The organism is Streptomyces sp. BB1-1-1 (genome assembly GCF_031597775.1).
Classification (GTDB): Bacteria; Actinomycetota; Actinomycetes; order Streptomycetales; family Streptomycetaceae; genus Streptomyces; species Streptomyces thinghirensis.
The window spans coordinates 402,295-517,637 of sequence record NZ_CP134203.1 but is presented as its reverse complement, the minus strand read 5'-3'; the positions used below and the strand labels follow the sequence as shown (position 1 = coordinate 517,637).

The window sequence follows — 115,343 nt, the reverse complement described above, 5'->3', positions numbered from 1 at the left end:
ATGGAAGAGACACTCGCCCGGGTGCTGGCGGACGTCGTCCACGTGGACGAGGTGCCACTCGACAGTCACTTCTTCCACGACCTGGGTGCTGACTCCCTGGTCATGGCGCACTTCTGCGCCCGGATCAGGAAACGGCCCGACCTGCCGTCGGTGTCGATGCGCGACATCTACCGGCACCCGACCATCGGCGCCCTGACAGCGGCCCTCGCGGACCCGGCGGCGCCCGCTCCCGCCCCCGAGGCGACCGCTGCGGAAAGGCCCGGGCCATCGGCGCCGGCGCCGACGGGCCGACCCCACCGCGTGCTCTGCGGAGCCGTGCAACTCCTGGGTTACCTCGGCTACGCACTCCTCCTCGCCTTCGTCAGCGCCCGGGGCTACGACTGGATCTCCGCCGGAACCGGCCTGCTCGACTCCTACCTGCGGTCCGTCGCCTTCGGCGCCGTGCTGCTCGCGGTCCTGTGCGCACTGCCGGTGATCGCCAAGTGGCTGCTGGTCGGCCGGTGGACGCCACGGCGGTTCCGCGTCTGGAGCCTCGCCTACGTTCGCTTCTGGCTGGTCAAGGCGCTGCTCCGGACGAGCCCCCTCGCGCTGTTCGCCGGTTCGCCCCTGTATCCGCTCTATCTCAGAGCACTGGGCGCGCGGATCGGACGAGGGGTGACGTTCCTGTCGCGCACGGTTCCCGTCTGCACCGACCTGCTGACGATCGGCGACGGCACGATCGTCCGCAAGGACTCGCTCATCAGTTGCTACCACGCCCACGACGGCGTCATCGAGACCGGGCCGGTCACCCTGGGCCGCGACGCGGTCGTCAGCGAGGCGACGGTACTGGACATCGACTCCCGTCTCGGCGACGGCTCCCAGCTCGGCCACGCGTCCTCGCTGCACACCGGCCAGACGGTCCCGGACGGCGAGCACTGGCACGGCTCACCGGCCCAGCCCGCCGACGTCGACTTCCAGCCCGTGCCCCCCGCCCGCTGCGGCACCGTACGCCGGGCGGTCAACGGAGTCCTGCTGCTGCTCACCGCCCAGCTGGTCTACGTACCGCTGGCGGTGGGCCTCCTGGACGCGCTGCTCTCCCCGATCCTGGAAGGCTCCACGGTGCTGAGCCGGGGACGCGCGACGCCGGCCGGCTGGGTGCTCTACGTCGACGTACTGGTGATCACCGCCGTGACCTTCTTCGGTGCCGTGCTCGCCGCCCTCGCCGTCGTGGGCACCGTCCCGCGCCTGCTGAGCCGATGCGTCACCCCGGGCCGGACCTACCCGCTCTACGGCCTCCACCACGCCCTGCACCGGGCGACGCTCCTGATCAGCAACCGGACGTCGCTCACACGGCTGTTCGGCGACAGCACGTGCATCGTGCACTACCTGCGGTGGATCGGGTACGACCTGTGCCGGATCGAGCAGACCGGTTCGAACTTCGGCACCCGGGTCAAGCACGAGACCCCCTTCACCAGCGTGATCGGCACCGGCACCATGGTCGCGGACGGCCTCTCGATGATGAACGGCGAGTACTCCAGCACCTCCTTCCGCCTGTCGCGGACCGCCATCGGCGCGCACAACTTCCTGGGCAACCGGATCGCCTACCCGCCGGGCGGCAGGACCGGCGCCAACTGCCTCCTGGCGACCAAGGTGATGATCCCCGTCGACGGCCCGCTCCGGCACGACGTGGGACTGCTCGGTTCCCCCTCCTTCGAGATCCCGCGGTCGGTGGCGCGGGACGCCACCTTCGACGAGCTGAAGGAGGGGGACGGCCTGCGCCGCCGTCTGGCGGCCAAGAACCGGCACAACGCGGTGACGATGGCCTGCCACCTGTTCTCGGGCTGGCTGTTCTTCTTCTGCGTCACCGTGCTCTTCGCGTGCGCGGCGAGCCTGTACCCGCAGTGGGGCACGCTGGTGATCGCCCTGGCCAACGCGGTCCTGCTGCCGTTCACCCTCCTGTACTTCGTCGCCGTGGAGCGGGCCGTCACGGCCCGGCGTCGTCCGGGGCCGCTGTTCTGCTCGATCTACGACCGCCGCTTCTGGCACCGCGAGCGGTACTGGAAGGTGCCGTCGGAGACATACATCCAGGTCCTCAACGGCACCCCGTTCAAGCCCGTCGTGTGGCGGCTGCTCGGCGTCCGCGTCGGAGCCCGGGTGTTCGACGACGGATGCAGCCTGACCGAGCGACCGATGGTCGCCATCGGCGACGACTGCACGCTCAACTCGGGCAGCGCCGTGCAGTGCCACTCGCAGGAGGACGGCACGTTCAAGTCGGACCGCAGCGCGATCGGCGCCGGCTGCACCCTCGGCGTCGGAGCGTTCGTGCACTACGGCGTGACGGTCGGCGACGGGGCGGTACTGGCCGCGGACGTCTTCCTGATGAAGGGCGAGACCGTCCCCGAACACACCCGCTGGGCGGGGAATCCGGCCCTCCCCGTACCCGACGGCACCCATGGCAGTGGAGGTGGGCTGTGATGACGACGGCAGTGACCGGCGGACACATCCCCGGAGCCGAGACCCCGGACACCGGCGGCGCCCGCACGACCGTCCCGCGTTGGACCCTCGCACCCGTGCCCGGCACCGCCGAGCACGTAGTCACCCTCCCCGACGGAGTGACCTCGGAGCTGCACCGACGGGCAGGTGAACTGGGCGTGCCGCTCACCGCGATCCTCCTGGCGGCCCACGCGAAGGTGCTCGCCCTGCTCTCCGGCGACCCCGTCGTCCGTGGCGGCTACCTGCCTGCTCAGGCAGGGATCGGGCCGCTGCCCTGGGAGCTCACGGCCGGCCCCGGCCCCTGGGCCCGACTGGTGTCCGCGGCCACGCGGGCGGAGGCGGAGGCGGTGACGCCGCCGCCCACGAGGACCGGGCCGTCCCCGGCTCCCGAGGTCGTGTTCGACCCGACCGGGCATGCGCCCGCCACTCTCGCGGACGGCACCGTCCTCGCCGTCACGGCGGGGGAGCGGAGCGGTCGGCGCGTACTGCGCCTGCGGTACCGGACCGACGTGCTGGACGCCGACTGCGCCGCCCGCATCGGTGGCTACCACCTGGCCGCGCTCGAACAGATCGCCGCCGACCCGGACGCCCCGCACGACCGGCGCGGCCTGCTGTCCGGCGAGGAGATCAGCTTCCAGCTCGACGGCCTCGCCGGCCCGCGCCGCGAACTGCCGGACCGCCGCGTCCACGAACTCTTCGAGGAGCGCGTGCGCCGCCACCCCGACGCCGTCGCCGCCGTGCACCGAGACCGGCAGTGGACGTACCGGGAACTCGACGTACGGGCCAACCGGCTGGCACGCGCCCTGCTGGCGCGAGGGCTGCGCCCCGAGGACACGGTCGCCGTGGTGACCGAACGTGACCTGAACTGGACGGCCGCCGTCCTCGCCGTCCTCAAGGCCGGCGGCGCCTACCTGCCCGTCGACCCGCACTACCCGCCCGGACGCATCACCGCCATGCTCACCCGCGCCGACTGCGCCCTCGTGCTCACCGAGCCGGGCAGTACGGCCAACCTGGACCGAGCCCTCGCCTCCCTGCCCGGCACCCGCGAGCTCCTTGTCCCCGACCTCACCGAACAGGCCACCGACGGCACCCGCCTCGGCATGGACATAGCCGCGGACCGCCTCGCGTACGTGTTCTTCACCTCCGGCTCCACGGGAGAGCCCAAGGGCGCGATGTGCGAGCACGCCGGTCTGCTCAACCACCTCCTCGCCAAGATCGAGGACCTGGACATCGGCGAAGGCACGGTCGTGGCGCAGACGGCGTCGCAGTGCTTCGACATCTCCCTGTGGCAGCTGCTCGCCGGCCTGCTGACCGGCGGACGGACCCTGCTGGTCGAGCAGGACGCGATCCTCGACGCCGACCGGTTCCTCGACACGATCACCGGAGGCCGGGTCAACGTCCTCCAGCTCGTGCCCTCCTACCTCGACGTCCTCCTGACCGCGCTGGAGCGCGAGCCGCGCGACCTGCCGGACCTGCGGTGTGTGTCGGTCACCGGCGAGGCGCTCAAGGCGGAACTCGTCCAGCGGTGGTTCAAGGGCGGGCCCGGCGTCCGGCTGGTGAACGCCTACGGACTGACCGAGACGTCCGACGACACCAACCACGAGGTGCTGGACGGCATGCCGGTCACCGACCGGATACCGCTCGGCCGCCCCGTGCGGAACGTGCGCGTCTACGTCGTCGACGACAACCTCGTCCCCGTGCCGCTAGGCGCTCCCGGTGCCATCGTCTTCTCCGGCGTCTGTGTCGGCCGCGGCTACGTCAACGATCCCGAACGCACCCGGCTCGCCTACCGGAACGACCCCCACCGGCCCGGCCAGCGGCTCTACCGGGGCGGCGACTTCGGCCGCTGGCTGCCGGACGGGAAGCTGGAGTTCCTCGGCCGCGAGGACGCACAGGTCAAGATCCGTGGGTTCCGCATAGAGATCGGTGAGGTCGAGAACGCGCTGCTGCGGGTGGACGGCGTCCGCGACGGCGCGGTGGTGGCCACCGGCCCGGAGGGCCACGGCCGCCAACTCACCGCCTTCTGCACGGGCGGCCGGCCCCTGACCGGCGACCACCTGCGGGAGGGGCTCGGCGACCTGCTGCCCGCATACATGGTCCCGGTCTCCTTCCACCAACTGGAGAGCCTGCCGCTCACGGCCAACGGCAAGACCGACAAGAAGGCGCTGGCCGCGCTCGCCGACGAACTCGGCACGGCCGAGGACTCCCACCGGCCCCCGCGGACACCGACCGAGCGGCGGCTCGCGGCGGCCTGGGCGGCGGTACTGGGCGTACCGACCGAACGGATCGGCCGGGGCGACGACTTCTTCGGGCTGGGCGGCACCTCCCTGTCGGCCGTACGGCTCGCGGTCTGTCTGGACCGGGCGATCTCCCTGCGCGACCTCACCGCCCATCCGGCGCTCGCCGAACTGGCCCGCCTGCTCGACACCCGGACCGGCACGGGCACCACCGCGTCCCCGGCCGGGCCCTGAAGAGACACCTTCCGAGGAGAATCCCATGCTGTCCGCACTGTTCCGCAAGCACGCGGCACCCGCCCCGCCGGCTCCGCCCTCCGGGAGCCCCGCACCACCGGACACCGAAGGCTCTCCGGACACCGCAGGCTCCTCGGACACCACCGGCTCTCCGGACACCACCGGCTGCCAGGTCGTCGACGGCGCCGCGGTCATCCACGCCCGGCCCACCGACCCGGCCGGCTGGGTGGCCGAGCACCGGGACACCCTGCTCGACCTGGTCGCCGAGCACGGCGCACTCACGGTCCGCGGACTCGGCCCGCGCACCCCGGCCGACGTCGAGGCGCTCCTCCACCGACTGGCCGACCGCCCCGCGATCGAACGTGAGGCGTTCGCCGCCCGCGACGTCCACGCGGAGGGCGTCTACTCGTCGTCGGTGTGGCCACCCAACCAGCCCATGTGCATGCACCACGAGCTGAGCTACGCGACACGGTGCCCCGGCCTGCTGCTGTTCGCCTGCCTCCGGCCGCCCACCGAGGGCGGCGCCACCGCCGTGGCCGACTCGGCCGCCGTACTGCGCACGCTGCCCGCCGAACTGACCGACCGCTTCGAGCGGGAGGGCTGGCTGCTCACCCGCACCTACCACGACGAGATCGGCGCCACGCTGACCCAGTCGTTCGGCACCGAGGACCGCGGCGCCGTCGAGGCGTACTGCCGGGCAGGCGACATCGACTGGTCCTGGCAGCCGGACGGCTCACTGCGCACCCGGCAGCACCGCCCCGCCGTGGTGCGCCACCCGGTCTCCGGCGTGCGCTGCTGGTTCAACCAGATCGCGTTCCTCAACGAGTGGACCATGGCCCCCGAGGTCCGGGAGTTCCTCGTCGAGGAGTACGGCCCCGACGGCCTCCCCTTCAACACCCGTTACGGCAATGGCGATCCCGTCCCCCGGAGCGCCGTCGAGCAGATCAACAAGGCCTACGAGGCGCACACCGTACGCCGGCCCTGGACCGCCGGAGACCTGATGGTCGTCGACAACATCCGCACCGCACACAGCCGGGAGGCGTACGAGGGACCGCGCGAGGTGCTGGTGGCGATGGGCAACCCCGTACACCCGCACTCCGCACGCCCCGAACACTCCGCCCCGCGATCCGGGAGGGCAGCGGTATGACCACCGTACGTCCCGCCACAGCCGCGACCGCACGCGCCGGCACACCGACCGTGCCGCCCTTCGCCGTCATCCCCGGCGCCCAGGTCAAGGACGTCCTCGACGGACGGGAGAAGACCGTGATGGAGGTGGTCGAGGAGACCTACCGCCTGCACGGCGCCGGCCGCTCGGTCAACCCCCCGTCCTCCTTCCTCCGCTTCACCGACCGGCCCACGGCACGGATCATCGCGCTGCCCGCCTCGCTGGGCGGCGAGAACAGCGTGGACGGCCTGAAGTGGATCTCCAGCTTCCCCACCAACGTCGCGTCGGACATCCCCAGGGCGTCGGCCGTGCTCGTCCTCAACGACCACGACACGGGCTACCCCTTCGCCTGCATGGAGAGCTCGATCATCAGCGCCGCCAGGACCGCCGCGTCCGCCGCGTCGGCCGCCGACCGGCTCAGCAGGGGACGACCGCGCCCCACCCGGCTGGGCTTCGTCGGGGCGGGTCTGATCGCCCGTTACATCCACACCTATCTCGAAGGCACCGGCTGGTCGTTCGACGCCATCGGCGTGCACGACGTGTCCGCCGACAGCTCGGCCGGCTTCCGGACCTACCTGGAGCAGTCCGGGGCCGTCGGCCGCGTCACCGTGCACCACAGCGCCGAGGAACTGGTCCGCAACAGCGACCTGATCGTCTTCGCCACGGTCGCGGGCCGGCCGCACATCGACGACCCGTCCTGGTTCCACCACAACCCGGTGGTCCTGCACGTGTCCCTGCGCGACCTCGCGCCCGAGGTCCTGCTGTCCGCCACCAACATCGTCGACGACATCGACCACTGCCTGCGGGCCGAGACCTCGCCCCACCTGACCGAACGCCTCACCGGCAGCCGCGACTTCCTGCTCGGCACGCTCGACGACGTGATGGCCGGCCGGGTGACGGTGCCCGCCGACCGGACGGTGGTCTTCTCGCCGTTCGGCCTGGGCGTCCTCGATCTCGCCGTCGGCAAGTTCGTCTACGACGAGGTGGCCCGCTCCGGCGAACTGCGCGTCATCGACGACTTCTTCCACGAACTGCGGCGCCACGGCTGAGGACGGCCCGCCGTCCACCATCCGGTCCCACCCGAGGAGACCATCGTGCCAGTCATATCCGTTCCCCAGGCCTTCAACGAGGAGGACCTGTACGTCGACCTCGCGTCGATGTCCGGGCACCGGCTCTTCCTCAAGTGCGAGGGCTTCAACTTCGCCGGTTCGATCAAGCTGAAGGCCGCGACCGAGATGGTGGAGTCCGCCGAGCGGAGCGGGACCCTGAAGCGGGACTCGATCCTGGTGGAGTCCTCCTCCGGCAACCTCGGGGTCGCGCTGAGCATGATCGCGGCGAGCAAGGGCTACCGGTTCGTCTGCGTGACCGACTCCCGTTGCAACCTGACCACCCGGCTGATGATGGAGGCCCTGGGCAGCCAGGTGCACGTCGTCTCCGACGAGCACGCCACCGGCGGCCTGCTGGGCGCGCGGCTGGCGTACGTGCGTGAGCTGTGCGCGGCGGACGACCGCTACGTCTGGCTGAGTCAGTACACCAACGCCGACAACTGGAAGGCCCACTACTTCAGGACGGCGCCGGCCATCGCCCGCTGGTTCCCGCAACTGGACGTGTTGTTCGTCGGTGTCGGCACCACCGGCACCCTGATGGGATGCGCCCGCTGGTTCCGCTCCTGGCACCGCCCGGTGCGGATCGTCGCGGTGGACAGTGTCGGCTCCGCCATCTTCGGAGACCCGCCGGGCCGCCGGATGATTCCGGGCCTGGGCATGAGCGTCCGCCCGCCGCTCCTCGACGAGGCGTACGTGGACGAGGCGGTGCGGGTCGAGGAGGCCGACACCGTCCGCACCTGCCGGAGCCTGGCGAGGCGCGGCTTCCTCTTCGGCGGGTCCACCGGCACGGTGGTCAGCGGCGCGACGAGCTGGCTGGCCCGGCACGGCAGGCGCGGGCTCACTCCCGTGGCAATCGCCCCGGACCTCGGCGAGCGCTACCTCGACACCGTGTACCAGACCAACTGGGTGCAGGGCATCTACGGCGACGACGCGCTCGCGCCGCAGGCGCCGCCCGGCCGGGAGGTCTCGGCGCCGTAGCCGTCGTCAACTCCGTCATCTCCGTCCTCGTGCGTCACACGGGGACGGAGATGACGCTGAGCGGGTCGGTCGTGGGCTGTTGGGACCCGCCCGCGGGCTCGACGGTGATGCCGACGGCGGTGGCCCCCGCGAGCGGTCCGTCGAGGATGTGCGCCTGACGGCCGCCCGCGCCGGACAGCAGCCCGGCGGGCCGGAAGTCCCCCGCCTCCGCGTACCAGAGCTCGTAGACCTGGTCGTCGGTGAGCGGCGGCAGACCCGACGCGATGAACGCGGCCTGGCCCTGGGCCCGCGAGGCGACCACGCTCGCCGTGGCGCCCTGCGGAAGCTCCGCGGTGCTGATCGTGGCGTCCGGGGCGGCCAGCACGTCGGCGAGGGCCTCCGCACCGGTGTGGAGGTCGGCGGCCTCCTCCTGGGCGTTGTCGGCCTCCGTGTGCTGCCACCAGGCGATACCGCCGAGCGCGGCCGCGGCCGCCACGGAGGCGGCCAGCGCGAAGCCGAGGACCCGCTGCCGCCGACGGGGGCGTTCCCCGGCCCGGGGACGCTCCAAGCGCTCCTGACGGACGGTGGAGATCTGGCCGAGCACCCGGTGGCGCAGCTCCGGGGACGGCGCACGGGCCTCGCCCGCGCCCAGCATGCTCGCCGTCCTCGTCAGTTCGTCGGCTTCGCGCCGGCACTCGGCGCAGCTCGCCAGGTGGTTCTCGAAGGCGGCTTCCTCGTCCGGCGGCAGAGCGTGCAGCGCGTAGGCACCGACATCGAGGTGCGGGTCGTCGCCGGTTCTCATGATCCCGTCTCCAGACACTCGCGCAGGCGCCGCAGCCCCTGACGCATCCGCGACTTGATGGTGCCCGCCGGAGTGGCCAGCGAATCGGCCACCTCCGCGTACGTCAATCCCTCGTAGTACGCCAGTACCAGGGGCAGCCGCAGTTGCCCGGACAGCTCCGCCAGGCAGCGGAAGACCACGCGATGCTCCTCCCGCTCCTCGACCTCCTCGGCGACCGCGTCGAACGGCCGGTCCTGCTCCCGGGCCCCGGTGCGCAGCTCGCGGGCCCGGGACGCGGAGACCGACCGCACCCGGTCCACGGCCCGGCGGTGCGCGAGAGTGAGCACCCAGTTCCGGGCGGCTCCCCGTTCCGGGCGGAAGCGGTCGGCGGTGCGCCACACCTCCACCATCACGTCCTGGGTCACCTCCTCCGCCTGCGCCTCGTCCCTCAGCACCCGGCAGGCGAGCCCCATCACGGGTGAGGCCAGAGCGTCGTAGACACCGGCGAACGCCTGCTCGTCACCGCCGGCGGCCCGGGTGAGCAACTCGTCCACCCGGGCATCGCCGGAAGACCGCCCCGGGCGGGGCTGGGCGTCGCTTTCCGTGCCGGCGTGGCTTCCGTGATCCATCGTCGCTCCTCGGCTCTGCTCGACCTTGGTCCCTCTCCGAGGGGAGCGCACGTGGTCGGGAGCCGTCCGCGTGACACCGGGTGAGCGATCGGGGGACAGGCCCTCACTCATTGTTCGTAGCCGTGACCCCTGCGGATGCGGATCGTCCGCGGCGGGCCGTACTTCGACCAATCCGGTGGACCGCGCGCTACGGATTCCCCGTACCAGCGGCCGCCCGGCCCCGTGCCGGGCGCCGCCCCGGCCGTCCACCCCCCCCGGGTGGGCCGTGAGGAAGGAAGTGATCGCGTGAGGAACCGACGCATCGCACGGATAGCCGCACTCACCGCACTGCCCGCAGCGCTGGCCCTGTCAGCCGCGGCCCCCGCACTGGCAGCCGACAGCCAGGCGTACCAGATCGACCTGAAGCAGCTGAACGACTCGGGCGCGAGCGGCACCGCGATGGTCAGCCTGGAGGACACGAAACTCACGGTGAAGATCCAGGCCGAGGGCCTGACCCCCGGAGCGCCGCACGCCCAGCACATCCACGGCTCGACCAAGGGCATGGACTTCCACTGTCCCGACGCGAGCGCCGACAAGGACGGCGACGGCATCGTCTCCACCGTGGAGGGACTGCCCGCCTACGGCGACATCAACATCTCGCTGACCACCAGCGGGGACACCAGCAAGGACAGCGGCCTCGCGGTCGACCGGATGCCCACCGCGGGCAAGGACGGCAAGCTGTCCTACGAGCGCACCATCACCGTCTCGCAGGACGTCGCCGACCACTTCAAGGACCTGCACATCGTGCAGCACGGCATCGACGTCAACGACAACGGCACCTACGACATGGACGCCGGCAAGAGCCAACTCGACCCGAAGCTCCCCCTTGAGGCGACCGCCCCGGCCAGCTGCGGCATGGTCCACGGAGCGTCCATCGGCGAGATGCCCGAGGGCGGGGTCGAGACCGGCACCGCGGCGACCGGCGGCGATGACGCGGGGCAGATGATGGCCCTCGGCGGGGCGGGCCTGATGGCGGCCGCCGTGGGGGCCGTGGTCGTGTGGCGGCGTGCCGGTGAGCGCTGACCGGGCGGCCCGGTGAACCGCGGGCCTTCCCGGCGGCGCCTGCTGCTGCTCCTCTGCGCGGTGGTCGCGGTGCTCTCCGCCGCCGCCCTGGCCGCGGGCCTGTGGCGCGGCGCCGAGGAGTCCCGCGCGGTACCCCCGGCCCCGTCGGTCACCGCACCGACCGGGCCGGGGGCCCGCGCCTCCACCGGCCCGGCGCCCGAAGGCGACCGGCAGAGCACCGGCCCGGCGCCCGAAGGCGACCGGCAGAGCACCGGCCCGGCGCCCGAAGGCGGCCGGCAGGGCGCCGACCCCACGCCGGAAGGTGACCGGCACGACGCCGGTCACGTCGGTCCGGCCGCCGCCCTTCCCCGGTCCGCGCCCACCCAGGTGACCGTTCCGGCCATCGGCGTCTCCTCCGCCCTGGAGGATCTCGGGCGCGACGGCAACGGGGCGATGCAGACCCCGCGCGATCCCGACCTGGCCGGCTGGTACACGCCGGGACCCGCGCCGGGCCAGCGCGGCCCCGCCGTCATCGCCGGGCACGTCACCTGGGACGGCGACCGGTCGGTCTTCTACCGCCTGGGCGAACTCGCCCCCGGCGACACCGTCACCGTCGACCGCGAGGACGGTCGCACCGCGATCTTCACCGTGGACCGGGTCGAGCAGTACCCGAAGGACGAGTTCCCCACCGTGGAGGTCTACCGCGACCTCGACCACGCCGGCCTCCGGCTCATCACCTGCGCGGGTGACTACTCCACCGCCGAGCGCCGGTACGCCGACAACATCGTCGTGTACGCGGCGCTCACCCACACCGAGTAGAGGGGAAGTTCCCGGCGTCCCGGTCATCCACGTCGCCGACTGCTTCGAATGGCTTGTGCAAGGACGCATTCGACACCGTCTGTGAAGGAGGTGAGCCGAATGGCGTCATCCCTCGGCATCCGCCGGGCCGTCGTGGGCCTCGCCGCGACCGGGCTGCTCGCCGGCGGCGCCACGCTGGGCATGGCCGGGACGGCGAGCGCCGCCCCGGCACCCACGTCGGCGGCGACCGTGGTCACCGGTGACCAGCACGACCGCTGCGACTGGAAGAAGGGTCACTGGGAGAAGAAGTGGGTGAAGGGCCACTGGGAGAAGAAGTGGTACGAGCACAAGAGCTGGCACCACGGCGAGTGGGGTCATGACTGGTCCTACAAGTGGGTCTACGTCCACGGGCACTGGGACCACGTCTGGGAGAAGGGACACTGGGACTGCCGCCACTAGCGCGCGTTCCGTCATGAGGCACTGGGGGCCGGGCATCCGCCCGGCCCCCAGTGCCGCGTGCGCGCGGCGCACGGTGTCCGCGCCGGCCGATCCGATTGCACACGACACTTTGTCCCCGCAGCGGAAGAAGAATCGAGATCTTGCGCGAAAGGGGTTACAGGTGCGGACCAAGGCCGCTAACTTCCTTGAAATGAACCGGTCATAGTCCCCTCTCGACCGGGCTCGACGGCGCGACGGCGCGCGCCCGTACTCCCTCACGGCAGGCCTCGTACGCCTGCCGCCACCCCTCACCCTCGGGAGAACTCTGTGCGCACGAGACCGCTCGGACACAGACGTGTCCGCTCCTTACTGCCGGCCCTGGCATGCGCCCTCGCCCTGGCGCTGCCGATGAGCCCGGCCGCCGCCACCCCGGCCGCCGCCGCCCCGGCCGACCCGGGCGGCGGGCCCGCGGCCGCGGCCGCCGAGGAGTTCCAACAGGTCACTCTCGCCAAGGGCGTGGCCGAGACGGGCGAGCCCATGACGATGGCCGTGCTGCCGGACCGCTCGGTGCTGCACACCTCGCGTGACGGCACACTCCGGCTGACCGACGCGGCGGGCACCACGAAGGTGGCGGGCAGGCTCGACGTCTACAGCCACGACGAGGAAGGCCTCCAGGGCGTCGCCGCGGACCCGGGCTTCGCGTCCAACCGCCACGTCTACCTCTACTACGCCCCCGCGCTGAGCACCCCGGGTGGCGACGCCCCGGGCAACGGAACGCCCGCTGACTTCGCGCCGTTCGACGGCGTCAACCGGCTGTCGCGGTTCGTGCTGAAGGCGGACGGCACCCTGGACCTCGCCAGTGAGAAGAAGATCCTCGACGTCCCCGCCTCCCGCGGCATCTGCTGCCACGTCGGCGGGGACATCGACTTCGACGCGGCGGGCAACCTGTATCTGTCCACCGGCGACGACACCAACCCGTTCGCCTCGGACGGCTTCACCCCGATCGACGAGCGCTCCTCCCGCAACCCCGCCTACGACGCGCAGCGCTCCTCCGGCAACACCAACGACCTGCGCGGCAAGGTCCTGCGCATCAAGGTCAACGCCGACGGCTCGTACTCCGTCCCGAGCGGCAACCTCTTCCCGCCCGGCACCGCCAAGACCCGGCCCGAGATCTACGCGATGGGCTTCCGCAACCCCTTCCGGATGAGCGTCGACCAGGCCACAGGCATCGTCTACCTCGGCGACTACGGCCCCGACTCCGGCGTGGCCAACCCCGCGCGCGGGCCCGAGGGACAGGTCGAGTTCAACCGCATCACCAAGGCGGGCAACTACGGCTGGCCCTACTGCACCGGCGACAACGACGCCTACACCGACTACAACTTCGCCACCGGAACCTCGGGCGCCCAGTTCAACTGCGCCGCCCCGAAGAACACTTCACCGAACAACACCGGCCTCACCGACCTGCCGCCCGCCCAGCCCGCCTGGATCTCCTACAACGGCGGCTCGGTCCCCGAGTTCGGCGGCGGCTCCGAGTCACCCATGGGCGGCCCCGTCTACCGCTACGACGCCGGCTCCAGCTCCTCGGTGAAGTTCCCGCAGGAGTACGACGGGGACTTCTTCGCCGGCGAGTTCGGCCGCCGCTGGATCAAGCGCATCGAGTCCGCCGGCGACGGCACCGTCCAGTCCATCAACGCCTTCCCCTGGAGCGGCACCCAGGTGATGGACATGGCCTTCGGCCCGGACGGCGCCCTCTACGTCCTCGACTACGGCACCGGCTACTTCAGCGGCGACGAGAACTCCGCCCTCTACCGCATCGAGCACGTCACCGACGGCCTCGCCCCGGTCGCCCAGGCCAAGGCGAACGTCACCTCCGGCCCGGCACCCCTGACGGTGGCCTTCTCCTCCGCCGGCAGTTCCGACCCGGACGGCGGCGCCCTCAGCTACGCCTGGGACTTCGGCGACGGCGCCACCTCCACCGCCGCCAACCCCTCCCACACGTACGCCGCCGACGGCCAGTACACGGCCACGCTGGAGGTCACGGACCCGACCGGCAAATCCGCGACGGCGTCCGTGCGGATCACGGTCGGGAACACCGCGCCCACGGTCACCATCGACCTGCCCACCGACGGGAGCATCTACGACTTCGGCGCGGCGATCCCCTTCAAGGTCACGGTGACCGATCCCGAAGACGGCACGATCGACTGCTCCAAGGTGAAGGTGACCTTCATCGTCGGCCACGACAGCCACGGCCACCCGCAGACCTCGGCCACCGGCTGCACCGGCACCCTGCGGACCCTGGCGGACGGCGAGCACGACCCCAACGCCAACATCTTCGGCGTCATCGACGCCGAGTACACCGACGAGGGCGGCCTCACCACCCACGACCAGCACATCACCCAGCCCAGCCACCGGCAGGCCGAGCACTACGGCGACTCCTCCGGTGTCCAGGTCGTCGACCACGCCCCCGCGCACGGCGGCAAGACGGTCGGCCACATCGACAACGGCGACTGGATCGCCTTCGAGCCCTACGCCCTGGGCAACACCACCGGGTTCACCGCCCGGGTCTCCTCGGGCGGCGCCGGCGGCACCCTGGAGGTGCGCGCAGGGTCCCCGACGGGCACCCTGCTCGGCACCGCGACCGTGCCGGTGACCGGCGGCTGGGAGACCTTCCAGGACGTGTCCGCGTCGCTGAGCAACCAGCCGGGCGGCTCCACCACCCTGTACCTCGTCTTCAAGGGCGGCGCCGGAGCCCTGTTCGACGTGGACGAGTTCTCCTTCACCACCTCCGGCGGCGGCAGCGGCACGGGCGAGGTGAAGGGCGTCAACGGCAAGTGCCTGGACGTGGCCGGGGGCGGTACCGCCGACGGCACCCAGGTGCGGATCTGGACCTGCAACGGCACGGCCGCGCAGCGGTGGACCGTCGGTGGCGGCACGCTGAAGGCGCTGGGCAAGTGCCTGGACGCGTCGGGCGGCGGCAGCGCCAACGGTACGAAGATCCAGCTGTGGACGTGCAACGGATCGGGCGCGCAGACCTGGGCCGCCCAGTCCGACGGCACGGTCCGCAACCCGCAGTCCGGCAAGTGCCTGGACGCCTCGGGCGGCACCTGGGACGACGGAACCGTCGTCCACCTGTGGGCCTGCCACGCCAATGCCAACCAGAAATGGACCCTTCCGTAGAAAGGAGGCGATCGTCCATGCGCACCCATCTCAAAGCGGCCCTCGGCCTGTTCGCCGGCGCCGCGCTCTGCCTGACCCCGCAGGCCACGGCGCTGCCCCAGGCGGTGAGCCCTGCCGCCGCCGCGGAGCAGCAGCAGGCGGCGGCCGACCCCGCCTACGAGGTCCTGGTGTTCTCCAAGACGGCGGGCTTCCGCCACTCCTCGATCGACGACGGCATCGCGGCGCTGCGCAGCCTCGGCACCGCGAACAACTTCACCGTGGACGCCACCGAGGACGCCCAGGCCTTCACCACCGGCAACCTCGCCCAGTACGAGGCGGTCGTCTTCCTCTCCACCACGGGCGACGTGCTGAACGGCGCCCAGCAGACGGCCTTCGAGCAGTACATCCAGGGTGGCGGCGGATACGTCGGCATCCACGCGGCGGCCGACACCGAGTACGACTGGCCGTTCTACGCGGGACTGGCCGGCGCCCTCTTCCACTCGCACCCGGCCATCCAGACCGCCACCGTCGAGGTCGAGGACCGCGCGCACGACGCCACCGCACATCTGGGCAGCACCTGGCAGCGCACCGACGAGTGGTACAACTACCGCACCAACCCGCGCACCACCGCCCATGTCCTGGCCTCGCTCGACGAGTCCAGCTACTCGGGCGGGAACATGAACGGCGACCACCCGATCGCCTGGTGCAAGGACTACGAGGGCGGCCGGGCCTTCTACACCGGCGGCGGCCACACCGACGAGTCCTACACCGACCCGGCCTTCCGCCGGCACCTGCTCGGCGGTGTCCGCTGGGCGGCCGGGATGACCAACGCCGACTGCCGCCCGGAGACCGGCTACACGTCCCTGTTCGACGGCTCCGGCACCACCGGCTGGCAGCAGGCCGGCCCCGGCGGGTTCACCCTCGCCGACGGCACCCTCACCTCCCACGGTGGACTGGGCATGCTCTGGTACGCCGCCGAGGAGTTCAGCGGCGACTACTCCCTCAAGCTGGACTGGAAGGCGTCCGGGGACGACAACTCCGGTGTCTTCGTGGGCTTCCCGGCCTCCAGCGACCCCTGGTCGGCGGTGAACAACGGCTACGAGATCCAGATCGACGCCACGGACGCGGCCGACCGCACCACGGGCGCCGTCTACGGCTTCAAGTCGGCGGACCTCCCCGCACGCGACGCCGCGCTGAACCCGCCGGGGGAGTGGAACACGTACGAACTCCGCGTCACCGGAGAGCGGCTGGAGATCTTCCTCAACGGCGCGAAGATCAACGACTTCACCAACACCGACCCGGCACGCAGTCTGCGGCAGGGGCACATCGGACTCCAGAACCACGGAGACGGCGACGAGGTGGCCTTCCGCAACATCCGCGTCAAGCAGGACGGGACGCCGCCGACCGGCCCGCGATCGGGCCCCGTGAAGGGCGTCAACGGCAAGTGCCTGGACGTGGACAACTCGGGCACGGCCGACGGTACGGAGGTGCAGGTCTGGACGTGCAACGGGAGTGCGGCGCAGGACTGGACGGTTGCCGGTGACGGGACGCTGAAGGCGCTGGGCAAGTGCCTGGACGTGTCCGGTGGCGGCAGCGCGGACGGTACGCGGATCCAGCTCTGGACGTGCAACGGCACGGGTGCGCAGCAGTGGGCGGCCCAGCCGGACGGCACGGTGCGCAATCCGCAGTCGGGCAAGTGTCTGGACGCGTCGGGCGGCACCTGGAACGACGGGACGCCCGTCCACCTGTGGACCTGCCACACCGGCCCCAACCAGAAGTGGACCCTGCCCTGACCGAACCGGGAGGGCAGCAGATCCGGTACGTCCCGCTCATCCGTGAGCGGGACGTACCCGTTTCCCGCGAGATTCGATCCCGCCCTTCATCTTGACGTGTACGCGCCGTCATGGGTTCATGGGAGCGCTCCCACACAGTAAGCGCTTCCCCACTCACTGGAGGCACCGTGCGCACGACACCACGCGAACCTCGGCAGCGCCTCTCGGCCCGCCTGCTCAGCGCGCTGGCCGCTCTGATCGGTCTGGCCGTCCTCGGCGCCCTCTCCCCGGCCGTGGCCCTGGCCCAGCCGCTCGGCGCCCAGGCCGCCACCGGCCTGCACATCAGTGACGGCCGGCTGCTGGAGGGCAACGGCAACGACTTCGTCATGCGCGGGGTCAACCACGCCCACACCTGGTACCCCGGCGAGACCCAGTCACTGGCGGACGTCAAGGCGCTGGGCGCCAACACGGTCCGGGTCGTCCTCTCCGACGGCCACCGCTGGAGCGAGAACAGCCCCGAGGACGTGGCCGCCGTCGTCGACCAGTGCAAGGCGAACCGGCTGATCTGCGTACTGGAGGTGCACGACACCACCGGCTACGGCGAGGACGCCGCCGCCGGCACGCTCGACCACGCCGCCGACTACTGGATCGGCCTGAAGGACGTGCTGGCCGGCGAAGAGGACTACGTCGTCGTCAACATCGGCAACGAGCCCTGGGGCAACACCGACCCCGCGGGCTGGACCGAGCCGACCATCGCGGCGATCGAGAAGCTGCGCGCCGCCGGCTTCCAGCACACGATCATGGTCGACGCGCCCAACTGGGGCCAGGACTGGCAGGGGGTCATGCGGGCCAACGCGCGGTCCGTGTACGACGCCGACCCCACCGGCAACCTGATCTTCTCGATCCACATGTACAGCGTCTACGACACCGCCCAGGAGATCACCGACTACCTGCAGGCCTTCGTCGACGCCGGACTGCCCCTCCTCATCGGCGAGTTCGGCGGCCCCGCCGACCAGTGGGGCGACCCGGACGAGGACACCATGATGGCCACCGCCGAACGACTCAGCCTGGGCTACCTGGCCTGGTCCTGGAGCGGCAACACCGACCCGGTCCTCGACCTCGCCCTCGACTTCGACCCCAGCCGGCTCAGCTCCTGGGGCGAGCGCATCTTCCACGGCGCCAACGGGATCGCCCGGACCTCGAAGGAGGCCACGGTCTTCGGCGGTGACGCCCCGGACGACACCCAGGCCCCGACGGCACCCGGCACCCCGGCCGCCACCGCCGCCACGGCCACCTCCGTCACCCTCGGCTGGACCGCCGCCACCGACAACGTGGGCGTCACCGGGTACGACGTCGTCCGGGTCGGCGACGGCGCCGAGACCGAGGTCGCGGCCTCCACCACCAACACCGCCACCGTGACGGGCCTGACCGCCGACACCACGTACACCTTCGCCGTCTACGCCCGCGACGCGGCGGGCAACCGCTCGGCCCGTTCCGCCACCGTGGACGTCACCACCGGCGAAGGCGGCAGCACCCCCGGCACCGCGTGCTCCGTCGGATACCGCGTCGTGGGCGAGTGGCCGGGCGGCTTCCAAGGCGAGATCGCCGTCCGCAACACCGGCACCGCGCCCATCAGCCCGTGGACGCTCACCTTCGCCTTCGCCGACGGCCAGACGATCACGAACATGTGGGGAGGCACCCCGACCCAGAACGCCGGCGCGGTCAGCGTCGCCCCCGCCTCCTACACCTCCACGATCCCCGCCGGCGGCACGGTCACCCTCGGGTTCACCGGCGGGAAGGGCGGCATCAACACCGTCCCGACCGGGTTCAGCCTCAATGGGGCCGCCTGCACCGCCACGACGTGAACGGAGTGAGGGACCTCACCACGACACCTCGCGGACGTCGGCCCGGCTCTGCGGCTGCGTCGTCGCGGTGATCTCCGACCGGTGACGGCTCGCCGAGAAGGTCACCGTCAGCGTCTGCGGCCCGCTCTGCTCCGTATTCACCGTGAAGCCCCGGTTCGGCACCGCCGAGACCAGGCACACCCCGCTGTCGCCGAACCGCACGGTCACCTTGCCGCCCTCGGACGGCACCGTGTACACACCGGCCCCGCCCTCCTCGCATCCCGGGTCGCCCCCGCCCGTCGGAGCGGGCGCGGGCGTGGTGCGGGCGGTCGGCGTCGGTGTCGGCCTCGGCTCGGGCGGCTTCTCGCTCGTACGGGACGGTGTCGGGCTGGGCTTCCGGCTGGTCGCCGACGGGCTGGGGGAGGGCTTCGCGCTCTTGGACGGTGTGGGCCGGGGGGACGCCGGCAGCTCCTTCGGCGCCGACTGCGCGACCGGCGCGGTCGGCCGGGTCGAGCCCACCACGAAGTGGATCGTGATGATGACAGCCGTGACACTGGCTGCCGTGCACGACAGCCAGATGATCAGGTAGCGCAGGAGGCGGGACACGACACCATAGTGACGGACCGGCTAACGTGCCTGCCCATGGCCTCCGTACTTGTCGTCGAGGACGACCCCGTGATCAGGGCCGCGCTGATCGAGGTCCTGACCGGACACGGCTACGCGGTGAAGACCGCACACCAGGGTTTCGAGGCGCTGCGCGAGATCACCCAGAGCCCGCCGGACATCGTGGTGCTCGACCTCGGGCTGCCCGACCTCGACGGTCTTGACGTGCTGCGGATGATCCGGGGCATCTCCCGCGTCCCGGTGCTGGTCGCCACCGCCCGCGACGACGACACGGAGGTCATCCGGCTGCTCAACGCCGGGGCCGACGACTACATGGTCAAGCCCTTCTCCGGCGGGCAGCTCGCCGCCCGGCTCGCCGCCGTGCTGCGCCGCTCCGTCCCCGCCGACGTCCGCGCCGCGCGGCGGCCCGTCGTCCAGGTAGCCGACCTGCGCATCGACCTCACCGGGCGCACCGCACACCTCGCCGGCCGGGAACTGCCGCTCACCCGCCGCGAGTTCGACCTGCTCGCCTACCTGGCCGCCAACGCCGACCAGGTCATATCCAGGCAGCGGATACTCGCCGAGGTGTGGCAGCAGCCGTACGTGGAGGACCAGACGGTGGACGTCCACCTCTCCGCACTCCGCCGCAAAATGGGCGAGAAGGCGCGAAAGCCCCGCTACCTCCACACGGTCCGCGGTATCGGCATCAAGTTGGTCAGCTCGCCATGAGACGTGCCCTCGCCGGGATCGCCCTGGCCGTCACCTCCATGGTGGCGCTGTCGTTCCTCATCCCGCTCGCCCTCCTCGTCCGCGAACAGGCCCGGGACCGGGTCACCACCGCCGCCGAGCAGCGCGCCTCGGCCCTCTCCCCGGTGCTCGCCCTCACCACCCGGCGCGCCGACGTGCAGCAGGCCGTCGCCGAGCTGGGCTCCTCCGACCAGCTCGTCGTACGGCTGCCCGACGGCGGCTTCGTCGGCACCCCGCACGCCCCCAAGGATGCGCTCGACCGGGCCGTGCGGGGGCGCGAGACGCTCGCCGTCGACACCGCGGACGGCTGGGTCTACCTCCAGCCCGTCGTCCTGCGGGGCGACCGGGTCGCGGTCGTGGAGGCCTACGTGCCCGCCGCGGACCTCACCAGGGGCGTGGCCGCTTCGTGGGGAGTCATGGCCCTGCTCGCGCTGGGCCTGGTCGGCGGCTCGGTGCTCGTCGCCGACCGGCTCGGCGCCCGCGTGGTCCGCTCCTCCCGAGGCCTCAAGCGCGCCTCGCTCGACCTCGGCTCCGGCAACCTGGACGTACGGGTCGAACCGGACGGCCCGCCCGAGCTCCAGGAGGCCGGTGTGGCCTTCAACACCATGGCCGACCGGGTCGTCGACCTGCTCGCCGTCGAACGCGAACTGGTCGCCGACCTCTCGCACCGGCTGCGCACCCCGCTGACCGCCCTCTACCTGGAGGCCGACCGGATGGGCGCGACCCCGAGCGCCCGGCGGGTCACCGAAGCGGCCGGCCAGCTGGAGAGCGAGCTCGACTCGATCATCGCGGCCGCGCGCACGCCCCTGGCCGCGGTGCAGCACGGCGGTGCGGGGGCGGGTCCGGCCAAGCCGTGCGACGTCGCCGAGGTGGTCGCCATGCGCCTGGACTTCTGGTCGGTCCTCGCCACCCAGCAGGGCCGTCCGTACGAGCGCTCCCTGACCCCGCGTCCGGCGCCGGTCGCCTTCCCCGAGGACGACCTCGCGGCCGTCGTCGACGCCCTGATCGGCAACGTCTTCCGGCACACCCCGCAGGGCACCGCCTTCGCCGTCCGCGTGGAGCGGGCGGAGCGGCACGTGTTCCTCACGGTCGACGACGCGGGACCGGGCGTTGCGGACCCCGAGGCGGCCCTCACCCGGGGTGTCAGCGTCGGCGGCTCCACCGGCCTCGGACTGGACATCGTGGCCCGGGCGGCCCGCGCGGCGGACGGCGAACTGACGATCACCCGCGCGCCGCTGGGGGGCGCGCGGGTGCGGGTGTCGTTCGTGCTCGCCGGCGCGAGCGGCGCCGGCGGAGGGGTGCGGTGACGGGCGTCAGCGACTGGCGCCGAAGTTCTGGGTCCACCAGGGGCCGCCGTCGCCGAAGTGGACGCCGACGCCCAGCTCCTTGAAGGAGCAGTTGAGTATGTTCGCGCGGTGGCCGGGGCTGTTCATCCAGGAGTCCATCACCGAGGCGGCGTCCGCCTGTCCCCGGGCTATGTTCTCGCCCAGCGTGGACCACTGGTAACCGGCGGCCTCGACGCGGGTCGTCATCGTGGAGCCGTCGGGGCCCGTGTGGGACATCACGCCGCTGCTCGCCATGACGTCGCTGTAGTCGTCGGCGGCCCGGGTCAGCCGGTCGTTCGCCGTGACCGGCGAGCAGCCCGCCGAGGCCCGCTCCTCGTTCACGAGCGCGAGCACCTGCGCCTCGGGCCCGCCGCCCCCGCCGGAACCGGAGTCCGATCCCGAGTCCGAACCCGCTCCGGTGCCGCCCGACCCCGTGTCACCACCGCCGGCCGGCCGGTCGCCGCCGCTCTTCGCCGTCGTCCTCACGGGCGCCTTGGACGCGGGCTCGGCCGTCTTCGACGGGCTGCCGGCCGGGCTCGCCGTCTTCTTCGGCTTCTCCTCGGGCTTGGCGCTCCCGCTCGGTGAGCTGCTCGCCGTGACGCTCGGGCTCGCCGACGCGGACGCCAGTGGTGCCGCGCCGCCCGCCGCGTCCTCGGCGCCCGGTGCCTCACCGGCGGAGCTCGTGGCGACCCGGTCCGCGGCCGAGCCGTCCTCGCCTCCGGCGACGGCCAGCGTGATCCCGACACCCGCCGTCACGGTGACCGCGCCGAGCACCAGCGCGGTACCGCGGGTCCTGAGCCCGCCGCGCGGGCGGGCGTGGGTACGGGACGGGCGAGCGGCTCGGCGGGAACCCATACGCAGGACACCTCGGCTTGTCTGTCGGCTGACGGAGCCCCGTACCCGGTGGACGCGACCGCGCCCACCGGGACTGTGGGGGGTGTTCGAGAGCCTAGGACGCGTCCCGCGTGGAAACGGCCGTTCGAAGGTCATCTTCAGAAAGCCTTAAAAGAGCCGCCAAAGTCCGCTGAGAAAGTGCGACAGCGCCGCCTCCACGGCTCCCGGCCCCGTTACGCGCTCGCCGTCCGCCACCCTCAGCCCGCCGCGGGGCGCTTCAACGTGAAGAGAGGACGCGGGCGTCCCCAGGAGCCCCTCGAGTGACCCCGATGCCCCGCTGTCCTCCCGTACGGGGCGCTTGCCGCGGCGGCCGGCCGGACAGTCTGTCGGTGTGTCCGGCAGGTCGCCGGTACACCGGCGGCGCACTCCCGGAGGCCAGGCCCTCCCGTCCACCGCGAGTGCGCCGCGTACGAACAAGGAGGAAGCGGACATGCCGTCCACCGCTGGCGAACGACAGCTGCTCGAAGAACTGCGGGAACTGCTGGCCGCGACGGTCGAGGACCTGGCCGTGGAGGAGATCGGACCGGACTCGTCCCTGAAGGACGACCTGGGCGTCGACTCGCTGGCCATGCTGGAGCTGGTCGCCGCCATCGAGGACCGCTGGCAGATCGAGGTGCCGCAGGAGCAGGCGGACCGGCTCACGACCGTGCGGCAGATCGCCGCCCACCTCGCCGAGGCCGTCGCCGCCCCCGCGGGCGGCACCGCGTGAGCCCACGGCACGCGGCCGACCCGGCCCGCGAGGAGCGCGCCGCCGTCATCACCGGGCTGGGACTGACGACCGCGCTCGGCGGGGACGTCCCGTCCACCTGGCGGGCCCTGCTGGACGGAGTCTGCGGCGTCGAACGCGTCGACTTCGAGGCGCCGCAAGGCCCGGCGCAGACCTATCTCGCGGCGCCGGCGGCGGTCGACCCCAAGACGGTCCTGTCCTCCGCCAAGGCGGCGCACTGCGACCGCTCGGCGCAGTTCGCCCTCGTCGCCGCCCGGGAGGCTGTTCGCGACGCCGGGTTGCCGGACGCGTCGTCACTCGCCGCGGGCGGCGCACGGGTGGCCGTGGTCGTCGGGGTGGGGCTGGGCGGGCTCACCAGCATGCTGGAGCAGAACCACCGCCTGGAGACCCGGGGCGCGGGACGGGTGAGCCCGCGCACCATCCCGGTCATGCTGCCCAACCACTCGGCCGCCGAAGTGGGGCTGATGGTGGGCGCCAAGGCCGGGGTCCACGCCCCGGTCAGCGCCTGCGCCGCGGGCGCCGAGGCTCTCACGCAGGCACTGGGCATGATCCGGGAGGGCCGCGCCGACATCGTGGTCGCGGGTGGCACCGAGGCCGCGCTGCACCCGCTCGCCCTGGCCGGGTTCGCGCGGTTGCAGGCGCTCTCCCGGCGCCTGGACGATCCCAAGGGGGCGTCCAGGCCCTTCGACGCCGACCGGGACGGCTTCGTGATGGGCGAGGGCGCCGGCATGCTCGTCGTGGAGAGCGCCGAGCACGCCGCCGCCCGCGGGGCCCGCGTCCACGGCCGGCTGACCGGCGCGGGCATCACCAACGACAGCCACCACGTGGCCCAGCCCGCGCCCGGCGGAACGGGCTGCGCGGCCGCCGTCGACGCCGCGCTGCGCGACGCCGGGCTCCTTCCGGAGCAGGTCCAGCACATCAACGCCCACGCCACCTCGACGCCGCTCGGCGACCTCGGCGAGGCGCAGGCGCTGCACAAGGTCTTCGCCGGGGTACTGGGCGACGTGGCGGTCAGCGCGACCAAGGGCGCGTTCGGGCACACGCTGGGCGCCGCCGGTGCCATCGAGGCCGTCCTCACCGTGCTCGCCCTGCGGGACAGAACCGCACCGCCCGCCTGCAGCCTCGAACGCGTGGACCCCGAGATCGACCTGAACGTCGTGGGCCGCAGCCCGGCGGCACTGCCCTCGGGGCCCCTCGCGGCCGTCACCACGAGCATGGGTTTCGGCGGGCACAACGTCGCGCTCGCCTTCGCCGACGCCTCATGAGACACGCGGCCCCGGCCCCCACCGGCGGCGCACCGCGCACCGTGCTGATGTGCCCCGGCCAGGGGGCCTACCTCCCGGGCGCGCTGCGCCACCTGCGCGACGTCCCGTCCGTCTCGGGGACGCTGCGGAGGGTGGACGCCCACAGCACCGCACTCGGCGGCACCGGGACACCCGTCGCCCGCCTCCTCACGGGCGTCGGGGCACCCGGCCCCGACCAGCTGCTGCTCGCCGACCCACTCGCCTTCGACCTGGCCACCTACGCCGCGGTGGTCGCCTCCGCGACCGTCCTGCTCGACCTCGCGACCCCGCCCGTCCACGCGGTCCTCGGCCACAGCGTCGGAGACCTCGCGGCGCTCACCGTGGCCGGAGCCATCACCCTGGAGCAGGGCGTCCGGCTGCTGCACGTCCGCGACCGGCTGCTGCGGGACGCCGCGCTGCCGGCGGCCGGCCTGCTGGCCACCGACATGACCCCCGACCAGGCAGCGGACCTGCTGCGCACCGGCGACCTGCCGCAGGTACGGATCGCCGCCCACAACGCCCCCGCCCAGACCGTCCTGGCCGGACCCGACGACCAGTTGGCCGCCGCTCGGCGAACCGCCCTGGCACTCGGCCATCGCACCACCGGGCTGACCAGCCGCACCGCCTACCACCACCCCCTGCTCGCCGAGGTCCACCGGGCCTTCCGCCGCCTCCTGCGGGCACAGCCCGTCGCGCCGCCCACGATCACCGTGTACACCGCCACCGAGGCCCGCCCCGCACGCACCCCGGCCCAGCTGCGCACGGCGGCGGCCGCCCACCTCACCGAGCCCGTGGCCTTCCACCACACCCTGCGCGCGATGCGCCTCGCGGGCTTCACCACCTACCTCGACAGCGGCCCCCGCGCCCTGCTGAGCACCCTGGCCAAGGCCGGCCTGCCGGACTGCACCACCGCCGCCCCCGCCCGCACACCGGTCGACGTCGAGCGCATACGCCACCGCCTCACCGCGGCCCTGCGGTGACGAAGGGCCTTTCCGTCCGGGTCCCGCGGCCGTATCGGGGTAGGCGGAGGGGATCCGAAGGAGGAGTGCACATGACGACGTATGTCATCTCGGTGCCGGGGACGTTCACCGGCGCCGTCCAGGACGCCACGAAGGACGAGCTCGCCCGGGCGCTGCGCCCCGCGGACCCGCACCGCACCCACCTGGGAGACGAGGAGGACCTCGACGCCCTGTCGGTCAACGAGGACGGCACCTTCACCATCCGCCTCACCGTCGAGGCGGACACCGCCGCCCACGCCGAGGGTCGCGCACGGGAGGTCGCGGACTCCGCCCTGCGCGCGGCCGGCCTGGACGGCGGCAGCGCGCCGCTCGGACCCACGGTGGTCACCGGAATCGACTCCGACGTCTGACCCGACCGCGGCCTCACACGGCCGGGTACGGGCCGGTGAGTGGCCCGGCTCACATGGCGTACCGGAGGTGGCGCCGACACCATGGTCTCGTCACCCGGCAGGCTGAAGGGATCAACAATGTTCCGCAAGGTGCTGGTCGCCAACCGCGGTGAGATCGCGATCCGGGCGTTCCGCGCGGGCTACGAGCTCGGCGCGCGCACCGTCGCCGTCTTCCCGCACGAGGACCGCAACTCGCTGCACCGGCTGAAGGCCGACGAGGCCTACGAGATCGGGGAGCCGGGACATCCGGTGCGCGCGTATCTCTCCGTGGAGGAGATCGTCCGCGCGGCCCGCCGGGCGGGTGCCGACGCCGTCTACCCGGGCTACGGATTCCTGTCCGAGAACCCCGAACTGGCCCGCGCGTGCGAAGAGGCCGGCATCACGTTCGTCGGACCGAGCGCCCAGATCCTCGAACTGACCGGCAACAAGGCCCGGGCCGTCGCCGCCGCCCGCGAGGCCGGCGTGCCCGTCCTCGGCTCCTCCGCGCCCTCCGACGACGTGGACGAACTCGTCCGCGCCGCCGACGACGTCGGCTTCCCCGTGTTCGTCAAGGCGGTCGCGGGCGGCGGCGGTCGCGGCATGCGCCGCGTCGAGGAACCCGCCCAGCTGCGCGAGGCCATCGAGGCCGCGTCCCGGGAGGCGGCCTCCGCCTTCGGTGACTCCACGGTGTTCCTGGAGAAGGCCGTCGTCGAACCCCGCCACATCGAGGTCCAGATCCTCGCCGACGGCCAGGGCGACGTCATCCACCTCTTCGAGCGGGACTGCTCGGTGCAGCGCCGCCACCAGAAGGTCATCGAACTCGCCCCCGCGCCCAACCTCGACCCGGCCCTGCGCGAGCGGATCTGCGCCGACGCCGTGAACTTCGCCCGGCAGATCGGCTACCGCAACGCCGGCACCGTGGAGTTCCTCGTCGATCGCGACGGCAACCACGTCTTCATCGAGATGAACCCGCGCATCCAGGTCGAGCACACGGTCACCGAAGAGGTCACCGACGTCGACCTCGTCCAGTCCCAGCTGCGCATCGCCGCCGGTGAGACCCTGGCCGACCTCGGTCTCGCCCAGGAGAACATCACCCTGCGCGGCGCCGCCCTCCAGTGCCGCATCACCACCGAGGACCCGGCCAACGGCTTCCGCCCGGACACCGGGCAGATCAGCGCCTACCGCTCGCCCGGCGGCTCGGGCATCCGTCTCGACGGCGGCACCACCCACGCCGGTACGGAGATCAGCGCACACTTCGACTCGATGCTGGTCAAACTCTCCTGCCGGGGCCGGGACTTCGCCACCGCGGTGGGCCGCGCCCGACGTGCCGTGGCCGAGTTCCGCATCCGCGGCGTCGCCACCAACATCCCCTTCCTGCAGGCGGTGCTGGACGACCCCGACTTCCAGGCGGGCCGGGTCACCACGTCCTTCATCGAGCAGCGCCCGCACCTGCTCACCTCCCGCCACTCCGCCGACCGCGGCACGAAACTGCTTACCTACCTCGCCGACGTCACGGTGAACAAGCCGCACGGCGAGCGGCCCGAACTCGTCGATCCGCTGACCAAACTGCCGCCGCTCGCCGCCGGTGAACCCCCGGCCGGCTCCCGGCAGCGACTCACCGAACTCGGCCCGGAGGGCTTCGCCCGCCGGCTGCGCGAGTCCTCCACCATCGGCGTCACCGACACCACGTTCCGCGACGCCCACCAGTCGCTGCTCGCCACCCGGGTCCGCACCAAGGACATGCTCGCCGTCGCCCCGCAGGTCGCGCACTCCCTGCCCCAGCTGCTGTCCCTGGAGTGCTGGGGCGGCGCCACCTACGACGTCGCCCTGCGCTTCCTCGCCGAGGACCCGTGGGAGCGGCTGGCCGCCCTGCGCGAGGCCGTGCCCAACATCTGCCTCCAGATGCTGCTGCGCGGCCGCAACACCGTGGGCTACACCCCGTACCCGACCGAGGTGACCGACGCCTTCGTCCAGGAGGCCGCGGCCACCGGCATCGACATCTTCCGCATCTTCGACGCCCTCAACGACGTCGACCAGATGCGGCCCGCCATCGACGCCGTACGGCAGACCGGCACCTCCGTCGCCGAGGTGGCCCTGTGCTACACCGCCGACCTGTCCGACCCGTCCGAGCGGCTCTACACGCTCGACTACTACCTGCGGCTCGCCGAGAAGATCGTGGCCGCCGGCGCCCACGTCCTGGCCGTCAAGGACATGGCCGGCCTGCTGCGGGCACCGGCCGCGACGACCCTGGTGTCCGCGCTGCGCCGCGAGTTCGACCTGCCGGTGCACCTGCACACCCACGACACCACCGGCGGCCAGCTCGCCACCTACCTCGCCGCGATCCAGGCCGGCGCCGACGCCGTCGACGGGGCCGTGGCGTCCATGGCGGGCACCACCTCGCAGCCGTCACTGTCGGCGATCGTCGCCGCGACCGACCACACCGAGCGGCCCACCGGCCTCGACCTCCAGGCCGTCGGCGACCTGGAGCCGTACTGGGAGAGCGTCCGCAAGGTCTACGCCCCCTTCGAGGCGGGCCTGGCCGCACCGACCGGCCGTGTCTACCACCACGAGATCCCCGGCGGGCAGCTCTCCAACCTGCGCACCCAGGCCATCGCGCTCGGCCTCGGCGACCGCTTCGAGGACATCGAGGCGATGTACGCCGCCGCCGACCGGATGCTGGGCCGCCTGGTGAAGGTCACGCCCTCCTCCAAGGTGGTCGGCGACCTGGCGCTGCACCTGGTGGGCGCCGGTGTCTCCCCGGCGGACTTCGAGGCGGACCCCGACCGGTTCGACATCCCCGACTCCGTCATCGGCTTCCTCCGCGGCGAGCTGGGCACCCCGCCCGGCGGCTGGCCCGAGCCGTTCCGCAGCAAGGCGCTGCGGGGCCGCGCCGAGGCCAGGCCGGTGGCGGAGCTGAGCGGGGACGAGCGCACCGGGTTGGCCAAGGACCGGCGGGCCACCCTCAACCGGCTGCTGTTCCCCGGACCGGCCCGCGAGTTCGACACCCACCGCAACACCTTCGGCGACACCAGCGTCCTGGACAGCAAGGACTTCTTCTACGGCCTGCGCCCCGGGAAGGAGTACACCGTCGACCTCGACCCCGGGGTCCGTCTGCTCATCGAGCTGCAGGCGGTCGGCGACGCCGACGAACGCGGCATGCGCACCGTGATGTCCTCCCTGAACGGCCAGCTCCGCCCGATCCAGGTCCGCGACCGCTCGGCGGCCTCCGACGTCCCCGTCACGGAGAAGGCCGACCGGTCGAACCCCGGCCATGTCGCGGCGCCCTTCGCGGGCGTGGTGACCCTCGCCGTCGCCGAGGGCGACGAGGTCGAGGCCGGTGCCACGGTGGCCACCATCGAGGCGATGAAGATGGAGGCCACGATCACCGCACCGAAGTCCGGCACGGTGAGCAGGCTCGCCATCAACCGCATCCAGCAGGTCGAGGGGGGAGACCTCCTCGTCCAGCTCGGCTGAGACGGACGGCGGCCACGGCCCGACATCGGGCCGTGGCCGCCGCCGATGTCACGCCTCCTTGGGCGCCGCCTGCTGCACCACCTCGAAGGACCACACCGTGGACCCGCTCGCCGCGGGCTTGGGGCGCTCCGCACCCTCCGCGCCGCCACCGCCCTGGTGCGCGGCCTTCATCGGCCCCTCCATCCAGGCCTGGAAGGACTCCTCGTCGCGCCAGCGCGTGTAGACGAGGTAGTCGTCGGTGCCCTCCACCGGCCGCAGGAGTTCGAACCACTCGAACCCGTCGGAGCTCTCCACGGCATGGGCCCGCGAGGCGAAGCGCTTCTCCAGCGTCTCGCGCTGCTCGGCGGGAACGGTCAGTACGTTGATCTTGACTACGCTCATGGGCCCATCCTGCCGCATCCCGCGGTCAGCAGGGATCGCGCCAGACCCCGAGCTCCGGCCGCTTCAGCATCGAGGACAGCCCGAGCCGGCGTGACTCGGGGCAGAAACCACGGGTCGGCTCGCTGTACTCCACGTGGAAGACCGCCTTGCCGGCCTCGACGAACGGCTTGAGCCGCGCGCACTCGCCGTACTCGGCGCACTGCTCGTTGACCGCGAAGTCGAAGTCGTCCACCAGCTGCGGGATCTGCGGCAGGTCGTTCTTGAGGCCCACCGCCAGGCCACGTTCGTGGGCGATCTCGGCGATCACGCGGTTGTACGCCAGCTGGTCCCGGGCGGTGAGCGGGAAGCCCGTCTCGTCGGCGTATCCCTCCACCAGGTCGGGTTCCACCGCGTCGAACCCCTTGTCCCGGCACATGTCGAACCGCCGCTCCATGATCGGCCGAAGGACGGAGATCCGGCGGATGTCGAGCCAGCGTTCGCCCCGCCAGCCGTTGGGCTCGCCCAGCACCGCGCGGGGAAAGGCGTCCCGGTCGGGCCGGAAGTCCTCCCAGGCTCCCACGTTGACGTAGCAGATCACCTTGCGGCCGGCGCGGTGCAGCCGGTCCACGTCGGCCGCGTCGTTCTCGAAGCCGTCGATGTCGTAGACCGGCACGTCGGCCGACGGATCGACCTTCCCGTCGAGCTGCCACTGCCAGGCCAGCCCGGGCCGGGGCTGCCACACGGCGGTGGCGGACGGGCCCGGCGGCGGGGTGCCCTCCGTACCCGAACACCCGGCCACCACCGCGAGGACGATCGCCGCCGGCAGCGCGGCGAACGACCGTACCCTCCTCCTCATCGCTCCGCTCCGGTCAGTACGGGGGTCAGGCGGGCCCACGGGTTGGGCGGTTCCCCCGTGACGGGCCCGGACACCGCGGCGCCGCGTTCGCGGGCGGTCCGTACGGCGAGCGGGGCGAGCGCCTCGGGCACCCCGTACACCAGGTGGCAGAAGCGCTCGGGCGGGTGCCGGCGCGTCCAGTCCGGTCGGCTGAACGCGGACACATAGGCCGACCAGGACCCCTCGAAGGTGACGACGAGATCGGCGAGACGCGCGTAACCCGGTGCCGGGTGGACCCCCGGGTTCAGCACGAGCGGGGTCGAACCCTGCCGGCGCAGACCACGCACCAGCGCCCGGTAGGCGGGCAGTTCGGTCGCGGCCGAACTCACCCGGTCGAGGAAGCACCCGTCCGCCGCGTACCACTCCCGGTGCCGGCGGGCGTCCTCGGCGACGTCGGCCGCCGCACGCGTGCCGTAGTCCGTGTCGACGTAGCCCAGCAGCCGGGCGCCCGCCGCCCGCAGCGCGCCGGCCGCCGCGGCGAAGGCGGGATCGGGCGCACGGCCCGGACCGTTCGCGGGGTTGATGACGACCCCGTACGTGCGGTCGGCCGCCGTGATGAGCCGGTGCCAGGAGCCCGGGTCCTCGGCCGGATGGACGTACAGCGGGATCAGCAGGCTCACGACGGGCGGTCGCCTTCCGGGACGGGGGACGGTGGACGGGCGCCGGCCGACCAGAGCGCGGCCAGTGACTCGTCGAGCGAGTACGAGGGCCGCCAGCCGAGCGCGGCCCGGGCGGCGGTGATGTCGGAGCACTGCCAGGAAACCTGGTCCGAACGGGCGGAACCGGCGCCCTGTTCCTCGATCCGGCCGCGGAAGCCCGCCGTGTCCGCGAGCGTCCGCACCAGCCGGCGCACCGGGACGGCGTCGCCGCCGCCGATGTTGAGCACGCGCGGCAACGGCCCGGTCGCGGTGACCGCCCGTTCGACCGCCCGCGCGACGTCCCGGACGTCCACGAAGTCGCGGTACGCCGACAGGTCGCCCAGCCGGAGCACCGCGTCCGGCGCCGTGCCCGCCGTGCGCAGCAGTCCGCCGACCCTGCCGGGCAGGCCGGAGGACGGTGCGCCGGGCCCCACCGGGTTGCCGACCCGCAGGACCACCGCGTCCAGGTCGGAGGTGGCGACGGTGACGGTGCCGGCCAGCTTGGTGGCGCCGTAGGCGGTGAGGGGCCGGGTGGCCGCCGACTCCGGCACCCTGACCCGTTCGGCCCCCGGCCCGTACTCGGCGGCCGAACCCAGGTGGACCAGACGGGCCGCGGGACGGGCCCGGCGCAGCGCCGCGCAGAGAACGGCGGGACCGCGGGCGTTGAGCTCGGCGAGCGTCACCGGATCGCCGCCGGTGGCGCCCGCGCAGTTGACGACGGTGTCGACGGCCGCCGCCGCCAGAGCTTCGGCCAGCCGGTCGACCGGGTCGGTGGCGAGGTCGACGCGTACGTCGGCGGCCGCGGAACGGCCGCCGCCGAGGACCCGCGCGCCGGGCAGGGCGCGCAGCCGCTCGGCGACGTGGGCGCCCAGATAACCGGTGAAACCCAGGACGAGGATGCGCATGCGGTGCTCAGGCTCCCTTGAGCAGCAGGGACTTGCGGCTGGTGAACTCGGCGTTGGCCCGGTCGTAGTCGTCGGGGCGGCCGATGTCGAGCCAGTAGCCGTCGAAGTCGTAGGCGTGCGGCGGGTCGTCGGCGCGCAGCAGGTCGAGGACCAACTCGTCGAAACCCAGGGGCAGTCCGGCCGTGTAGCCGTCGAGCGTCGCGCGGGTCAGTCCGTACACGCCCATGGAGACGCGGTAGTCCATGCTGGGCTTCTCGGTGAAGGCGACGACCCTGCTCGCGTCGGTGGTCAGGACACCGAAGTCGATGTGCACCTTCCTGGCGTACGTGGCGATGGTCAGCGGGGCGCCGGACGTGCTGTGCCGGCGCAGGACGTCGGCGTAGTCGAGGTCGGTGAGGATGTCGCCGTTCATGACCAGGAAGTGCTCCGGCAGCCGCTCACGCATGGTGAGCAGCGGCCCCATGGTCCCCAGGGGGCTCTCCTCGGTGGCGTAGTCGACGGTCAGGCCCCACTGCGACCCGTCGCCGACGTAGGCGCGGATGATCTCGCCGAGGTGGCCTATGGCGATCGTGCAGCCGGTGAACCCGGCCGCGGCGAGCTGGCGCAGGACGATCTCCAGGATGGCGTGCTGGTCGCCGATGGGCACGAGCGGCTTGGGCAGGGCGGTCGTGTAGGGCCGCAGCCGGACGCCCTTGCCTCCGGCCAGGATCACTGCGTGCATGAGGTTCCCCCCTCGGTTCACGTGCCGGGCGTGGTCAGATGTTGTAGATGCCGGTCTTGTAGCGGGCGAGGTTGGCCGGGTCGCGGAAGAACTCCACCGTGTCCGCGAGCCCCCGCTCCAGGTCGTGGCCGGGGCTCCAGCCGGTCGCCGCCCGCAGCCGGCTCGCGTCGGCGACCAGCCGCATCACCTCGGAGTTCGCGGGCCGCAGACGCTGCGCGTCCTCCCGTACGTCGAGGTCGGTGTCCATCACCTTGCCGATGAGCGCCACCAGGTCGCCGACGGAGATCTCGCCGCCGGTTCCGGCGTTGAACGTACGGCCCACGACCCGCTCGGCGGGCGCGGAGCCGACCGCCAGGAACGCCTGCGCGGTGTCCTTGACGAAGGTGAAGTCCCGGGTGGGACGCAGGTCGCCGAGGGTGATGGCGCGTTCGCCGGCGGCCACCTGACCGATGACCGTCGGGATCACCGCCCGCATGGACTGCCGGGGACCGTAGGTGTTGAAGGGCCGCAGCGTCACCACCGGTGTGTCGAAGCTGGCGTGGTAGCTGTCCGCCAGCCGGTCCCCGCCCGCCTTGGACGCGGCGTACGGCGACTGGGTGTTGATGGGGTGGTCCTCGGTGATCGGCACGGTCCGCGCGGTGCCGTACGTCTCACTGGTGGAGGTGTGCACCAGCCGGGGCGTGCCCTGGGCGCGGACCGCCTCCAGGACGTTCAGCGTGCCGGTGACGTTGGTGTCCACGTAGCTGTGCGGTGCCCGGTAGGAGTACGGGATGGCGATGAGGGCGGCCAGGTGGTAGACGCAGTCGGCGCCCTCGACGAGGTGCCGGACCGAGCCGGGGTCGCGGACGTCGCCGAGAACGATCTCGACCTGATCGAGGACCTCGGGGGAGAGGGTCTCCAGCCAGCCGTAGGAGGAGAAGGAGTTGTACTGCGCCATGGCCCTCACCCGGTGCCCGGTGGCGACGAGCGCCTCGGTGAGGTGGGAGCCGATGAATCCCTCGGCTCCGGTGACGGCGGCGAGCGGTGTTGCGGTCACGCGGGGGTCCTTCCGGTCGATGGGTTGATGGGTCGATGGGGCGGCGGGTCGATGGGTCGGCGGGTCGGCGGGTCGGCGGGTCGCGATGCGCGGGGAGCGGCCCGTGCGGGCCGGCGGTGGGTACGGCCGTCCGGCCGCGGCGTCAGGCATGGGCCGCCGGCCGGCCCAGCAGCCGCAGCACGTACACCGTGAGGCAGAGCGCGGCGGCGCCGCAGCACAGCGGCAGGGCGGTCGCCGGGCCCGGTGGCAGCCCGGCCAGGGCGACCGAGCCGGCGCCGGCGGCCGCCGCGAGACACAGGGCGGCCGGGGGCCAGGCCACGCCGAACGCCTGGAGCAGCAGGGACGTCCACAGGGCCGCCGCGAGCAGCAGCAGCGTGACGGGGTCGGCGTCGACGAGCAGCGCCGCGGGCACCAGCGGACCGAGGTACACCAGCAGGCAGCCCCCGAGCACGGCGGCCGAGCGCAGCCGGAAGCCCGACGGGCTGCCGGTGGCCCGCAACGCAGCCACCGACAGCCCGCGGTAGCGGTACAGCAGCCACTCCGCCGGACCCATGCTCAGGGTCAGCACGATCACCGCCCACGGGTGATCGCGGCCCGCCAGGAACACCAGGGTCCCGGCGGCCAGTCCGAACAGGCCGTACGGCAGCGAGCGCAGCGGGTGCGGACGGGCGGCGTCCGGTACGGGCGCGGACGCGAGGGCGCCGCGCAGCGCCCAGCCGGCAGCGGCGGCCGCGCCCAGGAGCGACAGCAGCGGCAGCCCCGCCCGCAGCACGGTCCCGGGCTCCCACCACGGCAAAGCCGCCGCGCCGGCGATCACCGGCGTGAGCGCGGCCAGCAGCAGCCGCTCCCGGCCCAGTACGAGCAGCACACCGGCCGCCGCGAGGTATCCGGACTGGGCCGTCACCGCCAACGCCGCCGCGCCGGACCCGGCGACCGACACTCCGGCCGCGGTCGCCGCGAGGGCGCCCACCGGCGCCCCCTTGCGGAGAGTGCGTCCCGCCTCCCGCCGCCCGGTCGCCAGCCGGAGATACGCCCGGTGGCCCAGCGCCTGGTTCCAGGCCCAGGAGAGGAGCCCCGCCACCACCAGGGCTCGCACCGCGCCGTCCTGGGTCAGCAGGCGGCCCGCGAGCGCGTAGGCGAGACCGGGAAGCGCGAACAGCGCGCCCCGCAGCGCGCACCGCACGTGGTCCGGCCGCCAGGGGTCGGCGGGGTGCGGAGGGTCCGGGAAGGTTCGCGGTATGCGCTCGTACAGCGCCGTGGCGAGGGAGAACAGGTCACGGTGCCCGTACCGTTCCCGGATCACCTCGCCGGTCAGCCCTTCGGACTCCAGCAGTGCGGCCACCTCGTAGGGGTGGACGGCGGGCGCGATGCGGTGGGCCAGTTCGGCGGCCAGCCCGTCGACCGCGTCGTGTCGGGCGCCGTGCCCGGGGCGCACCAGGGCGAGCGTGTGCCGGTCGGGCGCGCGCAGGGCGAGCGTGCGGTCGTCGGCGAGACGCAGCGCCAGCGTGTCCTGCTCCGCGCCGCCGGGTTCCAGGGCCATGGGTCCGCTCATCCGGTCGCACTCCTCACCGGCGTGGCGCCCGCCGTCGCGAAGGCGTCCACTTCCGCGGCCGCGGCACGTACGGCCGTACCACCGAACTCGGAGAGCTCCAGGTATATGGACCGGAAGGTGTCGATGGTCTGCCGGAGTGTGAACTGCTCGATCACCCTGAGCCGGGCCGCCTCGCCCATCGCCCGGCGGCGCGCGGCGTCGCCCAGCAACTCCACTGCCGCGGCGGCCATGGCGGCCGGATCACGCGGCGGCACCACGAGACCGGTGTCGCCGACGGCCTCCCGTACGCCGCCCACGTCCGTGGAGACGGTCGCCCGGCCGCACGACATGGCCTCGATCAGGGTGAAGGGGAACCCCTCGCTGATACTGGAGAGCATCACGACGTTCCCGGCGGCGTACGCGTCCTTGATGTCCTCGACCCGGCCCTCGAAGGTGACCGCGTCACCGTGCCCGAGTTCCGCCGCCAGCGCCTCGCAGCGCTCCCGGTACGCCTCGCCGCCGCGCGGTGTGCCGCCGAACAACCGCAGCCGGGCGGCGGGCAGTTCGGCCCGGACGAGGGCGAAGGCGCGGATCAGGGTCTCCAGGTCCTTGATCGGGTCGACCCGTCCGGCCCAGCTGAGTACGGGGACCGCGGGTTCGGGGCCGGCGGGCGGGAACGCTGCCGGGTCCACGCCGTTGTAGACCGTGCGTATGGACTCCGGGGCCGCACCGCCCTGCTCCTCCCACAGCCGGTTGTAGCGGTTGCCCGGGGTGATCAGGGCGGCCCGGCGGTAGGTCTCCTCGGCCAGCAGCCGGAAGAAGCCCAACAGCAGTGCCTTCACCGGCCACCGGTAGGGGGCGGTGCGGTAGCCGAGGTAGCGCTCGCGCAGGTAGACGCCGTGTTCGGTCAGCAGCAACGGCACGCCGTGCCGGTCCAGTCCGGCCAGGCCGGGCAGGACCGCGACACCGCCGCTGACGGCGTGCGCCACGCCGTCTTCCGGGTACGGAGCGGCCAGCGGACGCAGGGCGTGTTCCAGCAGCGCGGTCGCGGTCACCGCGTCGTGCACGGTGGGCCGGGCCTCGCGCACGGCCAGTCCCGGCCGGTTCCAGACCGCGGTCAGGATGGCGATCGCCCGGTCCCCGCGCAGGAACGGACTGAGCCGGCCGTCCGCGGCGGCCCGCGCGAGCCGGTACAGGGCGGGGCCGAACCCGCCCTCGGCGCGCGGGTCGAGCAACGCGGTCACGAACCGCTCGTAGGCGTCGGCGAGCCGGTTGCGCTGCCGCCCGCGAGGCGGACGCCCTTGCGGCGCGGGCCCCCACATGGGGACGGAGACGACCCGGGAGACGTGCCCGGGGATGTCCCAGGCGAGCGGTTCGCGCCCCGTGCCGGTGACGGCGATGACGTCGAAGTCGAGGTCGGGCATGCCGGTGACGAGCTGGTCGCACCAGACGCTCACACCGCCGTGACTGTGCGGGTAGGTGCCTTCGGTGAGCAGGGTGACGCGCGACGCGCCGGAGCGTCGCGCGCCGTGGGAAACGTGCATGGATGTGCTCCACGGCCGAGGTGTGGGCTGATCGTGCGGGCTGACCGGACCTGCGGTGGTGGTGCGTGCGCCGCTCAGCGCTCCGCGCCGTACGGCACCGGCTCGGTCACGCCGGCCGGTACTCGGGTGCGCGGCGCGGTGGGTGTCGCGGCGGCCGTGTCGCCGGGTCCGACGGCGGAGGGCGCGGCGGCAGACGACGGCAGGGTGAGGGAGAGCGGCCCGCCGGCCGTCGGGGTCCAGCCGGACAGCGCGCCGGCGTAGGCGTTCCCGAAGCCCGTGCCCCCGTGCAGGGTGCCCGCGGGCATCGTCGCCGTCACGGCCACGCCGTCCGGTGCCTGGACGGTCACGGTGTCACCGATGCGATGGCCGGTGACCTGCCCGGCGTCGACCGCGCTCCGCCAGACGGCACGGCGCCGCATCTCGGCGCCGATGTCCTCCATGCGGAGGTTCACCACGGGGGTGCTGTCGGCGAACAGGGCGTCGTAGCCCTCCAGTACGCCGTCGAGAACGGGGTACGCGATGCGGTCCTCGGCGAGGTTCGACTGGTGGATGAAGTGCGGCTTGGGGTCGTTGGACAGGACGTGCCCGAGCGCGATGCGCGTCTCCAGCGGCACGATGTGGCCGGCGTAGCCCGTGGCGGTGTCCAGCGGGGCGGCCAGGCAGGTGGAGGTGGCGGGGTTGTCCTCGCAGATGCCGCTGCCGCCCTGGGCGCGGCTGGTGTAGATCCAGTTGTACTCGTCGACCTGCTCGGCCGCCCGCCCGGCGTTGTAGAAGACGTTCATCGGATGGCGGGAGACGGTCGTGGCGCTGCCGACCTGCCGCTGGACGGGGTCGCGGGAGTTGTCCGAGGCGAGCCAGGCGATGCCGTTGTCCGCGAGGGCCGGCCCCAGGTTCGGATTGTCCACGGGCTGCTGCGGGGCCACCTTCAGCCCCGAGTGCTCGCCGGTCACCAACTCGTCGTCCTCCAGCGGGAGTCCGGCCAGCTCGCCCCAGACGCGGTTGGTGGCGATCTCGTCGGCGATCTCGTTCCGGCTCACCCACCGGGTGCTGCCGTCGGGGTTGGTCGCGCACTTCCACGGGACGACGCCGACGTCCTGCCGGCAGCCCAGGAAGGCGTGCGTGTAGGTGTGGTTGATCCAGCGGAACCGGTCCCGGTCGGCGATCAGCTGGTCCGCGAGCGGGTCGGCGCCGCCGTTGTCCTGGCGGTGGTCGACGCTGCCGGAGCCGTTGTAGGCCAGGTCGAGCGTGAAGTCACGGCTGTCCTGCCAGGCGGTGGCGTGGTCGACGTCGGCCGGGACCATGCGGATGGGGTTCGGCGTGCCCTCGCCCGGCGGGCAGTCCACGTCGCCGGGCGTGCAGTTGAGCTCGGTGTCCCAGCGGTCGTCGGCCGCGAAGACGTCGTCGACGTGCACGGCGAAGTAGTTGCGGTCGGCGCCGAGGTGGACGCCGCCGGTCATCCACTCCACGATGCCCCGGGCGAGCAGCCGGAACTGCTGCTGGTGCTGGTTGTAGACGAACGTGACGACGAGTTCGCGCCGGCCGTCGTGCCGGTACTCGCCCACCAGGGAGCCCTTCGTCGCCCGTCCGGGTATCGCCGCCTGGACGTACGGCACGAAGTCGGCGCCCGGTGCGGGTGCCGAGAGGTAGGCGTAGGACTCGCCCACGGTGGGGGAGTTGTCCTCGAAGGGGACGGCACCGTCCAGGTATCCGAAGGGGCCGGCCAGCCCGGCCGGTGTCACCTCGGCGCGGACGCCGTCGACGCTGCCGGCGTACCCGGTGCCGACCGCGTACTGGAGCCCGACCTCGGGGCGCGCGTAGGTGTAGGCGTCGACCTGCGGGATCGCGTACGTCTGCTCGTAGGAGGCGAGGGCCGCCATCTCGGCGGAGTCCGCCGGGAAGGGGTTGTCGTTGGGCAGGACGACGGACTGGAACTTGGCCCGCGGTCGTCCGTCCACGGTGTCCGCCAGGAAGTCGGCGTCGATCACGGGCCGGTCGGCGTCCTGGAGATCCACCTCCGTGTACGGCGTGCCCGCGGTCTCCAGTTCGGCGGCGATCGCGTCGGTGGCCGGTCCGCCGTCGCTGACGACCAGTACCCGCAGGTCGATGCGCGGGGCCGGGGCGTCGGCGTGGACCGGGCCGGCCGGTAGGCCGAGCGACGCGATCAGCGCGCCCACTGCGAGCGCCGTAGTGCGAATGGTCCGCTTCATGCGGTGAGGTTCCCTCCCCCGGGCAGGGGCGGGGCATGCTCCTGCGGGAGCACGCCCACCCCGTGACCACGCCGTCGCCCCCCTTAGACGCCGGTCGTCGACGTTTCCGTCGCGTCACATAGTGAGGCGCGTGTGGAGCTTTTGTGTGCCTGCTGCGGAACTTGACGGAAAAGCGCATGTGTCCATTTGCCCGGAACGGGCACGGTCGTCAGCGGTCGGCGAGCGCCGGACTCCGTGCGTCGGACCACCCCGGCAGGCCCGTGTACTGCTGCGGGCCGGAAAGCGCGGGCGCGGAATCCCGGCCTCCGCGGAACGTGGGTGTCAGTGGTCTCGACCAGTGCGCTGACCGGGTGTGGAGCGAGATCAGGTCAGCCGTGATGTCGCTCGCGCCGACGGCGGCCGGTCCGTCGCGGGCCGGCCGCCGACGGCGCTCAGTGCGCGCGGGGACGTGCGGTCAGGCGGCGCACAGGACGCGGGTCTCCGGCGTGTGGACCGGGCCTCCGTTGACGCTCGCGCTGTCGCTGAACTCCGCGTAGTAGTACGAGTAGAAGCCGATGTTGCCGTTGCAGCCGGAGTCGGCGGCGACCTGGAGGGTCAGGGTGACGGTGCGGCTCTGGCCGGGCGGGATGGTGGCGCCGTAGTTGGTGCCGAGGTTGGCCGGTCCGGTCCCGGTGCACGGGACGGCGCCGGCCTCCGACGCCAGACTGCATCCGGTGAAGCTGTACTTGAGATCGGGCCGCTGGGTGGTCAGCCAGGTCGGGTCGATCGTCTGGTAGACGAACCAGATGTCGTACGTCTTGTTGTTCTTGATCGTCATCGACAGGTTCACCGTGCCGCCCGGCTGAGTGGTCGCCGCGTCGATGGCGAACGTCAGCTCGGCCGGGGCGGGGTCGGCGGCGCTCGCGGAGGGCGCCAGGCCGAACACGGCGAGGGCGAGGGCGATGATCGTGGCGAGACCGAAGCGTCTCGTTCGTGTGGATCGCATGGTCCGGGAGATTAGGCACGGCCCCGGCGCACCGTCTGCACCGTCGGGAACACGGGGAACGGGACTCGGCCGGAAGTGTGCGTTCGGTGAAGAGGATGTGACGGAGCCGTCACAACCGGTGCTGGTCGGCGTTCGTGCACGACAGTGCGAGGGGTCGCCCGGGCGGGCCTCGGACGCGCCGATGCCGGACCACCGGTCGGAGGTCCCGGTGGCAATGGCGGATTCCGGGTGCCCGCCGGTCACGGGGACCGGAAGGCTCCCGCTCGCGCCGCCGCGGCCGCGGCTTCCGCGGCGCGGTCCGCCGTGGCCTCGTCCAGTGGCTCGTCGGTGGTCAGCAGGCGGTAGTAGAGGGGGGCGGAGACGGCGCGGATCACCTCGCGCGTGTCGGTGCCCTCGGGCAGCTCGCCGCGTTCGACGGCCTGGCGTGCGCAGGGCTCCCACTCCGTGACGCGGACGTCGTAGAACCGGTGGAGGGCGGCGGCCGCCTGCTCGTCGCAGGTCGCGGCGGCGATCATCGCCCTGAAGAGCGCGCCCTGGCGCGGATCCGCCAACGTGCGCCGCACGAGCCGGGCGTTCGCGCGCAGGTCGCCGAGGAGCGTGCCGGTCTCGGTGCGCGGGAGCGACTGCTCGGCCATGTCCGTGAGCAGGTCGGCGACCAGGTTGGCGGGGGTCCCCCAGCGCCGGTAGACCGTGGTCTTCCCGACCTCGGCGCGGCGGGCCACGTCCGCGAGATCGAGGCCGGCCAGGCCGTGCTCGGCCAGGGCGTCGCCGGCGGCCCGGAGTACGGCGGACCGTACGCGGGCGGTGCGTCCGCCCGGACGGACGGTGCCGGGTCCCACGCCTTCGGAAGTCATAACGGTACTCCGGTTCCATTAGTAACTGGATTGCTGTTAACCTGTGGGCCATCTTAACGGAACACAAGTCCCGTTAATGGAGGGCGGGTCCGTCGCGTCCTGCACCACCACGACGCGACGGACGGCCGGACGAAGGGATGCGGTTGTGGAATACAGGAGACTGGGCGCGTCCGGGCTGATGGTCCCGGCGCTGAGCTTCGGCGCGGGCACCTTCGGCGGCCGGGGTGAACTCTTCGGCGCCTGGGGCAGCACGGACGAGGCCGAGGCGCGCCGTCTGGTCGACATCTGCCTGGAGGCGGGGGTGACCATGTTCGACACCGCCGACGTCTACTCCGGCGGCGCGTCGGAGGAGGTGCTCGGCGCCGCCGTGAAGGGGCGGCGCGACCAGGTGATCATCTCCACCAAGGCCGGGCTGCCGATGGGCGACGGGCCGGCGGACGCGGGGACCTCGCGGGCGCGTCTGATCACGGCGGTCGACCAGGCCCTGCGCCGGCTGGGCACGGACTACATCGACCTCTTCCAGCTGCACGCCTTCGACGCCGGAACCCCCGTGCAGGAGGTGCTCTCCACGCTCGACGACCTCGTGCGGGCCGGAAAGCTCCGCTACACCGGCGTTTCCAACTTCAGCGGATGGCAGCTGATGAAGTCGCTGGCCGACGCGGACGCCCACGGGCACCAGCGCTACGCGGCGCACCAGGTCTACTACTCCCTCGTCGGCCGGGACTACGAGTGGGAGCTCATGCCGCTGGCCCTCGACCAGGGTGTCGGAGCCGTCGTGTGGAGCCCACTGGGGTGGGGGCGCCTCACCGGCCGGATCCGCCGCGGCCGGCCGCTCCCGGCCGACAGCCGACTGCACGCCACGGCCGACTACGGCCCGCCCGTGGCGGACGAGCTGCTGTTCCGGGTGGTCGACACGCTGGACGCCATCGCGCGGGAGACGGGCCGGACCGTGCCCCAGATCGCGATCAACTGGCTGCTGCGGCGCCCGACCGTCTCCTCGGTCATCATCGGCGCCCGCAACGAGGAGCAGCTGCGGCAGAACCTCGGCGCCGTCGGCTGGGAGCTGACCGAGGACCAGGTGGCCAGGCTCGACGCCGCGAGCGCCACGACGGCTCCCTACCCCTACTTCCCCTACGAACGTCAGGAGGGCTTCGCCCGTCTCAACCCGCACCCCTTGCGGCGCGTGGGCGTACCCCAGGGCTGACCTGCCCTGTTCCGGCGGCGTGGGAAGGGGCATTGTCAGTGCCGTGCACAAGAATGCGGGCAAGCGAGATCAACACCGGCCGGAGCGGGTAGGCGGTCTCGAGTCCCCTGTCCCGAAAGGCCACAGCCGATGCCGCTTACCGTCGTCCACGCGCAGACCGCCGACACCCGAGCGACCGGTCGCCGCGGGCCCCGCCCGTGCGCACCGCTCGGTCCCGCCGGGGCCGACATCCTGCGGATAGTCGCCGATGCGCGTACCCCTGTGTTCGTCACCGTGCGCGAGGGTGGAGGGCGCAGATACAGCTACTGGCGGCCGCTGGACTCGGCCACGGGCAGGGGCGGCTGCTACGTGGCGCTGCCCACCGCCGAGTGCGACAGGCTGCACGCCGCCGGCCGGATCACTCTGGGCGAGCCGCTGACCGACCCGGCCAGGACCACGTACCGGGTCACGGCCGCCCGGACGTCGGCCGGGCCCGTGCGCGCCGTGCGCTCCCTGCGGGACCGGGCGTACGCGGCGTGAGCACGGAAGAGGAGGCGGGGACGGCGAAGGCGGACGGCGCCGGTACCGACGCACCCGAGGACGATCTCCTCGAAGGCCTGCGGATCGACGAGCGCAGGCCGGAGAAGCCGATCCTGCTCAACGCGCAGGGCAGCCCCATCGACACCTGGCGGGAGAACCATCCGTACGACCGCAAGGTACGCAGGTCCGACTACGAGCGGCAGAAGCGGGTCCTGCAGATCGAGCTGCTCAAGATGCAGCGCTGGGCCAAGGAGACCGGCCGGCGGATCGTCGTCCTCTGCGAGGGCCGCGACGCGGCCGGCAAGGGCGGCACCATCCAGCGCTTCACCGAGCGCCTGAACCCCCGCGGCGCCCGCGTGGTCGCACTGGACAAGCCGACCGAGAGGGAGGCGGGACAGTGGTACTTCCAGCGCTACGTGGCCCACCTGCCCGCCCGCGGCGAGATCGTCTTCTTCGACCGCTCCTGGTACAACCGGGCCGGCGTCGAGCGCGTGATGGGCTTCTGCACCGAGCCCCAGTACCGGCAGTTCCTCCAGCAGGCGCCGCTGTTCGAGCAGCTGCTCACCGACGACGGCATCCTGCTGGTGAAATTCTGGTTCTCCGTCTCCCGGGCCGAGCAGCGGACCCGTTTCGCGATCCGCCAGGTCGACCCGGTCCGCCGCTGGAAACTCTCGCCGACGGACCTCTCCTCACTGGACCGCTGGGACGACTACACCGCGGCCAAGATCGACATGTTCCGGGCCACCGACACGCCCCACGCGCCCTGGACGGTGGTCAAGAACAACGACAAGCGCCAGGGCCGGCTGGAGGCCATGCGCAGCCTGCTGGACCGCTTCGACTATCCGGCGAAGGACGACGAGGCCGTGGGCAGTCCCGACCCGCTGATCGTGGGCGCCGCCGACACCCTGCTCGAAGCCGGTGAGGAACCCGTCGACCTCTCGCCGACACCGCTGGCCGGACACGGCGACGGGCCGGGGACCCACCCGGACCGGGCGGACTGACCCCGGCCGTCCACCCGGGAGACCCGGGTGGCGCGCACCGACGCGGGCCGCGCGTGCGGCTCAGTGATTCAGGGCCGTCCGGAGCGCGGGGTCCGACGCCGCCCGCCACACCGACGGGAGTTCCTCCTGCCGTGCGCGGGCTCCCGCCCGTTCCTGACCGTGGAGCAGGCCCCACGTGAACGCCGTCTCGCCCGCGCCGTGGGCCGCCACCGCCAGTTCCCGCAGCGTGTCCTGGGCGACCACGGCGTCCTGGTGCTCGCCGAGCAGCTTCTGCACCGCCTTGGCGCGCTTGCCGAGGCGGGCGACGGGCTTGCCGAGTGCCGGACGCGCCACCTCGGCCGCGTAGCGGACCTTCTTGGCCGCCTTGCGCGCCTGGTGCAGCGCCGCGTCCCGGGCCTGCCCGGACGGCTGCTCCAGCGCGTGGTCCATGCGCCCGGCGAGGCGGTCGTACTCCTTGAGGACCGCCTTGGCCATGACCGGGGCCGGCTTGCCCGCCGCTTTGGCGCGCAGTGGCGGCCGCCGGACCAGCCCGTCCAGCGCGTCCAGGAGACGCAGATAGCGGGCCGAGGCCAGGGCCTCCCGCGTGCGCGTCCGGCTCTCGTCGCCGCGGGACACGTCCCACACCCGCAGCCGTGCGGCGACCGGGCCGAGCACCAGGTCGTCGGGCAACTCGGCGACCGCACCGCTCAGCCGTTCGCGCAGCACCTCCTGGTCCCGCTCGACCCCCAGTTCACCCGCCAGCCACTTGAGCTCGGCGCGCAGGGGATCGGTGACCCGCCGGTCGAGAACCGACCGGTACGAGCGCAGGCAGCCGCGCAGGCGCCGGCACGTCACACGCATCTTGTGCACCCCGTCGGGCAGGTCCCGGCGGACCGCCGGATCCAGCGCCACCAGGATGCCGACCTGTTCGCGCGCGTACGCCGCCACGTACGCGCCCGGAGACCCGGGCACCACCTTGTCCGAGGCCCGGCGCGACGGCTTCACCTCCGCCGAGGCACCGGTCTCCCGCAACGCCCGGGCGAGCTTGGAAGGGCTGTCCGACCGCGCAATCCCCTTCTTGCGCAACTTGCGCTCCACGGTGTCCAGCAGCCCGGCGGGGGCCCCGTCGGCGAGCTCGACCTCCAGCTCGCTCCACTCGGCACGGCCACCGCCGCCCGACAGCGAGTCGGCACGCACCTCGTCGAGGCTGAGCTCGGCGAGCACCGTGCCCTCGGCATCACGGAGGTGCCGCACCGAGCGGGCGGACCTGACGCGCATGACGGGCCGCAGCTCCGCGCCCCGCGTACGGGACAGAACGAGTTCACGCAGCGCCTCCGGTACGTCGTCCGACAGCGCGGCCCGCACCTCCTCCCGGCTGTCCCCGGTGAGCGGGAGCTTCAGATGCCACCCGGCGTCCGAGCCGCCCGTCCGGCGGCGCAAGGTGGCCGACGTGCCGGCCAGCCGCAGATCCACGGTGTCGTGGTACACCGCGTCCAGCTCCTCGGCTCCGGCCTCGGTGACCGAGGCGACGGGACCGACGCCGGTGAGGTCCGGCAGCCCGTCGGCGCCGGAGGAGGAGGGCTCGTACTTTCGCTCGGTCTCGCGCTTCGACTGGGTCATATTGTGTCCTTCGACGCGATACGGCGGATCAAACGCCGAGGTGCTGGTCTTGTTCGCCGGCCCGCTGCGAGAGCCGGCTCAGGCCTCACCCCGCGCCGGGCACCCCGCGGTCGACCGGAAACGTGCCCGGTAGCTCGTGGGCGTCACGCCCAGAGCGCTCTGGAAGACCCGGCGCATCGTCTCCGAGGAACCGAAGCCCGACCGGCCCGCCACCGCCTCGATGGGGTCGTTGCCCCCTTCGAGGAGGGCCTGCGCGCACTCCAGCCGTACGGATTCCAGGTACTGCCCGGTCGTCATCCCCGTCTCGGCGCGGAAGAGCCGCCGCAGGTGCCGGGCGCTGACCCCCGCGGCGCGGGCCAGGGACTCCGGGCCGTGCGGAGCCGACGGGTCGGCGGTCACGGCGTCCATCACGGCGCGCACCACCGGGTGCCGTGCCTCGCGCGGGGTCAGGCGCGCGCTGAACTGCGACTGACCGCCCGGACGGGCCATGAAGACGACGAGTTCGCGGGCCACCTCACGGGCCAGGCCCCCGCCGTGGTCGTCCTCGACCAGGGACAGGGCCAGGTCGATGCCCGCGGTGACGCCCGCGGACGTGGTGACCGGGCCGTCCCGGACGAACACCGGGTCCGGTTCGACCGTCACCCGCGGGTAGGCGGCGGCCAGCTGCCCGGCGAGCCGCCAGTGCGTCGCGGCCCGCCGGCCGTCGAGCAGCCCGGCCTGCGCCAGCAGGAACGCCCCGGAACACACGGAGGTGACGCGGCGCGAGCGGCCGGCCAGTCCGGTCACGAGCGCCATCAGATCCGGCTCGGCGACGGCCTGCCGCCACTCCCGCCTCCCGGTCACCACCAGGGTGTCCAGCCGGCCGGGCAGCCCGGCAGGCCCGCCGTCCACGCCCACCCTGACCCCGGAGGACGTCCGCACGTCCGTGCCGGACGGGGAGACGACCCGTACGTCGTAGTGGGCGCCGAAGAGGTTGGCCGTGGTGAAGACCTCGGCGGGACCGGTGACGTCGAGCAGTTGCACCCCGTCGAATGCGGTCACCGCGACCGCACGCCGCGCGGACCCGGCCGTGGCTACTCCGCCCACGGGGAGTCGAGGACGGTGCGGACGAAGTCCCCGCGCTCGAAGCCCGGCACGTAGTGCGCGAGCACGTCCGCCTTGACGTTGCCGAACGCGGTGTCCGGCTTGGGCCGCACACCGTCGGTGAACGCCCCCAGGATTCGGCGCTTGAAGTCGGGACGCGGGTGCAGGGCGACGACCGCGGCCCGGTCGGCCTCGGGGACGTCGTGGTAGCCGATGCCGAGGACGTCGTACTCCACGCCCGCGGTCACCAGCGCCACCTCCGGTTCCATGAACTCCGGGACCCCGGGGGTGGTGTGCAGGGCGATCGCGGTCCACACCCGCCGGACACCGTCCTCGGGCACGTCGTGCGCGCGCAGGAAGCGGCGCGCCTCGTCGGCGCTGTCCACCTCGAAGCGCCGGCCACTGCCGTGGAAGGCCTCGTTCAGTCCCAGGTCGTGGAACATGGCGCCGATGTACAGCAGTTCCGGATCGAAGTCGAGGTTCCGGTCGCGCCCCTGGAGGGCGCCGAAGAAGTACACCCGGCGCGAGTGGTGGTAGATCAGCTCGCTCGTGCTGTCCCGCACCAGCTCGGTCGCCTCCCGGGCCAGTTCGGTGTCCGGGACGCGCACCCCGGTCGTGGAAAGGTCGTTCGTCATCGCCAACCGCCTGCTCATCGGTCCGCCGGCGTCTCCGGCAGCCGTGACCAGTCTGCGCAGCGCGCGGCGGCGACGCCATGGCCGTCCGGCCGTACGACCCACAGATGCGGACATGCGCCCCGGCTGCTAGGGGGTGTCGTTCGGATCTCGCCGGGGTCGCGGGGCCGGTCGCAAGGCACCGTTGCCTGGAGCCGGCCTGATCCAAACGACACCCCCTAGCCGCCGGCGACGAGCCAGGGCCGCGGATCGGTGTAGTACCCGTCGAGGACGACCTCGAAGTGCAGGTGGGGCCCGGTGGACAGGCCGGTGGAGCCGACCCGTCCGATCGGGGCGCCGGCCTCCACGGCCTGCCCCGCAACGGCCTCCAGGGACGACAGGTGACTGTAGGTGGTCTCCAGGCGTTTGCCCTCGATGGTCCCGTGGTCGATCACTACGCGGTTGCCGTAGGCGCTGGTCGACGCGGCGAACACCACGCGGCCCCGCCGTGCGGCGACGACCTGTGCTCCCTGGGGCGCGGCGAAGTCCACACCGGTGTGCAGCTTGGTCACCCCGGTCAGCGGGTGCTCCCGCGACCCGTAGGGCGAGGTGATGGTGAGCGGGCTCACCGGAGCCGCCAGCAGCGCGCCGGCCGCCCCACCCGTGCCGCCGCCGGACTCGGCCCGGTCGAGTGCCTCGTAACGCGGGAGCAGGGCCTCGACCTCGGCGAGGTAGGTCCTGGCCGTCGGAGGCACGCGCCCCGCCTTCGTCACGGCGTCCGTTCCCGACGAGTACGCGGCGAGGGTCAGGTCCACGAGGTCCCCGTTGACCCGGCCCTCGGTGCGCAGTTCGGTCACCTTCTCGGCCAGCGAGCAGTCCTGCCGGCCGAGCGCCATGATGGCGTCCGCCGGATCGCGGGGCGAGGAGTGCCCGTTGCCGTCGTCGTCCCTGCCCCAGATCCGCCACTCGGTGTCGGTGAAGGCGGCGATGCCCTTCTGGCCGGAGAGCGCGTCCGTGTCGTCGCTCCAGCCGGAGAGCTGGTCGATCTGCGCGGCGAGCACGGACGGTTCGAGGATCGTGCAGGCCGAGGCCGCCTTGCGCAGCCATGGGACGTAGGAGGGGTCGATGTCGACCGCCGCGGCCGGGTTCGTGCCGGAGTCCTCGGGCCACGGGGACGGCAGACCGCCCGTCAGCGCGAGGAACGCGGCCACGCCGGTGACGGTCACCAGACCCGGTAACAGCAGCAGCGTGACGGGCCCCGGACCGCGGCGCTTCCGCTTTCCGGCCTGTTCCGGTCGCCCCGGCTGTTCCGGCTGCTCGGACTGCTCCGGCCGCTCGGGGCGTGCGGGGTGTTCCGGCTGCCGCTCGTCCGCGTCCACGGCCGCCTCCGCCACGGTCAGCCGCTCGTCGTTCACCGGGGCGCTCGCCGGGACCTGATGCTCACGAAGCCGAAGGTAACGCCCCGTCCCGGGGGCGTCAGGAGGCCCCGAGGCAGCGGGAGATGTCCGAACGGGCAGAGCGATGGCGGCCCGACGGGCAGCTCGGCCGCGGCCCCGCCGCCCGGACCGCGGCCCCACCGGTCGTGGCATAGAATCCGCGCCATGGGCGTCTCCTGAACCGACCGCACGGTCCACAGCCATCCGCCCGGCAGACGCCGGGCGTCGATCAAGCGTTCCCGCGCGCTCACTCAGGAGACAGTCACCCATGTCCGTCCACTCCCGCTGCCCTGCCCTGGACGACCGCATCGCCCGGCTGCGGCGGCTCGCCCGGTCCGAACCCCGTCTCGAAGGCGTACTCCTCTACGGCTCCTGGACGGTCGGCGAGGCCGACGCACACTCCGACATCGAGGCCTACCTCTACGTCGAGGACGAGCACCTCGACGACTTCGACGCCCGGGCGTTCCTCGAACAGCTCGCCCCGCTGCGGTTGGCGTACACCAACATGTACGGAATCCTCGCCGTCGTCTTCGACGACCTGATGCGCGGCGAGTTCCACATCACGCCGGCCGGTCCCGGCATCGAGGAGGTGCCGACCTGGGAGGGCATGGTGCACCTGCCCCGCCCCGAGGCCGCCGTCCTGCTGGACCGCACCGGCCGCCTCACCCGGGCCGCCCGGCGCCTGGCCGCGTTCCGTCCGCCCGAGCCCGCCGCCACCGCGCAGCAGCTCACCGACGAACTGGCCAACTGGACCCTGATGCTGGCCCACGTCCTGGCCCGCGGTGAAGTGGCCCGCGCCCACACGCTGCTGCACGGCGTCGTCGCGCCGCAGCAGCTGCAGCTCTGCCGGCTCCTGCGGGACAGCACCGCGCACTGGCTGACTCCCAGCCGGGCACTGGAACAGGACGTGCCCGCCGCCGACGTCGACCGGTACACCGCCACCACCGCCGCCGCCCGGCCGGGAGAGGTGCGCACGGCCGCCCGCAACAGCTGGCAGTGGAGCCGGGAGCTGAGCGCCGAGGCAGCCGGCCGGTGGGCGGTCCGGGTGCCGCGACGGCTGCACGAACAGATCGCGGAGCTGCTGGCGGCGAACCGTCCGGGCTGAGCCGCGACGGGCGCCAAGCGGATCGGGGTCGCCCGCACCGTCCCGGTGCGGCCGGGTCTGGCAGGCTGCGGCCCACTCCGATAGCTTGCTCGTGCGGCCCCGCGTTCTCCCCCGTACGCGGGGCCGCGCGATGCGTCGGTCGCCGCCCGCCCGGGAACGATGGAAGCGAGCGGGACAGGAGCCGTGATCACCGCGCTGCCGCGGGGCTGGTAGCGTCGCGTGGTCGCGGCGGGCGGCGCGAGAGAGGTGTCGGTGCGTGGGTGAGCGGCAGGACCGTGAGTGGGTGGCGATGACACCGGGCGATTTCGACCTGGACGCCCCACTGGTCCTCAACGTGGGCACCGGGCCCGCCACCGTCCCGGCCGAGCCGGACGAGTACGGCACGGCACCCCTGTTCGGTGACACGGCACCCGCGCCGAGCACCCCCCGCCGGGTCCGGCGGGGACGGCCCTCACCCGCCCAGGAGCGGCTGTTCTGACCGTCCCCGCCAGGGGTCAGGACGCGGGAACCTCGTCCACGAAGCCCGTACCGGCGGCGCGGTATCCGGCGACCTTCGCGGCGACCTGGGCCGGGGTGAGCACCTGGTCCTTGACGTGCAGGACGTAGTCGACCTGCTGGTCGTAGGCGCGCGGGGTCGTCGACGTCTGCCCGTTCAGGTCGATCAGCCACTGGTTGAAGTTGATCGACATCGGCCGCTCGGGCAGGTACCGCGCGTCATGGGTGCCGAAGTGCTGCCCGTCCACGTAGTACGTGATGGCGCTGTCGTCGATGGTGACGACCAGGTCGTGCCAGCCCGCGTAGCTGACGCGCTGCTCCGAGTGCTGGTTGACGGCCTGCCAGGGGTCCGGGTTGTAGGTCTCCCAGGAGGTCGTGTAGAGGATGTTCGACGGCTCGCCCCACCCTCCGTTCGGCAGGTACTCGAAGTCGTACTCGGCGTAGTCGTCGGCCATGGGGGCCTTGAGGTCGTTGATGGTGAAGAACGTCTGCACCAGGTGGTCCCCGTCCGGTCCCGACTTCGGGGCGTCGGAGAATTTCACCCGCGCCGCGTAGGTGCCGTTCTTGAACTTCATGTCCTTGGTGAGGACCTCGGTGTGCGTGGTGGACGCTCCGGTGCCCGCCGTGGAGGTCTCCAGGTTCATCACGGAGTTGCCGCCGGCGGAGACGAAGGTGACCTTGGACGGGTCCCAGGTGGCGCCGGGGACACCGGGCCCGCCGGAGTTGGCGCGCACGCTCCAGCCGTGCGCGGAGATGTCCGGGTCGGTGTGGGAGCTGTAGTCGAAGTCCTCGAACAGGGCCTGTCCGCCGCCGGGCGGGTCCGTCGGGTCGGGCGGATCGGTCGGATCCGTGGGGTCGTTGCCCTCGGGAGCCGCGCCCCACACGGTGGCGCCGGCGAGCTGGGCGGTGACCTTGTCCCAGTCGGCGTACGAGGTCTGGGCACCGTTGAACGAGTAGTCGTCGCTCTGCCGCACCGTCTGCCAACTGGTCTGGTGGAAGCGCAGCTGCATGTCCCCGGTGTCCGCGCCGGGTGCCAGACTGCCGGCCGCCGGGGTGAAGCCGATCTCCAGATAGCGGTCGGCCGTCGCGGTGGGGTTGCCCAGCGTGCCGAACGTGCCGGTGACGGCGGAACAGCCCCGCACCGCCCAGGAGCAGGCGAAGCGGTAGGAGGCGTTCGGCGAGTCCGCCTTGAAGTAGTAGCGGACCTTGACCTGGCTGAGCTGCACGGCGGAGGTGCCGGTGTTGCGCACCTTGAGCCAGGGTTCCGTCTGGTCGGCGGTGGCTCCGCTCGCGCTGGTGCGGTACTGGACGCTGAGGCCGCCTGCCTCCGGCGCGGCCTGTGCGGGGAGGGCGGTCAGGGCGCCGCCGCCCAGGAGAGCCGCCAGGGCGAGCGCCAGGCGGGCGCGGCTGACGGGGGGTCGGGTTCTCATCCGGGATCCTTTCGGCACGGCTTCCGCCGGTGCGGAAACCTCGGTGGTGACGCGTGGCGTGGGGGACAGGACGGTTGACCGGCCGGCAGCGGCGCTCAGCGGACGCCGCCCACCCGCGGCGGTAGGGACACGGTGGGCGGCGGGGCGGCGTGCGGGACGTTCAGCGCGTCCAGGCGGGCACGGTGCCCGGTCAGCCGGGCGGTGAAGTCCCGCCAGCCCGACGTGCCGTCCCAGACCCGCTCGGCGAGCGCGCACAGTCGGGGATAGGTGAGGTACTCGATGTGCTCGGGCGTCTGGACGAACTCGGTCCACAACTGGCCCTGGGCGCCCAGCACCCGGGAGGCGACCCGCGGATCCGGCGTCGGCGGCGCGAGATCCACGTCGTACACCGTGCGCAGGTCGACGACGGTGCCGGGCTGGCCGGGGGGTTCCTCGGTGCCGTGACCGCGCGCGTAGTCGAAGTAGGTGGTGCGGTGGTCGGCGTGGACGACGTCGTGCCCGCGCTCCGCCGCCGCGCGGGCGTGTCCGGGGTCGCGCCAGCTCATCACCGTGCACTCCAGGGGGAGGGGGACGTCGTTCTCGGCCCAGACGACCGGCCGGCGGCCCGCCCGCACGAGGTGCCCGGCCATACGGGCGATGAACCACGGGTGCAGCGCGCGGGGGCCCGGCAGTCCTTCGCGGGCGGCGCGGGCCCGCGCCGCCGGACTCCGCTCCCACTCGGTGGTGGGGCACTCGTCGCCGCCGATGTGGACGTACGGCGAGGGGAAGACGTCCATCACCTCGTCCAGGACGGTGCGGAAGAAGTCCAGGACGTGGTCGTCGGTGCCGAGGACGTTCTCGCACACGCCCCAGTGCGTCCACACGTCCAGGCGGCGCGCGGGGTCGGTGCCCAGCTCGGGGTGGGCGGCCAGGGCGGCGCGGACATGTCCCGGCACGCCGGTCTCCGGGAGCACGGTCACCCCGCGCTCGGCCGCGTACGCGACCAGCTCCCGCAGTTCGGCGCGGGTGTACGCGCCGCCGTGCGGTACGCCGTCGAAGCGGTCGCTGCCGGCGGGGCCGGCCATCGACTCGGTCCGCCGGCCACCGACCTCGGTGAGCCTCGGGTAGGCGGCCACCGGCATCCGCCAGCCCTGGTCGTCGGTGAGATGGAGGTGGAAGACGTTCAGCTTGTGCAGGGCCATCAGGTCGACGTAGCGCCGCAGGTAGGGCACCGGCTGGAAGTGCCGGGCCACGTCGAGCATGGAGCCGCGCCAGGCGTGGCGGGGTACGTCGGTGATCTCCACGGCGGGCAGGTCCCAGGCGACGCCGCGCACCGGCCGCTCGGACAGGGCGTCGTAGGGCAGGAGTTGCCGTACCGTCTGCACTCCGCGCAGGAGCCCGGCCGGGTGGGCGGCGCGCAGCAGGGCTCCCTTGGGACTCACGGTCAGGCCGTAGCCCTCGTCGCCGAGGCCGGTGAGGGCGGGGTCGAGCGCGAGGACGAAGGCACCGTCGGCGGCGGCCTCCAGCCGCAGTCCGGTGGCCGGGGCGAGGAGGGTGCGAAGCAGGTTCGCGGCCGCCTCGGCTCCCGGGGTGACCCGCAGCCGGGTCGTGGCGTCGAGCCGGAAACGGCCGGAGCGGGTGGAGATGCGGCGGGGACGGGGCACGAGCGCCAGTTCGGGGCGTGGCAGTTCCACGGGACGGCTCCGGTGGTCGGCGGTGCACGACGGGCGGGGAGGTGGGCGGGGGACGGCGTACGCGGTCAGCCCTTGACGCCGCCCGAGGCCAGCCCGGCCGTCACATGGCGCTGCAGGGCCAGGAAGATGGCCAGCGCGGGCAGGGCGAAGAGGGTGGAGGCGGCCATCGTGGCCCCCCAGTCGGTGCCGAAGGTCGACTGGAACGAGGAGAGCCACACCGGCAGCGTGCGGCTGTCCTGCTGCTTGATGATGAGGAAGTTGGCGTAGGTGAACTCGTTCCACGCGGTGATGAAGCCGAACAGCGAGGTGGCCATGAGTCCGGGTGCCAGCAGCGGGAACGCGACCTTGCGGAAGGCACCGGCCCGGGTGCAGCCGTCGACCTGCGCGGCCTCCTCCAGTTCGGGCGGGATGCCGGCGATGAAGCCGCGCAGCACGATCACCGTGAACGGCAACGTGATCATGAAGTAGATCAGCGTGAGTGTCGGGAGCCGGTCGAGCATGCCGGTGTCGCGGGAGATGATGTAGATCGGGATGATCAGTGACTCCCAGGGCGCCATCTGCGCGATGAACACCGCGAGCACGAACTGCCGGCGCCCGCGCCAGCGCAGCCGCGCCACGGCGTACGCGGCACCGAGCGCGACGACCAGGGCCAGCAGTACGGCGCTGAGGGTGACCAGGATGCTGTTGCGCCAGAACAGGGCGAAGCCGTCGGCGCCGACCGCCCGCTGGAAGTGGTCGAACGTCCAGGCGCGGGGGATCAGCCGGGGATCGTACGACTGGATGTCCGTGGACGGTTTGAAGGCGGTCGTGACCATCCAGTACACGGGGAACAGGCAGATCACCACGGTGAGCGCGGCGGCGGCGTGGAGCGGGAGGCGGCGCAGCGCGCGCCGGGCCGAGGAGCGCGAGGTGCTCACAGCTGCTCACCCTCCTGACGGAACAGTTGACGGAAGTACAGGACGAGGACGCCGCTCATCAGCAGGACCGTGAGCATCGAGGCGGCGGAGCCCAGGTCGTAGCGCTGGCCGGCGAGCGCGGTCTGCACGGCGTACACCGGCAGGATGGTGGTGGCCTCGCCCGGCCCGCCGCGGGTCATCACCCAGATCTGCACGAACGCCTTGAACGTCCAGATCACTTCGAGGGACAGGACCAGCATGAAGATCGGCCGGATCAGCGGGAACGTCACCGAGCGGAAGACGCGCGCGCCGCCCGCGCCGTCCATCCGCGCCGACTCGTACAGCTCGGCCGGCACCGTGACCAGGGCCGAGTAGAGCGTGATCGCGGCGAACGGCACGGACTGCCAGACGATCAGGACCACGACGATGGCGAACGCGGTACCGCCGTGCGCGAACCAGGTGTAACCCTCGAACGAGGAGAGGCCGAGACCGGTCAGGGTCTCGTTGACGATGCCGAACTCGGAGTGGAACAGCCACTGGAAGACGGTGGTGGCCGCCACCACGGGTACGGCCCACACCAGCACCAGGGAACTGAGGACCACGGTCCTGGCCGCCCTGCCGAGCCGTTCGGCCATCAGCGCGACCAGCGTGGACAGCACCATGATCGCGACCACGTTGACGGCCATGAACACGAAGGTCCGGCGCACCACCTCCCAGAACTGCGGGTCGCCCAGCAGGGTGCGGTAGTTGCGCAGTCCGACGAAGTCGGCGTCACCGAGGATCAGTTGGCGCAGCCGGAAGTCCTGGAAGGAGATGAGTACGGCGCGGGCCAGCGGATAGACCAGCAGGTAGAGCATGCCCAGCACGGCGGGCGCGATCAGCAGGTACGGCCAGAGGGAGCCCGGGCGGGCCCCGCCACGCCCGCCCGGGCGTGCGGGGGCGGCGCGCGGCGGGCGGCTGACCTTGCGCGGACCACTCCGCTCACGGACGGTCGACACGGCGCCTCCTGGTCCTCGGGGTGTCGGGGTCGGCTGCTGTCAGGAGTCGCTGTTGAGCGTGTCGGTGATCGTCCGGGACGCCTTGGCGGCCTCGGACTCGGCGTCACGGCCGGTGAGTACGGCCGTCATGTACTCCTTGATCGGGTTCTTCGCCTCGACCGCCGCCCACTGCGGGGTGTTGGGGGTGGCGTGTCCGTTCACGGCGCCGGCGGCCATGGCAGCGGTGCCGGGGTCGGCGGAGACGGCGCCCGCGAGGGTGGTCTTGTTCGGTACGTAGCTCATCGCGACCGCGAGCTTCTTCTGCCAGGCGTCTCCGGTCAGTTCCCGGATGAAGGTGAGCGCCTCCTCCTGGTGTGCGGCGACGGCCGGGACGACCAGGTCGGAGCCGCCGGTGAAGACGGCTCCCGGTTCCTCGGCGGTCTTGCCGGGGATCGGGAAGAAGCCCAGTTTCCCCTTGAGTTCGGGGTTCTTCTCCTCGATGACCTTGGCACCGCCGGGGACGGCGATGATCTGGGCGACCTGCCCCTTGGCCATGACCTCCGCCTGCGGCGGCTGGGCCTCGTCGGAGTCCTTGGGGCCCTTGCCGAGGGCCTGGAGGCGCCGGTAGAAGTCCATGGCCCGCAGCGCCTCGGGACTGTCGAGGCCGCCCTTCCACTCGCCGCCGGACTCGACGGCGAGGTCGCCGCCCTCGTCCCAGACGAAGCCGGACAGGACGTACCAGTTCTGTCCGGGCAGATAGATGCCCTGCGTGCCGCCCTTGTCGAGCTTCGCGGTGGCGGCGATCCACTGGTCCCGGGTCTTGATCCCGGCGGCGTCCACACCGGCCTTCTCGAACAGGTCGGTGCGGTGGATCACGACCCGGTTGGCGGTGTAGTACGGGATGCCGTACTGCTTGCCGTCGTACGCCCCGGGCTCGGCGAGACCCTTGAGCCAGTCGCTCCCGCCGAGTTCGTCCACCCGGTCCGAGAGGTCGGTGAGGCCGCCGCTCTGGGCGTACTGGGCGACCTGGGTGTTGCCGACCTCGATGACGTCCGGAGCGTCGTTGCTGGCCAGCGCCGCGGTGACCTTCTCGCCGATGCCCTCCCACTCCTGGATCTGGATCTTCAGGTCGATGTCGGGATGTGACTTCTCGAAGCCCGTCTCGAACTGCTTCTGGAAGTCGGCCGAGACGCTGTCGCGCATGAGCCACACGTCGAGGGCGGTCCTGCCGCCGCCGGCGCCGTCCGACGCGTCGCCGGACGAGGAGCAGGCGGCGAGCCCGGCGCTGAGCACCAGCGTGGAGAACAGGGCGAGCGGGCGGTACTTCACGGTTCACCTCTGGGAGAGCTGGAAGGGACGAAGCGCCCACACTTGACCAGTAAGGGTTGCGAGGCTTACCAGTCGGCGTTGGTCGAAGGTGGCATGGACCAATGAGGCCGTCAACCCCTCGCGTAGGAGGGGTATTTCGGCCGAGCGATGCGATGTGTGGCTGGTTCGCTACCGATGTGGACAGGTAAACTCGGCTGACCAGCAGACCAGTTACGGGAGTACTGCATGGAGATCGACGCCGCCGCCTCCGGTGCGGTGCTCAAGCGTGAGCGTGTCCGCGACGCGATCCTGGAACTCATCGAGGAACGGCGCCCGGGAGACGCGATTCCCTCCGAGCGCACCCTGTGTGCCGAACTCGCGGTGTCCCGGCCGACGTTGCGCGCCGCGGTCGATGAGCTGGTGGTCGCCGGGCTGCTGGTGCGCGAGCACGGCCGGGGCATGTTCGTCGCCGCCGAGAAGATCACCCAGGAACTGGTGTCCGACCGGCGGGCCTTCAGCCTGCCGCCGGCCGCGGGCGCCTGGACCAGCAGGCTGCTGGAGGTCCGTACCCTGCCCGCCGGTGCCCGGGTGGGCCGCAAGCTGCGCATGTCGCCGGCGGCGCAGATCCACTACGTGGCCCGGTTGCGGCTGGTCGACGGCTCGCCCATGGCCATCGAGTACCTGCACGTCCCGGCCGACCTCGTCTCGGACCTGACCAGTGACGAACTGGAGCAGGGCGACCTGTACGAGCACCTGAACGAGCGGCACGCCGTCCGGGTCAGCGAGGCCGTGCAGTCGATCGAACCCACCGTGGTGACGCGCGCGGAGGCCGATCTGCTCGACGTACCGGAGCTGTCCCCGGCGCTGCTCTTCGAGCGCCTGACCACCGACACGCGCGGCCGTCCGGTCGAGTACGTGCACTCCCTCTACCGCGGCGACCGCTACCGCATCGTCTCCCGGCTCACCCTGGGCCCGCGGGACCAGGCGCCGCCTTCGCGCGAAGGGCATCACCCGGGCATCCCGCCGGGTGACTTCACGAACGGAGACCCCGTCACGCTCTCGACGCGCGGAGTGGTGCAGGACGGAATGTGACGCCCTTTCGGTGCGCGGAGATGCTCGGAACGGCTATGTATCGAGCACGTATTGACATGCAACGGCTGAGCCCGCAGAGTCTTGCCCCGAAAGCGCTCTGCGGCCGGACCGAGCCCGACCGGGCCCGACCGAGCTCCATCGCGCTTCACCGTGCTTCACCGTGCTCGACAACGTCCGACCGTGCCCCGCCCGTGATGCCGACCGCCCACGAGGAGTGTTGCCGTCATGTCCGAAACGCCCGCTGTCTCACGCCGACTGCTTCTGGGCTCGGCCGTCGCCACCGGTGCGGTCGCGGCCGGGATGACCGGGGCGGCCCCGTCCGCGTCGGCGGCGGCCGCACCGGCGCCCCGTCGCAGGCCCGGCCAGAAGTCGATGATCGGGGTGCCCTTCGACGCCCGCAGAACCGTCCGCGTCGGCGTCATCGGCCTCGGCAACCGGGGTGGCGGCATGATCACCGGCTGGGCGGCCGTCCCCGGCTGCACCGTGACCGCCGTCTGCGACATCCGCGCCGACCGTGCGAAACGCGCCGCGGACCGCCTGGAGAGCAAGGGCAAGCCACGCCCCGCCGAGTACGGCGGCTCCGCCGACTCCTACGCCCGGATGCTCCGGCGGGACGACATCGACCTGGTGTACATCGCCACACCGTGGGAGTTCCACTACGAACACGGCAGGGCGGCGCTGCTCAGCGGCAAGCACGCCCTGGTAGAGCTCCCCATCGCGACCGAACTGCGTCAGCTGTGGGACCTCGTCGACACCTCCGAGCGCACCCGCAGGCACCTGCTCCTGTCCGAGAACTGCAGCTACGGCCGCAACGAGCTGGCCATGCTCAAGGGAGCGCACGACGGCCTGTTCGGGGACATCACCAACGGCCACGGCGGCTACCTGCACGACCTGCGCGAACTCCTCTTCTCCGACACCTACTACACCGACTCCTGGCGGCGCCTGTGGCACACCCGCAGCACCGCCTCCTTCTACCCCATGCACGGGCTGGCCCCGATCGCGGCGGCCATGGACATCAACCGCGGCGACCGCATGGCCACGCTGCGCGCCACCGCGACCGCCCCCAAGGGGCTGGCCGACTACCGCGCGCGCTTCGTGCCGAGGGACCACCCCTCCTGGAAAGAGACCTACATCAACGGTGACCTGGTCACCTGCATGATCGAAACGGAGAAGGGCAGGACGATCCGGGCGGAGCACGACGTGAGTTCGCCCCGGCCGTACAGCCGGATCAACACCCTCGCCGGCAGCCGCGGCATCGTCGAGGACTACGCGGGACCCTCCCCGACCGGTGCCCGGATCTACGTCGAGCCGGACCACAGCGGCCACTCCTGGCGCGACTTCGAGGGCTACCGCAAGGAGTACGACCACTGGCTGTGGCAGAAGGTCGGCGACGACGCCGCCAACAACGGCGGCCACGGCGGCATGGACTACGTCCTGCAGTGGCGCACCGTCCAGCTGATGCGGGCGGGGCTGGTGCCGGACATCGACGTCTACGACTCGGCCGCCTGGTGCGCGCCCGTCCCTCTGAGCGTCACGTCGCTGGCCAGGGGCGGCCGCCCCGTGGAGATCCCCGACTTCACCCGGGGCGCCTGGCGTGAGCGCAGGCCCGGACTCGACTCGACGCCCACCGACATGCCGCCCGTCGGCTGAGCGGGAGACGGACGGCACCGGTCCCGCCACGGCCGCTGAGCAGCCGTGGCGGGACGCCCCGGCGTGCGCCGGCCGACGCGCTGTCAACGCTCCCGCAGCCGCCCCAGCCCCTCCAGCGTCCGGGACGCGGTGCGGGCCAGCACCGGCCGGTCGTGCACGAACCGGCGGGCGGCCCGCACCGGCTCCCGGCCCAGCCGGTAGGGGGCACCGCCCGGCCCCGGACGTACCACGGCGCCGGCGTGCACTCTCAGGTCACGCGTCTTGAACGACTCCTTGTAGCGCGCCGGCCCGCTGCCCAGGTCGACCAGCTCGATCCCGTCGGCGGCAGCCGCCTCCAGCATCCGCGACAACAGCAGAAGCCCGGGGGAGTACTTGCCGTAGGCGCGGTCGTACGCCGGGAACCACCAGGACAGGACCGTGGGCGAACGCAGCCCGAAGTGCGCGGCCACGGGCCGGCCGGCGGCGTAGAGCACGGACAGCACCCCTCGGCACTCGGGATCGTCGCTCCGGGCGAGCAGTTCCACCAGCCGGGTGATCCACGCCTGCGCGAACCGGTCCCGTCGGCCCGTTCGCCGGTACTGGGCGGACTTCCACCGCATGAGCGCCCGTAACGCCCCGGGGTCCGGGTCGTCGTACACGAAGCGCACCTCGCCGACCTGACGGGCGAGTTTCCGCTCCTTGGCGAGGGTCTGCTTGAGGAATCCAGGTGAGTTCCGGCGCAGGCTCTCGGCGTACCGCTCGAATCCGTCACCGAGGTCGACGACGGGGGAAGCCAGTTCCTCGGTCGCGTGGGGCAGGAACAGGTCCTGTCCGGCCTCGAGATTGTCGAACTCCCAGGACGAGAGGGCACAGGCCCGCAGCAGCGCCCGGGCGTCGAGACGGATGCCGTCGCGCAGGACGGCGCCCTGACTGTCCGAGACTCCGAGCCCGATGGCCCGCCCGCGACCGGCGAAGCCCCGCTCGTGCGGAAAGTACCCGACCGGTGACCCGTCCTCCCGCAGCACCGCGACCGCGGCCCGCGGTCTGACCAGCCCGACCGCCGCGGTGAACGCCGGGTCCAGGAACGGATTCGCCGGGGCTGTGGAGGCGGCCCTGATCTCCCGCCAGATCTTCCGGTCGTCCGCGCCGAGCTCTTCCGGCCCGACCACGTCTATGCGCTTATCGGACATTCGCCTGCCTCCTGCGTCATCGGAACTCCGGACACACGAAGGCCTGCTGGACACCGCGTTTCGGCGGGCAGTACTCAGGCCGCGCGGCGCAGGCCTTGTCGGTACTGCCGTTGCTCAGCAGCGGAACGTCTGCAACTCGGGTGCGCCTCGGGCACCCCCGCCCGCTTGCGGCCCGCCCGCCGGTCCCGTCGGGCGGAGGTCCGTGCCGCCCGGCCACGGGTCGCGGGCCGGCGCCGGGGCGCGGGTGGCGGCGCCGTCTTCGGCCCCGACCGCTTCCGCGGTCCTCGGCGACCGGACGGCGACACGGCGGAGCACGGGGCTCTCTTCGCACGGGCCCGGCGGTCCGGCCTCCTCGACCGTCACCGTCGCCGCTGTCGATATCCCCGCGGTGTCCCGGTCCGGGCCCGGCTCCGCGGGACCCGGTGGCCGAGGGGCGGCGAGATGCAGCAGCGCCCATGCCAGCAGAACTGCCGCCGCTGCCCATCGACGCCGCACTGTCGCACTCCTGTCCTGGGTCCCGGCCGGGGGGCTGACATACGGGCCGACACTGGACCAGTCCCCCGAATTCGCCCAGTTGTGTCTCCAGTAGGCCGAGCGCGAACCGCTCGGTCAAGGCCGCGTGACACGAACCGGTACGCCTGGCCGGGCTCGGGGGACGCAGTGCTCCGTTGCCGCTTCGCACCGGGCGTCTACAGGGCGTGGACGCCCACCGGCTCCGCGCTACCGCGCCAGGGCCGACTCCGGGCCCATGACGACGACCGGCTCCTTGTCCGGGTCCAGGGCGCTGAGCAACGCGCGCATGTGCTCCTCGCTCAGGGACACGCAGGCGTTGGTCGGCCCGTCGTGGTCCACGTGGATCCAGACGCCGCCGCCCTCGTCCTCGCCCAGCGGGCGCGTCTTGTCCAACGGGGTGGTGCCGGGCACCCGGTTGTAGTCGATGGCGATCACGTAGTCGAAGGAACCCTCCAGCGGCTCGCCGAAATGCCCGGTGCCCGACACGGCGAACTCCGGGTCCTGGTCGTAGGGGAGCCGGGTCCCCGGGTCGGGCAGCCGGCCCCCGGCGTCACTGAGCCGGAAGACGCCGATGGGTGTGTGCAGGTCGCCCGCCTCATGGTCGTCGGTCCAGCCGCGCAGACCGTTGTGGGCGGGCCACGGACCGGCCACGGCGCGCCAGCCCTGTGCGGGGTACTGCTCGTAGAGCACCGCCTGTGCCTCGTACGAACTCTCCGTGGCGCCCGTGACCACCAGGGCCTGCCGGGAGGCGTCGGGGATCCGGGCCCGCGTCGCCGGTCCGAGCCCGGGCAGAGGGCGCGGAAAGGAGCGCGGGGGAGCGGGCTGCGGGGACGCCGGCTGCGACGCGGATCTGCCGGTCGTCCGCGCGTCCGGGGAGGAGGCGCCCGACTGCTGCTGTGCGCAACCGGTCCCCAGCACGCCGGTGCACATGACAGCGCCGATCACCAGGGCCAGCGCTTTCCTGACGGTCATATCGATCTCCGACTCCGTGTGTGGACTACTCATTGCTAGACCACTTACGGAACCGGGTTGTGCGGCCGCCTCGCCGTCTCCCCCGTTTGGCGCAGGGAAGTGACGAGGCGGCCGCTCCCACGGATCACTGCGGTGCGGCCGCCGAGGCTGCCTGCTCCCTGGCCTCCAGGTGCAGCTCGGGAGGCTCCCGCCGGAACCCGCGGGTGAGTACGCCCAGGTACGCGATGCCGAGGACGAGCCACGCGCTGCCGAGCAGGACGGCCGTGCGGTCCAGCTCGGTCAGCAGGTACACGTCGGCGGCGGCGCCGAGGACCGGCAGGACGACGTGGGTGAGGACGGGCCGCGGGGTGCCGGCCCGGCGATGGCGGACCCAGGCGGTGATCACGCAGATGTTGACGAGCGTGAAGGCGAGGAAGGCGCCGAAGTTGATGAACGAGGTGGCCGTGGTGAGCGACAGCGTGGTGGCCGGCAGTCCGACCGCCGCGATGAGCAGCAGGTTGAACAGCGGGGTGCGCGTCCGCGGATGGAGGTACCCGAAGGCGCGGCGGGGCAGGACGCCGTCGCGGCCCATGACGTACATCAGGCGGCTGGTGCTCGCCTGGATGGCGACGCAGGAGGCGAGGCCGCCGATGAGGCTGATGGCATTGGTGACGTCCGCGAAGCCCTTGCCGCCGGCCAGGGTCGCCACCTCGTACCCCGCGGTCGCCTCGTCCTGGAAGACCGTCCCCGGGTGCACCCATTGCAGCAGCAGCGAGACGGCGAAGAAGATGCCGCCACCGATGAGGACGGTGAGCAGGATGCCGCGGGGGACGTTGCGCCGCGGGTCCCGTACTTCCTCGCTGAGGGTGCTGATGGCGTCGAACCCGAGGAAGGAGTACGCGGCGATCGCGGCCGCGGCGGTGACCGTGCCCAGCGAGACGGCCGGGTTCCACAGGGCGTGGGCCCCGTCGCCGGCGGGCGCGCCGCCGACCGTGTGGACGCAGACGACGACGATCGCCAGGAGCCCCAAGGTGGTCAGGCCGAGCAGGACCTTGTTGACCCGGTCGGCGATCACGACGCCCAGGGCGTTGACGAGCGTGGTGACGGTGATGACCGTGACCAGCCAGCCCCAGGTCGGCAGGAAGGGGAACTGCACGTGGAGGTAGAGCGCCTGGATCAGCCAGGCCACCATGGGCAGGAAGAGGTAGTCGAGCAGCAGCGCCCAGCCGGCCAGGAAGCCGATGCGGGAGCCGAGCAGCTTGCGCGCGTAGGTGTAGACGGAACCCGAAGTGGGGTGGTCGCGGGCGAGCTTGCCGTAGCTCGCCGCCGTCAGCGTCATGGCGACGGTGGCGATCAGGTACGCGGTGGGGGCGGCGCCTGCCGAGGTGGTGGAGATGACGCCGAAGGTGGAGACCACGATGGCCGGGGGCGTGATCCGCGCTGTGAGAGGATGAGCCCATGCCGCGCCCCCGCAACCAGACCGCCCGCCGGGCGCAACTGGTGCAGGCGGCGGCACAGGCGGTGCTCGAACGGGGCGTGACCAACGCGCGACTGCGCGACATCGCCGCCCAGGCCGGTCTGACCCCGGCGTCGGTCCTGTACTACTACCCGGACATCAACGACCTGCTGGTCGCCGTGTTCGAGCAGGGCACCGAGACGTACGTCCTGGGCCGGCGGGAAGCCGTGGAAGCCGCCCCCACCGCCTGGGCCCGGCTCGCGGCCTGCGTCGCCTCCGGCATCCCCTTCCCGGGCGAGGCCGAGACGACCAGCCGCCTCCTGTACGAGCTGCTCCCCGTCACCTTCCGCAGCGAGGCGGCCGGCGCACGGCAGCGGACCTTCGTCGCCCAGCAGACGGACCTGTACCGGCGTGTCCTCGACGAGGGCGCGGACAGCGGCGAGTTCCGCCTCGCCGCCCCCTCCGACTTCGTCGCCCGCGGCCTGGTGGCCCTGGAGGACGGCTACGGCATCGACGTCCTCTCCGGCGCCGCCACCGCCGAGCAGGTCGAGGAGCGACTCCTGCACCATGCGCGGCTGATGACCGGGATGTGACGTCGTTCCGGCCCGCCGTCACGGCCCCGGTTCGCAACATCGTTGCCGCTCACACCCCTTACTCACTGGTGGGGCTCGGACATGCCGTGTAGCGTCAGCAGCAGATGTCGTGGTTCGCCCAGACCGCCCGCGCCGGAGTGCGGGCGGTTTGCTGTGCAATGCCGGAGGACCAGGACGACCACCTCCGGGTTCGCACGGTGCGGATCCGATATCGGCTGAAAGGCAAAGGCATGGCCAGCGGAACCGTCAAGTGGTTCAACTCTGAAAAGGGCTTCGGCTTCATCGCGCAGGACGGCGGCGGTCCCGACGTCTTCGCGCACTACTCCAACATCAACGCCTCCGGCTACCGCGAGCTGCAGGAAGGCCAGGCCGTCACCTTCGACATCACCCAGGGCCAGAAGGGCCCGCAGGCGGAGAACATCACCCCCGCCTGACCGGGAGAGCGCCGAGCACGGGCACGGTGCCGGGAACCGATCGTTCCCGGCACCGTGCCCGTGTCTGTCGCGACGCCCCTCGCGCCGCCGCCCTCAGTGCGGGTGCCGCAGGAAGGCGAGCAGCGCGGCCGTCAGCTCGGAGGGCGCGTCCTCCTGGACGAGATGGCCCGCGTGGGCGATCGGCTCCCATCGGGCGCCCGGGACGGCAGCGGCGAGTTCGCGTCCCTTCGCCACGGGAATCCACGCGTCGTCCTCGCCCCAGCAGATCAGCGTCGGGACATCGATCCCGGAGTAACGGTCCTGGATCTCGTCGGTGTAGCGCTGGTCGGCCTGGGCGATCTGCCGGTAGAAGGCAGGCTGCCCCGACTCGCCGAGCCAGGGCTCGACGAGCCGGTCCAGCACCGTGGGATGCAGCCCCGGGCCGCCGGTGGAACCGATGTACTCACGGACGAGAGCCCGATGGAGCGCCGGCGGCAGTTCCTCGAAGACCTCCGCGTGGTCGCGGACCAGCCGGAAGAACGGCGATCCCCAGGGCGCCAGCGCGACCGGGTCGACCAGGGCGAGGGCCCGGTAGCCGACGCCGTGCAGCAGGTGGGCCCGCAGAGCGACGGCGCCGCCGAAGTCGTGGGCGACGACGAGGGGATCCTCGAGGCCCCAGTGGCCCAGCAACTCGGCGAAGACCCGGCCCTGGGCGGCGAGGGACACGTCCTGGCCCGCGGACTTCTCCGACATCCCGTAACCGGGCATGTCCCAGACGAACACCTGATGGTCGCGGGCCAGCGAACGGGCCACCGCACGCCAGACGTACGAGGAGAACGGCGTGCCGTGCAGCAGGACCAGCGGTGGCCGGTCCGCTCCGCCCAGCCGGTTCCAGCGGACGGCCCCGGAACCGCTGGGGAACGTCTCGGGCAACGGCCATTCGGCCATGGGTGCCGCTCCTCTCGGTGGCGTCGGTCGAGCGCCGGTGCGCAGCGGCGCACCGGGCCTGATCCTTTCAGGGGCGACCGCGGACGGGTGTCACGGCTTGCGGGCGAGGCCGCCGTGTTCGCCGATGAGCTCCGGGGCCGCGGAGTCGGCTTCCGGACGCCAGCGGGTGACCGGGACGACCCCGGGCTCCACGAGCTCCAGGCCGTCGAAGAACGCCGTGATCTGATCGACGGTGCGCAGGATGTAGGGAGCGGCGCCGCTCTCGTTGTAGGCGTCCTGGGCCCGGTCGAATTCCGGATCGATGCCCCGCGAGCCGTCGTTGACGGAGAGGTAGCTGCCGGACGGAAGCGCGTCCATCAGCCGGGTGACGATGGAACGCGCCTGGTCGTAGTCCGCCACGTGCCCCAGGATGTTGCTGAGGATGAGGGCGATGGGCCGCTCGAAGTCCAGTGTCCTGGCGGCGTCCCGCAGAACGCTGTCGGGGTCGAGCACGTCGGAGTCGATGTAGGCGGTCGCCCCCTCGGGGGTGGAGTAGAGCAGCGCGCGGGCGTGGGCGAGCACCATGGGATCGTTGTCGACGTAGACGATCCGGGCCTCGGGGGCGATGCGCTGGGCGACCTCATGGGTGTTGTCGGCGGTCGGCAGACCGGTCCCGATGTCGAGGAACTGCCGGACACCCGCCTCGGCGACCAGGTACGTGATGTTGCGGCGCAGGAAGGCGCGGCTGCTGCGGGCGATGGTGACGATGCCGGGGAAGACGGCGGTGTACGCGTCTCCGGCCTGCTCGTCGACCGGGTAGTTGTCCTTTCCGCCCAGCCAGTAGTTCCAGATCCGGGCCGAGTGCGGCACCGAGGTGTCGATCTTCTGGTGCGCTGCGTGGCCGGGTGTCGTCACAGGGTCGCTCATGGGTACGGTCCGTCTTTCAGCCGAGGCGTGGGTGCTTGACCACAACCTACGTCGCAACGGCCGTCTCCTGTACACCGGTGCTGGAGCAGTTCGATTGGGCGTGCGAGCGCCTCACCGCCCGTATGGCCGGGCCGGTCATGGACAGCGGGGACGGTTCGCGGACCGGGGTGGGCCCCCTGACGGACGAGGAGTACTTCTGGGAGCCGGTGCCGGACTGCTGGTCGGTCCGGCGGCGGGCGGACGGTCCGGGACGGCACGCGACCTCTCTGGCCGGCACCGGTGACTGGGGCAGGGACGCCGCGCCCCACCCGCATCCCTCACCGCCGCCCTTCACGACCCTCGCATGGCGGCTGAGTCACCTCAGCGAGATGCTCTTCCTGCGGGCCGATCACACGGTGGGCACCCACAAGCTCACCCGCGACGACCATCCCGTCAGCGGAAGCGCGGCGGAAGCGGTCGCGGCCTTCGACACGGGCGCGAAGGCCTGGCGGAACGCGCTGCTGAACATCGACGACGCCGCGCTGGACACCGTCGGCCGGTGCACGTACCCCCATGGCAGCGACGCCGAGGACCCCTTCATCGACATCGTCTGGTGGGTCAACCAGGAGGTACTGCACCACGGAGCCGAGATCGGCCTGCTGCGCGACCTGTACCGTGCCGGAGCGCCGTCCGGCCCGGCCAGGTCCTAGAGCCGCGGCGCGCCCGTCACCGACATCACCAGTGAGTACAGGGACGTGGTGGCCGTGATGAACAGGCGGTTGTTCTTGGGGCCGCCGAAGGCGATGTTGGAGACGGGCTCGGGCACGCGCAGCCGGCCGATGAGGGTGCCGTCGGGGTCGTAGCAGTGGACACCGTCGTCCAGCGCGGCGGCCCACAGGCGGCCCTCGTCGTCGAAGCGGATGTTGTCGAAGTGCACGTCCCCGCGGCCCTCGGCGAAGACCTTCCCGTCGGACAGCGTGCCGTCCCCGCGGATGTCGAACACGTGGATCCGGGCGGCCCGGGAGTCGGAGACGAACAGCCGCTTCTCGTCCGGGGACAGGATGACGCCGTTGGGCCCCTCGAATCCGTCGGCGGCGAGCCGCACGTCCCCCGACACCGGGTCGATCCGGTACACGTTGCACGCGCCGATCTCGGACTCGGCGCGGTGGCCCTCGTAGTCGCTGGTGATGCCGAAGTCCGGGTCGGAGAACCAGACCGTGCCGTCGGAGCGTACGACGGAGTCGTTCGGGCTGTTGAGCCGCTTGCCGGCGTAGCGGTCGGCGAGGACGGTCACGGTGCCGTCGGGCTCGGTACGGGTGACGCGGCGGTTGCCCTGTTCGCAGGTGACCAGGCGGCCCTGCCGGTCGAGGGTGTTCCCGTTGCTGTGGCCGGCCGGAGTCCGGAAGACGCCGACCGTGCCGGTGGCCTCGTCCCAGCGCAGGATGCGGTCGTTGGGGATGTCGCTCCAGACCAGCTGGCGCCAGGCGGGGAGGTACAGCGGGCCCTCGGCCCAGCGGCAGCCGTCGTGCAGGACCTCCAGTCTGCTGTCGCCGTTCGCGCAGCGTCCGGTTCGGAAGCGGTCGTCCAGGATCTCGTACGGGCCGTCGGTGGACATGGCTTCCTCTCAACGAGATGATCAGGATTGTGTTCAACGTAACACGCAGATCACCGAATCAGATACTGTCAATACATGAAGTCGGTAGATGAGATTGACCGTCGGCTGATCGCGCTGCTCCAGCGGAACGCCACCCTGCCGTACGCCGCTCTGGGCAAGGAGGTCGGCCTGTCGGCGGGCGCCGCCCACGAGCGCGTCCGCAAACTGCGCGAACAGGGCGTCATCAGGGCCACCACGGTCGACGTCGACCCCGAGGCGCTCGACCGCGGCGTGCTCGCCTTCGTGCTGGTCGACTCCACGGCGTGGATGGGGGACCGGGCCGAGGACTTCGCCGCCCTGCCGGAGATCCAGGAGGCACACGTCATCGCCGGCAGCGCGGCCGTCCTGGTCAAGGTGCGTACGGCCACCACCGAACGGCTCCAGGACGTGCTGCGCCGCCTCTACGCGATCGACGGGGTCAGCGGGACCCAGGCGACGGTGGTCCTGGAGACGTTCTTCGAACGGCCGTTGCACGCCGGTTAGGGGACGCAGACCAGCACGTCGTCCGTCGAACCGTCCTCGGCACGGTGACTGGAGCGGACTCCGTAACCCGGCGGCAGGTCCCAGTCGGCCTCGACGTCGCCCAGCATGTACTCCTCGGCGAACGCCGCCCCCTCGAAACGGAGGCCCAGCGCCTTGCGGACGGTGCTGTGCGCTCCGTCGCAGCCGACCAGGAAGCCGGCCCGCAGCTCCTCCTCCGCGCCGTGCGCACCGCGCAGCCGGGCGGTGACGCCGTCCGGATCCTGCGCGAACGACACCAGCTCGGTGCCGCGTTCGACGACCGTCCCCAGCCCGGCGACGTACTCCTCCAGGAGACGCTCGGTCTCGTACTGAGGCAGCGCGGCGAAGCCGTACGGCACCTCGGGCGGCAGCGCCAGGTCGATGCGCGCCGTCTCCCGCCCGTCGACGTGGATCAGCTGGCCGCGCAGCACGGCGGCGGCCTTCAGCACGGCCGGCGCCAGGCCCATGCGGTCCCAGGTCTCGAGAGTGCGTGGCTGGACACCGACGGCCTTCGCGTACGGGAGGCGGGCCGGCAGCCGGTCGACGATCCGGCAGCGCACTCCGCGCCGGCACGTCCCTCCATGGTCGCCCTGCGGCGCGCGACCGGCCGGCCGGGGCCGGCCGCGCGCTCTTGGTAGCCGGGACTCGCGGTCAGCCGAGCGCGAAGGGGAGCCTCGCGGCCGGCTCACCCAGTGCCGCCTCCTCCGCTGCGGTCGGAGCGCGCCGACCGGTGCCGACCAGCAACGCGTCCTTGTCGGTGAACGACGGGGGAAACGTCACACCGACGATCCTCTCCAGCAGCTCGCGCGACCGGGCGAGCCCCTCGGCGGGCGGTTCCACCGGGCCCGGGAGGTGGGCGATCAGGTCGAGGTGGTGCAGTGTCCATTCCAGGACGTACGCGGAGAGGTAGTCGCCCGCGGTGAGGACCTCGTCGCGGGTGCCGACCCGGCCCGTGGGATCCGCGAGTCCGGCCGCGCGACCGGCGGCGGAACCCACGTCGTCGAGATGGAACCTCAGCAGCCACGGCTCCTCGTACGCCGCGGCCAGACGGACGATCAGCGCGTCGAGCGGGTCGTCGCCGGTCGGGGTTTCGACGATGTTCCAGTAGGTCACCGCGTCCCGGGTCGGCTCCGCGGCGGCGGGGGTGGCGAGGGTGATCAGGACGTCCTGGGCGTCGATGATCAGGTGGCACACCAGGTCGCGCACGAGCCAGCCGGTGCAGCCGGACGGCCGCGCGAAATCCTCGTCGGGGACTTCGGCGACCGCGGCGCGCAACGCCGTCCAAGAGCGGGAGAAGAGATCCACGGCCGCAAGCTAGCAGCGCCGGCCGTCCGGCTGCGACCGACTTGGCCCGAGATCGCGCAGCGGTCCTCAGACCCGGGCCACGAAGCTGACCTCGACCAGCAGTTCACGGAAGGCCAGCCTCGGGGTGCCGATCATCGTGCTGGCCACCTGCGGGTCCGGCCGACCGTAGGCTTCCTTGCGCACCGGCCCCGCGGCGGCGTCGGCCGCGTCGACGTCGATCGCGTAGATGACCTCTTCGACGACGTCGTCCATCGACGCGCCGAACCGCTCGAGGAGTACCGCCGCGTTGGCGTAGCACTGGCGCAACTGCTCGCCCGTGCGGGAGAAGTCGGTGACCAGCCCGGCGTCATCGACCGGAGCGGGGGCGATGAGATCCGTCCCGTCGTGCGCGACCTGTCCCGAGAGGTAAATGGTGTCGCCGCGCCTGACCGCCTGAACGTATCCGTAATCCCTCTCCCAGGGAACTCCGAAGCTCTCGACCTGACGTGCGTTGCTCATGGGCTTTCCCATCGTCAAAAGCGGGTTGAAGAGTGAGACTGCCGAAACGGTATGAGCTCCGGGTCCGGACGAACCAGACTCGGCTGTGCCACTTACGGCAAGGATTGTGCCAGGACCCCGCACCAGGCCGAACGGCCGTGGACGTAAGCTGGTTGAGAAGCAGGGGAGCGAGGGGGCGTCATTGCGATCCGAAGGTGCGCACACGGTCGTCGCGATCCTCGCGGTGCCGCGGGCCTATGCGCTGGACGTCAGCATCGCGGCGCATGTATTCGGCCGGCACCCGGGCTATCGCGTACTTGTCTGCGGAGACCACGATGCGACCGCGGAGGTTCGCCCGACTCACTCGCCGGCCGATACCGAATACGCCGACATCGTCGTTGTTCCGGGCTACGAGGGACCACTTCGCCCGGTCCCGGAGGAATACCTGGAAGTACTGCGGACGGCCGCCCAGCGGGGTGCTCGTGTCGTCGCCGTCTGCACCGGTGTATTCGCTCTCGCGGCCGCCGGGATACTGAAGGGAAAGACGGCTACGACTCATTGGCGCCACACGGACGAACTTCGAGAGGCGTACCCCGAGGTCGACGTCGTGGAGAATCGACTGTTCGTCGAGGACGGGTCGATTCTCACGTCCGCGGGCGCGGGCGCGGGAATCGACGCGTGCCTCCATGTCGTCCAAGCGGATTTCGGGACCACGGTCGCGGACGGTGTGGCGAAGGACGTCGTCTTCGCCCCCGTCCGCGGCGCGGACGAGCCGCAGTACACGGACGGGCCCGCCGCTCCTCGGGACAGTCTGCGCGCGACTCGGGACTGGGCGGTCGAGAACATCGGGTCGTCGATCACCGTGCAGCGGATGGCGGACCACAGTCTGCTGTCCCGCAGGACCTTCATCCGGCGTTTCGTGGGTGAGACCGGAATGCCTCCCATGCAATGGGTCGCCCGGCAGCGACTCCTCCGTGCGCGCCGACTCCTCGAGACCTCCGACTGGGCGGTCGAGAGGATCGCCACGGAGACCGGGTTCGGTACGTCCGCCAATTTCCGGGCCCTCTTCCGCAGAGAGGTGGGGCTGGCCCCGACCGCCTACCGCAAAGCCCGTCGCGCGGAGACGGCGCCGTCCGGTGGTGCGGACCGGCCCGCCTCTCAGGCGTCGGCGGGCGCGGGTTCCTCCGGCGGGTCGCTGAGCTGCTCGCGGACGTAGTTCCAGACCACCGCGATCAGCGCGGCGACCGGTACGGCGAGCAGACTGCCGACGATCCCGGCCAGGCTGCCGCCGAGTGTCACCGCCAGCAGGATCACCGCCGCGTGCAGACCGAGCCCGCGGCTCTGGATGATGGGCTGGAACACGTTGCCCTCCAACTGCTGCACCACGACGATGATCGCCAGCACGATCAGCGCGTCCGTCAGGCCGTTGGACACCAGGGCGATGAGTACCGCGACGAATCCCGCGAACAGCGCACCCACGATGGGCACGAACGCGGACACGAACGTCAGCACCGCCAGGGGCAGTACGAGTGGCACGCCCAGGATCCACAGTCCGAGGCCGATGAAGACGGCGTCGAGCAGCCCCACGAGTGCCTGCGAGCGGACGAAGGAACCCAGGGTCTCCCAGCTGCGCAGGGCGACGGCCGGGACGTCGGTGGCGAGGCGGCCGGGCAACTGGCGGCCGAGCCACGGCAGGAACCGCGGCCCGTCCTTGAGGAAGAAGAACATCAGGAAGACGGCCAGCACCGCGGTGATGAGGCCGTTGACCACGGTGCTCAGGCCGGTGGCCACCGTGTTGACCACGCTGCCGATGCTGTCCTGGACGCGCGCCATCGCGGAGTCGAGCGCACTGGTGATCTGGCCGTCGTCGATGTTCAGCGGCGGCCCCGCGGCCCAGTCGCGCAGCCGGTCGATGCCCTCCACCACGCCGGCGGTCAACTCGTCGGTCTCGGAGGACATCGGCACCGCGATCAGCGCCACGATGCCCGTGACAACCAGGAGGAACCCCACGGTCACCACCGCCGCGGCCAACGCGGGACGCCACCCGTGCCGCCGCAGGAAACGGGCCGAGGGCCAGGTCAACGTGGTCAGGAGCAGGCCGACTATCAGCGGCCACACGACCGACCACATGCGGCCGAGAAGCCACAGGGCCACCGCGAGCATGACGAGAATCAGCAACAGCTCGGCAGAGGTGCGCGCGGTGGTGCGGAGCGCGGCGCGGGTCCTCGCGGAACTCAATCTGGCAGACATGGGATCACCTTATGGCGACGCCTGTTGCCCTCCGCGCCGGAGTCCTCTCTTCAAGGTCCTTCCTTCAAGGCCCTTCCCTCGGGGGCGAAAGCCGGTTCAGGGAACCTTGACCCAGTCGAGCGTGCGCTCCACCGCCGCCTTCCACCCGGCGTACCCCTGCGCCCGCCGGTCCTCCGGCCACCGCGGTTCCCAGCGCCTGGACTCCTGCCAGTGCGTGCGCAGTTCATCGGTGTCCCGCCAGAACCCCGTGGCCAGCCCCGCCGCGTAGGCGGCGCCGAGTGCGGTGGTTTCCGCGACGACGGGACGGCTGACCGGTACGCCGAGGACGTCTGCCTGGATCTGCATGCAGAGGTCGTTGGCGGTCACACCCCCGTCGACCTTGAGCACGTCGAGGTGGACACCGGAGTCCTGTTCCATGGCCTCGACGACGTCGCGGCTCTGGTAGCAGATGGCTTCCAGGGTCGCCCGGGCCAGGTGCGCGTTGTCGTTGTACCGGGCGAGACCGACGATCGCCCCCCGGGCGTCGGAACGCCAGTAGGGGGCGAACAGGCCCGAGAAGGCGGGGACGAAGTACATGCCGCCGTTGTCGTCGACGGTACGGGCGAGTTCCTCGCTCTCGGCCGCCGTCTTGATGATCTTCATCTGGTCGCGCAGCCACTGCACGGCGGACCCCGTCACCGCGATGGAGCCCTCGAGCGCGTAGATCACCGGGCTGTCGCCGAACTGGTAGGCCACGGTGGTGAGCAGGCCGTGCTGGGAGCGGACCAGTTCCGTGCCGGTGTTGAGCACCAGGAAGTTGCCGGTGCCGTAGGTGTTCTTGGCCTCGCCGGGCGCGAAGCAGACCTGTCCGACGGTGGCCGCCTGCTGGTCGCCGAGGACCCCGCCGATGGGAACGGCGGCGCGCAGGGGCCGGGAGGTGCGGGCCACACCGTAGGCCTCCGCGTGCGACGAGGGGTTGATGGTGGGGAGCATCGACCGGGGGATGCCGAAGAAGCCCAGCAGTTCGTCGTCCCAGTCGAGCGTCTCCAGGTCCATCAGCATGGTCCGGCTCGCGTTGGTCACGTCGGTGGCGTGGATGCCGCTGTCGGGGCCGCCGGTCAGGTTCCACAGGACCCAGGCGTCCGTGTTGCCGAACAGGGCGTGCCCCGCCTCCGCCGCTTCGCGGACGCCGTCGACGTTCTCCAGGATCCACTGGATCTTTCCGCCGGAGAAGTAGGTCGCCGGCGGCAGTCCGGCCTTGCGGCGGATGACGTCACCCCGGCCCGAACGGTCGAGGTTCGCGGCGATGGCGTCGGTGCGGGTGTCCTGCCACACGATGGCGTTGTAGTAGGGGCGGCCGTTGCGCCGGTCCCACACCACGGTGGTCTCCCGCTGGTTGGTGATGCCGATGGCGGCCAGGTCGGTCCCCGACAGCCCGCTGTGGCGCAGGGCGTTCTGCATCACCGAGTTGGTGCGCTCCCAGATCTCCACCGGGTCGTGCTCCACCCACCCGGAGCGGGGGAGGATCTGGGCGTGCTCCAACTGGTGCTTCGCCACCTCGTTGCCGCCGTGGTCGAAGATCATGAACCGGGTACTGGTGGTTCCCTGGTCCACCGCGCCGATGAAGTCCGCCATGCTGTGCCGCCTCTCCGGCCGGTGTCAGTCCTCGGGCGCTGGGACGCGCCCCGGTGGCTCGGGCTCGGCCTTGGGCAGGAACCGGCCGATCAGAACCTTGTACAGGCCCGCGCCCAGTACGCCACCGATCAGCGGGCCGATGATCGGTACCCAGAAGTAGAGGTTCCCGTACTGATCTCGCCACGCTCCGCCGTAACCGGTGAGGAAGCTGGCGAGCCGGGGGCCGAAGTCGCGGGCGGGGTTGATGGCGTAGCCCGCGTTGGTGCCGAACGCCATTCCGATCGCGACCACGACCAGGCCGATGACGAAGGGTGCCAGGTTCGCGCCCGGCGGCGTGTTCAGCAGGTCCGTGAGGGCCATGATCAGCAGCAGCAGGATGGCGGTGCCGATGACCTGGTCGCGGAAGGCACCCCACTCGTGGACCGGGAGAGCGGTGTTCCCGTTGGCGGGAAGCGTGGAGAAAACGAACTGCGTCTTGATGGTGTGGCCGGGGTCTGCCTTCGCCAGCGCCTCGGTGTAGTTCCAGCGGACCAGCAGGGCGGCCACGAAGGCGCCGGCGGTCTGGGCCAGCGCGTACGGAACCACCTTGCGCCACGGAAACCCCTTGAACACGGCGAGTGCGAGGGTCACCGCGGGGTTGATGTGAGCACCGCTCAGCCTCGCCGCCACGTAGACGCCCAGGGTGACACCGAGACCCCACGCCCAGGAGATGCTGTCGTGGTTCCCGAGGCCGCCTTCCGGATCCGTGAGGGCCCCGCCCGCGGCCACTTGGGCCACCACACCGCAGCCGAAGAGGATGAGGATCATCGTGCCGGCGAACTCGGCCGACAGTTCACCGATCAAGCCGGACCTCTTGAGTCGTTCAGCCATGGAAGCTCACCTTCCGCCGGCTGAACCGGCATCGACTGTCCGAGCCTCTCAATCGGTAGATTAAGGACGTACGCGACAAGTCGCACGTGAAGTACGGCCGTCCGCCTGAACGCTCACCGTCAGCCGGTGTGGTCCAGGGCCGGGGCGATCACGGCGAAGGCGCGGTCGGTCAGTTCGAGGGGGTCCTCGGCACCGTCGCTGTCGCTCCAGCGGCGGAGCACGGTGTTGAACGCGGTCAGTGCCATCCCCGCGGCCAGTTGCGGGTGGAGGTCGGTGTCGGGGGCGGGTCCCGGGCGGCGCGCCAGCTCCGCCGTCAGGTCGTCACGCCACTGCTCCTGACGCTCCAGGAAGCGTGCGTGCAGGGCGGGAGTGCGCAGGATCAGCTGAACCACCCGCAGTGCCCTGTCGGAGTGGCCGGCGCAGTCCGCGAGGGGAACCGAGACGGCGTTCCGCAGCGCCGCGGAGGGCGGTTCCCCGCCGGGACGGGCCGCCAGCTCCGTGCGGATGCCGGCGCCCATGTCGGTGAGGAACTGAACGACCACGTCCTCCTTGGACGCGAAGTACCGGAAGAACGTCCGCTTGGACACTCGGATTCCGGACCAGACCGAGCGGGTGTTCGTCGTCACCGGAGCCAACAGCGGCCTCGGCCTGGCGACCACCCGGACGCTCGTCCGCAGGGGCGGGCACGTGATCCTCGCGGTACGTGACGAGGAGAAGGGCAGGCGGGCGGCCGCGGAGATCACCGCCGGGCAACCGGACGCCCGCCTCGAAGTGCGCCGGCTCGACCTGGCCGATATCGACTCGGTCCGGTCCTTCGCCCGCCAGGTGCACGCCGACCTCCCACGCCTCGACGTGCTCGTCAACAACGCCGGCATCATGGCGCCGCCTCGACGCCTGAGCGCGCAGGGACACGAGATGCAGTTCGCCTGCAACCACCTCGGCCACTTCGCGCTCACCGGACTGCTGCTCGACCTGCTCGCCGAAGGGGACGATCCCCGTGTGGTCACGACGACTTCGACCAACCACCGGCAGGGACGGCTCTTCCTCGACGACCTCGCCGGCGAGCGCCACTACTCACCCATGGCCTTCTACAACCAGTCCGAGTTCGCCAACGCGGTCTCCGGACGGGAACTCCACCGACGGCTCTCCGGGGCCGGCAGCCCGGTGCGCAGCCTGCTCGCGCATCCCGGCTACACCGCCACCAACCTGCAGACGAGTGCGCCGACCGGCATGATGAAGATGCTGTTCGGCCGCCTACTCATCCCGCTCGCCCAGTCCCCGGACCGGGGCGCGCTGCCGCAGCTGTACGCGGCGACCGACCCGGGTGCGCGGGGCGGGGAGTTCATCGGGCCGGACGGCCCGGCGGAGCTGCGCGGCGGACCGGCGCGGGTGGCGCTGTCACCCGCGGCGGCGGACGCCGAGACCGGCCGACGCCTTAGGGAGTTGTCGGAGCGGCTGACCGATGTGCGCTTCCCGCCCCGGCCCGTGCCCGACTGAACTCGCCCTCGGCCCGGGTCAGAGGTGATCCGGACCGATGGGCAGCCGGCGCTTGTGGTCGGTCAGCCGGTAGCGGGTGACGATCTTCTCGAAGGCCTGCTCGTCCACCGGCTTGCCCTCCAGGAAGTCGTCGATGTCCTTGTACGTGACTCCGAGAGCGTCCTCGTCGGCCTTGCCGGGGTCGAGGGTCTCCAGGTCGGCCGTCGGGACCTTCCGCACCAGCTCGGCGGGTGCGCCCAGCGCGTCCGCGACGGCGCGCACGCGGCGCTTGGTCAGCCCGGTCAGCGGAACCAGGTCGGCGGCACCATCGCCGAATTTGGTGAAGAAGCCGGAGACGGCCTCGGCCGCGTGGTCGGTGCCGACGACCAGTCCGTCGTGCGCGCCGGCCACGGCGTACTGGGCGATCATGCGCTGCCTGGCCTTGACGTTGCCCTGCACGAAGTCCTGGTGCCGGGCGTCGCGGAAGGTCACACCGCCGGCGATCAGCGCCTCGAGCGCGGCATCGCTCGCCGGCTTGATGTCCACCGTCAGCACGTGGTCGGCCTTGATGAAGGAGAGCGCGAGCTGGGCATCGTGCTCGTCGGCCTGGACCCCGTGCGGCAGCCGCATCGCGTAGAAGCCCGCCTCGTGTCCCTCGGCCCGCGCCCGTTCCACGGCGAGCTGGCACAACCGGCCCGCGGTGGTCGAGTCGACACCGCCACTGATGCCGAGCACGAGGGAGCGCAGACCGGTCGAGGTCAGCCGCTCGGCAAGGAAGGCCACCCGGCGTTCGATCTCCCGTTCGGCATCGAAGGTCTCCGCGACCTCCAGTTCCCGGGCGATCTCCAGTTGCAGGGCGATGGACGCCGACTCGCTCAATTCCGCTCCTCGTTCGATTCCCTGGGGCTTCTCACTCACCCTACCCAGGGGTCGCCCACTCTCTCCGGCCGGATCGTCCCGGGTCAGCGGCCCTTGCGTACCCGTGCCGCCGCGCGGGCCTCCGCGGCCTTGCGGGCCTCGGCGGTCTTGCGGGACTCCTTCGCGGGGCGGCCCGAACGGGCGCCGAGGCCGCGGAAGGGGGCGTTGCCGCCGCTGGTCTGCGACCCGGTCGGCGGGCGTTTGGCGCCGGTGATGGTGGTCAGCTTCTGTTCGCCGGAGCGCACCGGGGTGACGGTCGGCCGGATCCCGGCCTCGGACATCATCCGGTTCACCTCGCGCCGCTGGTCGGGAGTGACCAGGGTGACCACGCTCCCGGACTGCCCGGCGCGCGCCGTACGCCCGCCGCGGTGCAGGTAGTCCTTGGCGTCGGCCGGCGGATCGACATTGACGACGAGGTCGAGCGCCTCGACGTGGATGCCCCGGGCCGCGACGTTGGTGGCCACCAGCACGGTGACCCGGCCCTCCACGAACTGGGCGAGCGTGTGCGTGCGCTGCGGCTGCGACTTGCCGCTGTGCAGGGCGGCGGCCCGGACGCCGCTGGCCCGCAGGTGACGGGTGAACCGGTCGACCGCGGCCTTGGTGTCCAGGAACATCAGCACCCGGCCGTCGCGTGCGGCGATCTCGGTGGCGGTCGCGTACTTGTCGGCGGGGTGGATGGTCAGTACGTGGTGTTCCATCGTGGTGACCGAGGCCGACGCCGGGTCGACCGACGCGTGCACCGGGTCGTGCAGATGGCTCCGCACCAGCTGGTCGACGTCGCGGTCGAGCGTGGCGGAGAACAGCAGCCGCTGCCCGTCGGCGGGCACCTGGTCCAGGATTCCCGAGACCTGCGGCAGGAAGCCCAGGTCGCACATCTGGTCCGCCTCGTCCAGCACCGTGATCCGCACGTGGTTCAGGTGGCAGTCACGACGGGACACCAGGTCGGCCAGTCGCCCCGGCGTCGCGACGACCACCTCGGCGCCGGCGCGCAGCTGCGCCGCCTGCCGGTTGATCGCCAGTCCGCCGACCACGGTCGCCAGTCGTACGTTCAGCGCCTGCGCGTACGGCGTGAGCGCGTCGCTCACCTGCTGTGCGAGTTCCCGCGCCGACACCAGGACCAGCGCGAGCGGACGCTTCGACTCCGCCCGCAGACCCGCGGTCCGGACGAGCAGGGCCAGGCCGAAGGCCAGCGTCTTGCCGGAGCCGGTCCGCGCCCGGCCGAGGACGTCGCGGCCGGCCAGCGCGTCGGGCAGGGTCGCCGCCTGGATCGGGAAGGGTTCGGTCACCCCCAGGCCGGTCATCGTCTTCAGCAGCGCCGGCGGAAGACCGAGCGCGTCGAAGGACGCGACCGGCGGCTGGTCCGCCGACTCCGGTGGCGCTGTCGTTCGCTGGGATCCGCCGGCCCGGGAGGCTCCGGTGGCCGACGACGGCTTCGCGTTCATGGGGGGACCTTCCTGATCAGGCGCCCGGAACGCGCCCGGGTCCGTACCCCTCGGTACGGACCCGGGCGCCTCAAAGCGTGGACCCCAGTTTACCAGCGGGCACCAGGAGGCCCGGCGGCCCGGGACTGCCCCGGTGCCGGGCCCGTCAAGGGGTGGCGGCACCCGGTTTCACCCCGAAGTCGACGGTGAGCGGCGACGCGCCGCCTGGACGCGGCGGTGGCTCCAGACGAGCAGGGCGAACAGGATGCAGCCGGAGATGATCAGGCTCGCCCCGGTGGCCCATCCGGAGTACGGCACCCGGGGCACGATTCCCCACACCACGCCCGCACCGACGAGGAAGAGGCCCACCAGGACCGAGCCGGCGATACGCCATGGTGAGGAGACGCTCTCCTCGGCCGCACGCATCGCCTGCTCGCGGACGGGGGCCACGAACCGGTCCAGCGCCGGGACGGCACGCGCCAGCAGCACCACCCCGGCGAACACCAGCAGCAGGCCCGGCCCGGGCAGTACCAGCAGGGCGACGCCGACCAGGACCAGCGCGGCGCCGAGAGTGCCCAGGGCGGCTCGCCGGATCGATTCGACACTGCGCGCCATGTCGCCCCACCTTCCCGCGGTCGGCAAGAACTCCGGGTCCCCTCGATCCGCCCAACCATAGGCAGGCATCGTGGCGCGGGCGATTTGAGCGATCCGGGCGGCAACTGCGTCCGCGTCGGGCAGCCGACCGGCGAGGGCCCGCGTCACCGGCCCGCTCCCGAGGAGACCTTCGCCCGGGCCCTGCACCACGCGTCGCTCCTGGCGGACTCGAAAGAGGACCCCGCGGGCGCCGCGAAGGTCATCGACCGGGTGCTTCGTCTCCCGGGGGAGCGGCCCACGCCGGTGCAGATGTTCCGGCTCCTCGTGCTGCGAGCGGACGTCGCAGGGCGTCTCGGCGACGAGGAGACCGCGACGAGCGCGCTCGCCGGCGCCGCCGCGGTCCCACTCGCCGCCGGCGAACGGGAATCGGTTCGGGACGACCTCGAGCGTCTCGAGGAGCTGCGCGACTGAGGTCTGCTCAGGTGCTGCCGGCCGATGTGGGCGGTACCCCGGGCGGTGGTCGGCATGACAAGCTGTGGTCCTGTTGTCCGAACCCAGGAGGTCACCATGACTGCAGAGTCTTCATCGCAAGCAGGTTCGGAGTCGGCTGACGACGAGAGCCCTTCCGTGACGCCCGACGAGAACGGCGAGTACGACCTGAAGGGCAAGTTCCGGGAAGCCCTGGAGCGCAAGCGCGGCAAGCAGGCGGAGGCCGCGGCCCTCGCCGGGCACACCGACGCGTCGAAGATCCGCGGCGCGCACGGTCCGGCTGCGAGCCAGCGGTCGTTCCGGCGCAAGAGCGGCGGCTGATCGCGTGGCCGGCCGCTCGGCGGCCGGCACGACCGCGCCTCTCCGGCCGGGGCCTCGGCGCCGTCCGGAGAGGCCGGGAGCAGGCCCGAGGCGGACGTGATCACAGCCCTGCCCCCGCGGCGGGGCTACGTCAGGGCCGGCTGGTCAAGTAGCCGCCCATGGAGGTGAAGTACTCCGTCGCGGACAGCTCCCGTCCGTCCTCCGTGCGTACGCGCGTGATCGCGAGGCCCCGGTTGCGGCCGGTGCGCGCGTCGGCTCCGGCGACGATCACCACGCCGTCGCCCTCGCGGTAGAAGACGCGGCCGGGCGTACCGCCGTAGCGGCCCTGGGACACGACGGCGGCGAGGATCTCCAGTCGCCTGCCCCGGTGGAAGGTGAAGGCGCTGGGGTAGGGATCGGACTGGGCGCGCACCAGGCGTTCCAGATCCTCGGCGGGCCAGGACCAGTCGATGCGGATGTCCTCGGCGGAGCGCTTGTGGAAGAAGCTCGCCTTGGACCGGTCCTGCTTGGTGAACTCCGTTTGGCCCGCGGCGATGAGGTCGAGGGCGCCGATGGTGACCGGGGCGATGAGGTCGACCGTCTTGTGGAAGAGGTCGGTGGCGGTGTCCGCCGGTCCGACCGGCACCGCTTCCTGCCGGACGATGTCGCCGGCGTCCAGTTCGTCGTCCATCATGTGCGCGGTGACGCCCACTTCGGTCTCCCCGTTGATCAGGGCCCAGATCAGCGGGGAGAAGCCGGCGTACTTCGGCAGCAGTGAGTCGTGGACGTTGAGCGTGCCGTGGCGCGGGAGGCCGAAGATGTGCGGGGGGATCCACGTCCGCCAGTTGTTGGCCACGATGACGTCCGGGTCGGCCTCCTTGAGGCGTTCGAACAGCTCGTCGTCGTCAGGGCGGTTGCGGATGAGTACCGGCACGCCGTGCTCCTCGGCGAGGTCGGCGACGGAGTCGCTCCAGATCTTCTCGTAGGCGTGCTCGCTCTTGGGGTGCGTCACGACCAGCACCACGTCGTGTTCGGAGTCCAGGAGGGCTTGGAGGGTCCGGTGCCCCCAGGTCTGGTAACCGAACATGACGACCCGCATGGGGTTCCTCCTCGGAGCAGGGAATGGCCCGGGTAAGTAAAGCAAGCCTTACCTTGGTCCGCAACGGCTCTGCGTGGGACGTGAGTTGACGGACGCGCCCGGCTGGAGCCGCCCTATCGACAGCCGCACGGCATTAGCTTAGGCTCACCTAAGTTTCCGGCGGTCGCTCCGTCGGCATGTCCCATTTCGGCAATCCCCCACGCCCGACAGGTGACTGACCCGCACGATGGGAGTGACATGTCACAGGTTCTTCCTGATGACGCAACACTGGTCCACGACCTCATTGGCATCGGCTTCGGACCGTCCAACGTCGCCATGGCGATCGCGATCGGCGAGCACAACGCACGGGCCGGCCGGCCGGAGGCGATCACCGCTCGCTTCTTCGAGCAGCAGCCGCGCTTCGGCTGGCACCGCGGCATGCTGATCGACGACGCGACCATGCAGGTGTCCTTCCTCAAGGACCTGGTGACACTCCGGAACCCGGCCAGCGAGTTCAGCTTCCTCTGCTACCTGCAGAGCAAGGGACGGCTGATCGACTTCATCAACCACAAGAACCTCTTCCCGCTGCGGGTGGAGTTCCACGACTACTTCGAGTGGGCCGCGGCCAAGGTCGACGACATGGTCTCCTACGGTCACGAGGTCGTCGGCGTCGCGCCAGTCGTCCGGGACGGGACCGTGGAGCACCTGGAGGTGACGGTCCGCTCGGGGGAGGGGCTCGAGGTCCACCGGGCGCGCAACCTCGTCATCGGAACCGGGCTGCGTCCCCTCGTGCCGGACGGCGTGGAGCGCGGCGACCGCGTCTGGCACAACTCCGAACTGCTGGCGAAGGTCGACGGGTTGGAGGGCACCTCGCCCTCTCGGTTCGTCGTCGTCGGCGCCGGGCAGAGCGCCGCCGAGAACGTCGCCTACCTGCACCGCCGCTTCCCCGAGGCCGAGGTCTGCGCGGTCTTCACCCGCTACGGCTACAGCCCCGCCGACGACAGCGCGTTCGCCAACCGGATCTTCGACCCCGCGGCAGTGGACGAGTACTTCGCCGCGCCCGGCGGCGTCAAACGCCGGCTGATGGACTACCACGGCAACACCAACTACTCCGTGGTGGACATCGACCTGATCGACGACCTGTACCGGCAGATGTACCGGGAGAAGGTCCTCGGTACCGAGCGGTTGCGCTTCCTCAACGTGTCCCGGCTCACCGAGGTCAAGGAGACGCCCGACAAGGTCCGGGCCACCGTGACGTCCCTCGTCACCGGCGAGGAGACTCTCCTGGACGCGGACGTCGTGGTCCTCGCCACCGGCTACAGCCCGGCCGACCCGCTCGGCCTGCTCGGCGAGGTCGCGGACCGCTGCCTCCGGAACGACGAGGGGCTCGTCCGGGTCGAGCGTGACTACCGCATCGCGACCGACCCCGACCTGCGATGCGGCATCTACCTGCAGGGCGGCACGGAGCACACCCACGGCATCACGTCGTCCCTGCTGTCCAACACCGCCATCAGGGTCGGGGAGATCCTGGAATCGCTCCTCGCCCGGGGCCTCAAGTCCGCTTCCGACGAGGCCCGAACGGTCGCCGACGGAACCGGCACCACCGCCCGTTAGTGTACGTCGCCATGACCACGACTGCGGTTGAGCGCCCCCTGCCCAGGGGCACAACAGAGGCCCGCCGAAGGCGGGTTGTGGGTTTGGGCGCACTTGCGGTGATACTCGTGGTCGCGGCAGCGGCGTCGCTGGCCGTGGGCGCGCGCGCGTTGAGTCCCGCCGAGGTGTGGCACGGACTCTTCGCGGCGACCGACTCCGATCAGCGGCTCACCGAGATCAGGCTCATCGTGCGGACCGTGCGGGTGCCCCGCACGGTCCTGGCGGTCGTCGCGGGCATCGCCCTGGGGATCGGCGGGGCGCTGATCCAGGGGTACACGCGCAATCCGATCGCCGACACGGGCCTGCTGGGGGTGAACTCCGGCGCCTCGTTCGCCGTGGTGTCGGGGATCGCCCTGTTCGGGTTCACCAACCCGTTCCAGTACGTCTGGTTCGCCTTCCTGGGCGCGGCGGTCGCGGGTGTCGTCGTGTTCGGGCTGTCGAGCATCGGCCGGGGCGCGGGCAACCCGTTGACGCTCGCGCTGGCCGGGCAGGGCGTCACCGTGTTCCTCGCGGCGATGACCACGGCGGTCGCGCTGACCGACAAGGCATCGCTGAACGCGCTGCGGTTCTGGAACGCGGGCTCGGTGGCCGGTGTCGGGTTCGACGTCATCTGGCCGGTGACCGGGTTCATCGCGGTCGGGTTGGTGCTGGCGCTGACCACGCTGCCCGCCATCAACCTGCTCAACCTCGGTGACGACGTGGCGCGGGGGCTGGGCGTGAACATCGCGCTGAGCCGGACCGTCGGCATCGTCGCCATCACCCTGCTGGCGGGCGCGGCGACGGCCGCGTGCGGCCCCATCGCGTTCATCGGCCTCATGGTGGCGCACGTCGCCAGGTATCTGACCGGGCCGGACTATCGCTGGCTGGTGCCGTACGCGGGACTGCTGGGAGCCGTCGTGCTGCTGGTCTGCGACATCGTGGGGCGCCTGGTGGTGCGGCCGGGGGAACTGGACGCGGGTGTCCTCGTCGCTCTCCTCGGCGCCCCGTTCTTCGCGGCTCTGGTGTGGCGCGGAAAGTTCAAGAACACGTGAACGGGGCGGACGTGAAGGTGAACGAGGCCGGCGTGCGGCCATCCCTGACGCCCGGCGTGCGGCTCGGACGCGTGTCGTTCGTGTGGCGGCCCTGGATCGCGTGCGTCACGCTGCTGCTGGCGGCGGCGGCCTTCCTGGTGTTCTGCCTGTCCATCGGCGTCGGGGACTTCCCGATCAGCCTGCCCCGGGTGGTCGCCACGACCTTCGGCCGGGGCGAGCAGGTCGACGAGTTCGTGATCATGGACCTGCGGATGCCGCGTGCCCTGGCCGGTCTCGTCGTGGGGATCGCGCTGGGGGTGTCCGGCGCGCTCACGCAGTCCATCGCGCGCAACCCGCTGGCCAGCCCGGACATTCTGGGCATCACCAGCGGCGCGAGCGCCGTCGCCGTGTTCCTGGTGACCGTCTCGGGCGGCACCGCCGCCGCGATCGTCAGCGCCGTGGGCCTGTCCGCGGCGGCGCTCGCGGGCGGTCTCGGCACCGGCCTGCTGGTGTACTTCCTGGCGTGGCGGCGCGGGATCGACGGCTTCCGGCTCATCCTCATCGGCATCTCGGTGAGCGCCGTGATGCAGGCGATCACGACCTGGCTCCTGGTCACGGCCGACATCAGGGACGTGGCCCGGGCCCAGGCGTGGCTGGTCGGGTCGCTGGACAACCGGGGGTGGAACGAGGTCTGGGTGGCGCTGTGGGGGACGCTCGTCCTCCTGGTCGTCGTGTTCTGTGTCGCGTTCCAGTTCAAGCCCATGCACTTCGGCGACGAGGTCGCCGCGGGCCTGGGGGTCCGGTACTCGATGGTGCGGGCGGTCCTGCTGCTGTGCGCGGTACTGCTGGCCGGCGTGGCGGTGAGCGCGGCGGGTCCGGTCCCGTTCGTCGCGCTGGTGGCGCCGCAGGTGGCGATGCGCCTGGCGGGGTGCGCCACACCGCCGTTGGTGGCCTCCGGCATGGTGGGCGCGCTGCTGTTGATCGGCTCGGACCTGATCGCGCGTACGGCACTGCCGGTCTCCCTCCCGGTCGGCGTGGTTACCGCGGCGATCGGCGGCCCCTTCCTCGTCTATCTGCTGGTGCGGGCGAACCGTCGATAGCCAGTACGCGGATAGCTGGTACAAAGTAAGGCGAGCCTAAACAAGGGGGCCTTGTGGTCGTTCAGTCCATCACCGCGGCCAAGTCCGGAGTCGTCGGTGCCTCACGGCTGGCAGCCAGGGGTGTCTCGGTCGGCTACGGCGCCCGGACCGTCATCGACGAACTCGACGTGGCGATCCCGCCGGGGGTGATCACCACGATCATCGGGCCCAACGGCTGCGGGAAGTCGACCCTGTTGCGGACCCTGTCGCGGTTGCTCAAGCCGACCAGGGGCACGGTCGTGCTGGACGGCGAGGACATCGTCACGCTCAGGACCAGGGACGTGGCGAAGAAGCTCGGCCTGCTGCCGCAGGCGCCGGTCGCACCGGACGGGCTGACCGTGTCCGACCTGGTCGCCAGGGGCCGCCATCCGCACCAGAGCTGGCTGCGGCAGTGGTCGTCGGACGACGCCGCCGTCGTGGAGCGCGCGCTGGCCATGACCGGCGTGTCCGACCTCGCCGACCGACCGGTCGACTCGCTGTCCGGCGGCCAGCGTCAGCGCGTCTGGATCTCGATGACCCTGGCCCAGGGCACCGACCTGCTGCTGCTGGACGAGCCGACCACGTACCTGGACCTGGCGCACGCGATCGACGTGCTCGACCTGGTGGACGACCTGCACGAGTCGGGATGCACGGTGGTCATGGTGCTCCACGACCTCAACCTGGCCACGCGCTACAGCGACAACCTCGTCGTGATGCGCGAGGGGGCGGTCCTGGCCCAGGGACACCCGCGCGACGTGATAACCGCCGAGCTGCTGCACGAGGCGTTCGGGCTGCGCGCCAAGGTGATCGACGACCCGGTGGGCGATCGCCCCCTCATCGTCCCGATCGGCCGGGCCCACGTCGAACTCGACCGAGCGGCAACAGAGTTGTAGTGGTGAGGGTAGGCTAACCTCACTCGGGCGCGGTAAGGTTTGCTGCCCTTAGACGGGGGCGCAGTGGACAGTGCGACAGCAAGGGATCTCCGGATGCTCCTCCACAGAACGACGCGTATGAAGTCCCGGCGGCGGTTGGCGGCGGTACTGTCCGCCGCCGCCCTCGGCGCCGGCCTCCTCGCGGGCTGCGGTTCCGACTCGAACGACTCGGCGGACAAGGCGGGCAACGACACCTCGGCCGCCGCCTCCGGCGCCTTCCCGGTCACCGTGGAGCACGCGTTCGGCACCACGAAGGTCACCGAGGCTCCCGAGCGAGTCGTCTCCGTCGGCTACACCGACGACCAGACCATCCTGTCGTTCGGCATCAAGCCGGTCGGCATGGTCGACCAGTACCCGAACCCGCCGGGTCAGAGCCCCGACATCAACACCCAGTGGCCGTGGGTGAAGGACGAGTGGGGCGACACCAAGCCCGAGGTCATCATGAAGAACGGCGACTCCGGCCCCAACTTCGAGAAGATCGCCGCCCTGCGGCCGGACCTGATCGTCGCGGTCTACTCGGAGATCGACCAGGCCGCCTACGACAAGCTCTCCAAGATCGCCCCGACGGTGGGCCGCACCAAGGCCGAGAAGGAGCCCTTCAGCGCTCCGTGGCAGGACAACGCCCTCCACATCGCCAAGGCGCTCGGCAAGGCCGAGGAGGGCGAGAAGAAGGTGGCGGACATCCAGGGCAAGCTCGACGCGGCCAAGAAGGCACACCCCGAGCTGGCCGACCGGACGGCCGTCGCCCTGTCCTGGTACGAGGACTCGGTGGCGCCGTTCACCTCCACCGACGTGCGCGGACGGCTGGTGACGGGCATCGGCTTCAAGTACCAGACCGAGATCGACAAGGTCGCCGACGGCAGCTTCTACACGAAACTCTCCCCCGAGCGTGTCGACCTGGTCGACGTCGACCGCATCTTCGTCATCAACGACAAGGCGGACCAGGACAAGCTGAAGAAGTTCAAGCTCTTCACCAACCTCGACGCCGTCAAGAACGGCAAGGTGTCGTACCTGCTGGACAGCGAGGGACCGGCGGTCGGCGCCGCCATCTCCCAGGGCACGCTGCTGTCCATGCCGTACGCCATCGACGAACTCGTCAAGTCGGTCGGGTAGGTGTGACCAGCACCGACACACGCGTCGCCCCGGCCGTCCTGCGCACGGCGACCGGGCGCGAGGCCGGCCGATGGATCGGGACGCGCTGCCGCGAGGTGCCGTGGCTGACGGCCACCACCGTGCTCACCACGGTGGCCGGCGCGGCGCTCCAGGTGCTCCCGGTGCTTCTGCTCGGCCGGGTGGTCGACGGGGTGGTCGAGGGCGCGTCGCGATCGGTCCTGGTCACGATCGGGGCCCTGATGGTGGCCGCCGCCCTGCTCGGCGCGGTGGCCACCGCGGTGTCGACGTACCTCATCGGGCGGCTGGGCGCCGACCTCCTCGCGCGGCTGCGGGAAGGCGCCGTCCGGGCGGTACTGGGGATGCCCAGCACCCGGATCGAACAGGTCGGCCGGGGAGACGTGCTGTCCAGGGTCGGTGACGACGTCGCCGTGATCTCCAACGGCATCCGTACGGCCGTCCCCACGGTGTTCTCCGCGGGGGTCCTGGTCGTCATCGCCACGGCGGGCATGTTCGGGCTGGACTGGAGGCTCGGTCTGGCGGGCGCCGGCGCGCTGCCCGCGTACGCGTTGGCCCTGCGCTGGTACCTCCCCAGGTCCGCGCCGCTCTACCGGAAGCAGCGGGTGGCGCAGGCCGACCGCGCGCAGGCACTGATCAGCGGCCTGAACGGGATCGACACGGTCCGGGCGTACCGACTGGAGGGCGCCTTCCGGGAGAAGGTCACCGCCGAGTCGTGGAGAGTGCGCGATCTCGGGATCGAGGTGTTCCGCTTCTTCGGCCGGTTCGTCGGCAGGGAGAACCGCGCCGAGTTCATCGGACTGACCCTGATCATCGTGGTGGGGTACGCCCTGCTGGAGGCGGATGCCGCCAGCCTGGGCGAGGTGTCGGCGGCCCCGCTGCTGTTCCACCGGCTGTTCACCCCGCTGGGCGCCATCATGTTCACCTTCGACGAGGCGCAGAAGTCGGGCGCGAGTCTGACCCGCCTGGTCGGGGTGCTGGGTGAGGACGCGGAGGACCGGCTGGTGGGTGACGCGTCGGTGGCGGTGGCGGACGCCGTGCCGTACCCGGTGACGGTTCGGGGGCTGACGTACGCCTACCCCGGCACCGAGGAGCCGGTCCTCAGAGACGTCGACCTGACGATCCCGGCGGGTGGTTCGCTCGCCCTGGTGGGGGCGACGGGCGCGGGCAAGACGACCCTGGCCGCGCTGATCGCGGGCATCGGGACACCGCGGGCCGGGTCGGTGCGCGTGGGGCCGACCGATCTGGCCGGACTGGACGAGGCGGGGGCCCGGGCCCTGGTGAGCATCCTGACGCAGGAGACGCACGTGTTCTCCGGGCCGCTCGCCGACGACCTGCGGCTGGCCGCACCGGAGGCGACCGACGCCGAACTCGTGGACGCCCTGCGCACGGTCGGCGCCGACGCGTGGGTCGACGCGCTGCCCGACGGGCTCAGAACCCTGGTCGGCGAAGGCGGCGAGCGCCTCGACGTCACCAAGGTCGCCCAGGTCGCCCTGGCCCGGCTGGTGTTGAGCCGCTCGCCGGTGGTGGTGCTGGACGAGTCGACCGCGGAGGCGGGCAGCGAGGGCGCCGCCGAGCTGGAACGGGCCGTGCTGGCCGCCTGCGCGGGCCGGACCACGCTGTTCGTGGCGCACCGGCTGACCCAGGCGATGGCGGCGGACCGGATCGCCGTGCTGGACGCGGGGCGCGTCGTGGAGGAAGGCACCCACGAGGAGTTGGTGGCTCTCGGTGGCCGGTACGCACGGCTGTGGCGGGCCTGGCGAGAAGGTAGTTAGGTATGCCTAAGTTAGGTTAGCCTGCGTTGATTCCTTGGAAGGGGCGTTGAGTCTTCGATGCTGGAACCGACCGCTCGTCTCGTACTGCTTTCTCCCGGGCACCTGACCGACATACGCCGCCGCACCGGCGACTTCTCCGACCGGACCATCGCCGAGGCGTGCGCCATCGGGCTGTCGTACTGGGCGACGGGCCGCAGTCCCGACGGCATCGACCTCGCCCCCGGCACCCTGTTCACCGATGTTCTCGGCTGGGTCGCCAACGGCGGTGCGGCACCCCGTGGTTGGGACGTCGGAGCGGACCTGCGGAGCATCTCCCTCCCCGAAGGCGTCGTACCGGACGACGCGCGGCTCGCCCTCGACGACCTGGCCGACTTCCCGGACCGGCCCGTCGGCACCATCCGCCCGTCCAGCAGGCAGGCGCGGCTGAAGGACCTGGCCGAGTGGAACGACACCGACGCCGACCGGAGCCGGCCGACCCTGGTGGAGATGTTCCGCGAACAGGCGCGGAACAGGCCGGACGCCGTGGCTGTAATCGATGAGCACCGGACGCTGACGTACCGTGAGACGGCCGCCCTGGCCTCACAGTTGGCTCACCACCTGGTCGAACGAGGACTCACCGCCGAGCAGGTCGTCGGCATCTCCCTGGAGCGCTCCGCGGACATGGTGGTCGGGCTGCTCGGCGTGCTCCAGGCGGGCTGCGCCTTCGTGCCGCTCGATCCGCACTGGCCCGCCGCGCGCCGGGCCGTCGTCATCGAGGACGCCCGGGTCGTGGCGCAGCTCAACACCTCGGGCGAGTCCGCCGCGGGCGAACCGGAAGCCGTGGCCGTGGACCTCGGCGACTGGCGCTACGCATCCCACCCCGCCGACGGGACCGCGGTCGGCGTCCTCGGCCAGTCCCTGGCCTACGTGATCTTCACGTCCGGTTCGACCGGGCGGCCCAAGGGCGCGATGATCCGGCACGAGGCGATCAGCGAGCGCCTGCTGTGGCAGGTCCACGAGATCCTGGGCTTCGGCCACGACGACGCGTCCCTGTTCAAGGCGCCGCTGTCCTTCGACATCTCCATCAACGAGATCTTCCTGCCGCTGGTCTCCGGTGCCCGGCTGGTGGTCCTGCGTCCCGGCGGCGAACGCGACCCGCACCACCTGCTGAGCGTGATCGCCGAGCAGCGCGTCACCTTCACCTACCTCGTGTCGTCCATGCTGGACGTGCTGCTGGAGATGTCGGGCGACTCCGGGCGGCTCGACAGCCTGCGGCACGTCTGGTGCGGCGGCGAGGTGCTGACCCCCGAACTGTACGAGCGGTTCCGCACCCGGCTCGACATCCCCATGTACCACGGCTACGGCCCCGCCGAGACGACGATCGGTGTCTCGCACGTCATCTACCGGGGCGCGGCGGAACGCCTGTCGACGTCGATCGGCAGGGCCAACCCCAACACCCGGCTGTACGTGCTGGACGAGGCACTGCGCCCGGTTCCGGTCGGCGTCGGCGGCGAGCTGTACGTGGGCGGGTTCCTCCTGGGACGCGGGTACGTCGGAGCGCCCGGCCTGACCGCGTCCCGGTTCGTGGCGAACCCCTTCGCCGGTGACGGGTCCCGGCTGTACCGGACCGGTGACCTGGCGCGCTTCGCCCCCGACGGCTCGCTGGACTTCCTCGGCCGGGCCGACAACCAGATCAAGATCCGCGGTATGCGGCTGGAGATCGAGGACGTCGAGGCCGCCCTCGCCGAGCACCCCGGGGTCCGGCACACCTGTGTCGTCGCGAAGAAGAACGCGGCGGGCGGCACCTACCTGGTGGGGTACGTGATCCCGGCCGCGGGGCACGACGGCCTGCGGGCGGCCGACGTCAAGGCGTGGGCCGGCGAGCACATGGTGGAGTACATGGTGCCCGCCCACATCGTCGCGATGAAGGAGTTCCCGCTCACCGCGAACGGCAAGCTGGACCGGCACGCGCTGCCCGAGCCCGCGACCGGGCAGGCTCCGCTCGTCCCACCCGCCACCGAGAACGAGCGCGCGGTGTGCGCGGCGGTCGCGACGCTGCTGCAACTGGACGAGGTAGGTGTCGACCAGGACTTCTTCCAGCTCGGCGGAGACAGCATCCTGGCCATCTCGCTGCTGAGCGCGCTGCGCGACGCGGGGCTGCACGTCACGGCACGGCAGATCTTCACCCACAGCACCGTGGGGGCACTGGCGGCGGTGGCGAGCCGTGAGGACACCTCCACCGTGGACCACCGCGACGTCGCGACCGGCCCCGTCGTGGGATCGCCCGTCGTGCAGTGGCTCGGCGAGACCACCGACGCGATCGACGGCTTCGTGCAGTCGGTGGTGCTGAACACCCCGGCGGACCTGACCGCCGACGCCCTCGACGAGATTCTCGCCGCCGTCGTCGGGCGGCACGACATGCTGCGGGCCAGGCTGGTGCGCGGCGCCCGCTGGGGCTTCGACATCCCGGACGCGGACCGGCCGGAGCAGGCGGACGGCGTGGTCGCGCGGTGGCAGGAGAGCGACCGGCCGCTCGACGAGTGCGTCGCGCTCGCCACCGAAGGGCTGGACCCGACGGGCGGCGTGATGCTGCGCGCGGTCTGGCGCCGCGCGGCACGGCACCTGGTGCTCGTGGCCCACCACGTCGTGATCGACGGCGTGTCCTGGCGGGTCCTGATGGACGACCTGGCCACGGCATGGCGGCAGTTCGCCTCGGGCGACCCGTTGGAGCTGCCCCGGGCGGGCACGTCGTTCCGGCGCTGGACGCAGTTGCTGGAGCGCGCGGCGTTCGACGCGGACAGCGCCTACTTCCGGCGCCCCCTGCCGGGAGCGGACGAACCGCTGGGCAGGCGGGCCCTGTCCGAGTCGGACACCGTCGCCCGGGAGCGGGTCCGGACCGTCTCCGTCGGCGCCGAGACCACGGCCGCGCTGCTGAGCGAGATACCCGCGAAGTTCCACGCGGGCGTCAACGACGTGCTGCTGACCGCGCTCGCCGTCACCCTCGCCCGCCGGCGCCGCGACCTGGGCCAGGACCAGACGTTCGCGCACATCGAGCTGGAAGGGCACGGCCGAGAGGGCCGGTTCGTCGCGCGGTCGGCCGGCTTCGAGCCGGAACTGTCGCGGACCGTGGGCTGGTTCACCACCCTGTACCCGGTGACCGTGGACCCCGGCGCGGCCCCCGACCTCACCGCACCCGAGTACCTGGCCGCCGCGCTCAAGGCAGTCAAGGAAGACCTCTCCCGGGTACCGGACAACGGCGTCTCCTACGGCGCGCTGCGGTACCTGGCCCGTACCGAGTTCGCCGCGCCCGCACCCCAGGTGCTGTTCAACTACCTGGGCCGCTTCGACGCCGGCGCGGCAGGCGACTGGAAACTCGCGCGGACCACGGGGCAGCTGGGGGAGAAGCGCGATCCGCGGATGCGTCTGCCCCGCGCCCTGGAATTCAACGCCATCGCGGAACCCTCCTCGACCGGCGAGTACGAGCTGGTCACCGCCATCTCCTGGCCCGACGGAATGTTCACCGACGAGGACGTCGCGACGCTCGGCGAGTACTTCCGGGAGGCCCTGGCCGGGCTGGCCGCGCTCGACCGGGGCGGCCACTCGCCCAGCGACTTCGCTCCGGTGCCGCTCACCCAGGCCGACGTCGACGCGCTGGACGGCCCGGCGCTGCGGGACATCTTGCCGTTGACCCCGTTGCAGGAGGGTCTGTACTTCCACTCGGTCTACGACGACGACTCGACGGGCAGCTACGTCGAACAGCAACTGCTGACACTGGAGGGCGAGGCGGACGCCGAGCGGCTCGCGGCAGCGGCCACCCGCCTGCTCACGCTCCACCCGAACCTGGCGGCGCGGTTCGTGGCCCTCGCCGACGGCCGTGTGGTGTCCGTGCTGGAGAGCGGTGTCGAGGCGCCCTTCACCACGCTGGACCGCCCCGGCATCACCGACGACGAGATCCGCGACCACGCCGAACGGGACCGCCGGGCCGGCTTCGACCTGGCCACCGGCCCGCTGATGCGGTACACGCTCGTCCGCGGGGGCCCCGGCCGGAACGTCCTGGTGCAGACCGTGCACCACATCGTCGCCGACGGCTGGTCGGTGCCGCCCATGCTGCGCACACTGCTGGCCGAGTACCACGCGCCGGGGAGCGTGCACGTGCTCGGCGGCTTCCCCGACCACGTCCGCCGGCTCGCCGCACGCGACGACGACGCGAGCGACCGGGTCTGGCGCGAGCAGCTCGCGGAGCTGCCCGGCCCCTCACTGGTCGCCGAGGGACACACCCCGTCGGACCGGTTCGCGGACACCTCCGTGGAGGCCGAGGACGACATCGACGCCGCCGCCCGGTCGGCCGGCGTACCGCTGAGCGTGGCCGTGCACAGCGCCTGGGCGGTGACGCTGGGCGGCATCCTGCACGGCAGGGACGTGGTGTTCGGCTCCACGGTGTCCGGGCGCGACGCGGAGATGCCCGGCATCGAGGACATGGTCGGTCTGTTGATCAACACGATCCCCGTGCGCGCCCAGTGGGCCGGTACCAGCACCGCACGCGACCTGCTCGCCTCGGTCAGGGCACACCAGAGCGCGGTGCTGCCGCACCAGCACGTCTCGCTGGCGAACATCGCCCGCCAGGCCGGCACCGTGTCACTGTTCGACACCCTGGTGGTGTTCGACGTGGCGACCGACGTGGCCCGCCTGCGGCGGCCCGACGACACGCTCCACATCACCGGCATCGTGAACGAGGGCGCTCCCCACTACCCGTTGACGCTGGTGGTGGAGCGCACGCCCGACGGCCGCCCGCGCTTCAACCTGATCTACGACGCCGAGCTCCTGCGGGAGGCGAGCGTCCAGGAGATTCTGCACACCTTCACCCGGGCCCTCACCGGCCTGCTCACCCGGCCGGACGCCCTGGTCGACGAGCTGACCTCCGAGGGAACCTCACGGCGTACGGAGCCCATCACCCCGACGACCCTGGCCGCTCTGTTCGACGCCGCCGCGCTACGGGACCCGGCCGCCACCGCCGTCACCCAGTGCGGTCTCGACGGCGGAACCCGGTCCCTGACCTACGGCGAACTGGCGGACGCGAAGGACACGCTGGCGTCGGCCCTGCGCGCGTCCGGTGTCGGACCGGGCAGGCGGGTCGCCGTCGCGGTCCCGCGCTCCGTCGAGCAGGTCGTCGCCCTGGTCGCGATCGTCAGCGCGGGGGGCGCGTACGTGCCGCTGGACCTGGCGTACCCGGACGAGCGACTGGAGTACATACTCGCCGACTCCGCTCCGCAGGTCGTGTTCGTGGCCCCGGAGCAGCGCGAGCGCTTCACGCGGCTGCTGGCCCGGGCGGGCGTACCGGCGCGTGTGCTCGTGCAGGGCGAAGTGCCGCCTGCGGCGACCCCCGAGCCGGGGCCCGGGGCGGGTTGGGCGGATCCGGCCTACGTGATCTACACATCCGGGTCGACCGGCAGGCCCAAGGGGGTCGTCGTCCCGCACTCCGGCGTGGTGACGCTGCTCGCGAACACCCGGTCCGACATGGGCTTCGGTCCGCACGACGTGTGGGTCCAGTTCCACTCCTTCTCCTTCGACTTCGCGGTCTGGGAGCTGTGGGGGGCGTTGGCGCACGGCGGTGAGCTGCTGGTTCCGGAGTACGGGCTGACCCGTTCCCCGGTCGACTTCCACCGGCTGGTCCGCGAGCACGGGGTGACCGTGCTCAACCAGACCCCGTCGGCGTTCTACCAGTTCACCGAGGCCGACCGGCAGGCCGGCGAACCGCTGCCCGCACTGCGGCGGATCATCTTCGGAGGCGAGGCCCTTGACCTCGGGCGGCTGCGCGGCTGGGTCGAACGGCACGGCACCGGTTCGCCCGAGCTGGTCAACATGTACGGCATCACCGAGACCACCGTCCATGTCACCCACCGGGTGCTGACCGACGAGGACTTCGGCCCCGGCGGCGACGCCAGCCCCATCGGCGGTCCGCTTCCCGGTCTGGTCACCTACCTGCTCGACGACCGGCTCCGGCCGGTGCCGCCTGGCAGGGTGGGCGCCATCTACGTCGCAGGCGACCAGGTGTCGCTCGGATACCTGGGCCGGCCCGGGCTGACCGCCGGCCGGTTCGTGGCGAACCCGTTCGCGGGCGACGGCTCCCGCATGTACCACACGGGTGACCTCGCCCGCCGTACGCTCGACGGCGAGTTGGAGTTCACCGGCCGTGCCGACGACCAGGTGCAGCTCAAGGGCTTCCGTATCGAGCTGGGCGAGGTGGAGTCCGCGATCAGGGAACTCGACGGGGTGACCGACGCGGCCGTCACGGTCGCGGGGAGCGGCGATCACCTGGTGGCGCACGTCGTGGGCCGGGCGCCCGAAGACCTCACCGAGCAGCTGTCCGCGAAGCTGCCCGCGCACATGGTGCCGGGCCGGGTGCTGCCGCTGGACGTCCTGCCGCTGACGGTCAACGGCAAGCTGGACCGCAAGGCCCTGACCGAGCGAGCGGGCACACCCCTCAGCGACGCGGGGCCCTATCGGCCTGCGGCCCCGGCGCGGGGCGCGGCCGGCGGCCCCGGACCCGCGGACGACGACGCCACCGACGACTCCGCGCTCGCCGCCCTCGTCGCGATCTTCGCCGACACGCTCCCCGGCCACGCCGCCGACCCCGACACCGACTTCTTCCGCGCCGGAGGCGACAGCATCGTCGCCATCACGGTGATCAACCGGGCGCGGGCACTCGGACTGCCGATCACGCCACGGGACGTGTTCCTGCTCAGGACCCCGCGGGCCCTCGCCGAGCACCTGGGGACCAGCACCCCGCGGACCCCGGTGCCCGCGCCCGCCCGCCGCGCGGACGGCCCGCTGCCGCTGACGCCGATCGTCCTGCGGCAGCGCGAACTGGGCGGCTCACTCACCCGGTTCGCGCAGGCCAGGACGCTGGTGGCCCCCGAGGGCACCGGCTTCGCCGACGTCGAGCGTGCCGCGCACGCCGTCGTGGCCGCGCACCCGGTCCTCCGCCTGCGACTGAGCGTCGAGCACGGGGTGTGGTCGCTGCGCACCGAACCCGCGCGCGAGACCACCGTCACCCGGACGGACGCCACGGACACCACCGACGCGACGACCGCGGCCGACGAAGCCGCCGGACGGCTCGACCCCGAGTCCGGGGACGTCATCGCGTTCACCTGGCTGGAGAAGAGCCGGACCCTGGTGGTCACCGTGCACCACCTCGCCGTCGACTCCGTCTCCTGGCTGGTCCTGCTGGACGACTTGGCCACCGCGATGCGCGGAGCGCCCCTGGCGCCCCCGACCACGTCCTACGCCGAGTACGCCGAAGCACTGACGCTCCAGTCCGCCCGCGCGGTCGGCGACCTGGACCACTGGATCACCACCCTCCAGGCGCCCGCGCCGCTGCCCCCGGCGAAGGGGCCGCGCGAGACCACGGTCGTACTCGCACCCGGGGTGAGCGACCTCGTGACGCGCACCGCGCCCGCCGCACTCGGCATCGGTCTCACCGAGCTGCTGTGCGGCGCGCTGCGTTCCGCGCTGACACACATCCAGCCGTCACCCACCGACCTCGCCATCGAGTTGGAGCGGCACGGCCGGGTCCCGGCCCTCGAACACCACGACTACAGCCGTACGGTCGGCTGGTTCACCTCCATCGCGCCCGTACGGCTCACCGCGCACACCGACCCGCTCGCCGCCGCGCGCGAGGTGGCACGACGCCAGCCGGACGAGCAGGCGCACGTCGCCTACGGACAACTCAGGTATCTCAACCCGCAGACGGCCCCGCTGCTGACCGCCCGCCCGCAGGTGCTGTTCAACTACCTCGGCCGGGGCGGCGAGTCCCAGGCGCCGCACCTCACGGGCGGCGATCAGGCCGGCCCGTACGCCGTCGAGGTCAACGCGTGGACCGACGCGGCCACCGGCAGCCTGCACGCGGCCTTCACCCTCGCCGAGGGCATCCCCGACGAGATCACCGGGCACTGGCACAGCGCACTGGAACAGATCGCGGACGCCGCCGCGACGGCCGAGCGCACCGCACCGGTCACCCCGCTCCAGCGAGGCCTGTACTTCCAGGCCCAGATGGCGGGTTCGGCCGGACACTACGTGGCGCAGAGCTACTTCACCTTCGACCGGCGCCTGGACACCGACGCGCTGGCCGAGGCGATGGCACACGTGATCGCGCGCCACCCGGCCGTGGGCGCCGGCTTCACCACCGACGAGGAGGGAAACCCCGTCCAGGTCCTCGCGGCGGGCCGACGAGTCGACGTCGCTACCGTCGAGACGGCGACTCAGGCGGAGGTCGAAGCCCTGCGCGCCCGGGACCGGGACACGGGGTTCGACCCGGGCGAGCCACCCCTGATCCGGTTGACCGTGGTGCGCCTGCCCGGCGACCGCGACGGCCTGCTCCTCAGCTACCACCTGCTGCTGTGGGACGGCTGGTCCCGCGAGATCGTGCTGCGGGAGCTGTTCGACGCCTATCAGGCCGTCCTGGCGGGTGAGCCGCCGGCGACGGTTCCGGCCACGCCGAGCTTCGAGGACCATGCCCGAGCGCTCGACGCGAAGGACCCGGCCGAATCGGAACGCTTCTGGGCGCGGTACCTGGCCGGCCTCCCCGGCCCGACGCTGCTCGCCGGCCCGGCGCCGGCCCTCTCCGACGACCTGCCGCGCGCGCTCGTACACACGCTCTCCGTCGATCGGTCGGACCTGCTGAGGGAAACCGCCAGGGCGCACGGCGTCACGCTGAACTCGGTGCTGACCGGCGCGTTCGGCCTCCTCCTCGGCGCACACACCGGCCGCGGAGACGCCGTGTTCGGTGTGACCGTCTCCGGGCGGGAGGGCGAGGGACTCTCCGCCATCGTCGGCGTACTGCTCAACACCGTGCCCATGTGGACGCGAGCCCGGCCGGACCAGACGGTCCGGGAGTACCTGACGGCCGTCCAGAGCGCCAGGGTCGAGGCCATGGAGCACGAGCACCTAGGTCTCGGCGAGATCCAGCGGGCCGGCGGGCACGACACCCTCTTCGACAACCTGTTCGTACTCCAGAACTTCCTGGACATGGACGCCTTCGCCGACATGAACGCCAGGCACGGCATCACCTCGGTGAAGGCCGACGACTCCACCCACTATCCGTTCACCTGGGTCGTCACCCCCGGCGACAGGCTCACCGTCAAGCTGGAGTACCGCGACGACGACACGGACAAGGCCCGTCGTCTCCTCGACGACTATCTGCGCGTACTCGACGACCTGGCCCGGTCGGCGGGGCCGGTCGGAGCGCTGAGGGGCCCGGGCCCGGAACCGGAGCCCGCAGCACGCACCGACGTCGGCACGGACACCGTCGTCGACCGGTTCGACCGTGCCGCGGACCGCGACCCGCAGCGCGTCGCGCTCGTCGCCCAGGGCTCGCGCATGACCTTCGCCGAACTCCGGGACCGCAGCCGCGCGGTGGCGGGTGTGCTGGCCCGGCGCGGCATCGGTCCCGAGGCGACGGTGGGTCTCGCGATCCCGCGCTCCCTCGACTCGATCGTGGCGCTGTTCGCCGTACTGCGCGTCGGCGCCGCGTACGTGCCGCTGGAGCTGGACCACCCGGACGAGCGGATCGCCGCGATCGTCGCGGACGCCGGCCCGGACGTGATCGTCACCGTGAGCGCCGTGTCGCCCCGGCTGACCGGCGACCTGATCGAGCTGGACCGCCCGCTGCCCGCGACCGAGCCGTTCGTGACGTTCGCGCCGGACGACCCGAACCGGCTGCGGCACCCCGCGTACACGATCTACACCTCCGGGTCGACCGGGAGGCCCAAGGGCGTGGTCACGGAGTACGCCGGACTCACCAACATGCTCGTCAACCACCAGCGCCGGATCTTCGAGCCGGTGCTGTCGGCGCACGGGCACCGGGTCTTCCGGATCGCGCACACCGTGTCGTTCGCGTTCGACATGTCCTGGGAGGAACTGCTGTGGCTCGCCGACGGCCACGAGGTGCACATCTGCGACGAGGAACTGCGCCGTGACGCGCCCAGGCTGGTCGAATACTGCCTCGAACACGGGATCGACGTGATCAACGTGACCCCGACCTACGCGCAACAACTGGTGGCCGAGGGCCTGCTCGACGACCCGGCACGCCGGCCGGCGCTGGTGCTGCTGGGCGGCGAGGCCGTCACCCCGGCGCTGTGGCAGCGGCTCGCCGAGACCGAGGGAACCGTCGGCTACAACCTGTACGGGCCCACCGAGTACACCATCAACACCCTCGGAGTCGGCACCTTCGAGTGCCAGGACCCGGTGGTGGGAGTGGCGATCGACAACACGGACGTGTACGTCCTGGACCCGTGGCTGCGGCCGCTGCCGGACGGCGTTCCCGGAGAGCTGTACGTGTCCGGCATCGGCATCGCCCGGGGCTATCTCGGGCAGCCCGCCCAGACCGCGCACCGCTTCGTCGCGTGCCCGTTCGGCGCGCCCGGCGAGCGCATGTACCGCACCGGGGACCTCGTCGTCCGACGACCCGACGGCAACCTGATGTACCTGGGCCGCACCGACCAGCAGGTCAAGATCCGGGGGCACCGGGTCGAACCGGGCGAGGTCGAGGCCGCTTTCGCGGCGCACCCGGCGGTGCGGTTCGTCGCCGCGGTCGCCCAGCCCGATCCGCAGGTCGACGGTGCGTACCGGCTGGCCGCCTACCTCGTGCTGGACGGGTCCGACCTTGCCGAGGTCGCCGCCGAAGTGGGCGCCGGACTGCCGGACTTCCTGCGCCCGACGCACTACGCCCAGGTCGACGGCATCCCGCTGACGGTGAACGGGAAGGCCGACGCCAAGGCGTTGCCGGAGGCCAAGCCGCTGGGCGCGCTGACCACGGCGGGCGAGCGGAGTGCGGAGACCGAAACCGAGCTCACGGTGTGCGAGTTCTTCGCCGAGGCACTGGACCTGGACGACGACGAGGTGAGCGCGGTCAGCGACTTCGTCTCCCTCGGAGGGCACTCCATGCTGGCGGTGCGGCTGACCGGGCTGCTCCGCCGGGAGTACGGTCCTGTGATCACCATCCGTGATCTGTTCACCCTGCGAACCCCGGAAGCGATTGCCCGCCACCTCGATGACAACTCCTGACACCCAGCGGCCCCGCCCGGGGTCCGACATCCTGCGCACCGCGCTGCGCCGCAACATCGGCGCCATGGCCGGGGGCACCGTCCTCATGGGCCTGTACCAGGCCGGTGAGACCGCCTTCCCGATCGCCCTCGGCCTGATCGTCGAACACACGATGCGGGACCGGAGCCCCGGCTCGCTCGGCGTCTCGATCGCCGCGCTGGCCGTGATCATCACCACCGTGTCGCTGTCGTGGCGGTTCGGGATGCGCATCCTGCAGAAGGCCAACACGACCGAGGCGCACCGCTGGCGGGTACGGGTCGCGGCCTGCGGACTCCAGCCGGTGGCCAGGGACGTCGACCTCAAGTCGGGCGAGGTGCTGACCATCGCCACGGAGGACGCCGACCAGACCGCCGACATCATCGAGGTGGTGCCGCTGCTGATCAGCTCACTGGTCGCCGTGGTGATCGCGGCGGTCGCGCTGGGCCTGGCCGACCTCCGGCTCGGGCTGCTGGTGATCGTGGGCACCGTCGCGATCCTGTCGATCCTGAGCGTGATGTCCAGAAGGATCGGTTCCAGCACCCGCGAACAGCAGGCCCGGGTGGCACGGGCCGGCGCGAAGGTCGCCGACCTCATCATCGGCCTGCGCCCGCTGCACGGCTTCGGCGGCAACAACGCGGCGTTCCGGTCCTACCGGAAGGTCAGCACGGAGGCGAAGCAGCAGTCGGTCACCGTCGCCAGGGTGAACGGTGTCTACGCGGGCACCGCACTGGCCCTCAACGCGGTCCTCGCCACCGCCGTGACGCTGACGGCGGGCTGGCTGGCGTTCGAGGGCCGGATCAACATCGGCGAACTCGTCATGGCGGTGGGACTCGCGCAGTTCATCATGGAACCGCTCAAACTGTTCTCGGAGATGCCGAAGTACGTGATGATCGCGCGCGCGTCGGCCGAGCGGATGGCGCTGGTCCTGACCGCGCCCCCGGTGACGACCCCGGGCCCGGAGCGCCCGGCCGCGGGCCGGGACCTGGAGGTCGACTGCGTGCGCCACGGATCCCTGCGCAAGGTGAGGTTCCAGGTGGCCGCCGGCGAGTTCGTGGCCGTCGCCGCCTACCAGCCGCGCGCGGCGGCCGACCTCGCGTCGATCCTGGCCCTGAACGTGCCGCCCGACGCGTACGAGGGAGCGGTGCGGGTCGGCGGCCGGGACCTCGCGGACCTGTCGACCGAGGCGGTCCGTGAGCACATGCTGGTGAACCCGTACGACGGGGAGATCTTCGCGGGCACCCTCCGCACCAACATCGACCCCTCGGGCACCAGCCGGACGGTCCCCGAGGCCGTCGAGGCGTCCATGCTGACCGACGTCGTCGCCCTGCACCGCGAAGGGCTCGACCATCCCGTCCGCGACCGCGGCGCGAACCTCTCCGGCGGGCAGCGCCAACGGCTGTCCCTGGCCCGCGCCCTCGCCGCCGACACCGACGTCCTCGTGCTGCGCGACCCGACGACGGCCGTCGACGCGGTCACGGAGCAGCTCATCGCGCGCAACGTCGCGAAGCTGCGCCGGGGCCGCACCACCGTCGTGATCACCAGCAGCCCCGCCCTCCTGGACGCCGCCGACCGCGTCCTCGTCCTGGACGACGGCGTCATCACCGCCGAGGACACGCATCGCAACCTGCTCGCCACCGACGAGGACTACTGCAAGGCCGTGGCCCGGTGATCCGGGGCACCCCCTAAGCGAGGGCCCAGGCGACATCCCGGAGCAGGGCGTGCCGCCAGCCCGCCCGGTCGTGGTCCGACGCCGACCGAGAGACCCGCACGGTGGCGCCGGCCTGTTCGGTCAGCGTCTCCACCAGGGCGCAGTGGGGGAGCATCCGCGTCTCGTGCTCCCCCACGTCGAACGCGATCCGCAGACCGGACAGGTCGGGACGCGTCCGCAGGCGCGCGGCGACGGCACCGCCGACCGGACCGCTCAACGGGTCCGCCAGATCCTGTGCGTCGGGTGTCCACCACAACGACGCCGACTGGCAGGCGACGCGGGACACCAGGTCCGGGAACTCCAGCGCCGCGTACAGCGCGCTCAGCCCGCCGAGGCTCTGCCCCGCGACCACCAGCCGGTCACGGTCGGCGGGCACGCCGGACTCGGCGACCAGCGGCAGCAGTTCGTCCCGGACCGCCTCCCACAGTTCGGGCCGGCACCCGAACTCGCCCGTCCTGTCCCTGACCGGAAGGAAGACGAGTGTGACCGGCGGCAGCTCGCCACAGGCGACGGCCGAGTCGAACGCGGTCGTCGCGGGGTGCAGGTACAGCCAGTCGTCCCCGTCGAGCAGCAGGACCACGGGCCCACCGCCGCCCGCCGGGTGGACGCGCACGGTACGCCGTCCGCCGAGCCGTCCCCCGGCCCAGCGCAGCCGGGTGCGGGGGAGGGGCAGGACGTCGGCGGCGGCCACCGTCGGCCAGTGCGGCTGGGCCGGTGCGTCCGGGGTCGCGGCGATGGACCGGTCACCGCCCGCACCGACCGGGTTGAACGGGTCGGCGTACGCCGTGTCTTCGGCGAGGAACCGGTACGTCACCCGCAGTCGCGCGGGCATCCGCACCTCGGCGTACCAGCAGTCGGTGTCGCCCCACCGGCGCAGGGGTACCGGCTCCGACCAGCTCTCGAACTCGATGCTCGCCGCTTCGGTCCCGCGCCGCAGGAACAGGGTCACCCAACCGTCGCCGTCGGCCACCGACGCGGGTGTCCTCGCACTCGCCCAGAACGCCTCGGAGCCGGGCCTGCCGGACAGTCCGAACGCGGCGAAGGTGTCTACGTCTTCCCCCAGCGACCTCATCGACGTCTCCTTGTGGAGCGGAAAGTGAGAAGGCTAAGCTCATTTCCCATTAGGCGAGCCTAACCTAATTGTTCGGGAGGCACCGCAGATGAGCACCAATCCCTTCGACGACGCCGACGGCCGTTTCCTCGTCCTCGTGAACGACGAGGGCCAGTACTCGCTCTGGCCGTCCTTCGCCGAGGTGCCCGGAGGGTGGACGATCGCCTTCGAGGAGAACGGCCGGGCCGCCTGCCTGGAGTTCGTCGAGGCCAACTGGAAGGACCTGCGCCCCCGTTCCCTCGTCGAGGCCATGGACGCCTGACGCCCGATGCTCTGCACCAGACTGACGAACGCCCGCTTCCTCACCATGGACCCCGACCGCCCCGTCGCCCACGACCTGGGCGTCTGGCGGGGCCGGATCGTCGGACTGGACGAGGCGGTGACCTCCCTGCCAGCGCGTGAGGTGGTCGACCTCCAAGGCGCCACCGTGCTGCCCGGATTCATCGATGCCCATGTCCACCTGGCCTGGACCGGGCTCAAGCAGACCACCCCGAGCATCGCGGGTCGCACGCGGATCGACGACGTGCTCGCCGTCGTGGAACAGGCCGTCGTCCAGAAGGGCTCGCCCGGCGCCTGGGTGAGCATCGCCGGCTACGACCAGCGGGCCCTGGGCCGCCACCTGACCGCCGCCGAACTGGACAAGGTCAGCCACGGCCACAAGCTCTACGTGACGCACGACTCCGGGCACGGCTGCGTAGTCAACTCCGCCGTCCTCGACCTGCTCCCCGCCGACCTCCCGCACGACAACGGCTTCCTCGCCGAGGGCGCCATGGGTGCGGCCCGCGCGCTGCGCCTGCCGTACTCCCAGGAGGAGTTGGCCCAGGCGATCGGACGGGCCACCCGCACCTGCCTGGACGAGGGGGTCACCGCCTGCGCCGAAGCCGGTATCGGCAGCACCCTCCTGGGCCACAGCCCAGTCGAGCTGGGTGCGTACCAACTCGCCCGCGAAAACGGTCTGTTGCCGCTGCGCGTGCAGCTCATGGTGTCCGCGGACCGGCTGCACACCGTCGCCGCCCACGAAGCCGACGGCATTCCCAGAGCCCTCGACCTCGGTCTGCGCACCGGGTTCGGCGACGACCGGCTGTCCGTGGGCGCGCTGAAGGTCTTCACCGACGGCGGCATGATGGCCCGCACCGCCGCGCTCAGCAGTCCGTACGAAGGACTGGACCACGCAGGCCAGTTGCAGGACGACCCGGACGTGCTCGCGGACACGATCGTGGACGGCCACCTCGCCGGGTGGCAGCTCGCCGTCCACGCGATCGGCGACCGCGCGGCCGACGTCGCCCTGGACGCCCTGGAGCGGGCCCAGCGACTCCGGCCGCGCCCCGGCGCCCGGCACCGCGTCGAGCACGCCGGCCTGATCCGCCCCGACCAGCTCCCGCGCTTCGCACGGCTCGGCGTCAGCGCGGTCGTACAGCCCAACTTCCTGCGCTACTTCGGCGACGACTACGCGGCGATCACGGGCGAGGACCGGGCGGCGTGGCTCTACCGGGGCAGGGCGTTCCTGGATCACGGCATCACCCTGGTGGGCAGCTCCGACCGTCCCGTCACGGACGGGTCCCCGCTGCGGGCCGTCCAGTTCATGGTCGAGCGCTCCTCCGGCTCGGGCCGGACGATCGGCCCCGACGAGGGCATCACCGTAGAGGAGGCCCTGCGCGCCTACACGGTCGCCGGTGCCTTCGCCTGCCACTGGGAGGACGACCTGGGCAGCCTCACCCCGGGCAAGCGTGCCGACCTCGTCGTGCTCGGCGACGACCCCCGGCGCGTCGACCCCTCGCGCATCGGAGACATCGAGGTGGTGGCGACGTACGTCGACGGCCGAGCGCCGGCTCGGTGGTAGGGAAGCGGCAGATCGGCGGCCGGAGCGGAAAAGCGGTCGACAGGCGAGCGCACGAGGCACTGTGATGGCCTCGACCGCCCGCCGCGCACAACGCCCCGACCCCAGGAGCTGTCCTTGACGACCGAGCGGACTCCGGACAGCCCCTCGATCGACACCTCACTGGTCGGACGGCTGGTCGAGAGGCAGTTCCCGCAGTGGGCGGAGCTGCCCCTGCGGCCGCTCGAACAAGCCGGCTCGGACCATGTGATCCACCGACTGGGCGAGGAGCTGACCGTCCGGCTGCCGCGCCATGCCGGCGCCATCGGACAGGCCAGGAAGGAACTCCAATGGCTGCCCCGGCTCGCCCCCCACCTGCCGCTGGCCGTCCCGGTCCCGGTGGCGGTGGGAGAACCCGATCTCGGTTATCCGTGGCCGTGGGCGGTCTCCCGCTGGCTCGACGGCGAGGTGGCCACGGTCGAGACCCTCGCCGAGTCGTCCGAGGCCGCCGGCGAACTGGCCGAGTTCCTGACCGCACTCCAACGGTTCACGCCCGGGGAGGCCCCGGACCTTGGCGTCGGCGAGGACCTCACCGTCCGGCCGCTCGCTGCTCGGGACGAGGCCACGCGCGCCGCCATCGCGGAGGTCGGCGGCGTGTTCGACAGGGCGGCCATGACCGAGCTGTGGGACGCGGCGCTCGGCGCCCCCGGCTGGGACCGCCCTCCGGTCTGCTTCCACGGCGACTTCCACACGGGCAACCTGCTGACCGTCGACGGCCGCCTCAGCGCGGTCATCGACTTCGGCGAGTTCGGCATCGGCGACCCGGCCCGCGACCTGACCATCGCCTTCACCCTGATGTCCGAGGCGCCGCGAGCCGTCTTCCGCGCCGCGCTCGGCGTGGACGACGCCACGTGGACCCGTGGCCGGGGGTGGGCCCTGGCCACGGGCCTGAACGCGTACGCCTCCTACGCCGCCGTCGACCCCAGGGTCGCCGCCCAGACCACTCGGCAGATCACGCAGGCCCTCGTCGGCTAGGTGAACGTCGGCGCTGGGTGAACGTGCTTTCGCGAGCCCCGTACCGGCCGCCTAGCAGCTGAGGTTGCTCCCGGGCTCGACGTCGAGGAGCTGCGCGAAGCGCTGGTAGTTGTCGATCCGACTCTGGACCTGTGCGGGGTTGGTCGATCCGTCAGCCGCCGACGTTGACGTCGATGCAGGCGTAGAACGCGTTGTCGGTGTCGGCGACGTTCCACACGGCGAGCACCTTCTGCTGTCCCGTGAGTCCGCCGAAGTCGACCTGGTGGTTCACCACTGCGCCCGGCTTGGCGCCGCCGTCGTCGAACAGCGCGATGCGCCGGCCGCCGGCGTAGTACTCCCACGTGCTGGTGGCGTGCTGCGCGGTGAGTTTCCACGAGAACGTCGCGTTCTTCGGCACCGGTGTGACGGCCCAGCCCTTGCTGTCGTCGTCCAGCTCCGCGAAGCGACCGTTGCCGCCGCTGCAGCTGGTCAGGCCCTTGGGGCCTTCGACGCTCTGCGGCTCGTACTTGATGTCCCCGCAGGACACCGTACCCGCGGCGCATTGGGCCTGGCGGCTGGGCGGATCGGAGATGTAGCCGTGCGCGCTCGCCGAGGAGGCGGGGAGGCTGACGGCGATGACAGGGGCGAGGGCCGCGCCGATCAGCGCAGCGGTCTTCCGGTTGGTGTGCATGCGGAACTCCTTCACATCAGGCCGTTCCACGGCACGCGCAGTCATGTGTGGGGGTGACCGCGCACGCCGAGCCCGGCCGCTCGTGGGTGGGGCCAAGAGGCGGAAGGTGGCGCGCACTCACCGCCGTGGCGAGGGAGTTCGAGCCCTGGCAGGGGTCAACTCCGCAAACGGAGCGGCGAGTTCTGTTGGACTAGACCATACAAGCGCTCGGCGTGACCGTGTCAAGGGTGTGGCGCGGCGGCGTTTCCGGGGCGCCCGGCGCGGTGCGCGGGGGTGACGCCACCCTCCTTGCGCATGGTGCATGGTGCATATCATGTGGATGATTCACATCCCGTGACACCGCTCGGATTCGACGCGGTGGGGAGGACGCGCTGCGGGCTCGCGTCGCGGCCACGGACTACTCGGCGGCGAGCAGGAGGTCCGCCGGGAGCGCGGGTACCGTCCGACCGCCGAAACCGGTGGTCGTGGTAGCCGCGAGCAAGGAGTTGAGCACCGCTTCCTCGACCGCGTCGAGGACCGCTTCGAACAGCGGGCCGAGTCCGGCGTCCGCCACAGGGGCATCGTCCGGTCGCGTACCGAAGGCGATGGCGTAGTCGCCGCTGCCGTGGCTGTAGGCCGCGCCCGTGCGGGCCAGGGCGAACACCGCGCGCCGTGCGACGCGGGTGAGCTGCCGGGCGTCGAGCGGGGCGTCCGTGGCCACCAGGATCATGCACGAGCCGGTGTCCGCGGCCGGGACCGGAGCCTCGGCGCCGACGCCGACGGACCGCGGGGTGAGGGTGCGGCCGAGCACCCGCAGCGTGCCGCCGAAGTTCGCCTGCACCAGGACGCCGACCGTGAAACCTCCGCAGGTCAGGTCCGGGGTGCGCGAGGCGGTCCCGACACCGGCCTTGAAACCCAGTGCGACGGTGCCGGTCCCCGCGCCGACGCAGCCCTCGGCCACCGGCCCGCCGGACGCCGTGTCGAGGGCCGCCCGGACGTGCTCCTCGTGGACGGGCCGGGCGCGGATGTCGGACAGGAGGCCGTCGTTGCACTCGCCGACCACCGGGTTGAGGCTCTGCACCCCCTCGCATCCGGGCCGCTGGAGCATCCAGCCGACGAGGGCGTCGGCGACGCGGAAGGCCGACAGGGTGGAGGTGAGCAGGATCGGGGTCTCCAGCGTGCCGAGTTCGGAGAGCTGGGTGGTGCCGATGAGTTTCCCGTAGCCGTTGCCGGTGAACACGCCGGCCGGCACGGGCGTGTGCGGGCCGACGAGGTCGGGCACGACGGCTGTGACTCCGCTGTGCACGTCCGGCGGGCGGCGAACGGTGGTGTGCCCGACGCGGACCCCCGGCACGTCGGTGATGGCGTTGAAAGGCCCGGTCGCGGAGGGGCCGATGACGATGCCGAGGTCACGGGCGCGGCGTCGGGCGGCGCCGGGCGGTGTCTGTGGGTGAGGCAGTGGTTCCATGCGGCCGGACGTTACGCGTCGGGTCGGCGGGAGGGGCGGGCAGCCTGGTCGACGGCTGCACCGGCAGCCCTCGCGCCCTCCGCTCGCCGAAGCCGGCGCAGCGCGTGAACCAGGGCCTCGACACCCGCCTCCGCCTTGGACCGAGGGCACCCGGCGTTGAGCCGTACCCGTCCCGGGGAGCCGTAGGTGGCACCCGGCATGATGGCCACCTTCTCCACCTCCACGAGTTCGCGCTGGAGCGCGTCGTCGTCGACGCCGAGGGGCCGCAGGTCGATCCAGGCCAGGTAACCCGCCTGCGGGGGTTCCCAGCCGAGCTGCGGAAACTCCTCGTGGAGACGGTCGGCGACCATCGCGAGATTGCCCGCGAGGTACCCGCGCAGGGCGTCCAGCCAGGGTGCTCCCTTCCGGTACGCGGCGATGTGGCCGACCAGCGACAGCACCGCGGGGGAGGAGAGACCGTCCGCGTCCTTGAGCTGCCGCAGGTAGGCAGCACGCGTCGACGGATCGCTGACGATCCCGTAACTGCCCGTCAGAGCAGGGATGTTGAACGACTTGGAAGCCGAGGTCAGCACGGCCCAGCGACCGTCGCCGCCGTGCCGGGCCCAGGGACGGTGGACGTGCGGGGCGTACGCCAGGTCCGAGTGGATCTCGTCGCTGATCACCGCCACGTCGTAGCGTGCGCACAGCCGGGCCATCCGGTCCAGCTCGTGCGCGGACCACACCCTGCCCGTGGGATTGTGCGGCGAGCACAGCAGCAGCACGGCCGTGTCGGGGAGTGCCAGGAGCCGCTCGAACTCCGCCCAGTCGTGAAGCGGGCACCCCAGGAGCCGGCGTCCGTTGGCCGCCACCGTCTTGGGGAACGCGTCGTACATGGGCGTGTGGGCGACGACGCCGTCGCCGGGTCGCGACCACAGGCGCAGCAACTGCGAGACCTGGTAGACGACGGACGGCGCGTAGACGACCGACTCGGGATCCACGTCCGTGGCGTGCCGCGACGCGTACCAGTGGACGATGGCGGAGAGGAAGTCGTCCTGGCGCCAGCGCGAGTAGCCGAGGACCCCGTGCTCCAGGCGCTCGCGGAGCGCCGCCACGATCTCCGGAGCGGTCTCGAAGTCCATGTCGGAGATCGTGAACGGCAGCAGATCCGGCACGCCGAATCGGTCCTGGACGTAGTCCCACTGCGTGCACCAGGTGCCGTGCCGGTCCACCGGGGTGTCGAAGTCGTAGCGCGTCATGGTCAGCCCACCGGGATCATCGTGGCGATGGCGTCCTTCACCGACTGGACCTGCGGGCCGATGACGACCTGCACGTTGTGGCCGTCGAGCTTGATGACCCCCACGGCCCCCAGCTTCTTCAGCCGTGCCTCGTCGACCTGTTCGGCGTCCTGGACCGTCATGCGCAGACGCGTGATGCAGTTGTCCAGGGACCGGATGTTGTCGGCACCGCCGATCGCGTCCAGGATGGCGACGGCGTCGTACTTCCCCGCGACCAGCTCACGCCGGGGCTCCGCCGCCTCGTCCGGGACGGCGTCCTCCTCCTCGGCCTGCTCGGCCTGCTCCCCCTCGTCCGGTGCCGGGACCTCGTCGCGGCCAGGGGTCTTGAGGTCGAAGCGGGTGATCGCCCAGCGGAACAGGAAGTAGTACACGGTGAACCACACCGCCGCGATCACCGGCACCAGGTACCACTTGGTCGACGAGCCCTGGAGCACTCCGAAGACGAGCCAGTCGATGACATTGCCGTCGGTGTTCCCGATGAAGACGCCGAGCACGGCCGCCGTGAGGAAGCCGAGTCCGACGAGAACCGCGTGGATGACGTAGAGCCACGGGGCGACGAAGAGGAACAGGAACTCCAGCGGCTCCGTGATGCCGCCCACCACGCAGGCCACGACGCCGGACACCAGCAGCGCCTTGATCTCAGGGCGCATCCGCCGGTTCGCGCAGTGGTACATCGCGAGCGCGGCGCCCGGGAGGCCGCCCAGGTAGGACGCCATCTTGCCCTGGGAGAGGAAGTGCGTGGCATCGGTGACCGCGGTATTCGGGGCGGCAGCGCAGTCCAGTTGGGCGTAGAACATGTTCAGGGCGCCGGAGACCTGGTCGCCGCACACGGTGCCCGAACCGCCGACGTCCGTGAAGCGGAACATCGCCACGAGGATGTGGTGCAACCCGATGGGCCGCAGCAGCACCTCTCCCATGCCGAAGAAGAACGGCCCGAACACGCCGGTGTGTCCGATGCCCCGGCCCACGGCGGTGATCCAGCCGTTGAAGGTCGGCCAGACCAGCGGGATGAGCAGACCGAGCACGCTGAGGACCAGGGCCGAGATGATGGGGACGAAGCGCAGCCCGCCGAAGAAGGCCAGCGCGTCGGGCATCCGCTGGGTACGAAAGCGCCGGTGGAGAAGGCTGACAACGATGCCAACGGCCACGGCGCCGAGGAGGCCCGTGTCGATGGACTGCACACCGAGCACGTCGGCTGTGCCGTAGTGCTTGATCGCCTCCTCGTCCTCGAAGTCGACGCCCTTGGCGGTGAGGTAGAAGTTCACCGCGAGGTTCATGGCGGCGAAGCCGACGAAACCCGAGAAGGCGGCCACCCCCTTGTCCTCACGAGCGAGCCCGAGCGGGATCGCCATCGCGAAGAGGACGGGCAGGAACGTGAAGGCGACGAGCCCCGTGTTCGCCATCCACGTGAAGACGAGGTGCCAGCCCTCGCCCTTCAGAAAGGCAACGTTGTCAGTGACGGCCTCGCTGGAGAGCGAGGAGCCGACGCCCAGCATGATGCCGCAGAACGCGAGCAGGGCCACCGGCAGCATGAACGTCTTGCCGAGCCCCTGGAGGAATTCCCAGAGTGCGGCCTTGGTCTTCTGCATGTGTACGGAACTTTCGAGCCTGGGGGGACGGACCCGGACGCTCGCCGTGGCGATGCGGAGCCCATGGGCGGAGCGAGCGGCGGAGGACATCACGTGGGGGTCGGCCGTCCTCGCGCGGTGTGGATGGGGGTCGCCCGGTGACCACGCCAAGGAGGGCCGTTCCGCCGAAGGGATCACATCACAGCGGGTTGGCGACTGTCCATGGAGGCTGCTCTCCGGAAGCGCTCCTCAGCGGCCCGTGTGGTTCCCCGCCCACACGGTGGGGGTCCGGCCCGACCACGGGTCCGCGCGTTCGAGTTGTCCGGCGAGGCGGAAGAGGCGGCCTTCGAGCCCGTGACCGGCGGCGAACTGCATACCGATCGGGAGTCCGGTCCCGGCGTCGGCCGTCACCGGCACGGACATGGCGGGCGTGCCCGCCACATTGAACGGCATGGTGAACGGCGAGAGGTCGTTGACGCGGTTGATCCAGCCGAGGCCGTCCAGGGCCTCCGCGCCCTCGGCGCAGGTGCCCAGGGGCATGGGAAGCTCCGGCAAGGTCGGGGTGAGGAGCATGTCGTGCGTGGCGAAGTACCGTGCCAGGCTTCGGGCGACCCGGTTCCGCATCGTGAGAGCGGTGACGAACTGGGCGCCGCTGACCCGCTGCCCGTAGTGGTAGCCGGCCAGGGTCACCGGCTCGAGGGTCGAGGAGTCGACGGGCCGGCCGAAGGCGGCAGCCAGCTCGTCGACCGAGGCCGCGAGGTTCGTGGCCAACAGACGGGCGTTGGCCAGGACGAACTCCTCCCAGTCCGCCCCGAGGCCGACCTCGACCTCTTCCACTCGGTGGCCGAGGGATTCCAGCAGACGTACGGTGCGAGCGAGAGCGTCGGCCACTGGCGTGGTGGTGCGGCGTCCACCCCACGCCTGGGCGAGGACACCGATCCGCAGCGAGCCCGGGTGGCGGGTGACTTCCTCCGCGTAGGGCCGGGACGGCTGCTGGGCGAAGTAGGGATCACCCGGTTCGGGGCCGCGGATCTGGTCGAGCAGTACCGCACTGTCGCGAACGGTGCGGCTGACGCTGCCGTGCACGGCGAGGCCGCTGAAGACCTCGTCGGCGTCGGGGCCCATCGAGACCCGGCCCCGGGTGGGCTTCAGGCCGAAGAGGCCGTTGTGGGCGGCGGGTATGCGGAGCGAGCCGGCCGCGTCGGTGGCGTGTGCGACCGGGACCACCCCGGCAGCGACGGCCGCGCCCGCGCCCCCGCTGGATCCGCCCGCGCTCCGCTGCGGGTCCCACGGATTGCGGGTCGGACCGTACAGCTCGGGTTCCGTCGTGATGCTGTAGGCCAACTCCGGAGTCGCGGTACGCCCGAACGTCACGAGGCCGGCCTGACGGAAGCGCAGCATCAGGGCGGAGTCGGTGCGGGCGACGTTGCCGGCCGCGAGACGGCTGCCCAGCTCCATTCGCCTCCCGGCCATGGAAACTCCGATGTCCTTGATCAGGAATGGCACCCCGGCCAGCGGCGAACCGCCCGAGTGGGGTTCGCTGTCGGCCGGCCAGGTCTCCACGACGGCGTTGATCCGGCCGTTGACCGCCTCCGCCGCATCGAGCGCGGCTGCCGTCAGTTCGGCAGGGGTCACCTCGCCTTTGGTCACGAGCTCCGCGAGCCCGACCGCGTCGAAATCCACGTACTCGGCAACTCTCACTGTCACTCCCGGTGGAAGGTGGGACGGTACCGTTGGGTACCTAATGATACCCAACGGTATCGCATGGAACGGACTGGTACCGTAGCAGTGATGGAGAGCCCGCAACCGACGGGACGTCACGGAGTGGTCATGGCATCGACCGGCAGAAGGCCGAGCAGGGTGGCGAAACTGCCGCCTCGGGAGCGCATCCTCGACGCGGCGGAGGAGCTCTTCCGGAGCGAGGGGATCCGGCGGGTGGGCGTCCAGGCGATCGCCGAGCGGGCCGAGACCACCAAGATGGCGATCTACCGGCACTTCGAAACCAAGGACGCGCTGGTCGCCGAGTGGTTGCGGATCGTCGCCGCCGACTACCAGGCGGCCTTCGACCGGGCCGAGGCCGAACACCCCGGCCGGCCCGCGGATCAGATCCTGGCCCTGGCCCGCTTCATCGCCGAGGGACTGCCGGCGATCTCGCACCGGGGCTGCCCGTTCATCAACTCCATCGCCGAACTGCCCGACCGCTCCCACCCCGCACGGCAGGTGATCGAGGAGCACAAGGCACGTCAGACCCGGAGACTCGTCGCCCTGTGCGCCGCGGCCGGGCTGCCCGACCCCGAGCAGACCGCGGCCGAGATCACCTTCGTACTCGAAGGCGCGCAGGTCAGCACACAGAACGGCAGCATCGATCAGGCGGGGGAGCGACTGATGGCAATCGTCGAGGGGATCATCGGCCGGCACCGCCCCGCCCGCGGCTCATCCCGGACGACCACCGACTGACCGCCGCGGCCTCAGCTCCGCTCCGGCCTCAACTCGGCGTGGACATCGGCGGTGTCCTCACTCGGGATGAGCGTCGCGCCGTTGCCGCGCAACGCCGCGAGTGCGGCCGCGTTGTGCACGGTGGTGTCCGCGACCACGGACCGCGCGCCGGCCTCGGCGGCTTCGCCGAGGAGCAAGCGGAGTGCGGCGCCGCCTATCCCGCGGCCGCGTCGGGAACGGGCGAGCCACATGCCCGTCTCCAGGACTTCCCGGCTGCCCCGGACAGCCAGCCGGGCCGACCCCACCGTCCTCCCCTCGTGGACGATCACGAAGGTGGATTCCCGGAGCGGACCGGCCAGCCCGGGACGCCGAGCGCGGTGCCACGCCCGGAACGCTTCCTGCCGTATCGGCGTCCACCCGGGTGGACCGGCCACAGGAGGCATGACCTCCTCGGGCTCCGCGTCCTCGACGGCCACGGCGAGGAGTTCCTCGAGGCCCACCTCGTCCACCTGCCGCAGTTCCACCCGGCCGACCACGTCGGTTCCCTCCAGTGTGCGTCGGACATCGGCTGCCGATCCTGACGTCGGCGGCGAAGGCGTTCCGGACGGGTCAGCGCGCGACCCGGGGAATGCGCTTCTCCCAGGTGCGCCGGAAGACGATGTCCTCGCCGTCGCGGCACACCACCTCGTTGGAGGTGACGAAGTCATCGGCGTCGCAGGTGATCTCCGACCGGGTCTCGACCCGCACGTCCCACGCACGTTCCGGCCGGCGCAGCCGGACGGTCCAGTCGGACCTGGCCCGCGCCGAAAGCGGATCGTCCTCCCTGATGGTGTAGGTCTCCAGCGCGTCCTCGGTGAACTCCAGGCCGTCCGGGTACACACGGGTCCCGCCGTAGCGCGGATCCACCTCCAGCCGCCACTCGCCCTTGGCCACGTCGCGCACCACGAGTCGCTCCGGGCGCTCCTCCTCCTGTGCCGCCGGCACCGCGACGCGCAGCGGCTCGGACTGCTCGGGCGGCTCGAAGCGGATGCCGGTGTCCTCGGGGTGTTCCCCGGCGTCGCGCACCGGCAGCGCGAGTGCCGAGCCGGCCGGTTCCAGGACGAAGCCGTCGGAACCCGCCTGCGGCCAGATCCACGGCCAGTAGGCGGAGGAGACGGCAAGCCGGATGCGGTGGCCGGCCGGGAAGGTGTGGCCGATGCCGTTGAGCTGGAAGGTGACCGTCTCCGTGGTGCCGGGCTGCCAGGGAACGTTGCGGTCCCGGCCCTGGCGCGCGGCCAGGTTGAGGGCGCCGCGGGTCACCAAGGTCGACGATCCGTCCGGCGCCACGTCGCAGAGCCGGGCGACCGCCTGCCCGTACGGTACGTCCATCCGAAGGCGCAGGGTCACCTCGGGACGCCCGAGGATCTCGATGGGGCCGTCGGCGACGGGGAACTCGAAGCACGCCGAGCGGGCGTCCTCCTCGCGCTGGTCGGGCGGCAGGTCGGCGTCGTTGCCGAAGGGGAAGAACCGTCCGGCGTCGACACCGGTGTGCTGCGGGGAGCGTACGACGACCGGGTCGCCCCCGAGGGCGTGCGGCGTGGGGGTGGTGTACGGGGACGGCCAGGCCGGGTCGCCGACCCAGCGGCCCGGCAGTTCGGGGTAGACGGTGGCCGGCCGGTGCGACTCGCTGATCCAGGAGCGGAGCAGCGGTTCGTCCATGACGCCGTTGTCCACCCCCTTCAGGTGCCGGTCCCACCAGCGCAGCGTCTCCTGGAGGAAGCCGATCGGCGGCCCCGGCGGCAGCCCGCGGTCCGGGTACTGGTGGGACCAGGGCCCGATCAGCCCCCGCACCCGTTCGTTCGGCAGGTGCTCCACGAGCCGGAGCACGGTGTCCCGGTACGGGTCGTGCCAGCCGCCCACGGCGAGGACGGCGGCGTCGATCGCGGAGTAGTCCTCGCAGACGCTGCCGTGCTTCCAGTAGTCGTCGCGCAGCTGGTGGGCGAGCCAGGTGTGGATGAACGGGTCGACGGCCTCCAGCCGTCGCAGCCACATCTCCCGCCACTCCTGACCGGCGTACTCCGGGTCCGGGGGGCGGCAGACGAACGCCAGCATGGTGGAGGCCCAGGCGTGCATGTCGACGCCGAGCACCGAGCCGCCCATGTAGTGCACGTCGTTGTCGTACCGGTCGTCGGCGGAGCAGACGGTGACGACGGCCTTCAGCGGTTCGGGGGCGAGCGCGGCGATCTGCAGCGAGTTGAAGCCGCCCCAGGAGATGCCGAACATGCCCACGCTGCCGTTGCACCAGGGCTGCGCGGCCAGCCACTCGACGACCGCGACTCCGTCGGCCAGCTCGGTGGCGTCGTACTCGTCGCCCGGCAGGCCGTCGCTGTTGCCGTGCCCGCGCACGTCGACGCGGACGGAGGCGTAGCCGTGCCCCGCGTACCAGGGGTGGCGCTGGCTGTCGCGGGGCGCGGTCCAGTCGCTGAGGCGGTACGGCAGGTACTCCAGCAGCGCTGGCACCGGCTCGTCGGTGACCGGCCGCCAGATCCGCGCGTAGAGCCGGGTGCCGTCCGGCAGGGGGATGCGGATGTCGTCGTGGGTCGTCTCGTACGGGAAGTCCGTGCGGATGTGCATGGGGCGGTACCTTCCGGCGGGCCGGGTGGTCAGTGAACGGGGTGCATCGTGCGTCGCAGCCACGGCGCGAGGGCTACGACGACCAGGCCGAGGACGACGGCGATGGCGCCGTTGACGCCGAAGTACGCGGGGTGCGAGACGTCGTCGTAGATCTTCACCACCTGGGCCTGGATGCCGTTGGCGAGGGCCAGGGAGAGGAACCACAGGGCCATGGTCTGGCTGGAGAACGCCTTCGGCGCCAGCTTGCTGCTGGCCGAGAGACCCGACGTCTCCAGGAGCACGTCGCCGAGA

94 protein-coding genes and 4 pseudogenes (2 of these 98 only partly in view) are annotated in these 115,343 nt (G+C 72.0%); 47 read left to right on the top strand and 51 right to left on the bottom strand.

Going from position 1 to position 115,343, the window contains the following annotated elements:
- The 5 genes in view from RI578_RS02240 to sbnA are tightly spaced (at most 45 nt apart) and all read left to right on the top strand, a layout consistent with a single transcriptional unit that may run on beyond the window.
- Window positions 1-2,454, top strand: the 3' portion of a protein-coding gene (locus tag RI578_RS02240; RefSeq protein ID WP_310869429.1) for a Pls/PosA family non-ribosomal peptide synthetase. It extends 90 nt beyond the left edge of the window; 2,454 of the gene's 2,544 nt are visible here — the last part of the coding sequence; the start codon falls outside the window, past its left edge; its stop codon occupies window positions 2,452-2,454.
- A complete protein-coding gene (locus tag RI578_RS02235) occupies window positions 2,454-4,943 on the top strand; it encodes a non-ribosomal peptide synthetase (protein ID WP_310869428.1) in 2,490 nt (829 codons plus the stop codon). The genes RI578_RS02240 and RI578_RS02235 overlap by 1 nt, the downstream gene beginning before the upstream one ends.
- A gap of 25 nt (window positions 4,944-4,968) precedes the next feature.
- Window positions 4,969-6,090 (top strand): TauD/TfdA family dioxygenase, encoded by a 1,122-nt coding sequence (locus RI578_RS02230; protein ID WP_310869427.1) that lies wholly within the window; start codon window positions 4,969-4,971, stop codon window positions 6,088-6,090.
- The gene (gene sbnB, locus RI578_RS02225; RefSeq protein WP_310869426.1) at window positions 6,087-7,157 is read left to right on the top strand and encodes a 2,3-diaminopropionate biosynthesis protein SbnB; all 1,071 of its coding nucleotides are present in this window, start codon (window positions 6,087-6,089) and stop codon (window positions 7,155-7,157) included. Before RI578_RS02230 ends, sbnB begins: the two co-directional genes overlap by 4 nt.
- A 45-nt stretch (window positions 7,158-7,202) precedes the next feature.
- Entirely contained in the window at window positions 7,203-8,192 is a 990-nt protein-coding gene (gene sbnA / locus RI578_RS02220) for a 2,3-diaminopropionate biosynthesis protein SbnA (protein WP_310869425.1), read from the top strand.
- A gap of 34 nt (window positions 8,193-8,226) precedes the next feature.
- On the opposite strand, the gene RI578_RS02215 is transcribed toward sbnA, so the two are convergent.
- A complete protein-coding gene (locus RI578_RS02215) occupies window positions 8,227-8,973 on the bottom strand; it encodes an anti-sigma factor (protein ID WP_310869424.1) in 747 nt (248 codons plus the stop codon).
- Window positions 8,970-9,581, bottom strand: a complete 612-nt coding sequence (gene sigK / locus RI578_RS02210; RefSeq protein ID WP_310869423.1) for an ECF RNA polymerase sigma factor SigK — start codon at window positions 9,579-9,581, stop codon at window positions 8,970-8,972. The genes RI578_RS02215 and sigK overlap by 4 nt, the downstream gene beginning before the upstream one ends.
- A gap of 285 nt (window positions 9,582-9,866) precedes the next feature.
- Here sigK and RI578_RS02205 point away from each other — a divergent pair, with 285 nt between their 5' ends.
- The 6 genes from RI578_RS02205 (at window position 9,867) to RI578_RS02180 (ending at window position 18,651) form a co-directional block, all read left to right on the top strand.
- Entirely contained in the window at window positions 9,867-10,643 is a 777-nt protein-coding gene (locus tag RI578_RS02205; protein WP_310869422.1) for a CHRD domain-containing protein, read from the top strand.
- A 12-nt stretch (window positions 10,644-10,655) separates the two neighbouring features.
- Window positions 10,656-11,441, top strand: coding sequence for a class F sortase (locus RI578_RS02200; RefSeq protein WP_310869421.1), 786 nt, complete (start codon window positions 10,656-10,658; stop codon window positions 11,439-11,441).
- A gap of 99 nt (window positions 11,442-11,540) precedes the next feature.
- Complete coding sequence (locus RI578_RS02195; protein WP_310869420.1) at window positions 11,541-11,879, top strand: hypothetical protein; 339 nt, start codon at window positions 11,541-11,543, stop codon at window positions 11,877-11,879.
- A gap of 387 nt (window positions 11,880-12,266) precedes the next feature.
- The gene (locus tag RI578_RS02190; RefSeq protein ID WP_399063005.1) at window positions 12,267-15,035 is read left to right on the top strand and encodes a PQQ-dependent sugar dehydrogenase; all 2,769 of its coding nucleotides are present in this window, start codon (window positions 12,267-12,269) and stop codon (window positions 15,033-15,035) included.
- 17 nt (window positions 15,036-15,052) lie between these two features.
- Window positions 15,053-16,807, top strand: coding sequence for a ThuA domain-containing protein (locus tag RI578_RS02185; RefSeq protein WP_310869418.1), 1,755 nt, complete (start codon window positions 15,053-15,055; stop codon window positions 16,805-16,807).
- Between the two features lie 167 nt (window positions 16,808-16,974).
- Complete coding sequence (locus tag RI578_RS02180; RefSeq protein WP_310869417.1) at window positions 16,975-18,651, top strand: cellulase family glycosylhydrolase; 1,677 nt, start codon at window positions 16,975-16,977, stop codon at window positions 18,649-18,651.
- 15 nt (window positions 18,652-18,666) lie between these two features.
- Here RI578_RS02180 and RI578_RS02175 read toward each other — a convergent pair whose 3' ends face one another.
- Window positions 18,667-18,888, bottom strand: a complete 222-nt coding sequence (locus RI578_RS02175) for a hypothetical protein (protein ID WP_310869416.1) — start codon at window positions 18,886-18,888, stop codon at window positions 18,667-18,669.
- Here RI578_RS02175 and RI578_RS02170 point away from each other — a divergent pair.
- Genes RI578_RS02170 through RI578_RS02160 form a run of 3 tightly spaced genes read left to right on the top strand, consistent with a single transcriptional unit; the run spans window position 18,881 to window position 21,287 of the window.
- On the top strand, window positions 18,881-19,219 hold the full coding sequence (locus tag RI578_RS02170; RefSeq protein ID WP_310869415.1) for a hypothetical protein: 339 nt from the start codon (window positions 18,881-18,883) through the stop codon (window positions 19,217-19,219). The genes RI578_RS02175 and RI578_RS02170 overlap by 8 nt on opposite strands.
- 53 nt (window positions 19,220-19,272) lie before the next feature.
- The gene (locus tag RI578_RS02165; protein ID WP_310869414.1) at window positions 19,273-19,962 is read left to right on the top strand and encodes a response regulator transcription factor; all 690 of its coding nucleotides are present in this window, start codon (window positions 19,273-19,275) and stop codon (window positions 19,960-19,962) included.
- Complete coding sequence (locus tag RI578_RS02160) at window positions 19,959-21,287, top strand: HAMP domain-containing sensor histidine kinase (protein ID WP_310869413.1); 1,329 nt, start codon at window positions 19,959-19,961, stop codon at window positions 21,285-21,287. Before RI578_RS02165 ends, RI578_RS02160 begins: the two co-directional genes overlap by 4 nt.
- A 6-nt stretch (window positions 21,288-21,293) precedes the next feature.
- Here the strand turns inward: RI578_RS02160 and RI578_RS02155 are convergent, their stop codons facing one another.
- Entirely contained in the window at window positions 21,294-22,160 is an 867-nt protein-coding gene (locus RI578_RS02155) for a CAP domain-containing protein (protein ID WP_310869412.1), read from the bottom strand.
- Window positions 22,161-22,629: 469 nt separating this feature from the next.
- Here RI578_RS02155 and RI578_RS02150 point away from each other — a divergent pair, with 469 nt between their 5' ends.
- The 5 genes from RI578_RS02150 (at window position 22,630) to RI578_RS02130 (ending at window position 29,070) form a co-directional block, all read left to right on the top strand.
- Window positions 22,630-22,908, top strand: coding sequence for an acyl carrier protein (locus RI578_RS02150; RefSeq protein WP_310869411.1), 279 nt, complete (start codon window positions 22,630-22,632; stop codon window positions 22,906-22,908).
- Complete coding sequence (locus tag RI578_RS02145; protein ID WP_310869410.1) at window positions 22,905-24,191, top strand: beta-ketoacyl-[acyl-carrier-protein] synthase family protein; 1,287 nt, start codon at window positions 22,905-22,907, stop codon at window positions 24,189-24,191. The genes RI578_RS02150 and RI578_RS02145 overlap by 4 nt, the downstream gene beginning before the upstream one ends.
- Window positions 24,188-25,189, top strand: coding sequence for an acyltransferase domain-containing protein (locus RI578_RS02140; RefSeq protein ID WP_310869409.1), 1,002 nt, complete (start codon window positions 24,188-24,190; stop codon window positions 25,187-25,189). Before RI578_RS02145 ends, RI578_RS02140 begins: the two co-directional genes overlap by 4 nt.
- A 71-nt stretch (window positions 25,190-25,260) precedes the next feature.
- Window positions 25,261-25,578, top strand: a complete 318-nt coding sequence (locus RI578_RS02135; protein WP_210958376.1) for a hypothetical protein — start codon at window positions 25,261-25,263, stop codon at window positions 25,576-25,578.
- Window positions 25,579-25,695: 117 nt separating this feature from the next.
- Complete coding sequence (locus RI578_RS02130; RefSeq protein ID WP_310869408.1) at window positions 25,696-29,070, top strand: pyruvate carboxylase; 3,375 nt, start codon at window positions 25,696-25,698, stop codon at window positions 29,068-29,070.
- 48 nt (window positions 29,071-29,118) lie between these two features.
- Here the strand turns inward: RI578_RS02130 and RI578_RS02125 are convergent, their stop codons facing one another.
- From RI578_RS02125 to RI578_RS02075, 11 genes are all read right to left on the bottom strand, one after another.
- The gene (locus tag RI578_RS02125; protein ID WP_310869407.1) at window positions 29,119-29,451 is read right to left on the bottom strand and encodes an antibiotic biosynthesis monooxygenase; all 333 of its coding nucleotides are present in this window, start codon (window positions 29,449-29,451) and stop codon (window positions 29,119-29,121) included.
- 25 nt (window positions 29,452-29,476) lie between these two features.
- The gene (locus tag RI578_RS02120; protein WP_310869406.1) at window positions 29,477-30,286 is read right to left on the bottom strand and encodes an endo alpha-1,4 polygalactosaminidase; all 810 of its coding nucleotides are present in this window, start codon (window positions 30,284-30,286) and stop codon (window positions 29,477-29,479) included.
- Window positions 30,283-30,945, bottom strand: a complete 663-nt coding sequence (locus RI578_RS02115) for a spherulation-specific family 4 protein (RefSeq protein ID WP_310869405.1) — start codon at window positions 30,943-30,945, stop codon at window positions 30,283-30,285. Before RI578_RS02115 ends, RI578_RS02120 begins: the two co-directional genes overlap by 4 nt.
- Window positions 30,942-31,868 carry an NAD(P)-dependent oxidoreductase gene (locus RI578_RS02110; RefSeq protein ID WP_310869404.1) on the bottom strand — a complete coding sequence of 309 codons (927 nt, stop codon included), beginning with the start codon at window positions 31,866-31,868 and terminating at the stop codon, window positions 30,942-30,944. The genes RI578_RS02115 and RI578_RS02110 overlap by 4 nt, the downstream gene beginning before the upstream one ends.
- Window positions 31,869-31,875: 7 nt before the next feature.
- A complete protein-coding gene (locus RI578_RS02105) occupies window positions 31,876-32,589 on the bottom strand; it encodes a nucleotidyltransferase family protein (RefSeq protein WP_310869403.1) in 714 nt (237 codons plus the stop codon).
- Between the two features lie 34 nt (window positions 32,590-32,623).
- Window positions 32,624-33,625, bottom strand: coding sequence for an SDR family NAD(P)-dependent oxidoreductase (locus RI578_RS02100; protein WP_310869402.1), 1,002 nt, complete (start codon window positions 33,623-33,625; stop codon window positions 32,624-32,626).
- A gap of 142 nt (window positions 33,626-33,767) precedes the next feature.
- Window positions 33,768-35,177, bottom strand: coding sequence for a hypothetical protein (locus RI578_RS02095; RefSeq protein ID WP_310869401.1), 1,410 nt, complete (start codon window positions 35,175-35,177; stop codon window positions 33,768-33,770).
- Complete coding sequence (gene pelF / locus RI578_RS02090; protein ID WP_310869400.1) at window positions 35,174-36,700, bottom strand: GT4 family glycosyltransferase PelF; 1,527 nt, start codon at window positions 36,698-36,700, stop codon at window positions 35,174-35,176. The genes RI578_RS02095 and pelF overlap by 4 nt, the downstream gene beginning before the upstream one ends.
- 74 nt (window positions 36,701-36,774) lie before the next feature.
- On the bottom strand, window positions 36,775-38,907 hold the full coding sequence (locus RI578_RS02085; RefSeq protein ID WP_310869399.1) for a hypothetical protein: 2,133 nt from the start codon (window positions 38,905-38,907) through the stop codon (window positions 36,775-36,777).
- Window positions 38,908-39,361: 454 nt separating this feature from the next.
- Window positions 39,362-39,892 carry a hypothetical protein gene (locus tag RI578_RS02080; RefSeq protein ID WP_310869398.1) on the bottom strand — a complete coding sequence of 177 codons (531 nt, stop codon included), beginning with the start codon at window positions 39,890-39,892 and terminating at the stop codon, window positions 39,362-39,364.
- 239 nt (window positions 39,893-40,131) lie between these two features.
- On the bottom strand, window positions 40,132-40,746 hold the full coding sequence (locus RI578_RS02075) for a TetR/AcrR family transcriptional regulator (RefSeq protein ID WP_310869397.1): 615 nt from the start codon (window positions 40,744-40,746) through the stop codon (window positions 40,132-40,134).
- 145 nt (window positions 40,747-40,891) lie between these two features.
- Here RI578_RS02075 and RI578_RS02070 point away from each other — a divergent pair, with 145 nt between their 5' ends.
- From RI578_RS02070 to ppk2, 3 genes are all read left to right on the top strand, one after another.
- Window positions 40,892-41,950: an aldo/keto reductase gene (locus tag RI578_RS02070; protein WP_310869396.1), complete on the top strand. Its 1,059-nt coding sequence runs from the start codon at window positions 40,892-40,894 to the stop codon at window positions 41,948-41,950.
- Between the two features lie 129 nt (window positions 41,951-42,079).
- A complete protein-coding gene (locus tag RI578_RS02065) occupies window positions 42,080-42,469 on the top strand; it encodes a hypothetical protein (RefSeq protein WP_310869395.1) in 390 nt (129 codons plus the stop codon).
- Window positions 42,466-43,470, top strand: coding sequence for a polyphosphate kinase 2 (gene ppk2 / locus RI578_RS02060; protein WP_399059286.1), 1,005 nt, complete (start codon window positions 42,466-42,468; stop codon window positions 43,468-43,470). The genes RI578_RS02065 and ppk2 overlap by 4 nt, the downstream gene beginning before the upstream one ends.
- A gap of 60 nt (window positions 43,471-43,530) precedes the next feature.
- Here the strand turns inward: ppk2 and RI578_RS02055 are convergent, their stop codons facing one another.
- The 4 genes from RI578_RS02055 to RI578_RS02040 form a co-directional block, all read right to left on the bottom strand.
- Entirely contained in the window at window positions 43,531-45,069 is a 1,539-nt protein-coding gene (locus RI578_RS02055) for a CYTH and CHAD domain-containing protein (protein ID WP_310869394.1), read from the bottom strand.
- Window positions 45,070-45,147: 78 nt separating this feature from the next.
- Window positions 45,148-46,110 (bottom strand): GlxA family transcriptional regulator, encoded by a 963-nt coding sequence (locus RI578_RS02050; protein WP_310869393.1) that lies wholly within the window; start codon window positions 46,108-46,110, stop codon window positions 45,148-45,150.
- Window positions 46,111-46,142: 32 nt separating this feature from the next.
- Window positions 46,143-46,787: an HD domain-containing protein gene (locus RI578_RS02045; protein ID WP_310869392.1), complete on the bottom strand. Its 645-nt coding sequence runs from the start codon at window positions 46,785-46,787 to the stop codon at window positions 46,143-46,145.
- A gap of 215 nt (window positions 46,788-47,002) precedes the next feature.
- The gene (locus RI578_RS02040; RefSeq protein WP_310869391.1) at window positions 47,003-48,178 is read right to left on the bottom strand and encodes a M23 family metallopeptidase; all 1,176 of its coding nucleotides are present in this window, start codon (window positions 48,176-48,178) and stop codon (window positions 47,003-47,005) included.
- Between the two features lie 289 nt (window positions 48,179-48,467).
- On the opposite strand from RI578_RS02040, the gene RI578_RS02035 reads away from it, so the two are divergent.
- Together RI578_RS02035 and RI578_RS02030 are read left to right on the top strand one after the other, a co-directional pair.
- Window positions 48,468-49,304, top strand: coding sequence for a nucleotidyltransferase domain-containing protein (locus tag RI578_RS02035; protein ID WP_310869390.1), 837 nt, complete (start codon window positions 48,468-48,470; stop codon window positions 49,302-49,304).
- 256 nt (window positions 49,305-49,560) lie between these two features.
- Window positions 49,561-49,782 carry a hypothetical protein gene (locus tag RI578_RS02030; RefSeq protein ID WP_310869389.1) on the top strand — a complete coding sequence of 74 codons (222 nt, stop codon included), beginning with the start codon at window positions 49,561-49,563 and terminating at the stop codon, window positions 49,780-49,782.
- Window positions 49,783-49,798: 16 nt separating this feature from the next.
- Here RI578_RS02030 and RI578_RS02025 read toward each other — a convergent pair whose 3' ends face one another.
- The 5 genes from RI578_RS02025 to RI578_RS02005 form a co-directional block, all read right to left on the bottom strand.
- The gene (locus tag RI578_RS02025) at window positions 49,799-51,229 is read right to left on the bottom strand and encodes a cellulose binding domain-containing protein (RefSeq protein WP_310869388.1); all 1,431 of its coding nucleotides are present in this window, start codon (window positions 51,227-51,229) and stop codon (window positions 49,799-49,801) included.
- Window positions 51,230-51,324: 95 nt separating this feature from the next.
- On the bottom strand, window positions 51,325-52,902 hold the full coding sequence (locus RI578_RS02020; RefSeq protein WP_310869387.1) for a beta-N-acetylhexosaminidase: 1,578 nt from the start codon (window positions 52,900-52,902) through the stop codon (window positions 51,325-51,327).
- 65 nt (window positions 52,903-52,967) lie between these two features.
- The gene (locus tag RI578_RS02015; protein WP_310869386.1) at window positions 52,968-53,819 is read right to left on the bottom strand and encodes a carbohydrate ABC transporter permease; all 852 of its coding nucleotides are present in this window, start codon (window positions 53,817-53,819) and stop codon (window positions 52,968-52,970) included.
- Entirely contained in the window at window positions 53,816-54,796 is a 981-nt protein-coding gene (locus tag RI578_RS02010) for a sugar ABC transporter permease (protein WP_310869385.1), read from the bottom strand. The genes RI578_RS02015 and RI578_RS02010 overlap by 4 nt, the downstream gene beginning before the upstream one ends.
- A 39-nt stretch (window positions 54,797-54,835) precedes the next feature.
- Window positions 54,836-56,104 (bottom strand): extracellular solute-binding protein, encoded by a 1,269-nt coding sequence (locus tag RI578_RS02005; RefSeq protein WP_310869384.1) that lies wholly within the window; start codon window positions 56,102-56,104, stop codon window positions 54,836-54,838.
- A gap of 225 nt (window positions 56,105-56,329) precedes the next feature.
- Between RI578_RS02005 and RI578_RS02000 the strand changes: the two genes are divergently transcribed.
- Together RI578_RS02000 and RI578_RS01995 are read left to right on the top strand one after the other, a co-directional pair.
- Entirely contained in the window at window positions 56,330-57,175 is an 846-nt protein-coding gene (locus tag RI578_RS02000) for a GntR family transcriptional regulator (RefSeq protein ID WP_310869383.1), read from the top strand.
- Window positions 57,176-57,400: 225 nt separating this feature from the next.
- Window positions 57,401-58,825, top strand: coding sequence for a Gfo/Idh/MocA family oxidoreductase (locus RI578_RS01995; RefSeq protein WP_310869382.1), 1,425 nt, complete (start codon window positions 57,401-57,403; stop codon window positions 58,823-58,825).
- A gap of 83 nt (window positions 58,826-58,908) precedes the next feature.
- Here RI578_RS01995 and RI578_RS01990 read toward each other — a convergent pair whose 3' ends face one another.
- The 3 genes from RI578_RS01990 to RI578_RS01980 form a co-directional block, all read right to left on the bottom strand.
- Window positions 58,909-59,994 carry a GNAT family N-acetyltransferase gene (locus tag RI578_RS01990; RefSeq protein ID WP_310869381.1) on the bottom strand — a complete coding sequence of 362 codons (1,086 nt, stop codon included), beginning with the start codon at window positions 59,992-59,994 and terminating at the stop codon, window positions 58,909-58,911.
- Between the two features lie 720 nt (window positions 59,995-60,714).
- Window positions 60,715-61,479, bottom strand: a complete 765-nt coding sequence (locus tag RI578_RS01985; RefSeq protein ID WP_310869380.1) for a L,D-transpeptidase family protein — start codon at window positions 61,477-61,479, stop codon at window positions 60,715-60,717.
- A 124-nt stretch (window positions 61,480-61,603) separates the two neighbouring features.
- On the bottom strand, window positions 61,604-62,974 hold the full coding sequence (locus RI578_RS01980; protein WP_310869379.1) for an APC family permease: 1,371 nt from the start codon (window positions 62,972-62,974) through the stop codon (window positions 61,604-61,606).
- On the opposite strand from RI578_RS01980, the gene RI578_RS01975 reads away from it, so the two are divergent.
- Both RI578_RS01975 and RI578_RS01970 read left to right on the top strand, forming a co-directional pair.
- Window positions 62,917-63,507 carry a TetR/AcrR family transcriptional regulator gene (locus RI578_RS01975; RefSeq protein ID WP_310869378.1) on the top strand — a complete coding sequence of 197 codons (591 nt, stop codon included), beginning with the start codon at window positions 62,917-62,919 and terminating at the stop codon, window positions 63,505-63,507. The two genes, RI578_RS01980 and RI578_RS01975, sit on opposite strands and share 58 nt — an antisense overlap.
- 230 nt (window positions 63,508-63,737) lie before the next feature.
- Complete coding sequence (locus tag RI578_RS01970; RefSeq protein WP_028964611.1) at window positions 63,738-63,941, top strand: cold-shock protein; 204 nt, start codon at window positions 63,738-63,740, stop codon at window positions 63,939-63,941.
- A 93-nt stretch (window positions 63,942-64,034) separates the two neighbouring features.
- Here RI578_RS01970 and RI578_RS01965 read toward each other — a convergent pair whose 3' ends face one another.
- The gene (locus RI578_RS01965; protein WP_310869377.1) at window positions 64,035-64,868 is read right to left on the bottom strand and encodes an alpha/beta hydrolase; all 834 of its coding nucleotides are present in this window, start codon (window positions 64,866-64,868) and stop codon (window positions 64,035-64,037) included.
- Between the two features lie 90 nt (window positions 64,869-64,958).
- Complete coding sequence (locus RI578_RS01960; protein ID WP_310869376.1) at window positions 64,959-65,774, bottom strand: SAM-dependent methyltransferase; 816 nt, start codon at window positions 65,772-65,774, stop codon at window positions 64,959-64,961.
- A 122-nt stretch (window positions 65,775-65,896) separates the two neighbouring features.
- Here RI578_RS01960 and RI578_RS01955 point away from each other — a divergent pair, with 122 nt between their 5' ends.
- Window positions 65,897-66,463 carry a DinB family protein gene (locus RI578_RS01955; RefSeq protein WP_310875639.1) on the top strand — a complete coding sequence of 189 codons (567 nt, stop codon included), beginning with the start codon at window positions 65,897-65,899 and terminating at the stop codon, window positions 66,461-66,463.
- Here the strand turns inward: RI578_RS01955 and RI578_RS01950 are convergent.
- A complete protein-coding gene (locus RI578_RS01950) occupies window positions 66,460-67,368 on the bottom strand; it encodes an SMP-30/gluconolactonase/LRE family protein (protein ID WP_310869375.1) in 909 nt (302 codons plus the stop codon). The two genes, RI578_RS01955 and RI578_RS01950, sit on opposite strands and share 4 nt — an antisense overlap.
- A gap of 75 nt (window positions 67,369-67,443) precedes the next feature.
- On the opposite strand from RI578_RS01950, the gene RI578_RS01945 reads away from it, so the two are divergent.
- Window positions 67,444-67,890, top strand: a complete 447-nt coding sequence (locus RI578_RS01945; protein WP_310869374.1) for an Lrp/AsnC family transcriptional regulator — start codon at window positions 67,444-67,446, stop codon at window positions 67,888-67,890.
- On the opposite strand, the pseudogene RI578_RS01940 reads toward RI578_RS01945, so the two are convergent.
- The 3 genes and pseudogenes from RI578_RS01940 to RI578_RS01930 all read right to left on the bottom strand — a co-directional run.
- Window positions 67,890-68,477: pseudogene (locus RI578_RS01940) on the bottom strand (FAD-dependent monooxygenase); the annotation flags it as partial. The gene RI578_RS01945 and the pseudogene RI578_RS01940 sit on opposite strands and share 1 nt — an antisense overlap.
- 82 nt (window positions 68,478-68,559) lie before the next feature.
- Window positions 68,560-69,213, bottom strand: coding sequence for a maleylpyruvate isomerase N-terminal domain-containing protein (locus RI578_RS01935; protein WP_310869373.1), 654 nt, complete (start codon window positions 69,211-69,213; stop codon window positions 68,560-68,562).
- A gap of 66 nt (window positions 69,214-69,279) precedes the next feature.
- Window positions 69,280-69,711, bottom strand: coding sequence for a Rid family hydrolase (locus RI578_RS01930; RefSeq protein ID WP_310869372.1), 432 nt, complete (start codon window positions 69,709-69,711; stop codon window positions 69,280-69,282).
- Between the two features lie 85 nt (window positions 69,712-69,796).
- Here RI578_RS01930 and RI578_RS01925 point away from each other — a divergent pair.
- Window positions 69,797-70,327 (top strand): annotated as a pseudogene (locus RI578_RS01925) (DJ-1/PfpI family protein); the annotation flags it as partial.
- A 90-nt stretch (window positions 70,328-70,417) separates the two neighbouring features.
- Window positions 70,418-70,906 (top strand): helix-turn-helix domain-containing protein, encoded by a 489-nt coding sequence (locus tag RI578_RS01920; RefSeq protein WP_310875638.1) that lies wholly within the window; start codon window positions 70,418-70,420, stop codon window positions 70,904-70,906.
- Here RI578_RS01920 and RI578_RS01915 read toward each other — a convergent pair.
- The 4 genes from RI578_RS01915 to RI578_RS01900 all read right to left on the bottom strand — a co-directional run bounded on the left by RI578_RS01915 (window position 70,849) and on the right by RI578_RS01900 (window position 75,062).
- Window positions 70,849-71,940 carry an AI-2E family transporter gene (locus tag RI578_RS01915; protein ID WP_310869371.1) on the bottom strand — a complete coding sequence of 364 codons (1,092 nt, stop codon included), beginning with the start codon at window positions 71,938-71,940 and terminating at the stop codon, window positions 70,849-70,851. The two genes, RI578_RS01920 and RI578_RS01915, sit on opposite strands and share 58 nt — an antisense overlap.
- Window positions 71,941-72,036: 96 nt before the next feature.
- Complete coding sequence (glpK, locus tag RI578_RS01910; protein WP_310869370.1) at window positions 72,037-73,554, bottom strand: glycerol kinase GlpK; 1,518 nt, start codon at window positions 73,552-73,554, stop codon at window positions 72,037-72,039.
- A 24-nt stretch (window positions 73,555-73,578) separates the two neighbouring features.
- Window positions 73,579-74,424, bottom strand: coding sequence for an MIP/aquaporin family protein (locus RI578_RS01905; protein WP_310869369.1), 846 nt, complete (start codon window positions 74,422-74,424; stop codon window positions 73,579-73,581).
- A gap of 119 nt (window positions 74,425-74,543) precedes the next feature.
- Window positions 74,544-75,062, bottom strand: a complete 519-nt coding sequence (locus RI578_RS01900; RefSeq protein WP_310875637.1) for a TetR family transcriptional regulator — start codon at window positions 75,060-75,062, stop codon at window positions 74,544-74,546.
- Between RI578_RS01900 and RI578_RS01895 the strand changes: the two genes are divergently transcribed.
- A complete protein-coding gene (locus RI578_RS01895; RefSeq protein ID WP_310869368.1) occupies window positions 75,004-75,921 on the top strand; it encodes an oxidoreductase in 918 nt (305 codons plus the stop codon). The two genes, RI578_RS01900 and RI578_RS01895, sit on opposite strands and share 59 nt — an antisense overlap.
- Window positions 75,922-75,939: 18 nt before the next feature.
- On the opposite strand, the gene nadE is transcribed toward RI578_RS01895, so the two are convergent.
- The 3 genes from nadE to RI578_RS01880 form a co-directional block, all read right to left on the bottom strand.
- Window positions 75,940-76,779: an ammonia-dependent NAD(+) synthetase gene (nadE, locus tag RI578_RS01890; protein ID WP_310869367.1), complete on the bottom strand. Its 840-nt coding sequence runs from the start codon at window positions 76,777-76,779 to the stop codon at window positions 75,940-75,942.
- Window positions 76,780-76,862: 83 nt separating this feature from the next.
- Window positions 76,863-78,260 (bottom strand): DEAD/DEAH box helicase, encoded by a 1,398-nt coding sequence (locus tag RI578_RS01885; RefSeq protein WP_310869366.1) that lies wholly within the window; start codon window positions 78,258-78,260, stop codon window positions 76,863-76,865.
- A 168-nt stretch (window positions 78,261-78,428) separates the two neighbouring features.
- Entirely contained in the window at window positions 78,429-78,854 is a 426-nt protein-coding gene (locus RI578_RS01880; protein ID WP_310869365.1) for a PGPGW domain-containing protein, read from the bottom strand.
- 84 nt (window positions 78,855-78,938) lie between these two features.
- Between RI578_RS01880 and RI578_RS01875 the strand changes: the two are divergent.
- Together RI578_RS01875 and RI578_RS01870 are read left to right on the top strand one after the other, a co-directional pair.
- Window positions 78,939-79,304, top strand: a pseudogene (locus RI578_RS01875) (VOC family protein); the annotation flags it as partial.
- A 96-nt stretch (window positions 79,305-79,400) separates the two neighbouring features.
- Entirely contained in the window at window positions 79,401-79,643 is a 243-nt protein-coding gene (locus RI578_RS01870) for a DUF5302 domain-containing protein (protein WP_310869364.1), read from the top strand.
- Window positions 79,644-79,773: 130 nt separating this feature from the next.
- On the opposite strand, the gene RI578_RS01865 is transcribed toward RI578_RS01870, so the two are convergent.
- Window positions 79,774-80,721 (bottom strand): methionyl-tRNA formyltransferase, encoded by a 948-nt coding sequence (locus RI578_RS01865; RefSeq protein WP_310869363.1) that lies wholly within the window; start codon window positions 80,719-80,721, stop codon window positions 79,774-79,776.
- Window positions 80,722-80,958: 237 nt separating this feature from the next.
- Here RI578_RS01865 and RI578_RS01860 point away from each other — a divergent pair, with 237 nt between their 5' ends.
- The 8 genes from RI578_RS01860 (at window position 80,959) to RI578_RS01825 (ending at window position 101,043) form a co-directional block, all read left to right on the top strand.
- The gene (locus RI578_RS01860; protein ID WP_310869362.1) at window positions 80,959-82,314 is read left to right on the top strand and encodes a SidA/IucD/PvdA family monooxygenase; all 1,356 of its coding nucleotides are present in this window, start codon (window positions 80,959-80,961) and stop codon (window positions 82,312-82,314) included.
- 11 nt (window positions 82,315-82,325) lie between these two features.
- Complete coding sequence (locus RI578_RS01855; protein WP_310869361.1) at window positions 82,326-83,384, top strand: iron ABC transporter permease; 1,059 nt, start codon at window positions 82,326-82,328, stop codon at window positions 83,382-83,384.
- Window positions 83,381-84,463: an iron ABC transporter permease gene (locus tag RI578_RS01850; RefSeq protein ID WP_310869360.1), complete on the top strand. Its 1,083-nt coding sequence runs from the start codon at window positions 83,381-83,383 to the stop codon at window positions 84,461-84,463. The genes RI578_RS01855 and RI578_RS01850 overlap by 4 nt, the downstream gene beginning before the upstream one ends.
- 53 nt (window positions 84,464-84,516) lie before the next feature.
- Window positions 84,517-85,374, top strand: coding sequence for an ABC transporter ATP-binding protein (locus RI578_RS01845; RefSeq protein WP_310869359.1), 858 nt, complete (start codon window positions 84,517-84,519; stop codon window positions 85,372-85,374).
- A gap of 93 nt (window positions 85,375-85,467) precedes the next feature.
- Entirely contained in the window at window positions 85,468-86,526 is a 1,059-nt protein-coding gene (locus tag RI578_RS01840; protein WP_310869358.1) for an iron-siderophore ABC transporter substrate-binding protein, read from the top strand.
- 2 nt (window positions 86,527-86,528) lie between these two features.
- Window positions 86,529-88,316, top strand: coding sequence for an ABC transporter ATP-binding protein (locus RI578_RS01835; RefSeq protein WP_310869357.1), 1,788 nt, complete (start codon window positions 86,529-86,531; stop codon window positions 88,314-88,316).
- Window positions 88,317-88,373: 57 nt separating this feature from the next.
- On the top strand, window positions 88,374-99,356 hold the full coding sequence (locus RI578_RS01830) for a non-ribosomal peptide synthetase (protein WP_310869356.1): 10,983 nt from the start codon (window positions 88,374-88,376) through the stop codon (window positions 99,354-99,356).
- Window positions 99,343-101,043, top strand: coding sequence for an ABC transporter ATP-binding protein (locus tag RI578_RS01825; protein WP_310869355.1), 1,701 nt, complete (start codon window positions 99,343-99,345; stop codon window positions 101,041-101,043). Before RI578_RS01830 ends, RI578_RS01825 begins: the two co-directional genes overlap by 14 nt.
- Before the next feature lie 13 nt (window positions 101,044-101,056).
- Here the strand turns inward: RI578_RS01825 and RI578_RS01820 are convergent, their stop codons facing one another.
- Window positions 101,057-102,154, bottom strand: coding sequence for an alpha/beta hydrolase-fold protein (locus RI578_RS01820; RefSeq protein ID WP_310869354.1), 1,098 nt, complete (start codon window positions 102,152-102,154; stop codon window positions 101,057-101,059).
- A gap of 88 nt (window positions 102,155-102,242) precedes the next feature.
- On the opposite strand from RI578_RS01820, the gene RI578_RS01815 reads away from it, so the two are divergent.
- The 3 genes from RI578_RS01815 to RI578_RS01805 all read left to right on the top strand — a co-directional run bounded on the left by RI578_RS01815 (window position 102,243) and on the right by RI578_RS01805 (window position 105,044).
- Window positions 102,243-102,455, top strand: coding sequence for an MbtH family protein (locus RI578_RS01815; protein ID WP_121745287.1), 213 nt, complete (start codon window positions 102,243-102,245; stop codon window positions 102,453-102,455).
- 6 nt (window positions 102,456-102,461) lie between these two features.
- Window positions 102,462-104,033 carry an amidohydrolase gene (locus tag RI578_RS01810; protein ID WP_310869353.1) on the top strand — a complete coding sequence of 524 codons (1,572 nt, stop codon included), beginning with the start codon at window positions 102,462-102,464 and terminating at the stop codon, window positions 104,031-104,033.
- 114 nt (window positions 104,034-104,147) lie between these two features.
- Window positions 104,148-105,044, top strand: a complete 897-nt coding sequence (locus RI578_RS01805; protein ID WP_310869352.1) for an aminoglycoside phosphotransferase family protein — start codon at window positions 104,148-104,150, stop codon at window positions 105,042-105,044.
- 51 nt (window positions 105,045-105,095) lie between these two features.
- Here RI578_RS01805 and RI578_RS01800 read toward each other — a convergent pair.
- From RI578_RS01800 to RI578_RS01775, 6 genes and pseudogenes are all read right to left on the bottom strand, one after another.
- Window positions 105,096-105,185, bottom strand: a pseudogene (locus tag RI578_RS01800) (chitinase); the annotation flags it as partial.
- 10 nt (window positions 105,186-105,195) lie between these two features.
- Complete coding sequence (locus RI578_RS01795) at window positions 105,196-105,714, bottom strand: lytic polysaccharide monooxygenase (protein WP_310869351.1); 519 nt, start codon at window positions 105,712-105,714, stop codon at window positions 105,196-105,198.
- Between the two features lie 397 nt (window positions 105,715-106,111).
- Window positions 106,112-107,161, bottom strand: coding sequence for a P1 family peptidase (locus RI578_RS01790; protein ID WP_310869350.1), 1,050 nt, complete (start codon window positions 107,159-107,161; stop codon window positions 106,112-106,114).
- 11 nt (window positions 107,162-107,172) lie between these two features.
- A complete protein-coding gene (locus tag RI578_RS01785; protein ID WP_310869349.1) occupies window positions 107,173-108,396 on the bottom strand; it encodes a MalY/PatB family protein in 1,224 nt (407 codons plus the stop codon).
- 2 nt (window positions 108,397-108,398) lie between these two features.
- The gene (gene malX, locus RI578_RS01780) at window positions 108,399-110,024 is read right to left on the bottom strand and encodes a maltose/glucose-specific PTS transporter subunit IIBC (protein WP_310869348.1); all 1,626 of its coding nucleotides are present in this window, start codon (window positions 110,022-110,024) and stop codon (window positions 108,399-108,401) included.
- 228 nt (window positions 110,025-110,252) lie between these two features.
- Window positions 110,253-111,704, bottom strand: a complete 1,452-nt coding sequence (locus RI578_RS01775; RefSeq protein WP_310869347.1) for an amidase — start codon at window positions 111,702-111,704, stop codon at window positions 110,253-110,255.
- Window positions 111,705-111,833: 129 nt separating this feature from the next.
- Between RI578_RS01775 and RI578_RS01770 the strand changes: the two genes are divergently transcribed.
- The gene (locus RI578_RS01770; RefSeq protein WP_310869346.1) at window positions 111,834-112,460 is read left to right on the top strand and encodes a helix-turn-helix domain-containing protein; all 627 of its coding nucleotides are present in this window, start codon (window positions 111,834-111,836) and stop codon (window positions 112,458-112,460) included.
- Window positions 112,461-112,471: 11 nt separating this feature from the next.
- Here RI578_RS01770 and RI578_RS01765 read toward each other — a convergent pair whose 3' ends face one another.
- The 3 genes from RI578_RS01765 to RI578_RS01755 all read right to left on the bottom strand — a co-directional run.
- Window positions 112,472-112,975, bottom strand: coding sequence for a GNAT family N-acetyltransferase (locus RI578_RS01765; protein WP_310869345.1), 504 nt, complete (start codon window positions 112,973-112,975; stop codon window positions 112,472-112,474).
- Between the two features lie 73 nt (window positions 112,976-113,048).
- Window positions 113,049-115,052 (bottom strand): CocE/NonD family hydrolase, encoded by a 2,004-nt coding sequence (locus RI578_RS01760; protein WP_310869344.1) that lies wholly within the window; start codon window positions 115,050-115,052, stop codon window positions 113,049-113,051.
- A gap of 29 nt (window positions 115,053-115,081) precedes the next feature.
- Window positions 115,082-115,343, bottom strand: partial view of a peptide MFS transporter gene (locus RI578_RS01755; protein ID WP_310869343.1) — the end only. Its footprint extends 1,244 nt past the window's final position; only the last 262 of its 1,506 coding nucleotides appear in the window; its start codon lies off the right edge, out of view; its stop codon occupies window positions 115,082-115,084.

Bases quoted from the DNA above. Each gene is read 5' to 3' on its own strand.
- RI578_RS02235 (WP_310869428.1), top strand. From the start codon at position 2,454: ATGACGACGGCAGTGACCGGCGGACACATCCCCGGAGCCGAGACCCCG.
- RI578_RS02230 (WP_310869427.1), top strand. From the start codon at position 4,969: ATGCTGTCCGCACTGTTCCGCAAGCACGCGGCACCCGCCCCGCCGGCT.
- sbnB (WP_310869426.1), top strand. From the start codon at position 6,087: ATGACCACCGTACGTCCCGCCACAGCCGCGACCGCACGCGCCGGCACA.
- RI578_RS02215 (WP_310869424.1), bottom strand. From the start codon at position 8,973: ATGAGAACCGGCGACGACCCGCACCTCGATGTCGGTGCCTACGCGCTG.
- sigK (WP_310869423.1), bottom strand. From the start codon at position 9,581: ATGGATCACGGAAGCCACGCCGGCACGGAAAGCGACGCCCAGCCCCGC.
- RI578_RS02195 (WP_310869420.1), top strand. From the start codon at position 11,541: ATGGCGTCATCCCTCGGCATCCGCCGGGCCGTCGTGGGCCTCGCCGCG.
- RI578_RS02190 (WP_399063005.1), top strand. From the start codon at position 12,267: ATGAGCCCGGCCGCCGCCACCCCGGCCGCCGCCGCCCCGGCCGACCCG.
- RI578_RS02185 (WP_310869418.1), top strand. From the start codon at position 15,053: ATGCGCACCCATCTCAAAGCGGCCCTCGGCCTGTTCGCCGGCGCCGCG.
- RI578_RS02165 (WP_310869414.1), top strand. From the start codon at position 19,273: ATGGCCTCCGTACTTGTCGTCGAGGACGACCCCGTGATCAGGGCCGCG.
- RI578_RS02160 (WP_310869413.1), top strand. From the start codon at position 19,959: ATGAGACGTGCCCTCGCCGGGATCGCCCTGGCCGTCACCTCCATGGTG.
- RI578_RS02155 (WP_310869412.1), bottom strand. From the start codon at position 22,160: ATGGGTTCCCGCCGAGCCGCTCGCCCGTCCCGTACCCACGCCCGCCCG.
- RI578_RS02150 (WP_310869411.1), top strand. From the start codon at position 22,630: ATGCCGTCCACCGCTGGCGAACGACAGCTGCTCGAAGAACTGCGGGAA.
- RI578_RS02140 (WP_310869409.1), top strand. From the start codon at position 24,188: ATGAGACACGCGGCCCCGGCCCCCACCGGCGGCGCACCGCGCACCGTG.
- RI578_RS02135 (WP_210958376.1), top strand. From the start codon at position 25,261: ATGACGACGTATGTCATCTCGGTGCCGGGGACGTTCACCGGCGCCGTC.
- RI578_RS02130 (WP_310869408.1), top strand. From the start codon at position 25,696: ATGTTCCGCAAGGTGCTGGTCGCCAACCGCGGTGAGATCGCGATCCGG.
- RI578_RS02125 (WP_310869407.1), bottom strand. From the start codon at position 29,451: ATGAGCGTAGTCAAGATCAACGTACTGACCGTTCCCGCCGAGCAGCGC.
- RI578_RS02120 (WP_310869406.1), bottom strand. From the start codon at position 30,286: ATGAGGAGGAGGGTACGGTCGTTCGCCGCGCTGCCGGCGGCGATCGTC.
- RI578_RS02110 (WP_310869404.1), bottom strand. From the start codon at position 31,868: ATGCGCATCCTCGTCCTGGGTTTCACCGGTTATCTGGGCGCCCACGTC.
- RI578_RS02105 (WP_310869403.1), bottom strand. From the start codon at position 32,589: ATGCACGCAGTGATCCTGGCCGGAGGCAAGGGCGTCCGGCTGCGGCCC.
- RI578_RS02095 (WP_310869401.1), bottom strand. From the start codon at position 35,177: ATGAGCGGACCCATGGCCCTGGAACCCGGCGGCGCGGAGCAGGACACG.
- pelF (WP_310869400.1), bottom strand. From the start codon at position 36,700: ATGCACGTTTCCCACGGCGCGCGACGCTCCGGCGCGTCGCGCGTCACC.
- RI578_RS02085 (WP_310869399.1), bottom strand. From the start codon at position 38,907: ATGAAGCGGACCATTCGCACTACGGCGCTCGCAGTGGGCGCGCTGATC.
- RI578_RS02080 (WP_310869398.1), bottom strand. From the start codon at position 39,892: ATGCGATCCACACGAACGAGACGCTTCGGTCTCGCCACGATCATCGCC.
- RI578_RS02075 (WP_310869397.1), bottom strand. From the start codon at position 40,746: ATGACTTCCGAAGGCGTGGGACCCGGCACCGTCCGTCCGGGCGGACGC.
- RI578_RS02065 (WP_310869395.1), top strand. From the start codon at position 42,080: ATGCCGCTTACCGTCGTCCACGCGCAGACCGCCGACACCCGAGCGACC.
- RI578_RS02055 (WP_310869394.1), bottom strand. From the start codon at position 45,069: ATGACCCAGTCGAAGCGCGAGACCGAGCGAAAGTACGAGCCCTCCTCC.
- RI578_RS02045 (WP_310869392.1), bottom strand. From the start codon at position 46,787: ATGACGAACGACCTTTCCACGACCGGGGTGCGCGTCCCGGACACCGAA.
- RI578_RS02035 (WP_310869390.1), top strand. From the start codon at position 48,468: ATGTCCGTCCACTCCCGCTGCCCTGCCCTGGACGACCGCATCGCCCGG.
- RI578_RS02025 (WP_310869388.1), bottom strand. From the start codon at position 51,229: ATGAGAACCCGACCCCCCGTCAGCCGCGCCCGCCTGGCGCTCGCCCTG.
- RI578_RS02000 (WP_310869383.1), top strand. From the start codon at position 56,330: ATGGAGATCGACGCCGCCGCCTCCGGTGCGGTGCTCAAGCGTGAGCGT.
- RI578_RS01995 (WP_310869382.1), top strand. From the start codon at position 57,401: ATGTCCGAAACGCCCGCTGTCTCACGCCGACTGCTTCTGGGCTCGGCC.
- RI578_RS01990 (WP_310869381.1), bottom strand. From the start codon at position 59,994: ATGTCCGATAAGCGCATAGACGTGGTCGGGCCGGAAGAGCTCGGCGCG.
- RI578_RS01985 (WP_310869380.1), bottom strand. From the start codon at position 61,479: ATGACCGTCAGGAAAGCGCTGGCCCTGGTGATCGGCGCTGTCATGTGC.
- RI578_RS01975 (WP_310869378.1), top strand. From the start codon at position 62,917: ATGCCGCGCCCCCGCAACCAGACCGCCCGCCGGGCGCAACTGGTGCAG.
- RI578_RS01970 (WP_028964611.1), top strand. From the start codon at position 63,738: ATGGCCAGCGGAACCGTCAAGTGGTTCAACTCTGAAAAGGGCTTCGGC.
- RI578_RS01965 (WP_310869377.1), bottom strand. From the start codon at position 64,868: ATGGCCGAATGGCCGTTGCCCGAGACGTTCCCCAGCGGTTCCGGGGCC.
- RI578_RS01960 (WP_310869376.1), bottom strand. From the start codon at position 65,774: ATGAGCGACCCTGTGACGACACCCGGCCACGCAGCGCACCAGAAGATC.
- RI578_RS01955 (WP_310875639.1), top strand. From the start codon at position 65,897: ATGGCCGGGCCGGTCATGGACAGCGGGGACGGTTCGCGGACCGGGGTG.
- RI578_RS01950 (WP_310869375.1), bottom strand. From the start codon at position 67,368: ATGTCCACCGACGGCCCGTACGAGATCCTGGACGACCGCTTCCGAACC.
- RI578_RS01945 (WP_310869374.1), top strand. From the start codon at position 67,444: ATGAAGTCGGTAGATGAGATTGACCGTCGGCTGATCGCGCTGCTCCAG.
- RI578_RS01930 (WP_310869372.1), bottom strand. From the start codon at position 69,711: ATGAGCAACGCACGTCAGGTCGAGAGCTTCGGAGTTCCCTGGGAGAGG.
- RI578_RS01915 (WP_310869371.1), bottom strand. From the start codon at position 71,940: ATGTCTGCCAGATTGAGTTCCGCGAGGACCCGCGCCGCGCTCCGCACC.
- glpK (WP_310869370.1), bottom strand. From the start codon at position 73,554: ATGGCGGACTTCATCGGCGCGGTGGACCAGGGAACCACCAGTACCCGG.
- RI578_RS01905 (WP_310869369.1), bottom strand. From the start codon at position 74,424: ATGGCTGAACGACTCAAGAGGTCCGGCTTGATCGGTGAACTGTCGGCC.
- RI578_RS01885 (WP_310869366.1), bottom strand. From the start codon at position 78,260: ATGAACGCGAAGCCGTCGTCGGCCACCGGAGCCTCCCGGGCCGGCGGA.
- RI578_RS01880 (WP_310869365.1), bottom strand. From the start codon at position 78,854: ATGGCGCGCAGTGTCGAATCGATCCGGCGAGCCGCCCTGGGCACTCTC.
- RI578_RS01870 (WP_310869364.1), top strand. From the start codon at position 79,401: ATGACTGCAGAGTCTTCATCGCAAGCAGGTTCGGAGTCGGCTGACGAC.
- RI578_RS01865 (WP_310869363.1), bottom strand. From the start codon at position 80,721: ATGCGGGTCGTCATGTTCGGTTACCAGACCTGGGGGCACCGGACCCTC.
- RI578_RS01860 (WP_310869362.1), top strand. From the start codon at position 80,959: ATGTCACAGGTTCTTCCTGATGACGCAACACTGGTCCACGACCTCATT.
- RI578_RS01855 (WP_310869361.1), top strand. From the start codon at position 82,326: ATGACCACGACTGCGGTTGAGCGCCCCCTGCCCAGGGGCACAACAGAG.
- RI578_RS01840 (WP_310869358.1), top strand. From the start codon at position 85,468: ATGCTCCTCCACAGAACGACGCGTATGAAGTCCCGGCGGCGGTTGGCG.
- RI578_RS01830 (WP_310869356.1), top strand. From the start codon at position 88,374: ATGCTGGAACCGACCGCTCGTCTCGTACTGCTTTCTCCCGGGCACCTG.
- RI578_RS01825 (WP_310869355.1), top strand. From the start codon at position 99,343: ATGACAACTCCTGACACCCAGCGGCCCCGCCCGGGGTCCGACATCCTG.
- RI578_RS01820 (WP_310869354.1), bottom strand. From the start codon at position 102,154: ATGAGGTCGCTGGGGGAAGACGTAGACACCTTCGCCGCGTTCGGACTG.
- RI578_RS01815 (WP_121745287.1), top strand. From the start codon at position 102,243: ATGAGCACCAATCCCTTCGACGACGCCGACGGCCGTTTCCTCGTCCTC.
- RI578_RS01810 (WP_310869353.1), top strand. From the start codon at position 102,462: ATGCTCTGCACCAGACTGACGAACGCCCGCTTCCTCACCATGGACCCC.
- RI578_RS01795 (WP_310869351.1), bottom strand. From the start codon at position 105,714: ATGCACACCAACCGGAAGACCGCTGCGCTGATCGGCGCGGCCCTCGCC.
- RI578_RS01790 (WP_310869350.1), bottom strand. From the start codon at position 107,161: ATGGAACCACTGCCTCACCCACAGACACCGCCCGGCGCCGCCCGACGC.
- RI578_RS01785 (WP_310869349.1), bottom strand. From the start codon at position 108,396: ATGACGCGCTACGACTTCGACACCCCGGTGGACCGGCACGGCACCTGG.
- malX (WP_310869348.1), bottom strand. From the start codon at position 110,024: ATGCAGAAGACCAAGGCCGCACTCTGGGAATTCCTCCAGGGGCTCGGC.
- RI578_RS01770 (WP_310869346.1), top strand. From the start codon at position 111,834: ATGGCATCGACCGGCAGAAGGCCGAGCAGGGTGGCGAAACTGCCGCCT.
- RI578_RS01760 (WP_310869344.1), bottom strand. From the start codon at position 115,052: ATGCACATCCGCACGGACTTCCCGTACGAGACGACCCACGACGACATC.